Below are 82,616 nucleotides of genomic sequence, written 5' to 3' on the forward strand. Positions count from 1 at the left end.
AGGCGATATTCCGGTTGTTAATACAGATCGGGGTGGTCAGGTCACGTACCACGGCCCTGGGCAGGTGGTGCTCTATCCGCTGCTGGATGTGCGGCGCGGAAAAATAGGGGTTCGTGACTTAGTGAGCGCGATTGAAAATGCGGTAATCGCCGTATTGGCTGAGTACGACGTGAGCGCTTGGGCGAAGCCAGATGCCCCCGGCGTTTATGTGAACACCGAGCACGGAGAGGCCAAAATTGCCTCGCTAGGTCTGCGTATTCGTCGCGGTGCCAGCTACCACGGTGTGGCGCTGAACGTAGATGGGGATCTATCGCCTTTTGCACGCATTAACCCTTGCGGCTATGCGGGTATGCAAGTCACTCGGCTGGCGGATGTTGCCACGCTCTCAACGGATCACGATGTGGGTGAGCAATTGGCGTCTGCGTTAGCAGCCCAGCTAAATCGAGGCTTAACGGCGGTTTAAGCAGAAGTGTACTGCCTGCATGGTGAGTCTCACCATGCAGGCAACAGGCTGGACTAACCGACGTTAAACGCGGGAATACGGTTGGCGTCAGGCTCTTCTTGGCCTGGAATGGCAGCGGGGGCAGCCAACCCAAGGTTGTTTTTCTCAAAGACGCGGTCTGCTCGGTAGCTAGAGCGAACCAGCGGGCCGGATGGCACTTCCATAAAGCCTTTTTCAAGGCCCAGCACGCGATAGCGATCAAACTCTTCTGGGCTTACCCAGCGCTCAACCGCCAAATGGTTTTTGGTGGGGCGCAGGTACTGGCCTAACGTCACGATGTCTACGCCAATCTCGCGCAGGTCATCAAAGGTCTGCAGGATCTCTTCGTCGGTTTCACCCAATCCCAGCATCAGGCTGGTTTTGGTGATGATGTCAGGGCGATACTGCTTGGCGTGGGCCAGCACATCCAGCGTCTTACGGTAACCCGCCCGGGGGTCGCGCACTTTGCCGGTCAAGCGCTCAACGGTTTCTACGTTCTGGGCAAAAACTTGAAGCCCTGAATCGACAACCCGCTCAATGGCGGCTTTATCGCCGTCAAAATCAGGCGTGAGTGCTTCCACCACGACCTCAGGCGTGCGGGCTTTGATGGCGCGAATGCAGTTAGCGTAATGGGTGGCGCCGCCATCATCGAGGTCATCTCGGTCGACCGAGGTCAGTACGATATAGCGCAGGCCCATTAGCTCAACAGATTTGGCGGTGTTTTCTGGCTCTTCGTGATCCAGCCAGCCTTTCGGATTGCCGGTATCGACAGCGCAGAAGCGGCAGGCGCGAGTACACACGGACCCCATCAACATAATCGTGGCGGTGCCGTTGCTCCAGCACTCACCCATATTAGGACAGTGAGATTCAGCGCATACGGTGCTGAGTCGGTGGGTAGCTACGTTTTTCTTAACGGCTTCAAAACGCTCGCCGCCAGGAATTTGCGCACGCAGCCATTTGGGTTTGCGATCAAGTGGAGGGGCATCCGCTTGCGCTTTGCGCTGCTTCATGCCGTCTTTGATCACTGACATGCCATGTTCATTACGGAATTTTTCGCCGCTAGGCACGCGCTTGGAAGGGGTGTTGCTCATAGGAGAGAGCCTCTCTACTGTGCGGCTGGCAAACGAAACAATCAAGCGACACACCCTGCAAAATACTCCTGCCTGATGCTGCCGCGACGCGAAGGTCTACCATGCCCTGAGTAACGCTAACTGATACATAGGTTGTAAATAATGTAACATATTTGGCCTTCAACAAGACACCGTGAACCGCTAGTGGTCGTGTTCTAAAGAGAGGGCTGGCAAACACGATACGCCATGGCTGGGAAGCGGACTTCCTGGCGCTTGAAAATGGCGCTGAAACTCGCCTAGATGTTCACGGATAAAGCGCAAAAAAAGCTCCGCCACTGGCGTTGGAAAGTGGTCGCGACGGTAAACCGTGCACCAAGCGCGGCGAATGGGGAAGTTTGGCAACGCCAGCGTGGCCAGCAAGCCCTGCTCTAACTCACGCTGGACGGCCAAGCGAGGCAAAACAGCAACACCTAGGTGGGCCATGACGCCCTGTTTAATGGCTTCATTGGTGCCCAGTTCAATGCGGTGAGGCAGGCCGACTTCCTGGTCGATGGAAAGCTGCTCAAAGGCGCTACGCACGCCAGAGCCTGGTTCGCGCATGAGTACAAAATGGCGCGCAAAATCAGCCAGCGTTGGGCTGGCCATGCTCAGCAGCGGATGCTCTGGCCACACTACTGCCACCAGCTCATTTTCAAGAATCGGCATCACCACTAAACCATCGTCTTCCGGCACCATGGCCATGATCACCACGTCATCCTGCTGCTCCGATAGCCGCTCAAGCGCTTGGCTGCGGTTACACACTTTTAAACGTAGCTGCACATCAGGATAGCGAGCGCGAAATTTGGCCAGCAGGTACGGCACCACGTACTGGGCTGACGAGACGGCGGCGATGCTCAACTTACCGCTGATTTTGCCGTTAATATCAGAAAGGTTCATTTGCAGCCGCGAGAGCTGACCAAAGATTTCCCGCGTTGAGAGCGCCAGGGTGTCGGCGGCGGGCAGGGCATGTAAGGTTTTGCCTGCATATTTGAATAGTGGTTGCCCCAGTGCCTGCTCAAGCTGGCGAATTTGCGCACTCACCGCTGGCTGTGTCAGGCCTAGCTGCTCCGCGGCTCGTGAATAAGAGCGCTGGCGGTGTACCGCCTGAAATACCTGTAGCTGGCGAAAGGTTAAGCGGTTGAGCAGCGTAGGGGATGACATAACCACCTCAGGGTAAACGTCCTCGGTCATTAGGCGCAGTAACCCGCCTGTTGTACAAGGTTGAGCATTAGAGAGGAAATGCTATCACTGATTTAGGGCTATCGCCTTGAAAGCTTAGCGGTATATAAACAGGTATATAAACAAAGACGGGCGGTGGGTAAGCCAAACGCCTCGTTATAAATGAGGCCTCTGTTGGAAAAGAGGGTGGTAACCATCGACGTTGGGCAAGGAGTGGCCTAAACTATATTGCATTGCAGCATCATTGCTTCGGGCTTGGTGCCACGCACCAACCCAACGGGAGACTCTATGAATTACCTTGCAAACCCTCTGCTGGCGTCTATGCCTGGCGGTGACGCTCTCGCAAGCATGATGGACCCCTTTGGGTTCGGGCGTGCCGCCGTGAATTACTGGCGCGATAGCGTAGAGCGCAACGTTCTTTATTGGGATGTCATGCGTGAGCGTGGTAATCAGTACCTTGAGCATATGGAGCAAACCAAGCCCAACGTGCTGGGTTTTGAAACAGAAGTGCTGGTAGATGGGCGCACCTTGCCGAGCCCTACTAACTACGAACTGTTGCGCGTATTGCCGCCTAAAAATACCCAGATTGATCCTCAAAAACGTCCTTTTGTCGTGGTCGACCCGCGAGCGGGGCATGGCCCCGGTATTGGCGGTTTCAAGCCGGATAGCGAGCTTGGGGTAGCTTTAAAAGCAGGCCATCCTTGCTACTTTATTGGCTTTCTCCCTTTCCCTGAACCGGGTCAAACCGTTGAGGACGTGGTAGAAGCTGAAGTCGCTTTCCTGCGCCATGTGATTGCGCTGCATCCGGAAACCACTGAAAAGCCGATGGTGGTGGGTAATTGCCAAGCAGGTTGGCAAATCATGATGGCCGCTGCCCTTGAGCCTGACGTCTTTGGCCCGATTTTGATCGCAGGCGCGCCGCTTTCTTACTGGGCGGGGGAGCATGGTAAAGCCCCCATGCGCTACACCGGAGGCATGACAGGGGGAAGCTGGGTCACTGCGCTAACCACCGATATCGGTAACGGCCTGTTTGATGGTGCCTGGCTAGTCCAAAACTTTGAACGCCTTAACCCGGCCAATACCTACTGGAAAAAGCAGTATCACCTCTATGCCAATGTGGATACCGAAACCAAGCGCTATCTAGAGTTTGAGCGCTGGTGGGGTGGCCATGTGGTGCTAGGCGGGGAAGAGATTCAGTACATTGTCGATAACCTATTTGTCGGCAACCGCCTTTCCACGGCGCAGCTCGTTACCCGCGATGGCCGGCGTATTGACCTGCGTAACGTCCGCTCGCCCGTTGTAGTGTTCTGCTCCCGTGGTGACGATATTACCCCGCCGCCTCAGGCGCTGGGCTGGATTCGTGATCTGTACGAAGGCGAAGAGGATATCGTTGCCAATGAGCAAACGATTATCTATTGCCAGCACGATACGACCGGCCATTTAGGGATTTTCGTATCTGGCAGCGTGTCGCGTAAAGAGCACTCAGAATTTACGGCCAACATGGACTATATCGATGTTATGCCGCCTGGGCTTTACGAAACCACGATTTCCCATGCCAACGAGCACCCCGATGCCGAGTTGATTGAGCGTGACTACCTGCTTGAGTTTACGCCGCGCAACTTTGAAGAGCTGGATCGCGACGTCATGCATAAGCCTGAAGACGATCGCCGCTTTGCCACGGTAGCCCGCGTTTCTGAAATCAATTTGGGGCTATATCGTCTTTACGTGCAGCCATGGCTGCAGGCCACGATGACGCCAGAAGCGGCCCGCTGGATTCGGCGTATGCACCCCATTCGTCTTGGCTACAAGCTGATGTCTGACCGTAATCCGCTCACCGTGCCGCTGCCGGTCATGGCTGACTATGTACGTCGCCATCGCAAGCCGCTTGAGCAGGACAACATGTTCAAAGCGTTAGAAGGCATGGCGTCAGACCAAATTGTGGCAAGTCTGGATGCATGGCGCGACCTGCGCGATAGCTCGACGGAACGCCTGTTTATGGATGTGTATGGCCAGCCGGTGCTCCAGGCAGCGGTTGGACTGTATGGCGACGCGCACGTGCATCGCCGCCGCCCTGGTGCGGAGCCTGAACACCGCCGCTTTATTGAAAACCGCCAAAATGAGCTGCGTCACAAAATTGCTCAGGGTGGCCATCATGAAGCGGTGATGCGCTCGGTGATTTACGTGTTGGGTGGCGCGCCCGCCACCGATGAACGTAACTTCAAGCGCCTGCGTGCATCGCGTGCAGAGCTTGAGCCCGGCACTTCACTGAGCGAGTTTAAGCGGCTGGTGCGTGAGCAGTTCTTTATACTCAAACTTGACCGCGAACAGGCGCTGAACTCGCTGCCCACGCTGTTGAAGGGTAAAACCAGCGACGAGATCGACGGCTATCTTAGCCACCTTGAGCATGTGTTTGCCGCCAGTGGCGAGCTATCGGCGCATGCCGCTGAACGCTTCAACCAAGTGAAAGCGCTGTTTGATAAGGCTCGCCCAAAGGCGTTATCAGCACCGGCACCCGCAGCGGCATCTAAGCCTGCCGCCGTTGCGGTGACACCGGCTGCTAAGGTGGAAGAGAACGCCCCGGTGAGCACAAGCGCATCGGAAGTCAGCGCTGAAAAAGCCCCGCAAACAGCCAGTGAAGCGCCCAAGAAAAAGCCGGTTAATCGCTCTGCTGGGCAGCGTCGAAGCACGCCTCGTAAGCGCTAAATCGATCAGCTGAGCCAACTACGCCCCCACCTAACGGTGGGGGCGTTTTTATTGCGAAGCCTCTATTTGGGTTGCCGAGTGCCAAGCGGCAGTCTAGTGTCTAGCTACTCCCTTGCAAAAACATGCATCTCTCACCATTAGGTGTTGCTTACCAGCGACTGGCAGCGTTGGCCATGCTTTCCTTGTTAGGGTTGCTACTGGCGCTTCATCTAGGGCTGGGGTAGGGTAGGCGCATTTTTCTCATGGTCGCCAAGTAATCTTTCAGGCGGCAACGTATTCAGAGCATGGGCGATAGCGCCTGGGCAATAAGAAAGTGGAGCACTATGGGCAAGTCACTGGTCATCGTCGAATCGCCCGCGAAAGCGAAGACGATTAATAAGTATCTCGGCAACGATTTCATCGTCAAGTCGAGCGTGGGTCATATCCGTGACCTGCCGACCAGCGGCTCAGGTAAGGCAGCCTCCGACCCAAAGGAGCGCGCTCGCCAAGCCGCGGCAACGCGTAAGATGTCGGCGGAAGAGAAGGCAGAGTACAAAAAGCGTAAGGCCCACGACCAGTTAATTCGGCGGATGGGGATTGACCCTGATAACGCCTGGGAAGCGCGCTATGAAGTCCTTCCGGGCAAAGAAAAAGTCGTTGCTGAACTAAAGAAGCTCGCTGAAAAGGCTGACGCCGTTTACCTCGCAACGGATTTGGACCGCGAAGGGGAAGCCATCGCTTGGCACCTGCGCGAAACCATTGGTGGCGATGACAGCCGCTATAAGCGCGTGGTGTTTAACGAAATTACCAAAAACGCCATTCAAGATGCGTTTAAAGCGCCCGGCGTGTTGAATATTCCTCGCGTTGAAGCGCAGCAGGCGCGCCGCTTTTTAGATCGCGTAGTGGGCTTTATGCTGTCGCCGCTGCTGTGGGCCAAGGTCGCGCGGGGGCTGTCTGCCGGGCGTGTGCAATCGGTGGCGGTGCGTTTGATTGTCGAGCGGGAACGCGAGATTCGAGCTTTCATTCCTGAAGAGTTTTGGGACGTGCATGCAGATCTCGTCTCTCCAGACGGTGAGCTGGTGCGTTTTGCGCTGGCCCGTCAGGACGGCAAGCCGTTTCGTCCCACCTCTGAAAAAGAGACGACGGAGCGCATTGCCCAGCTGCGTAAAGCCAAGCTCTCGATTACTGGGCGGGAAGATAAGCCCACCAGCTCCAAGCCTACGGCGCCGTTCATTACCTCAACGCTGCAGCAGGCAGCCAGTGGTCGGTTAGGGTTCTCGGTCAAGAAAACCATGACCATGGCCCAGCGTCTCTATGAGGCAGGCTATATCACCTATATGCGTACCGACTCGACCAATCTGTCTAAAGACGCGGTGGAGAGTGTCCGTTCGTTTATTGGTGATGAGTACGGCGAACGCTATTTGCCAGAAGCCCCCAATCGCTACAGCAGTAAAGAGAGCGCCCAAGAAGCACACGAAGCTATCCGGCCCTCTAGCGTCGAGCGTAAGGCTACCGACCTTGCTGGTATGGAGCGCGATGCAGAACGCCTCTACGAGCTTATTTGGCGCCAATTTGTTGCCTGTCAGATGACACCTGCTGAATACCTCTCCAGCACGTTGAGTGTAGAGGTGGATGGCTACGATTTGCGCGCTAAAGGGCGCGTGCTGAAGTTTGACGGTTATACCCGAGTGATGAAGCCATCGGGCAAAAACGAAGATCAAAGCTTGCCGGACCTGCCCAAAGGCACGGCCATGGGGCTCGAAAGACTCGACCCTCAGCAGCACTTCACCAAGCCGCCTGCTCGCTACACCGAAGCCAGTTTGGTCAAGGAGCTGGAGAAGCAGGGCATTGGTCGTCCTTCTACTTATGCATCGATCATCTCCACCATTCAAGACCGCGGCTATGTAAAGCTGGAGAGCCGTCGCTTCTATGCGGAAAAATTGGGCGATATCGTCACCGAGCGCTTAAAAGAGTCCTTTGCTGATTTGATGGACTACTCCTTTACTGCACGTATGGAAGATAGCCTTGATGAAGTAGCAGAGGGAGAGCGCAACTGGCAGTCGCTGCTAGACGCTTTCTATGAAGAGTTCCGTATGGAACTGATGAAGGCAGAGAGCGAAGAGGGCATGCGGCCTAACCAGCCAGTGCCTACCGACATCGACTGCCCCAGCTGTGGCCGCAAAATGCAAATTCGAACCGCCTCTACCGGTGTGTTCTTAGGCTGCAGCGGGTACAACTTGCCGCCTAAAGAGCGTTGTAAAACCACCATTGACCTTATTCCCGGTGAAGAGGCTGTGGCGGAAGACGCGGGTGAAGAAGCGGAAACCAACGCACTGCGTGCCAAGCGTCGCTGCTCGAAATGCGGCACCGCAATGGATAATTATCTGATTGATGAAACCCGTAAGCTGCACATCTGTGGTAACAGCCCCGATTGTGATGGTTACGAGATTGAGAGCGGCAAGTTTAAGATTAAAGGCTACGATGGCCCGGTCATTGAGTGCGATAAGTGCGGCTCAGAGATGCAGCTCAAATCCGGGCGCTTTGGTAAATACTTTGGCTGCACCAACAGCGAGTGTAAAAACACCCGTAAGCTGCTGCGCAGTGGCGAAGTGGCGCCACCTAAGATGGACCCCATCCCGATGCCCGAACTTGCCTGCCAAAAGGTGGAAGATCACTACGTACTGCGAGATGGTGCCAGTGGCTTGTTCCTCGCGGCCAGCAAATTCCCCAAAAATCGGGAAACCAGGCCGCCGTTGGTCAAAGAGTTGAAAGCGCATGCCGATGAGCTGCCCGAGAAATATCACTTTATTCTCAAGGCGCCCAGTGAAGACCCAGATGGCCGCCCAGCGCAGATTCGTTACTCGCGGAAAAATAAAGAGCAGTACGTGATGACCGATGAAGAAGGCAAAGCGACCGGCTGGAAAGCAACCTTTGAAGGCGGTAAATGGCACGTGGAGGATAAACGCAAGTGAGCCCTCGTTCGCGTACCAATCAACTGCTGTATCAGGCCGAGCTCCTAGTAGGCCTGCCGGTAGGCGAGGATGAGCACAGCCCCGCTAGGCAGATGGCGATTGAGGAGAGCGCGCTTTCTCTGTTCGAATTAGCTCTGGGTTCGCTGCTCAAAGAGGTGACCGAGCACGCCCGGTTGACGAACCATGACTGGCGAGCGCTGCTTGCCAGTGACGGCCCGGATGTGGCCGAGCTTCAGCGCCTGCGGGATGCGATGCACCAGCCCGAAAGCTGGCTTCATTGGCTTGTAGGGCAGCTAGACAAGCTGCACAGTGATGAGGGGGCGGCGCGTCGTAGCGTGCAAAATCCCGCCATGATTGCAGTAGGTAGCCAGTTATCGTTAGCCGAGCAGCTACTAGACAACTTGCAGGCGGCTAAGCGTGATATCGCTTCGCTGCGCGAGACAAGCCAAGAGTGGTAGGCGGCTGTCGGCAAGATGAAGCGTTAACAGGTATCGGCTGTGTTTAACGCAAATTGGTAAGCACAGGCGCTGACAATGACCGTTTGAATAGGGTATAAAGCCGTCATTCACGTATTGTCGGTCAGCTGCGCTGTGCCGTTTTTTGAGAGCAATAATGATGCCTGTGAACCGCCGCCGATTTTTAGCGATGGCGCTGGGTTGGCCTGCTGCGGCCAGCGCCGCGACCACCAGCATGGCTGAGAATTATGCACCGCCAGATCTTGTTGCTACGCTGCTTTCACGGGCGCATGTGCCGCGTCACAGCAGCGAGTTGTGGGTGCTGATCGATGATAAAGAGGCCACGTTAAGCGTATTTCGTGGCAATGAGTTGTTGGAAAGGTTTGCGCCGATTTCATTAGGGCGAGGTGGTGCCAAGACCCAGCGAGTACGCGGTGATAACGTCACGCCACTGGGTGAATTTAGGATTAATCGATTTAATTACGAAAGCCAGTGGCATATCTTCATTGGTATCGATTATCCTACGCCACCTCACGCGCGCATGGCGCTCGAAGCAGGCATCTATTCCCAAGCGGATTACGAAGCTTACTTTGATCACTATCGTCGTTACGGTTCGCCACCGCAAAATACTGCATTGGGTGGAGCCATAGGTCTTCACGGGCTCGGCGGCGGTGATCCAGATATTCACGGTAGCTACCACTGGACCCAAGGGTGCGTGGCAGTGACCAATGAAGAAATTGAACGCGTGGCCGCATTAGTAGATGTTGGCACTCGCGTAGTGATCCGCTAGGCTTGTGTAGTTGAAGGAAGTTCTAGGTTTTGAGCATGTGGCTATAGACAAGCGCTGTGGTCTATTATAAAACAGCGTTTGACTTGCGTGCCTTGGTACGTAACCCTGGTACAAGTCGCTGTAACGAACCTGCATCGCAGGTAGACAAACTTAAGCTAACGCTTTAGCCTTATTTTTTGTCGTACCCTTAACGTAGTACCCAAGGAAGACTCAAGGAGAACATTATGACTTTTAAAACTGCTCTGAAGATGACCGCTGCTGCCGCTTCTCTGGCAATCCTGGCTGGTTGTGCTTCTACCAGCGCTCTGGAAGAAGTTCGCATGACTGCTGAATCTGCACAGGCTGATGCCGCAGAAGCACGCAGCATGGCTTCACAAGCTCTGAACACTGCAAACCAAGCTCAGCGCGACGCGCAAGCTGCCCTGCAGATGTCTGAGCAGAACCGTGAAGAAATGAACCGCATGTTCCAGCGTTCCATGCAGAAGTAATTCTGCTTGGGCCAACGAGTTCTCTAAGTTCTCGATGGTCGCTGTAGATGTGAAAAACCCCGCTTTGGCGGGGTTTTTTATTGCCTGACATTTGTATCGGTTAGGCGTCGCCTTCAACGCGTACCGTAGTGGAAAGCTCAACGCCTTCCAGAATGCCCTCTAGCTGCTGGGTAGGCTGCGGCTCTGGTTCGGGCTCAGGTGCTGGAGCCTGCGGGCCGTACAGGGCTACAAAACGACCGTCTGGTGCTTCAACGGCACGCTTGACCTGTTCGTAGTCCACTTCTGCTTGATCTTCTGCAAGCTCAGCAACCCGCTCAATCGCATTCAGCAGCGGCTCGAAGTCACCGACGTTCTCTTCTAGCTGCGGATAAGACTGCACGAACAGCGTGCCATCGGCAGCCCAGCCTGCTTTAAAGGGCGCGTCCATTAGGTTGACCTGAGTACCGCTAGGCAGGCGATCGTACAACGATTCAATATCTTCCGGGTACATACGAATACAGCCGCGGCTGACACGCATGCCTACGCCGTCAGGGCGATTGGTGCCGTGAATCAGGTAGCTAGGCATTGCCAGCAAGATCGCGTGGCGTCCCAGCGGGTTATCTGGCCCTGGCGGAACAATCGCTGGTGCTGGCTCGCCACGTGCCGCTGCTTCACGACGCATGGACGCTGGCGGTGCCCAGGCAGGGTCCTTCACTTTTACCGTGGTGCGAGTAATGCCCACCGGGGTGGCAAACTCTTCACGACCAACGCTGACCGGGTAGGTTTCAACGATGCCCGGGTTGTCGGCGGGGTAGTAGTAGAGGCGCAGCTCGGAAAGGTTGACGACAACGCCTTCACGGGGGGCGGGCGGCAGAATATAGCGTGCGGGAATCACAACTTCTGTGCCTTCGCCGGGTACCCATAGGCTGACATCGGGGTTGGCCATGCGGATCTCTTCGTAGCCAATATTATGGCGACGAGCGATGTCGATGAGCGTTTCTTCAGGGTTGTCGACGGTGATGGTGTAGTACTCACCAATAATGTCGCCGTGTTCTGGTAGGCGGAAGTGGCCACGTGGCAGTTCACGCGTGTCGGCAACCTGTTCTGCACTTGCGGTGGCGTCATCCGTTAAGGTAACGGCGGTTTCGGCCTGCTCGGTGTCGGCCGATGGCTGTGCATAGACTGGGCCCACAAGGCTTGCTGCCAGCAGAACTGCTAGGCTGGTAGGTCCCCAAAGGGTAATGTTCTTACGAATGTTCATGGTCGATCCTAATCAATGTATGCACTGCTGGTAAGCATGGTTACTGGCAGCCATACGTTACCGGTGTTGTCTGACCCGGCGAGTGCTGCCCAGTATGTGCTGCCTAGTAGCAAGTTTGCCCCAAGGTTCACGCCGCCGCTACTTTTTGATTAAGGGTCGTTAACAGTGTTTCAATCTTTTCAAAACGCTGTTCGACCGTTTCCATTGGAAATTCAAATCGTAAGGTGTCGGAACCGTCTAAACGGTAGTGCTGTGGAGATTTTTGAATCAGGGTGACCAGTGTCAGCGGGTCCACCAGAGTAGTGCTATCAAAGATCACGCGACCGCGTTGCTCGCCTGCTTCCATTCGTGCCACGCCGAGCTGTTCTGCTCTATGACGTAGCTTGGTTTGGCGTATCAGGTTTTTCAGCGGCTGCGGTAGCAGGCCAAAGCGGTCAATCAGCTCGACCTGCAGCTCTTTCAATTCAGCATCAGACTGTGTGTTGGCGATGCGTTTATACATCACTAAGCGCTGCTGCACATCGTGAATATAGTCATCGGGGATCAGTGCGGGCAGATTTAGGCTGATTTCAACGCCGGTGTTGAAGGGGGCGTCGATGTTTGGGGTTTTGCCTGCCCGTATCGCTTTCACCGCGCGGTCCAGCATTTCCATATAAAGGGTGTAGCCAATGGTTTCCATCTGGCCGCTCTGCTCGTCGCCAAGCAGCTCCCCGGCGCCACGAATTTCCATATCGTGACTTGCTAGGGTAAAACCTGCGCCAAGGTCGTCTGATGCGCTGATAGCCTCAAGCCGCTTGACGGCGTCGCGCGTCATCGCTTTGGGCGTTGGCGTTAACAGGTAAGCATAGGCTTGGTGGTGGCTTCGCCCTACGCGGCCGCGCAGCTGGTGCAGTTGGGCCAGGCCAAACTTATCCGCGCGTTCAATGAGAATGGTGTTGGCGCTGGGGACGTCAATCCCCGTTTCAATAATCGTTGAGCAAACCAGCACGTTAAATCGGCGGTGATAGAAATCCGACATCACGCGCTCAAGGCTGCGCTCTGGGAGCTGGCCATGGGCAACTGCTACGCGGGCTTCTGGTACTAGCTCGCGAATTTGCTCGGCGGCGTTTTCAATGGTTTTAACTTCGTTGTGCAGGAAGTACACCTGGCCACCGCGTAAAATCTCCCGGAGCAGCGCTTCTTTAATCACGCTGTTGTCGCGCTGCTGTACGAAGGTTTTGACCGATAGGCGTCGTGCGGGCGGCGTAGCGATGATGGAAAGGTCACGGATACCGCTCATGGCCATATTCAGCGTACGCGGAATAGGCGTGGCGGTGAGCGTGAGAATGTCGATTTCCGCCCGCAGGGTTTTCAGCTTCTCCTTTTGAGCCACACCGAAGCGGTGCTCCTCATCGATAATCAGTAGCCCCATTTTGGGCAGCTCGACGCTTTTTGAGAGCAGCTTATGGGTGCCGATAACAATATCGGTTTGGCCGCTCTTGATGCCCTCCAGGGTCTGGGTCATCTCTTTGCCGCCGGTAAAGCGCGAGATCAAACTGATATTCACGGCGGTGTCGGCAAAGCGGTCACGGAAGTTTTCAAAGTGCTGGCGCGCTAGCAGCGTGGTGGGTACCAGCACCACAACCTGCCTGCCGGATTGTACCGCCAAGAAGGCAGCGCGCATGGCGACTTCGGTTTTACCAAAGCCGACATCGCCGCACACCACGCGATCCATTGGCTGGGGCGATACCATGTCGCCAATGACGGCCTCAATGGCGGCCTGCTGGTCGGGAGTTTCCTCAAACGGGAAGCTTGATGCAAAGCGGACATACTCCTCCCCAGGCGTTTCGTACACCACTCCCTCTTGTGCTTCTCGACGGGCGTAGATGTCCAATAGCTCAGCGGCGGTGTCACGAATCTTCTCTGCGGCTTTGCGGCGGGCTTTTTCCCACTGGTCTGAACCTAGCTTATGCAGCGGAGCTAGCTCATCGTCGGCACCGCTATAGCGTGAAATAAGATGCAGGCTGTCTACCGGTACATAAAGCTTGGCCCCGTCAGCGTAAGAGAGAGCCAAAAACTCATTGGCCTGGCCGCCAGCCTCTAGCGTTTCCAGCCCCAGGTAGCGGCCGACGCCGTGGGCTTGGTGAACCACTGGCGCGCCTTCTCTTAGCTCGGAAAGATGACGTACTGCCAGCTCGTTATCGTCGGTGGCTTTTTCGCGCCGACGACTTTGACGGACTACATCGCCGAATAGCTCGGTTTCGCTGATCACCGCCACGTCCGGCTCGGTGAGCCATAAGCCGCTGCCCACTAGGCTTTCGGTGATGGCGATGCGCTCTTTGCCGGCTAAAAACGCTTGGAAGCTATCGCAGTGGGGGAGCGTGAGTTTAAGCGGCGACAGTACTTCTTCTAACGCTTCTCTGCGCCCGCGCGATTCAGCCACGAACAGCACGCGAGTCTTGGTGTGGCTGTCTAGAAAGCTCTTTAGCTCGTTCAGCGGCTGTTTGGCGCGCGCATTAATGGCCAGAGAGGGGAGTGCTTGTGCCAGAGGGGCAAGCGCATGGCGCTGGCTGTCGTCATCGGTGAACTCAAGGCGAGGCCGTGCCTTAATAGCCGAAAATACCTCGTTGACCGGGAAGAACGCCCGGTGAGGTGGTAGTAGCGGCCGCGTCGGGTCAACACCTAAATTCTCATAGCGCGATTCAATCGACTGCCAGTGCTGCTCAGCCGCATGGAAAACGTCTGGGAGCAAGGCGATGCGAGTGTCTTCGGTGAGATGCTCAAACAGCGAGGCGGTTTCCTCGAAAAAGAGCGGCAAATACTGTTCTAGCCCCGGTGAGGGAATCGCTTTCAGCGCATCGTTATACAGCGGGCACTGGCGTGGGTCGACATCAAACAGGGTTTCAAACTGCTCACGAAAGCAGGCAATAGCACTGCGGCTGAGCGAATACTCATGGGCAGGCAGCAGCTCAATGGTGTCGACTTTGTCGGTAGAGCGCTGGCTGCCAGGGTCGAAGTGGCGCAGGGTGTCGATTTCATCATCAAACAAATCAATGCGGATTGGCTCATCCATGCCCATGGCAAAGAGGTCAATAATCGCGCCGCGCATCGCATACTCACCCGGCTCGTAAACGGTCTCCACCGCACGATACCCCGCCCGCGAGAGGGACTCGCGGAACGTTTCCCGGTCAAGCGTTGCGCCTGCATTAAGCGTCATCACGCGGCCTGCAATGTATGACACCGGTGGCAAGCGCTGCATCAGCGTGTTGATAGGCACTAAGACTATGCCGCGCACGCCGTCTTGGAGCTGGCGCAGGGTTCTTAGGCGCGCTGAAATAATATCCTGGTGAGGCGAGAAGCTATCGTAAGGCAGCGTTTCCCAGTCGGGGAAGGGAAGCACAGGCACGCTGCTATAAAAAGCCAGGTCCTGCTCTAAGCGCTGGGCGCTGGCAGTGTTGGGGGTGATCACCAGTAGCGGCGCGCTTGACGCTGCTTGTGCGAGCGCCAGGGCCGTCGCACTGCCCGGCGGCGCTTGCAAATAGAGCGTGTCGCGAATCCCTTGCGGCTGAGGCGGTTCGAGCAGAGAGAAAGAAGGCATCATAAAAGGTATCGTTTTGCGCTGAAACGGAACCTGGATGATACACGATCAGCCCTTTCACGCAGAGCCTTTCGGCCTAAGCGGGCTTTGCGTGAGCGTTGGGCTGCATTATTACAGTTTGTAGTCAATCCCCATTTTCTGTAATACCCCTACATGTTGTGCGACTATCCATGCATTGCGGCCCTCTAATAAGCCCCGGATAATGCCTCTGATTTCCCCGTTCATTACCCAATGAGGCCGCACGTGAGTCAGCAAGCTCTCGAAAACGTTTTCCAGGAATGGCAGCACAATGAAACTCTGGCTGAGCAAATGATCCCGTTGGTGGGTCAGCTTTATCGCCAGAATAACGTTGTTGCCACTATGTTCGGACGTTCTCTGATCAAGCGGTCGGTCATTCGTATCCTTAAAGATCACCGTTTCGTGCGCAAAATTGAAGGTACGGAGCTATCGGTCGAGGATACATACCCCATCGTTAAAGCGATGAGTGAGATGAACCTGGGGCCTGCGCATGTCGACGTGGGTAAGCTCGCCGTTAACTTTAAGCGCCAGGGCGGCGGTGATCTGAATGCCTTTTTGCGCCAAGAGTTAAGCGATATTGTTGACGGTTTTCAGCCGGGGGGTAGCAAAGGCGAACCTCAAGACGTCGTACTGTACGGCTTTGGCCGTATTGGGCGCTTGCTGGCACGTGTAATGATCGAGAAGGCGGGGGGCGGTAATCTGTTGCGCCTGCGCGCCATTGTAGTGCGTGGCCGTGGTGATGTAGCGAAAGACCTTGAGAAGCGCGCCAGCTTGCTGCGTCGCGACTCCGTGCATGGCCCGTTTGACGGCACCATTAGCGTCGATGCTGATGCGAGCACGCTGACCATTAATGGCAACGTTGTGCAGGTGATTTACGCTGATTCCCCCAGCGAGATTGATTACACCGTTTACGATATTCATAACGCGGTGGTCGTCGACAACACCGGTATTTGGCGCGATGAAGCCGGCCTTGGCCAGCATCTTGAGTGTAAAGGGGTGGCAAAAGCGCTGCTCACAGCGCCAGGTAAAGGCGATATTAAAAATATCGTCTTCGGCATTAACCACGAAACCATTGGTGATAATGACCGCATCGTATCAGCGGCCTCGTGTACCACTAATGCCATTGTGCCGGTGCTGAAAGTGCTCAACGATGAGTACGGCGTTGTGACAGGTCATGTGGAAACGGTTCATGCCTATACCAACGACCAAAACCTGATTGATAACTTCCACAAAGGTGATCGTCGTGGTCGTAGCGCTGCGCTGAACATGGTGTTGACCGAAACAGGTGCCGCAAAAGCCGTTGCTAAAGCGCTGCCTGAGCTGGAAGGTAAGCTGACCGGTAACGCCATTCGCGTACCGACACCTAACGTTTCCATGGCGATTTTGAACCTGACGCTAGAGAAGGGCACGGATGCAGCCGCGCTCAATGACTACCTGCGTCGTATGTCCATTGATTCGGCCTATCAAAAGCAGATCGATTTTGTCGATTCGGCGGAAGTCGTCTCTTCTGATTTCGTCGGCAACCGCCATGCGGGCATCGTGGATGCCAAAGCGACGATTGCTAACGGCAACCATGCCGTGGTTTATATGTGGTACGACAACGAATTTGGCTACAGCTGCCAAGTTATTCGTATTCTGCAACATATGTCTAATGTGGAATTCTTGAAGCTGCCCCACCAGTCGCACTAATCCCTTATATGCCTGCAAGAGGCTAATGTAGGGCCTTAACAGCATGACTGGGCATCAACGCCACCTTCGGGTGGCGTTTTTTGTACCAGAAACAAATAGCCTAGCTGGTGATATAGCACTTTTGGAGGCCGTCAGGGATGTGGTCATTGGCCGCGCTTGTCTTTATAATACGATAGATTTTTCGGGGTGGTTCAAGCTTGCTTGGGCCTGACTGGTAACAATCTGAGCAGAAAATAATAATTCGCTGAGCAGAAAATAAGCATTCGAACCCCTTACCTTCGTATATCCGATCCATCAACTGGGCGAGACTATGATCGAAGTCAAAAAAGGCCTGGATCTCCCCATCACGGGAGCGCCCGAGCAGCGTATTGAAGATGCGCAGCCTGTGCGTCACGTGGCAATCCTGGGCACTGACTACGTTGGCATGAAGCCAACGATGGAAGTTCAGGAAGGGGACAAGGTCAAACTAGGCCAGCTGCTCTTCACCGACAAGAAAATTGATGGCGTGCGTTTTACCGCGCCCGCCGGTGGTGAAGTAGTCGCTATTAACCGTGGCGAAAAACGTCGTTTGCTGTCTGTGGTTATTAAAGTCGATGAAAATGAAGAAGCGATGACATTTGCTTCTCATGATCGTGGTGCTTTAGGACAGCTTGATCGTCAACTCGTTGTTGATCAGCTTGTTGAGTCAGGACTCTGGACTGCTTTGCGCACCCGTCCTTTCTCACGCACGCCAGCTATCGATAGCGTTCCTGCCGATATCTTTGTCACCGCTGTGGATACGCATCCATTAAGCGCTGACCCTGGTTTTATCATCAACGAAAATGCCCAAGCATTTGAAGACGGCCTCAAGGTGCTAACCCGCCTGACCGAGGGCAACGTTTTTCTGTGCACGGGTGCTAACGCCTCGATTCCGGGCAGTGATTTTAGCGGCGTAAAAACCGAAAGCTTTGCTGGGCCGCATCCGGCTGGCTTGGTAGGCACACACATTCACTACCTCTCGCCCGTGGCGCTGCACAAGAAAGTGTGGCACATCGGTTATCAGGACGTGATTGCCTTCGGCAAGCTGTTCGTAGAAGGTAAGCTGGACGTAAACCGTATCATTGCGGTAGGTGGCCCGCGTGCTGAAAAACCGCGCATTCTGCGTACCCGTGTGGGTGCCAGTACTCAGGAACTCTTGGCAGGTGAAGTCATCAAACCTGATGACACCCGCGTGATTTCCGGCTCGGTATTTTCTGGTGCTGCTGCTGAAGGCAAACTGACATATTTGGGACGTTTCCATAACCAAATCAGTTTGCTGGAAGAGGGTAACAAGCGCACCTTTATGGGATGGTTGTCCCCCGGAGCGAACCGCCACTCCGTCATGGGCATTTATCTTTCCAAATTTAAAGGCCTGAGCAACTACGCACCGACAACGTCAACCAATGGTTCTGAGCGAGCCATGGTGCCGGTGGGTAATTACGAACGCATCATGCCGTTGGATGTAATGCCAACACAGCTGCTGCGTTCGCTGATTGTGGGCGACATTGAGGTTGCCATGCAGCTTGGGTGTCTTGAGCTGGACGAAGAGGATCTGGCGCTGTGTACCTATGTTTGCCCTGGCAAATATGAGTACGGCCCCATCCTGCGTGACAATCTCACCATGATCGAGAAAGAGGCCTGATGATGGGTATTCGACAAACACTCGATAATCTCGAGCCGCACTTCCATAAAGGTGGCAAGTACGAGAAGTTCTACCCGCTTTACGAAGCGGTAGATACCATTTTCTACTCTCCCCCCAGCGTTGCTAAAACCACCTCTCACGTTCGTGATGGCATTGATCTAAAGCGCATCATGATCACCGTGTGGATGTGTACTTTCCCGGCCATGTTCTTCGGTATGTGGAACGCAGGCTGGCAGGCGAACACCGCCATTGATGCAGGCTACGCCTCCATGAATGGCTGGCGTGAAGCCATCATGATGACCCTCGCGGGTGGCCATGATCCCAGCAGCCTCTGGGCAAACTTTGTGCTCGGCGCCACCTACTTCCTGCCTATCTACCTCGTGACCTTCGTTGTGGGTGGTTTCTGGGAAGTGATGTTCGCCATCAAGCGCGGCCACGAAGTCAACGAAGGCTTCTTCGTCACTTCAGTACTGTTCGCGTTGATTCTGCCAGCGACCATTCCGCTGTGGCAGGTAGCGCTCGGTATCACCTTTGGTGTGGTGATCGGTAAAGAGATCTTCGGCGGTACGGGTAAAAACTTCCTGAACCCCGCTCTGACTGGCCGTGCGTTCCTGTACTTTGCCTATCCGGCGCAAATCTCCGGTGATGCGGTATGGGTTGCTGCGGATGGCTACACCGGTGCGACCGCACTGTCACTGGCGTTCCAAGACGGCATGTCTGCGCTGACAAACACCTTCAGCTGGTGGGATGCCTTCCTTGGCTTCGTACCGGGTTCTGTTGGTGAAGTGTCAACCCTGGCCATCTTAATTGGTGCTGCGGTGTTGCTGTGGACCAAGATTGCCAACTGGAGAATCATGCTGGGCGTGTTCCTGGGCATGGTGATCACCAGCACGTTGTTCAACCTGATCGGCTCTGAAACCAACGCCATGTTCGCGATGCCCTGGTACTGGCACCTCGTCATCGGTGGGTTTGCCTTTGGTATGGTATTTATGGCGACTGACCCCGTGTCTTCTGCCATGACCAACCAAGGCCGCCTGGTGTTTGGTGCGCTGATTGGTGTGATGACGGTACTGATTCGTGTGGTGAACCCGGCATTCCCGGAAGGCATCATGCTGGCGATTCTGTTCGCCAACCTGTTTGCACCGCTGATCGATCATTACTTCGTCCAGGCCAATGTTAAGCGCCGTCTCAAGCGTACTGGCGTACCGGCCGAGGAGACAGCCTAATGGCACAAGGTAACAACTCCATCAAGAAAGTTCTGATTGTCGCTTTCTCGCTGTGTATCGTGTGTTCGGTCATCGTTTCGACGGCGGCCGTGGCACTGCGCCCAGCGCAGCAGCTCAATCAGGAGCTTGACCGTAAAACCAACATCCTCAACGTGGCGCGTTTATACGAGCCGGGTATGGATGTGGAAGACGCGTTCAGCACCCAGATTACTGCCCGTGTTGTTGAGCTGGAAACCGGAGAGTACTCCGACCAGTTCGACCCCGACACCTATGATGGTTTTGAGGCAGCGCGTGACCCGGCAACTGGCCGCACGCTGTCTGGCGACCGTGATATCGCGGGTCTGTCTCAGGTAGAAAACTTTGCGACCGTTTACCTCGTGGGCGACGCTGAAAATCCTGACCAGATTGTATTGCCGATTCGTGGTCAAGGCCTGTGGGGCCGCATGATGGGCTTCCTTTCGGTTGAAGGCGACGGCAACACCATCGTCAGTATCACCTACTACGATCACGCGGAAACGCCGGGTCTAGGTGCCGAAGTAAACAACCCGCGCTGGCAAGCACAGTGGGAAGGTAAAGAGATTTACAGTGAAGAGGGCGACCTCTCTCCTGAAATCCACCTGACCAAAGGCGGCGCGAGTAACGAGCACGAAGTCGATGCGCTCTCCGGTGCCACGCTGACCAGTAACGGCGTGACCAATATGCTGCAGTTCTGGCTGAGTGAAGAGGGCTTTGCTTCTTACCTCGCTAAATTCCGCAGCGGTACCGAGCCATCAGACGCCGAAGACACCGAGACTGACTTCGACGACGTTGAGGGGGCCTGATCATGGCGGATGTAAATGCAAAAGGCGTTTTAACGGCGCCGATTTTTAAGAACAACCCCATTGCGCTACAAATTTTGGGGATCTGTTCTGCGTTGGCGGTCACCACCAGCATGAGCGTGTCGCTGGTTATGGCCCTGGCGGTAATTTTTGTAACGTCTTTCTCGAACCTGTTCGTATCGTTAATCCGGAACCATATTCCATCCTCGATCCGTATCATTGTTCAGATGACCATTATTGCCTCGTTGGTAATCGTGGTTGACCAGATCCTGAAAGCCTACGCTTATGAAATGTCTAAGCAGCTGTCGGTTTTCGTGGGTCTGATCATCACTAACTGTATCGTGATGGGTCGTGCGGAAGGTTTCGCAATGTCCAACACGCCGGGCATGTCGTTCCTGGACGGTATCGGTAACGGCCTGGGTTACGGCTTCGTGCTGATGGTCGTTGGTTTCGTTCGTGAACTGCTGGGTGCTGGCAGCGTGTTTGGTTTCACAGTGCTTCCGACCATCCAGAACGGTGGTTGGTACGTACCCAACGGCCTGCTGCTGCTGCCGCCGTCTGCTTTCTTCATCATCGGCTTGTTGATTTGGGTGCTGCGCTCTGTCAACCCCGAGCAGGTGGAAGAGAACGAGTTCAAGATGAAGCACAACACCAAGCCGAAGGAGGCCGTGTAACATGGAACATTATCTAAGCCTTTTCGTTGCTTCGGTATTTGTTGAGAACATGGCACTCGCCTTCTTCTTGGGCATGTGTACGTTCCTTGCGGTATCTAAGAAGGTGTCCTCTGCAATTGGTCTGGGTATCGCGGTTATCGTCGTACTGACGATTACTGTTCCGGTCAATAACCTGGTATTCACTTACCTGCTGCAGGAAGGGGCGCTGACCTGGACCGGCATTAGCGGTGCAGAGAATATCGACCTGTCGTTCCTGGGTCTGCTCTCTTACATCGGTGTTATCGCGGCACTGGTACAGATCATGGAAATGTTCCTTGATAAGTACGTACCGTCGCTTTACAACGCGCTGGGCGTGTTCCTACCGCTGATCACCGTAAACTGCGCCATTCTTGGTGGCGTACTGTTCATGGTTGAGCGTAGTTACAACTTCGGTGAAGCCGTGGTTTATGGCTTTGGCGCAGGTACCGGTTGGGCGCTAGCAATTGCTGCTCTGGCAGGTATTCGTGAAAAGCTGAAGTACAGCGATGTGCCTGGTGGCCTGCAGGGTCTTGGCATTACGTTTATCACCGTTGGCTTAATGTCCTTGGGCTTTATGTCCTTCTCAGGCATTCAGCTTTAATCGGAGCCGGTTTTCTCGGCAGCCCTAGGCTGCCGAGGTACATAAAACCTTCAGCAATAGGAAACCGACATGGTTGATACATCTGTCATCTTGCTCGGTGTTGTCATGTTCACGGTCATCGTTATTAGCTTAACGGCGATCATTCTGGCAGCGCGCAGCAAGCTAGTGAGTAGCGGGGACGTGACAATTGAAGTCAACGGCGACCCCGAGCACACCCTGAAGACCCAGGCCGGCGGCAAGCTTCTGAACACCCTGGCGGCCAACGGTATTTTCCTCTCTTCAGCTTGCGGTGGCGGCGGTTCTTGCGCCCAGTGTAAGTGCCGAGTGGAAGAGGGCGGCGGTTCTATCCTGCCGACCGAAGAGTCGCACTTCACCATGCGTGAGAAGAAAGAAGGCTGGCGCCTCTCTTGTCAGGTTCCTGTGAAACAGGACATGAAAGTAGAAGTGCCGGAAGAAGTCTTCGGCGTGAAGAAGTGGGAAACCGAAGTCACGGCCAACCCGAACGTCGCGACCTTTATCAAAGAGCTGAACCTGAAACTGCCTGAAGGTGAAGAAGTTGCCTTCCGTGCCGGTGGTTATGTTCAGCTGGTTGCACCGCCCTACGACATCAAGTTCTCTGATTTCGATATCGAAGAAGAGTACCGTGGCGACTGGGAAAAGTTTGGTCTGTTCGATATTTCCCACAAGAACAACGAGGAAGTCATCCGCGCCTACTCCATGGCGAACTATCCGGAAGAGAAAGGCCTCCTCAAGTTCAACATTCGTATCGCAACGCCGCCTCCTGGCACCAGCCATCCGCCGGGTCTGATGTCTACCTACGTATTCAGCCTGAAGCCGGGTGACAAAGTGACCGTGATGGGTCCGTTTGGTGAGTTCTTCGCGCGCGATACCGATGCCGAAATGGTCTTCATCGGTGGTGGTGCAGGTATGGCCCCGATGCGTAGCCATATCTTCGACCAGCTCAAGCGTCTGCAGTCGACGCGTAAAATTTCGTTCTGGTACGGTGCACGCTCCTGGCGTGAAACGTTCTACAACGAAGAGTACGACCAGCTGGCGGAAGAGTTCCCGAACTTTGAGTGGCACTTGGCACTCTCCGATCCGCAGCCGGAAGACAACTGGGAAGGGCCGACAGGCTTCATCCACAACGTGCTGTACGAAAACTATCTGAAGGACCACCCTGCGCCTGAAGATTGTGAGTTCTACATGTGTGGACCGCCCATGATGAACGCCTCTGTTATTAAGCTGCTGCTTGATATGGGCGTTGAGCCAGAAAACATCCTGCTGGATGACTTCGGCGGCTAATGCTGCGTTCACGCACGCGTTAGTAACGGGGCTAGCCTTTGGGCTAGCCCCGTTTGTTTTGTGGACACTATTGTTTTGTGCTCACAATGCCGAAAAACTACGCCATGCCTGATCATTTTGTAGCGGCTGGGGTACAATAGGCGTCAAATGTTCAGGCACTTATCGGCATGACCGTTGTCGAGAAGTGTGGCACTTGATGCAATGCTGGGAGGACAACATGGCAATTTGGCTACTGGTATTTGGCTTTATGGCACTGATTATGGGTGCGATGGCCGTTGGCGTGCTGATGGGGCGTAAACCCATTGCAGGTTCTTGCGGTGGGCTTAATCAAATCGGAATGAAAGATGGCTGCGATATCTGCGGCGGTAAAGATGAAGTGTGCGAAGAAGAGAACCGCAAACGCGGCAGCGTACGCCGTCGCAGTGATGAAAGCCGTGGCGCCGACCTAGGTTACGACGCAACGCGCCGCTAACCGCTGATGCTACGCGTGACATAACCTCAAACGCTCGCTTAATCGCGGGCGTTTACGTATGTGCTAATGAGTGCATGATGACAGGGAACAAGGAGATCCAAACCGTATGGCGGTTCACAATTACGATGTCGTGGTGATCGGTACCGGCCCCGCCGGGGAAAGCGCGGCCATTAATGCTGCAAAGCACGGTATGCGGGTGGCGATTATTGAGAAGCAGGCCCAGGTAGGGGGTAACTGCACCCACTGGGGCACCATTCCGTCAAAAGCGCTGCGCCATCAGGTCAAGCAGATCATGGCGTTCAATACCAACCGCATGTTCCGCGACATCGGTGAACCCCGCTGGTTCTCCTTCCCGAAAGTCATGGAGCGCTCGCGCGGTACCATCGACAAACAGGTTGAAATGCGCACCACTTTTTATGCGCGTAACCGCATTGACCTGTTCCACGGCGTCGCCCGCTTCAAAGACGAGCACACCGTTGTAGTGCGTGACCGCCAAGAGGGTATGGAAGAGTTGGTGGCCAAAAAAATCGTCATTGCCACCGGTTCGCGCCCCTATCGCCCTGCGGATATCAACTTCCGCCATCCGCGTATCTACTGCTCCGATACTATCCTAAGCCTTTCCCACACACCGCGTACGCTGGTAATTTTCGGCGCGGGCGTTATCGGCTGTGAGTACGCTTCTATCTTTTCGGGATTAGGCGTGAAGGTAGATCTGATCAACAACCGGGATAGCCTGCTGTCGTTCCTGGACGATGAGATCAGTGACGCGCTCTCTTACCACCTGCGTAAGCACGGCGTGCTGATTCGTCATAACGAAGAGTATGCCAGTGTAGAGGGCGACGAAGCAGGCGTAGTGGTACGCCTGAAATCCGGTAAGAAAATTCGCGCCGATGCCTTCTTATGGGCCAACGGCCGTACCGGCAACACCGATAGCTTAGGGCTTGAGAATATCGGTATGGAAGCCAATGGGCGTGGTCAGCTCAGTGTGGATGAGCACTACCGTACGTCGATTCCGCATATTTACGCGGCGGGCGACGTGATTGGTTGGCCAAGCTTGGCCAGTGCCGCTTATGACCAAGGCCTGAACTCCTGCAACGAGCTGCTGGAAAAAGAGTACCGCTTCGTTAGCGATGTTCCGACCGGTATCTATACCATTCCAGAAATCAGCTCCTTTGGTCCCAATGAGCGTGAGCTGACTGAGGCCAAAGTACCCTACGAAGTGGGCAAAGCGTTCTTTAAAGACACCGCTCGCGCCCAGATCACTGGCGATACGGTGGGCATGCTAAAAATCTTGTTCCACCAAGACACGCTAGAGATTCTGGGCATTCACTGCTTTGGCGACCAAGCTTCCGAGATTCTGCATATCGGACAGGCGATTATGCAGCAGAAGGGCGAAGCGAATACTCTGAAGTACTTCGTGAACACCACCTTCAACTACCCGACCATGGCGGAAGCCTACCGAGTGGCGGCGCAAAATGGCTTAAACCGCGTCTTTTAAGCGGCCACAAAAAGGGGGCGCTGTGCCCCCTTCGTGTTTTTACCATCACCTTCCGTTAGCCATGCCCTCTATAGCGATTCCAACAGCTGCTGAGCGCGGGGCTGCCATTCGCCTTCTAGTGAAGCGGCTTGGCGTAGTGATTCCCTAGCGGCGGTGCTGTTCTCTTGCTGAAGCTGCAGGATGGCTAAGTTTAGCCACGCGGCCCCCATGGCGGGGTCTAGCTGGGTAGCGGCTTCAAACGCATCTAATGCTGCCTGTGGTTGTTCTGCTGCGTAAAGCGCATTGCCTAACGCGAACTGCCCCAACGGGTTGGCGGGGAAGCGTTCGCCAAACGCCTGCCAACTGCTGAGCGCTTTTACAGGCCCATGCTGCTCTTCAAAGGCGCTAATCGCTTCTAGCGCATTGCGGGCAGTAACAGCCTCCGGGAGGCTGCCCGGCTCGCTAACCACAAACCCCCAGCGCTCAGAGCGCGCCCAGGTAGCATCAAAACGGCTAAACGACAGGGTGTGCCGCTCAATTTCACCGCTGCGCAGTGTCAGCGTCTCGTTGGGCAAATCAAAGCCAATCGCCACCGCGTAGTGCCACATGGGAAAAGCGGGCAGGGCAAGGTTCTGCATCACTACCACCGGGTCGCCTGCTTCTAAATGCGTCAGTAGTGCATCCATGGTGCCGCGGATGGGTATGGCCAGCCGTTCGTAGCGGCGCACCGTGGCCAGCATTTCCGGTTGCACGCTGCCGTCACGCCCTGGCAAGAATACCTGAGGAATCAGCTCGTCTACGCTAGCCTCTACGCCTTCGTGATTGAGCACCATGGCCAGGGTGGCGGGGCCGCACTGGTATTCCGTCTGGGCGAAAAACGGCACCTCGGTAAGCTCGGTTTGCGGGGTAAGGCTGGCCTTGGTGCTCTCAAGCAGTACCGGGCTTCGTGCGCAGCCGGTTAACAGCACTATCAGAAGGCTTAACAGTAAAACGCCCGCAGTGCGGGCGTTAACATAACGGTTCATCATCGCGGATGAATTAGCGTGTGAACGGGTAAACATCGGTCAGGCCGAGAATGTCCGTTACCAGCAGAATCACAAATACTGCAAACAGCGCACCGATCACACCGGCACCGGCAGGCAGTTGCTCAAGCTGTTGCGCCATTTGCTGGGCTTCGGCATCGCTTAGGGCCGCGACACGCGCTTCAACGTCGTCAGGATTAACACCCTGCTTTAGCAGTTGATCTTGCACATCGGCACGGGCGAGGATTTCATTGATACGCTCGCGGTCCGCACCGGCACGGTCGCCTGCTAAAACAGACTGCGTTGATACCAGATCCATGCCTTGCGGGGCGGTAGGAGCCGCCACAACGGGCAGGCTGGCAAGCACTAACGCAGCAATCAAAAGGGTCGAGAGGTAAGCACGCACTGTTTTCATCGTCTTCATCCTTAGACTTATCGGGGGAGCAGGCCGTTAGTAGCCTGTTGAATAGTATAGAAACAAACAGCAGCGGTTTTAAGGCAAAAATGCAAAGTGCTAATTATTTGCACTAATGCGATAGGTCCAGGGCGTTTCCGCCAGGATGCCTTTCGCGCCTGCCATGGTCATGGCTAGGTCGTGCAGCCCCGGCCAAAGCGGCACGGCGGAAGCGCCTTTCACCGCTAAATCCAAACGCTGAGCCATTAAAAGCAGTTTGTGTAAACGCTTCATGGAAAGGCGGCTAATGGCTTTTTGATACGCAGGGCGGCGCTTATCAAAAATCATCGGCTTTTGGGTTTTGCAGGCGTGCTCGAAGCTTTGGCCTTGGTCCAAATGCTGATGCAGCGACAGCAGGGTACGCAGTTCACGGGTAAGCGCCCACAGTACAATCGGCGCTTCGACGCCTTCGCTTTTTAGGCCGTTCACAATGCGCGAGGCGCGGCTGGGTTCACCTTTTAAGCACGCATCCGCCAAGTTGAAGACATCAAAACGTGTGCTGTCCTCCACGCCTTGGGCAATATGTTCGACGTTGAGCCGGGTATTGGCCGGGTAGATCAACGCCAACTTTTGCAGCTCTTGATCAGCCGCTAGCAGGTTGCCTTCGGTGCGTTCACCCAGCAGCCGGGCCGCTTCCAGGTCAATTTGCAGGCCGTGGTGAGACGCTCTATCCCGCAGCCAATAGCCAAGCCGTGAGGCATCGACCGGCCATACGGGAACAAAGATTCCCTGCTTATCTAATGCTTTGAACCAGGCGCTTTTCTGCTGCTTGGCATCCACCTTGCCCATGCTGACCAGCAGCAGGTCATCGCTGCCATCCATCATTTCCGCGTATTGAGCGAGCGCCTTACTGCCTTCTTGACCTAACTTTTGGGTGCCTAAGCGCAGCTCTAACAGTTTGCTGGTCGCAAACAGCGAGAGGTTGCTAGCGGTTTCCAAGAGCCGCCCCCAGGCAAAGTTGGGCTCTACATCCAGCACTTCGCGCTCTTCTATGCCCGCTTGGCGGGCGGCGGCGCGCACCGCGTCGCAGGCATCGCGGTGCTGTAGCGGCTCATCGCCTGCCACAATCACCGCTTTAGGCAGTTTTTTGGCCAGGGCGGCGGGTAATTGGTCGGCAAATACCTTCACCGCAACGCCTCAAGATTAGCCAGGCGTTCCACAATACGCTGAGCCAGCTGGCGGGTAAGCGTTTGCTCTGCCTCTTGAAACAGCGTTTCCCGGTTCAGCAGGTCATCATCGCTCACGCGAATCCGCGTGCTGGTGGCCAGGGTGGTGTTATTAAGCGCGTAGGCGTTGGTATCCCGCTGCTGTACCGAGAGCGTGGTGCTAAGCGTTAGCTCATGCTCGCGGCTGGCGCGGCCATCGGTGCCAATGCGCCGCTCCTGTAGCGAAGGCGTGCCCAGAGTGACGCGCCAGGGCGCGCCGCTCTCTACCTCGGTGCCTAACTGCAGCAGCCGAGTACGCAGTTGCTGGGCGAGGGCGCTGTTATCGTTACCTTCCAACGCGAGTGCAGGCAGGCGCGGCATGGATTCCGTACCGCGCAGGCGGAACCCGCAGCCGCTGAGCAGCACCGCCGCCGAGGCGGCGATGCTAAGCGCGAGGAAACGACGGCGCGTTATGGGTTGGGCTGGCTTCATCCACTCACCACAATGTTAACCAGCTTGCCGGGCACCACGATCACTTTACGAACCGTTTTGCCTTCCAAATGGCGCTGGACGTTTTCGCTTTCCATCGCCAACTGCTCGATGGCGGCTTTGTCGGCGCTGGCCGGTGCTTCCAGGCGGGCGCGCAGTTTACCGTTCACCTGTACCACCAGCTCGATGCTGTCGCGGGCCAGGGCGGCTTCGTCTACTTTCGGCCACTGGGCTTCAATAGCGGGCTGCTCATGGCCCAACTGCTGCCACAGGGTGTGACACAGGTGCGGGGTAATCGGGGCCAGCAGCAGCACGCAAGCTTCCAGCGCTTCACGGCTAACCGCGAGGCCCAGTTCGGACGTATCGTCGAACTTGGCGACCGCGTTAGAAAGCTCCATCACTGCGGCAATGGCGGTGTTGAAGGTGGTGCGGCGGCCAATGTCGTCGCTGGCTTTCTTAATGGTTTCGTGGGTTTTGCGGCGCAGTGCTTTTTGGTCGTCGTTGAGTGCATCGACGTTCAATGTGCCTGGAGTGCCCGCTTCCAGATGCTCGCTCACCTGACGCCACACGCGCTTCATAAAGCGGTGCGCGCCTTCAACGCCAGAATCTGACCACTCCAGCGACTGCTCAGGGGGCGCGGCAAACATCATAAACAGGCGCACGGTGTCGGCACCGAACTTGTCGATCATCGACTGTGGATCAACGCCGTTGTTCTTCGACTTGGACATCTTCTCGATGCCGCCCATCTCAACGGGCTGGCCGTCGCTCATCAACATGGCGCTCAGCGGGCGGCCTTTCTCATCACGCTTCACTTCCACATCGGCGGGGTTAAACCACTCTTTACCGCCGTTATCTTTAATGCGGTAGAAGGTTTCGGCGATCACCATGCCTTGGGTGAGCAGCTGCTGGAACGGCTCGTCGGAATCGACCATGCCGAAATCGCGCAGCAGCTTGTGGAAGAAGCGGGCGTAGAGCAGGTGCAGAATCGCGTGCTCGATACCGCCAATGTAGAGATCCACCGGCAGCCAGTAGTTGGCGCGCTCATCCAGCATCGATTCGTGGTTATCCGCACAGCAGAAGCGGGCGAAGTACCAGGAAGACTCCATAAAGGTATCGAAAGTGTCGGTTTCACGCACCCAGCCATCGCCCAGCTCGGAGAACTCGGGCATCTTCTTCAGCGGCGAGCCGGAGGCATCCACGGTGACTTCCATGGGCAGCGCGACGGGCAGCTCTTCATCGGAGAGCGGCACGGTTTGACCTTCCGGGCCGTACTTCACCGGAATCGGCGCGCCCCAGTAACGCTGGCGGGCAATACCCCAATCGCGCAGGCGGTAGTTGGTTTTTACTTCGCCACGGCCCAGCTCGGCCAGTTTGGCGGCAATGGCATCGAACGCGGCTTGGAATTCCAGGCCATCGAACTCGCCGGAATGAATCAGCGTACCGTGCTCGGTGTAAGCGCCTTCCGAGATATCTGGAGTATTGCCGTGCGCGTCGGCCACTACCGGCTTCAGCTCAACGCCGTACTTGGTGGCAAACTCCCAGTCGCGCTGGTCGTGGGCGGGTACGGCCATGACCGCGCCGGTGCCGAACTCCATCAGTACGAAGTTAGCCACGAATACCGGCACTTCTTCACCGCTTAACGGGTGAATGGCTTTATGGCCCGTGGCCATGCCCAGCTTCTCTTTGGTGGCCATTTCCGCTTCAGAGGTGCCGCCTTTGGCGCACTCTTCACAGAACGCCGCTAGCTCGCTGCTCTGCTCGGCGGCCTGTTTCGCCAGCGGGTGGCCAGCGGCCACGGCCACGTAGGTCACGCCCATCAGCGTATCCGGGCGGGTGGTGTACACCGCCAGCGGCTCGCAGGCGCTGCCATCGGCGGCTTTAATATCAAAGCTCAGCTCGACGCCACGGGATTTACCAATCCAGTTGCGCTGCATGGTTTTGACCTGCTCGGGCCACTCGACGTTATCTAAATCTGCCAGCAGCTCATCGGCGTAGTAGGTGATCTTCAAGAACCACAGCGGGATCTCTTTACGCTCTACCGGCGCGCCGGAACGCCAGCCGCAGCCGTCGATGACCTGCTCGTTGGCGAGGACGGTTTGGTCGACCGGGTCCCAGTTCACCGTGGACATCTTCTTATACACCAAGCCTTTTTCTACCAGCTTGGTGAAGAACCACTGCTCCCAGCGGTAGTAGCTGGTATCGCAGGTGGCGAATTCGCGGCTCCAGTCGTAGGCAAAGCCCAATGCCTTCAACTGGTTGCGCATGTAATCAATGTTTTGATAGGTCCACTTAGCGGGCGGCACCTGGTTTTGAATCGCGGCATTCTCCGCCGGCATCCCGAACGCATCCCAACCCATGGGCTGCATGACATTTTTACCCTGCATGCGCTGGAAACGTGAGACAACGTCGCCGATAGTGTAATTACGCACGTGGCCCATGTGCAGCTTGCCGCTGGGGTAGGGGAACATGGATAGGCAGTAGAACTTTTCGCGGTTGGCGTCTTCTACGGCTTTAAAGCACTGGTGCTTGTCCCAGTACTGCTGAGCATCACGTTCGATATCACGGGGGCTGTAATGTGCGTCCATCGGTGTTTTCAATGCCTTGGGGTCATTCGCCCAAAAAGGGCGCAAAGTGAATAGTAGATGACGACTGTCAGATAAGTAACGTCGATTGTATCCTATGCAGGTGTATCCTTGAACGGCTAGCCGATGATAGGCAGCACCTGTGGCAACAAAAGGAGAGGACCCATGGAAAAACATAACGATCACCGCCTTCGCGAAGGCTACGAGCGCCTGTTGGAACGCATGCAAGGCGGCGCCAACGAGCTCACCTGGGATAACCTGCAAAAGGATTTGGACGACGCTGTTGCCTTTGAAGCAGAGCTTGAAGAGTACACCAAAGACGAGCTTGCCCTGCTGCGCGCCTGGGTAGAGCGCGACCTAAAAGACATGCGCTACTACATGGCGGATACCGGCAAGCAGGTCGCCAGCTGGCTAGGCATTGATATTGATCAGCTCTCCCGCCGAGTGGCGGAATCGCTGCTTTCGATTGCCGACCGCAGCGTGGTAGACCGCGAACGCTTCGAAGATGACCTAGAAGCCGCCCGCGCCGACTACTGCGAAGGCGAAATCGCCGCCCCCGGTTTAATGGCCTGCACCCACTGCGATACCCAGGTCATGTTCAACGACGTAGCCCGGCTAGAACCCTGCCACCAGTGCGGCCACCGCTACTTCTACCGCTTCCCCAATAAAATCATCGAAACCTGATTTTTAACCTAGCCAAGCGCTTAAGCCTGCAATCGCCCCCAGCGAGAGCAGGCTCATCATCGCCGCGTAGGGCAGGTTATCTTTCATCATGCGATAACCGCTCACCCCATAACGCCCCTGCAAGGAAAGGTTAATACCGGAAAGCGGCCCCACGCTGGTGCCCACCGCCCAGGCGCTTAGCGCCACAAAGGCAAACAGCGTTTGCTCGCCACCGGTTAAATCCAAAACAGACGCCAGCACGGAAACGCCAATAATCGGGTGTAGCCCCACCAGCGCGCTGAGCGTAATGGCAGCAAAGCTAGCCATGGCCTGCCACGTGCCAAAGCGGGCGAACAGCGTCCACTCATCGCCCGCAGCGGCAGCCACCAGCGTCGAAAGCCCTAATGTTAATAACCCCGCCGCTAAAAACAGCGAAATTTCCCCACGCATGGCGGGCAGCCGGGTCACGGTGTGCTGTCGAATGCGCCGCAGGGTAAAGCGCGGGCCTTCCCGCAGGTTGCTTAACAGCGCCACCCCCGGCAGCAAAAAAGTAATAATGCTGACAATGGTGAGCGACGGCGTGATCCAGAAGTGAAACAGCATCACCAACGCCGCCATGCCCGCAGGCATGAGCAGGCTGCGGGGCGAAAGCGAAAAGCCATCCACCTCGGTTAAATCAAACCGCCGCCGCAGCTCTAGCGTGGTTAATAGCCCTGAGAGAATGGCAATCGGAAAACCCACCACGGCAATCTGGGCGTACTGCACCGAAGGCACCAGGGCAATCACTACCGCCATGGAAGCAAAGAAAGGCGACCAGAGGGCGGCGCTGCTCAGCCCACGGTTCAACGCCAATAGCTGCGGTGTGGTTAACGGCGCACGGCGGGCCAAGCGGTCGCCCACCATAAACACCGTGGAAAGATTCAAAATCGTGCCGAGGAAATGCACCCCCAGCCAAGTACGCAGCACGCCATCTGCACCCGTTACCCGTTTACCCGGCGGGCGCTTATTGCCCTGGGTGCCAATCAGCGAAATAAAGCTCACGCCCACCAGCATGGTGGCCACAAACACGTTGCCTTGCAGCATGGCAGGCCAGTTTACCTTCGCGCTATACACCGTTTGCGCCACCACCAGCATCACCACACCCAGGGCAATCAACACCCCCGCCTGAATGCGCGAACGCTTGGGAATATCCCGCCACAGCAGCGCCACCGCCGTCCACAGCAAATAGCTCACCGCCTGCGCGGTCGGCACCGCCCCGGTAAAGCCCAAAATCTGCGCCAAAAGCCCCAGCAGCACCAACACCCCCGCCAAGCGCTGCCGCGTCGTTGTCTCTTGCATCTCAATCCCTTACTGGTTGAGTTAGCAGGCTAATCGGGTTTGCAAGAGAAGGCTAGTAGCAAGAAGTGACGGGGTAAGTGAGATGAAAGGTGTGATTGATGGCAGATGTGGGAGGTGACAGAGGTGAAAGATGGAAGTTTTGGGAGATGACAGATGGAAGAGATGGGATAGACGTGAGAGATGGGATAGACGTGAGAGATGGAAGGAGTGGGAGGGCGCTTCAGCGCGCGATGATAAAGCCACCAAGCCAACGATAACGCCACCGATCCCGTAGCGCGGCGTAACGAACGAAGTGAGGCACCCGCGAAGCACTGCAACGCGGTGCTGATTCCGCCACGCAGGCCAATCAGACACAGCAGAAAAATTAACCTAATGCGTGACCTAAGCTAAATTTGTTAATAGAGTATGATTGAACAGGTACAGCGAGCGGGCACGGTAATAGGGTATATGTAGCCTGATCTAAGAAAGTAGATATTAAAATCAATAGGTTAGGGCTGTATGACATCAATGACCTTGAAAGCACAGTTATCGGGGTTATAAAGCAGGCCATATAACCACTGTTATACGGCTGAAATCGAGCCTCATTGATGAAAATAAATTATGCTAAACCAAAGAAATAAAACAAGACAAAAGGGGCTTTTTCAATAAATGGCAACGGATGGAAAGCAGCTCAGTAATCCTTTTTCAACAGGCAGTGGAGGCGCCAGATTTGAGGCCAATATCCAGGCCACATTTGTTACCTTGATGTTAAGTGGTGGATACGCTCCTTGCCTGCCCTCATGGCCAATCGTAGAAATAAAACTACAGGGCTCAGTAGCAGGATATGGCACAGATGATCTAATAGTTTTTGTTAAAAACCCAGTAAACAATGATCGCCGACGGTTACTTGGGCAGGTAAAAAACTCGATAGCAATTACCACCAAGAGCAAATTGTTTGCCGAGGTTATTCAAGCAGCTTGGAATGACTTTAATAATCCGGATGTCTTTGCTAAAGGAAAAGACATTATTGCTCTAATTACAGGCCCAATCAATGCCACTGATATCGATGGTGTTAATGGGTTGTTAGAACAAGCCCGCCATACGCGCGACGCTAATGAATTTCTAACTCAAGTAGGTAGGGCTAATTTTTGCTCAGATAACGTTAGGAATAAACTGATAGCCTTTAAAGCACAGCTCAAATTTGCCAATAACGGCAGTGATGTTGAAGAGCAAGATTTATACGAGTTTCTTAAACATTTTCACCTTCTCGGTTATGATCTTGCAAAAAGGGGAAGTGTCATTTCATCACTGCTGAATTCGCACATTGCTCAGTTCAATAAAGCTATTCCTGATAAAATTTGGTGCCAGATAGTCAATGAGGTACAAAACTTTAATCAATATGCGGGGACTATCACACTTGATACTCTGCCCGATGATTTGGTCGAGCATTTCAGAGAGCGAGAGATCACATATATACCTAAAGAGCTTTCCAAAGGAGAAGTAGAAGGTGGCAGTGAGGTACATTCAGTTGCAACTGATTGGAATCAGCACTCATCGGCTCAAAAGCTGGCGATTGCAAGTCTAATCGGTAGTTGGAAGGAAAGTAATGAGGCAGACATCGTAGTTGTTACGCAGATAGTTGGCGAGGACTACAACAAATGGATAGTTTATCTGCGAGAGACTTTGCAAGTTCATGATTGTCCGTTGTCTTATAAAAATGGAATATGGAGGTTCAAAGATCGTTTGAGATCTTGGCAGGAGTTAGGTGCCAGGCTTTTTGAAAATCACTTGGATACTTTCAAAGCCGTCGCCCTAGATGTACTCAGAATTGAAGATCCTTCTTTTGAGCTGCCTAGTGATGAGCGATACGCGGCTGCTATCCACGGGAAGGTGTTACCGCATTCTGGCAATTTGCGTGAGGGCTTGGCGGAAGCATTAGCTCTTATTGGTAGTCGGGCAACCTCTTTAGTTAATTGCACTCAGGGCAAGGCTGATGCTATTGCAGCATTATCAGTGCGTGAATTGTTCGATGAAAGTGATTGGGTTCGCTGGGGTAGCCTGAACAGCTTAATACCAACCCTGTCAGAAGCGAGTCCAGATGAGTTTCTATCAGCTGTAGAAAGCGCTATGGCTTCCACGCCTTCACCCTTTGATAGGCTATTTGAGCAAGAAGATACGGGGATTTCCGGCAGAAACTATATTACTGGTCTTCTATGGGCGCTTGAGGGGATCGCCTGGGAGGAGACTTACTTGATCCGCACTGTGGTTGTTTTAGCAGAGATAGCCTCACATGACCCGGGCGGTAACTGGGTAAATAGGCCCGGTAATTCGCTGACAGATATTTTTCTTCCCTGGTTACCACATACATTAGCTTCCATTGAAAAGCGACAGGCAGCACTTAAGACAATTTGTGCTGAGCAGCCCGAAGTCGGATGGAAGTTGCTGGAAAGCTTACTTCCAAATCAACGTACAACGACTTCTGGAACGCATAAACCGAGCTGGAGAGAAACATTACCTGATGAATGGGAGAAAGGTGTTACGAATAGCGAATATTGGAAGCAGTCCCGTTTTTGTGCTGAATTGATTGTTGAGCAAGCGGGCTTCGATATTGTAAAACTTGCGTCTTTGGCGGGTAACTATGATCACTTGCCATCGCCAGCCTCTGTAATGTTGAGAGATAAACTGGCATCTGATCATTGTTTAAAGCTCTCTGAGGAAGAGCGTTTGCCACTCTGGGGGGCATTGTGCAAATTAGTCGCCCGTCATCGCCGTTTTCCGGATGCTAAGTGGTCCTTGGGGGACGAATTTCTGCTTCCAATCGAGGAAATAGCAAGTCAATTGGCGCCCCAAAGCCCTAGCCTACTGAATAAACGCCTGTTTTCAGATGCTGATGCTTATCTTTATGAAGGCGATGGAGATTGGCGGGAAGAACAAGAAAAATTATTCCAAATACGGAAAGCGGCCATAGGGGATATCTTGGGCGAAGGAGGCCTCCCTCTGGTTTTAGAGTTTGCTAAGACAGTTACCAATGCCCATCTTGTGGGTGACGTGCTGGCGGACATGGATCAACCTGAGTTTGATGCAGAACTCTTACCCGGTTTGCTGGATATGGCAGATCATAAGCTTTGGTCGTTCGTTGCTGCTTATGCATGGCGTCGGAGGTTCATGGGTAACTGGCAGTGGTTTGATGATATTAACAAGGCTGGCTGGGAGCCAAAGCAGATAGCCTTACTGTTGTGTGCTTTGCCATTTGAGAGAAATGCCTGGGATAGAGCTGCACAGTTGCTTGGTGAAAACGAAAATGAGTACTGGAATAACACCAGTGCTAATATCTATCAGACAGAGGACGATACTGAGTATGCTTTCGGTAAGTTACTTGAATTCGGCAGGCCAAATGCTGCGATTGAGGGGTTAACGAGAGACTTATATAGAAAGAAAGATATCAACACAGAATTGGCCTGTGACGCTTTGTTGGCGCTAGTGCAGACTAAAGAGCCTACTGGAAGAATTGACAGCTACCACATCACCGAAATCATTAAAGCTCTTCAAGAGAATGACGGCACCGATCAAGATAAGCTATTTCATGTTGAGTGGGCATATGTGTCTTTGCTTGACAGGCACAGTGATGGTTCCCCAGTCACATTGGAAAATAGGCTAGCTTCCGACCCCAGCTTTTTCAGTGAACTTATTCAATTAATCTATCGTTCCGAGGGCGCAGAGCCAGAAGAGCCCTCCGAACAGCATCGCAATATTGCCACTAATGCATACCGCTTACTTTCTACATGGAAAGTTGTACCAGGCACTCGGGCGGATGGAGCATTCGAACCAGATGCGTTTGCGGAATGGCTGACTACTATGGAAGAGATAGTCAAAGCCTCGGGGCATTATGATGTTGCGATGATTCAGCTTGGGGATGTGCTCGTTAATTCTCCAGAGGGACCAGATGGCTTATGGATTCATCCAGTGATCGCAGAAGCTCTGAATAACAGAGGGCGCTCTAGCCTACGTGATGGATATCGCACAGGCATTTATAACTCTCGAGGTGTCCACACAGTTGACCCGGAAGCCAAGCCTGAGAGAGCACTGGCCGAAAAATATCGACAGCGAGCCGATCAGGTTGAGAATGCAGGATACCAACGATTAGCTACGACCTTACGGGGTTTGGCCGATAGTTATGACCGAGACGCTGAACGAATCATTTCACGCGGTGGTGTTCTATATTAAGGAGCCGTATAACAAGCTACTGCACTCGGAAATTTTATTCGCTCCGCTACTAAAATTCCGTTGAGTGGGGCGTTATGCACGCAAGAGCCGCAAGCAACAAAGGTAAAACTAATGGCCAGTTATCTTGGTTCTTGCCTATGTGGCAATACAAAATTTGAAGTGAAAGGTGACCTCGACAGCTTTTACCTATGTCATTGTCAGCATTGCCAAAAAGACACCGGGTCTGCTTATGCAGCCAATTTATTTTCAAAGTCAGCCAAATTAACTTGGTTGGCAGACTCAAAATCTGTGACTACCTTCACGCTTCCCGGCACTCGCCACAAGAAAAGCTTCTGTAAGCTCTGTGGTTCAGCACTGCCAAGCATTCAAGAGGCAGGTCTTCTCGTCATTCCCGCTGGGTGTTTGGATACGAAAGTCTCTATGCCACCCACAGCGCATATCTTCACATCGCGAAGGGCATGTTGGGAGGAGGCGATGAGCGACGTTCCTGAGTTTGAGGGGCTTCCAGAGCCAACCAAGCGTACGTGATCAAACGATTAACAAGGGCTAACGGAGCCTATGAACAACCCCCATATCGTCATATTCGATGGTGTTTGCAACTTCTGCAACGGCGCAGTGAAGTTCATCATCCAGCGAGACCCCGAGGGAGTCTTTGCATTCACCCCGATGCAGAGCGAGTTGGCGCAGGAGCTAACGCAGCGCTTTAACGTGCCCGATGTGGGAATGGATACCTTGGTACTTATCAAAGATGGTGAGTGTTACGTCCTTTCAGATGCGGCCCTTGAGATAGCCAAAGAGCTAAAAGGGCCGTGGCGGTTCTGTTATGCATTCAAGGTTGTGCCAGGGCCGATCAGAGACGCGGTTTACAAGTTATTCGCTCGGAATCGTTATACGCTTTTTGGTAAGAAAGATGTTTGCATGGTGCCGTCAGCAGAGGTGAAGTCGCGGTTCTTGGGTACCAACACATAATCCAACGCGTCACGCGGATACATTTTCCGGCACGCCATCATGAAAGCCTTGTGATGTGCATGACGGTGGGCGATCAATGTCAAAACAACACGACCAAGGCGGCCCCCTCGAATCTAGGCTAATTAGCCTGTTCGTTTCGCTATTCTTTTCCGTGCCCACGGCTGTCCTTCTGTGGGTGTGGGCCAACAGCCAGCTGATGTATGTGGGTGGCTTTCTGAGCACTCGCTACTTCATCGGTTGTATCGTCACCTTTTCGGTGTTGGCGTTGGTTTTCCCTCACCTGTTTCCCTCTATGCTGGGTAGTGTCTGGCGGGTGATGCGAGCCTTATGGCGTTGGTGGGGGTGGTAAGCGCTTGCATGCTATTTATTGAGGTGGCACGGCCTCGCGGGTGCCTCGCTAATCGCTCGTTACCACGCGCTACAACTTCATTCTATGCCTGCCAGTGCCGTTATGATCCTATGTTTATGCCATTAACATCATAAGGAAATGTTCACCCATGCCCACCGCCATCGTTCTTGGTGCCACTGGCGCTATCGGCCAGCAGCTCGTCACCCAGCTTACCCAGCGGGGTGAGGTGGAGAGCGTCATCGTGGTTACCCGCCGTGAGCTGGATCTTTCCCGAGAATTTCTCAACGCTATCGTTTCCAAAATCCAGCCTGCGCTGCTCGATTTTGACCAGTTAGAAGCCCAGGCCGCCGAGTGTATGCCCGCAGGTGCCGTGGCCTTCGTGGCGTTGGGTACCACGAAGAAGCAGGCGGGGAGTAAAGAGGCGTTTCGTCGTGTGGATTATGGGTTGGTGCTGGCATTTGCGCAGGCGTGTAAAACGGCGGGGGTGAGCAGGTTAGGCGTGGTGACGGCGCACGGGGCGAATGCGCGTTCTTCGGTGTTTTATAACCGCGTGAAAGGCGAGGTGGAGCGGGATATTAAGGCGCTGGGGTTGCCCTGCGTGTTTTTTGCTCGGCCTTCGCTGTTATTGGGGCGGCCGGAGGATGGGCGGTTGGCGGAGAAGTGGGCGAGCGTGTGTTTGGCCCCGGCGGCGCGTTGGTTGCCGCGTTCGGTGCGGCCGATTGAGGTGCGTTGCGTGGCGGCGGCGATGATTGATGCGGCGTTGGGTGGTGTGGGTGAGGGGGCTTCGTTTGTGTTGTCGAATGCTCAGATGCATCGGGTGCCTCGCTAGTCGCTCGTTACCACTCGCTACCTGTTGGTTTTCTCCGTTAGGCCTAGCTTTATGTGCTTGAAGCGTCGCGCGCTGAAGCGCCCTCCCACGGCGCTATTACATAGCTCTGCACTGGGTTCTCACTATCTTCTTTTAAGGCCTTAATATGTTGAATGGGATGCACCCCTTCAAGCGGTGGTGCCTGAAGGGGTGGGGGTTAGTTGGTGGCTTGGCGCGGTGTTCCGATATGTTCGCGTTCGCGCAGGGTGTGGTCGGTGGTGAAGGCGCGTTCTAGCTGGGTTTGGTTGTCGCTCTCAAGGGCTAACGTGGGTTGTTGGAAGTGGTGACGCTGGCGTTTTAAAAAGCGGCTGTGGCGGTGTTGGTTGAACAGCGCCCAGCAGTGAAACGTCAGGAACGTGACGACGAAGCCGATCAGTACAATTTTCAGCATCATCGATTCCGCAAGATGGGTTAGCACGGCATCGCCCAGTACGAAAAACAGGTAGAGCTTCGCAAGCACCAGGCCCCATAGGCCGAGTGAGGTTAGGGTGATGAGTGCATCCCGCGAGCGGTACCCCCAGCTTTTTTGGTAGGGGTTTTCGATCACGACGGACATTAGTTTATTGCTCATTGAATTGTTCCCCTCGGTCAGGACTTGTCCAGGTAGCGAGCCTTCCTTGTTGGCGCATCATGGCTTTGGGGAAGGCGATCACAACGGTCACCATGTTGAGTACCCAATAGGCAAACGGGTACCAAATACTCCAATACACGCAGCGATAGATAGATTTGTCGTAGCGGCTGTCGATATAGAAGCTGACGGTAAATTGAATAAAGCTGATGGCGATGAGTAGGCTGCCGAAGTAGGAGAGCAGGCGCGTGCTGATAGGCCACGCCACCGGCAGCAGAAAATAAGAGACCAGCCACGCCGCGATGAGCGTGATAACCGAATAGCACCACACCACGCTGACGATGTACTCCAGCATCAGCACCCAGAAGCGGCGATTTTTCCAGCGAATGGTTTGCGAAAAGTAGCGCAAGAACACTTCGCCGCCGCCTTGTGCCCAGCGCAGGCGCTGTTTGTAGAGCCCGCGTAGGGTTTCTGGCATCAGCACCCAGCACATAGCTCGGGGCTCGTAGCGCACTTGGCCGCCTTTGAGCTGTAAGCGCCAACTTACGTCGATATCTTCGGTGATCATGTCGGTGTTCCAGCCGCCAATCTCCTCTAAGGCTTTCCTCCGAAACGCGCAGATCACCCCGGAAATGGTGAACACCATGCCGTAGATACGCTGGGCGCGTTTGATCAGGCCGATAATCGCGGAAAACTCCCCGGTCTGAATTTTGCCGATGGCGGTAGAGCGGGTGCGCACCCGTGGGTTGCCGGTCACGCCGCTCACCATGGGGCTGCTCAGAAAGTGGTTCACCATGTAACCAATGGCGTCGTAATCGAGAATGGCGTCGCCATCAATGCCGACAATGATCTCACCGGTGGCATGGCTAAGGCCGTTGTTCATAGCGCTGGCCTTACCCTGGTTGGCTTGGTTGAGCACCGTTAAGCCGGGGTACTGTTGGGCCAGGGCGGCCAGCTTTTCGGCGGTGCGGTCTTTGCTGCCATCGTTCACCGCTATCACATCCATGTGCGGGTAGTTCTGCTTAAAGAGGTGGTGGAGGGTTTCATCCACGTTGGCCTCTTCGTTATAGCAGGGCAGCAGTACCGTCACGGTGGGGGCGTCATCTCCCCATGTGAAGGTGGCGGGCCAGGCTTGCTTGCGCTCCCAGTGCACGTAGAAGTAGATGCCGCCGCATATCCAAATGGTCGCCATCAGGCTTGGGTAGCCCAGGGTAAACATGGCCAGGTAGTCGAGTAGGTTCATGGGGTAGCCCTAAAGCGACGCCCCACCGAAAACACCGGCCGCATCACGTTGATATCAGGATGGTTGGAGTGGAAGTCATCCGGGTAGTAGCCAATATGCTGAATGCCTTCTTCGCGCAGAATACGCACCCACTGAGCCATCTCTTCGCTGGGGATCGGCGTTTGGGTGTGCCAGTTCTGTGCCTGTAGCTCGAATACCAGCTGGTCGGCGCTCACTTGGGCGAGCGAGCGGCGGGCGAGGCTTCTTAGCCACTCATTCGGGTGGTCGGCCTCCTCCATATAGGGCATTGCCATCACCGCCACGAAGTCGTAGCCCGTGGCAAAGTTTTGGATGTCTTGCGCAAACCAGCGCTGGCTCTCTGGCTCCATTATCGTGACGGCATAAATGTTGCGGGAAGTCGTGAAGGCTTTGTTGTCTGCTTGGCGGTAGTAGTTGGCGGCCTCGGCCAGCTCCTGGGTGAAGTGGGTAAGCTGCTCTGTTTTAAAGCGGGTCCAGGTGGTCATGAGCTGTTCATCGCTGCGGATGGCGTTGATGTCGCTGGGCAGCGCGGCGCGCTCGTAGGCGGCTATAGCTTCGGGGTTGGCATCTTCAAAATCCGTGAAGAAGGCGTCGTCGTGAAACAGCAGGCCATCAAATTTGGTCAGGCGGCCTAGGTCTTGGTAAATCTCGACGATGGTGCGCCGGTTTGCTTCCACGTAGGGGGAAAGCCTGCGGTAGTTATCTGGGGATTCCTGGCCGGTTCTCACATCGGTCACGTACTGGTAGCCGCTGCCTAAATCAAACGCCAGCACTGGCATCCAGGCGTACACCTTCACCCCAGCGCGTTTTTTTAGCTGCCAAGCCACTCGGTTGAAGAGGTCGGCCCGTACCGGCAGGTGGCGGTTAGGGAAGTAGAGCGCATCGGCCACGCCGTTACCGTCCGGGTCGGCATAGGCTTGAAGATAAACGGTGGTCACGCCATAGCGCGAGATACGTTCGATCAGGCGGTCGAGGTTCTGTTCTTGCTGAATGGGGTCCGGATCGTACACGTAATCCAGGTCAACGTGCACAATGCGCTGGGCCGCTGGCTCCCATAGCCGGTTGGCAAGAATCTCTTCGATGGTTTCCAGCGTGGTCTCTTGGTCGATCAGGTAGCGGTTGATACTGCGCATAGCGTCGCTGAGCTGGTTCGGCGCACTCAGCAGACTGAAGGTGTAAGGCATGCCGAATTCAGCGGCGATATTCAGCGTGGCTTCGCTGTAGGCGCCGTAGGGCCACACCATCATGCGCGGGCTTTGGCCGACTTCTTCCTGAAAACGTTGCTGAGTGAGCGCCATATCCTGGCGAATGCGCTCCAGGTAGGCGGCTTCGCTCTCATAGCCAGTGCGGGCGTTCCAAATGCTGGTCACCGCTGCGGCCTGTTCGTTGCCCATGGGGTTGCCAATGACCCCGTAGTGGAGGTTGTAAGAGTGGGAGGCAATTTCTACCAGCGGTGAGGCATCTAGCTCTTTTACCTGTTCCCAGCTGAGAAAGCGTTCGCGGGGCAGGGTGATGCTGCCATAGGGCACGCGCCCGCCGGCGGGGGCGTCCAGCCAGCTACCGACTACCGCTTGTACGGCGGGGAAGTCGTAGAGCTTGAGCAGCGGAAAAACAATATCGTAGAAGCTGCGGTAGCCGTCATCAAAGGTCAGCAGCACGGCTTTGTCGGGCAGCGGGGGGCCGCCTGCTTTGGCATCGATAATTTGCTGTAGGCTGACGGGCCGGTAGCCGCCGGAAGCGATCAGGTTGAAGTGTTCGACCAAGCGGCTGCGGGTAATGGTTTGGGAGTAGATGTCCAGCTCGGGGGTGACGCTGGAATCCACCACATCGTGGTAACTAATCACCACGTAATCGCCGGGGGAGCGTGCCGCTTGGGCAGGCTCAACGTGGGTAAGCATCAGCATCACCGCGCTCATGACTAAGACGCGCCAGGGTGTCATAAAAATCTCCATACAAAGCCTGCTGAAAACACGTTGTCGTACTCTGGAACGCCGTCATACACGGCGCGCTCGCGTCGAATGCCGTACTCAAAATTCACGGTGGGAGCCAGTTCCCAGCTGTGTTGGTAACCGATCGACCAAGTGTTCTCGCTATCCTCGTTCTCTTGCCAATAGCGCCCTGACCCGAAGGAGAAGGATTGAATAAACGACCGCCGATAGTTGAGTGGGGTCTCGTAGTTGAGCGTTAATTCACCGCCCAGGCTGGCATCGCGGCGGGGGTTGAAGTAGCTGGCGTCTACCTCATCGTTGCGGGATGCGGAGGCGCGTACTTCGCCGTTGATCTGCCAGCGGTCCAGGTGGTAAAGGGTTTGGTTCCAGTAGCCGTATACCGATTGGCGCAGGTTGCTGTCGTCAAAATCAGTGGCCATGACGCCGATGGCCCCCGCGCTGCGCTCGTCATGGCGGTAGGCCACTTCGGCGCGGTAGCGGTCAGCATTCACGCCATCCAGCAAAGCACGCAGCGGGGTGTCGCTGGTGTTGATCTCGACGCCTAGGGTAGTGGTGATGTGATCGGTAGGGGCGTATTGCAGCTCGGCCTGAGCGAGAAAGTCCTCATTGAGCTGCGCGCCCTGGCCCACCGCCAGCGTGACGGTGGCGGGGTGCAGGTTCCATTCGTAGCCTGCGATGTTATAGGCGGCGTAGAGGCCCTCCTCTTCAAACTCACCAAATTGGCCAATGCGCTGGGCAAAGGCCCGGGAGCCGCTGCTATTGCGTGGCCCTTCCAGCAGCACTTCGTACTGCCACTCTCGTGATGCTTGGGTGCCGCTACCCTGGCCTTTGCTGCGCGCAAACGAGCTGCTTAATTGCGGTGCTCGCTCCTCGCGCCACTCCCGCGCCATATCATCCCGTGAGGCGCTGGGCTTGGCCTCCGCCAGTGCTTGGGCGATCTCATGGGTAGTGCCGCGCCACTGGCCGCGCTGTAATCGGGCCAACAGTACACCGTGTTCTGCCACTTCCTGGCGTTCCGGAGGCAGCAGGGGAATTGCTTGTTGGTAAGACGCCTCGGCTTTTCTGGGCCAGCCTCTGTCCCGTTCAATATCGCCTTTAATCAGCCATAAATAGGGGTCGGCGGGGGCTTGGGCCTGATAGGCGGCTAGCTGTTCGCTAGCCTCGCTGGCGCGCCCGCGCCATGCATCCAGCAGCACTTCCAGCAGCAGTACTTTTTGATAGTTGGGGTTTTCGATACGCAGCGTGCGGGTAAAATCCAGGCGCTGTTCGGGCTCGCTGCTGCGCCACTCGGTGAGCAATGCATCCGCTTCACGAAAGCGCTGGGCGTCGGCGTAGCTGTAAAAGAGGCCTTCGTTCAGCGGGTCGTCGGGGTTAGTGGCCTGCGCGGGAGATTGTTGAATCAGGCTTTCGTAGAGTGCGGCGGCCTCAAATGGTCGGCCCATGCCGTTTAGGGCGTGGGCTCGGGCGCGCAGTACATAGCTGGGCAACTGCCCATGTTGTGCTTCTAGGCGAACGGCGAGGGCTTCGGCTTCCGAGAAGCGCCGCAATTCGGCCAGGGCGACGACCTTGTCGTACTCGGCAATGGTTACCAGCTCTTGGGGGGCATCAGGGTTGCTGATGACGCTGTCGAGTTGGGCCAGGCCCCGGGTGATTCTTGCCGGTTGGTCGGTGTGGTTACCCAGACGTATATCGGTAACCCCTTCGTAATAGGTCAGCCAGAGTCGGTCGCTGGCGCTGAAAACATCCGGGTTGCTTTGCATTAAGCGGCTGGCCGCCGTGCTGGCACCTAAGCCCACGGCAAGGCGGTAGAGCGCCTGTAGCTCAGCGGTGTTGGTGGGGTTTTGCTCCAGTAACTGCTGCCGGGTGGCCAACTCCTGCACAGCGTTACCTGTTTTCGCGGCCAAATAGCCTTGGGCTTCTAGCCCGGCGGTCGTCACCCCCGCAACTTGCTCATGCTGCTGGAGAGCAATCTCAGCGAGGGTATAGCTGCCTTTATCGGTATGTACTAAGGCTTGGCCTAGCCAGCCTTGGGCGTTACTGGGGTCGCGGTAAGTGAGCGCTTGAAACAGTGCCAGCGCTTTATCTAACTCGCCATTACTGCGGGCAGCGCCAGCCAAGTTGGCCAGTTCGCTAGGACTGTAGTTCTCGGTTTGGCAAGCAGGGCACACTGATAGCGCTTCCTGATAGCGGCCTGCGCGCACCAGTAGGGCAACCAAATCTTCACGCACAAGGGCGTTGTTGGTTTGGCGGTACAGCGTGGTTAATCCGCTGATGGAAGTGGCTAAGGCTCCCTGGCGCGCCTGAATTACCAGCGCTTCTCGCTGCGCATCAATTGTGGCTTGCCCCTGTGCGGTGCCTGCGGTTAAACAGGCAATCACGCAAAGCGGCAAAAGGGAGCGGTATTGCATAATGGAATTCCTTCCATGGAAGAAAAGACAACACTTTGTAATAAAATGTATCTTTCAGTGTATAGAAAGCTGTTTAGTTAAATAGCGGTCTAAAACGTGAATCCATAGAGGAATATCCCCATCATAAGAGATGAGGGCGACTATCTTAATGCAATGAGGGGGTTGCTTAGGGCGATGATTTGCAAGCGAAACCAGAGGCTCCGGCTGTTTTAGGTTGTGTGATGCAACATTTGATTTAAATCAAATGAAAAGGGGGTGCTAACGTGCGTTTCATCAGTGCAGCTAATAAAACAGCTGAGCGTTAAGCATTAGCGGCTGGATTGCGTATCACGCGTTGTCTCTAGCTCTTCGATCATTTTTCGTGCGGCGTTGGAGAGCGTGCGGTTGTGATGCACTAAATAACCCAGCGGGCGGTGAATAGGTGCCGTGTTGACCTGCAGTTCTATTAAGTCACTGTCGAGCATTTTTTCAGGTAGCAGGCTCCAGCCTAGCCCTACGCCGCACATCATTTTGAGCGTTTCTAAGTAATTGGTAGACATGCTCACTGGTAGGGTGAGCCCTGCTTCTTCAAAGCGCTGACCAATGAGCGTGCGGGTAAAGGTTTTGGCCCCCGGCAAGACGCAGTTCACATTACACAGTTCTGCCAAGCTTAGGGGTTGATCATCAGCGCGGCTACGTTGAGCCAGCGGGTGGTCCTTGGCGCACACAAAGCACAGCCGGTCTCGCCATAGCTCCACGACCTGCAGCTGTTCAACGGGGTGGGGGGCGAGCGTGACGATGGCCATTTCCAGCGTGCCATCCATCACGCCCTGGTAAGCCAGTTCGGAATCCAAAAAATGTAGATCGAGCGCCACTTCTGGATGACGCTGAGTGTACTGCTTTAACAGCGGCGGCAGGCGGTGAAGGCCAATATGGTGGCTGGTGGCGAGCGTCAGTTTACCGCCCACTTGGCCAGATAGGTTGGCCAGCGCTCGGCGGCTATCTTCTACCGTAAACAGAATGCGCTGCGCTTTGGGCAGCAGCACGTTGCCTGCCTCGGTTAGCGCGATGCGCCGGCCAATGCGGTCAAACAGCCGCGTGCCCAGTAAATCTTCCAGCGTAGCGATACGTTTACTCACCGCAGGCTGAGTAAGGTGTAACTGTTCGGCAGCGCGAGAGAAGCTTTGGGTTTCTGCCACGGCGAGAAAGGCTTGCAGGCTTTGGGTATCCACGTGCCACTCCGGGAGTATCTATTCCTGTTTGGAATCTAAAGTATGAATAACATGAATTGCTTTTATGCGCGAGTCGCGTAACACTCCTGGACATCGCAATTTAAGCAGCACGCAGAGGCTGCTACACCGAACTAGCAGGGCACCGCCCAGGAGAGCCATATGTCAGGTCAAACGCTTTACGACAAACTCTGGAATCAGCACTTGGTGAAACAGCGTGATGATGGCACGGCGCTTATTTACATCGACCGCCAGCTGCTCCACGAAGTGACCTCGCCCCAGGCGTTTGAAGGCCTGCGTTTGGCGAAGCGTAAGCCCTGGCGTTTGGATGCCAACCTGGCAACGCCGGACCACAACGTCCCCACCACGGTAAAAGAGCGCGCCGAAGGCAACAGCGGGATTAAAGACCCGGTGTCGCTGATTCAGGTTCAAACCCTGGATGATAACTGCGTCGAGTACGGCATCGAAGAGTTCAAAATCAACGACCCACGCCAGGGTATCGTGCACGTGGTAGGCCCCGAGCAGGGCGCTACATTGCCCGGCATGACTGTGGTATGCGGCGACTCCCACACCGCCACCCACGGCGCATTTGGTGCCTTGGCTCACGGTATTGGCACTTCAGAAGTGGAACATGTGTTGGCCACTCAGTGCCTGCTGGCGCAGAAAATGAAGAACATGCAGGTGCGCGTCGAGGGTGAGCTTGGCCTGGGCGTTACCGCGAAAGACGTAGTGCTGGCAATCATCGGCAAGATTGGCACTGCAGGCGGCACAGGCTACGCCATCGAGTTCGCGGGCAGCGCCATCGAGTCGCTCTCCATGGAAGGCCGCATGACCGTGTGCAACATGGCGATTGAAGCGGGCGCTCGCGTGGGCCTGATCGCGGTGGACGATACCACCATTAACTATTTAGGCGAGCGTCCGTTCGCACCGACCGCCCAGCAGTGGGAAGCCGCTGTCGCGGATTGGCGTCAGCTGGTGTCGGATGCAGATGCCCACTTCGATAAAGTGGTCACTCTGAAAGCCGAAGAGATTGAGCCGCAGGTAAGCTGGGGCACCAGCCCGGAAATGGTCACCGGTATTTCAGGCCAAGTGCCCGACCCGCAAGCGGCTCTGGATGAAACCGTTCAGCGCAGCCACGCCCGCGCGTTGGAGTACATGGGCTTGCAGGCGAATCAGAAAATTACCGACATCAAGTTGGATAAAGTCTTTATCGGCTCCTGCACCAATTCGCGTATTGAAGACCTGCGTGAAGCGGCAAAAGTGGCCAAGGGCAACAAAGTGGCCGATTCCATCAAGCTGGCCATGGTGGTGCCGGGTTCTGGCTTGGTGAAGCGCCAAGCGGAAGCGGAAGGCCTGGACAAAATCTTCATCGAAGCGGGCTTTGAGTGGCGCGAGCCGGGCTGCTCCATGTGTTTGGCCATGAACGCCGACAAGCTGGGCGCAGGCGAGCACTGTGCGTCCACCTCTAACCGTAACTTCGAAGGGCGCCAGGGCTATGGCGGTCGTACTCACTTGGTGAGCCCTGCCATGGCAGCGGCGGCGGCGATTGCCGGTCACTTTGTCGATGTACGCACTTTACCCGCTAACGACGCCACACACGCGCAGGAGGCCTAAGCCATGAAAAAGTTTGAACGTTTTGAAGGCGTGGTCGCGCCGTTAGATCGCGCTAATGTCGATACCGACCTGATCATTCCGAAGCAGTTTTTGAAATCTATCAAACGTACCGGTTTCGGCGTGAACCTGTTTGATGAGCTGCGCTACTTAGACGAAGGCCAGCCGGGCCAGGACTGCTCCCAGCGCCCGTTGAACAACGAGTTTGTATTGAACCAACCGCGCTACCAGGGAGCTGAAGTGCTGCTGGCGCGCCGTAACTTCGGCTGCGGCAGCTCCCGCGAGCACGCCCCGTGGGCGCTGGAAGATTTCGGTTTTAAAGTCGTGATTGCGCCTAGCTTTGCCGATATTTTCTACAACAACGCGTTTAAAAACGGCATTCTGCTGGTCACGCTGGCGGAAGAAGAAGTGGATCGCCTGTTTGCTGAAGTGGAAGCTAACGAAGGCTATCAGCTCGATGTGGATCTTGAGCACCAGCGGGTGATTACGCCCAGTGGCGAGATTCTTGAGTTCGACGTGGATGAGTTCCGCAAGCACTGCCTGCTCAACGGCCTGGACGATATCGGCATCACTCTGCAAGACGAAGACGCCATTCGCAGCTTTGAAGAGAAGCACCGTCAGCAGCGCCCTTGGCTGTTCCGCCAGCCAGCGTAAGTATTCAAGTATAAGTGCTAAGGATTGAGCATGACTCATAAAGTGTTACTGCTGCCCGGTGATGGTATCGGCCCCGAAATCGCGGCCCAGGCAGCGCGTTTGTTGAAAGCCTGCCAAGAAGCGGGCTTGGATATTGAAGTCGAAGAGGGCTTGGTGGGCGGCTCCGCCTATGATGTTCACGGCGAGCCGCTGCCCGCTGAAACTCTGGAAAAAGCCAAAGCCGCCAGCGCCATTCTGCTCGGCGCAGTGGGTGGCCCCAAGTGGGATAAACTCGAAGACCTTTCCAAGCGCCCGGAAAAAGGCCTGCTGGGGCTGCGTAAGAACCTTGGCCTGTTCGGCAACCTTCGTCCGGCCATGCTCTACCCGCAGCTGGCCAGCGCTTCCAGCCTGAAGCCTGAACTGGTGGCCGGGCTGGATATCATGATCGTGCGTGAGCTAACCGGCGGCATCTACTTCGGTCAGCCGCGCGGTATCGAAGTGCGTAACGGCGAACGCGTTGGGTTTAACACCTATATCTACTCCGAAAGCGAGATTGAGCGCATTGGTCGCGTCGCGTTCGAGATGGCTCAAAAGCGGGGCAAAAAGCTCTGCTCAGTAGATAAAGCCAACGTGCTGGAAGTCACCATTTTGTGGCGTGAAGTGATGGAGCGCTTAGCGCCGGAGTATCCGGACGTCGAGCTTTCTCACATGTACGTGGATAACGCTGCCATGCAGCTGGTGCGTGCGCCGAAGCAGTTTGATGTAGTGGTGACCGGCAATATGTTTGGCGATATTCTTTCCGACGCTGCCGCCATGCTGACCGGCTCTATCGGTATGCTGCCGTCTGCCTCGCTCAATGAGAGTGGGCAGGGCATGTACGAGCCTTGCCACGGCAGCGCGCCGGATATCGCGGGCCAAAATATTGCTAACCCGCTGGCCATGATGCTTTCTGTGGCGATGATGCTGCGCTACTCGCTGAATGAAACAGCGATGGCTGAGCGTATCGAAGCCGCCGTAGGCAGCGTGCTGGACGACGGCCTGCGCACCGCCGATATCGCTTCTGAAGGCACGCGGCGTGTCTCCACGGTGGAGATGGGCGATGCGGTACTTGCCGCCTTTGCGCGTACTCAGTGATAAAGAAAGCTTGCTAACTATTTGATTCGCTTCAATGCTTGTTTGAGCAGCACACGTCGGCTGCCCTCAGGGGTGGCCGACGTCGTGTCTGATATTTGTGTATAATATAGGTCTCATTCTTAGTTGGAGGACTTCACATGTTGAAAGTCGGTTTCGTGGGATGGCGTGGCATGGTTGGCTCGGTGCTGATGCAGCGCATGCAGGAAGATGGTGATTTTAACGGCATTGAGCCGATCTTTTTCACCACTTCCCAAGTCGGCCAGCCTGGCCCCGATATCGGCGTGGACGTGCCTCCGCTGAAAGATGCGTACGATATCGAGGCGTTGAAAGCGCTAGATGTGGTGATGACCTGCCAAGGCGGTGACTACACCAAGCCTGTTTATAAAGATCTACGCGCTGCGGGTTGGAAAGGCTACTGGATTGATGCTGCCAGCACCCTGCGTATGGAAGACGACGCTACCATCGTGCTAGACCCGGTGAACCGCAACGTCATCGACGCTCAGCTTGCCAAAGGTGCGAAGACATTTGTGGGCGGTAACTGCACCGTTAGCCTGATGCTGATGGGCCTAGGTGGCCTATTCGAAGCCGATATGGTTGAGTGGATGACCTCCATGACGTATCAGGCGGCGTCTGGCTCCGGTGCCAAGCACATGCGTGAACTGCTCAACCAAATGGGCCAACTGCGTGACAGCGTTTCCAGCGAACTGGCCGACCCGGCTAGCGCGATTCTGGACATCGACCGCAAAGTGACGGCGGCCATGCGCAGCGGTGATTTCCCCACTGACAACTTCGCTGCGCCGTTGGCAGGCAGCCTGTTGCCGTGGATCGACACCAAGCTCGATAGCGGCCAGAGCCGAGAAGAGTGGAAGGGTAGCGTCGAGACCAACAAGATTCTGGGCCTTGAGAACAACCCGATTCCTATTGATGGCCTTTGTGTGCGCATCGGTGCTATGCGCTCTCACAGCCAGGCGTTCACCATCAAGCTGAAGCAAGATGTGCCGCTTGATGAGATTGAAGAGCGTATTGCCAAGCATAACGAGTGGGTCAAGCTGATTCCCAACGATAAAGACGCCACCATTGCGGGTCTAACGCCTGCGGCTGCCACTGGCACGCTGCAAGTGCCGGTAGGCCGCCTGCGCAAGCTGAAAATGGGCGGTGAATACCTTTCAGCGTTCAGCGTGGGTGACCAGCTGCTGTGGGGTGCCGCTGAGCCGCTCAAGCGTATGCTGAAAATTTTGCGCGAGCAGTAAGCGGGCAAGAACGTCGCGCGTTCATCAGCGCTAAGTGTTAAATAAGCTAAGCGCTAAATAAAAAGGGGAAGCTGTTCGCAGCTTCCTCTTTTTTTGTCGATGACTTATGTTTCTAAGCAGTGTCTTCATGCAAACGTGTGCGTTGAACATACCTTCATGTTAAATACGTTATGATAAGAACGAACTAACATACTTCGTTGCAACATACCGTAGGTGTTGCCACGTGGCAGGGAATCGCAGGCAGTAGGGGCCTACATGAAAAAAAAGCTGGCATGGTTGTTGTGGCTGCCGCTGAGCGCCGTTAGCCCGTTGGCCTTGGCCGTTGGGTTGGGGCAGGCCACCGTGAATTCACCGCTGCAAGCGCCGTTAGATGCCTCCGTCACATTGGTGGATGCTGCCGATGTGGCGCTAGACGATGTCCGGGTGGAAATTGCTGATCAAGCCGCTTTTAACGCGCTTGGCCTAGAGTGGACACCGTTGGCGGCGAGCGTACGTGCTGAACTACAGCGTTTGCCTTCCGGAGCGCGGCTGGTCTTGCGCTCTGATCAAGCGGTGAATGAGCCCTGGCTGGACCTGTTGGTGACCATTACCACGCCAGAAGGGCGACGCACGGAAGCCCTAACGCTGCTCTTTGATCCGCCTAATTACGCATCCAGCGCTGCTCCCGCCGAGGTGCCAGCATCGGTAGCGTCGTCCGCCCCATCGCCAACCCCTCAAGCAGCAGCGGCCCCCGTTGGGGCCAGCGCCGCGCGAGATATTGCCTATGTCGCTAGCGGCGATACGCTGTGGGGCGTGGCGGCGAGAATTAAGCCTGCGGATCTGACTGTGCAGCAGATGATGGTGGCGCTGGTAGAGGCAAATCCATCGGCGTTTCCCACCGGTAATGTGGATGATATGCGGGCAGGGCAGACCTTAAGCGTGCCTAACCGTGAGCAGTTGATGGCGAGCACGCCCGCGCAGGCGGCGCAATCGATTCAAGCCATGCGCCAGCCTTCACGCTCGGCACCTGAGCCCGAGGCTGGGACTGAGACCGAACCCAATGCAGTGGCCCCTTCAACAGCGGAGTCATCCGCATCACCCGCCACGCTTGAGGCCACCGTAGACGAGGGTGAGCTGGCGGGGCTAACGCTCAACGACCTAGCCGAGCAGCTGCGAGAAAGCCAAGCCATGCTGCAAACTGTACTGGATGAGCGAGAGGCAATGCGGGCTGAAATGGCCGCGCTTCGCCAAGAAGTGGCTTCGCTTACCGCAGCGCTCAATGCCTCTCAGCGTGAAACACAACGAGCGTTGGCCGCCGCTGAAACGCGTGCTGCCGATGCCAGTACGGTGTCGAGTACGGTTTCCAATACACCCGCAGCGGTAAGTGCTCCTCTCAGCAATGCTTCTAGCCAATCCACCAGCCCAGGCGTTATTGAACGCTTAGAGCAATACCAATGGCCGCTGGCCAGCGCTGCGTTGGCGCTGCTGTTGGGTGCGTTGGTGTGGTCACGCAGGCGCCGTGAGCGCCAGTGGGAAGATGCGCCGGCCCCGGCTGGCTTTGCTGCCGACGTAACGCCGCCCAAGCGTTCCGAGCCCAGCGTCGCGGCGACGCCTAAAGCTGAAGAAGTGCCTCAAGCGGCTCCGGCGGAAGATTCTCTCTACACGCCGCCGCACACCGAGACTGAGACCGAGCAAGCGTCTAGCCACGCTGATGCGCCTTCCTCTTTCGATAAAGTGCCCGACACAGAAGATAGCGCTCCCCATAAGAGTGAAACGGCCTTTAGTTTGATGGAAGAAGAACTGCCCTCCCGTGATCACCAGGCCAGTGATGGCCCGTTCAGCGATAACAAGGTTAGCGATAATAAGGCCAGCGGTGAGCAGGAAACGCTGCGCTATGAAGCGGTCACTCCTGATGCTGATACGTTCAACGATGACGCGTTCGGCGATGCCGCGGATAGCGATGAGGCGTCACCTGTCACCGAGGAGGATGAAGCTGCACTGGAAGCGGCTTTCCTAGACACGCCTGAGCCGATTCAAGAAGTGGCATACGTACCGGCCGATCAAGACGACGAATCCGTTGAAGAACCAGCGAAGTCTGTGCAGGAAGAAGATCGGGCACACTACATTGATTACCATCCTCCCTCGTTAACCAGCGACCCACATACCGATGACGCGGGCTCAGAAAGTCAGCCTGAAGGGCCGCATCGGCAAGAGAGTGGCAGTGCGCGCTCGCGTCGGGTGCCGGAAGAGGAGTGGGAAATTGAAGAGGTGGCATTCGAGCCGCGACGTCGGGATAATAGCGAACCTTCAAAATTCTCTAAATGACGTGGCTCGATGACCCTGTTCTACCACTTTGATGAGACACAACCGCTGGCAGGCCGCTTGGCGATGGGCATTGAGTACGATGGCTCTCGCTTTTGCGGCTTTCAGCGTTTAAAGCATGCCGCCTCTGTACAGCAGGCCATTGAGGATGCGCTAGCCAAAGTGGCAGGCGCGCCGGTGCGTATTCATGCCAGCGGGCGCACGGATTCCGGCGTGCACGCCACCCGCCAAGTGATTCACTTCGACCCTCCGGTACAGCGCACCGAAAAGGCCTGGATCTTTGGCGCCAATACCAACTTGCCCAGAGATGTGGCCGTGCGCTGGGTGAAGCCGGTCTCCGATGATTTTCACTCCCGCCTGGGGGCGCTGGGGCGCCGCTATCGCTATATTTTCTTGAACCAAATTAGCCGCCCGGTATTAGAGCGCGCTAACGTCACCTGGTGTCGTGACCCGTTAGATGCGGATGCCATGCACCGAGCCGCCCAGGCCTTGGTCGGCGAGCACGACTTCAGCAGCTTTCGCGCCGCGGGTTGCCAGTCGAAAACGCCTTGGCGGCAAATGCACTTTGTAGAAGTAAAGCGCTACGGCCCGCTGGTGGTCATCGATATTCAGGGCAACGCCTTTTTGCACCATATGATCCGCAATATTGCCGGTGCCTTGGCAAGCGTTGGCCGTGGCGTGCAGGACGAAGGGCATATTGAACGCCTGCTGGCGCTGAAAAATCGCCGTAAAGGCGATGTGACGGCGCCTGCCTGCGGCCTGCATTTTGTCGACTCCATCTACGATGAGCGTTTTGAGCTACCCAAGGAGCCTCTTGGCCCTAACCTGCTCGCGTTCACCGGAGAGTGGACCGGCGAACGCGTGCTGCCCGATAGCCCGCGCGTTGCGGCCAGGCGGCGTCTGACGTTCTCTAAACAGGCTAACTCCAAGCAGGATAACACCGCGAAGCAGGAGGCCTCCTCATGAGCCAACTGATGGCACGCACGCGTATTAAATTTTGCGGGCTTACCCGCCCAGACGATATCGCCCACGCGGTGGCGTTGGGCGTCGATGCGCTCGGTTTTGTCATGTGGCCAAAAAGTAGCCGCAGCATTACGCCTGAGGCTCTGCAAGTGCTTGCCGCGCAGGTGCCTGCGTTCGTGACCCGGGTGGGGCTGTTTGTGAATCAGCCCGCTGAGTTGATTGAGCAGTGCTTGCCGCATCTGGATCTTATTCAGTTTCATGGCGACGAATCGGCGGCGTTTTGCCAACAGTTTGGGCGGCCCTGGATCAAGGCGCTACGCATGCGTGACGACCTCGACCTGCATCAGGCGGCAAGTGAGTACGCAGCGGCTCAGGCGTTACTGTTAGATGCTTATCGCCCTGGGGTGCCAGGGGGAACTGGCGAGACCTTTGATTGGTCTAGAATCCCCGCATCGCTTGAAAAACCTGTTATCCTGGCGGGTGGGTTAACGGCCGATAATATTGCCGCTGCGGTTGCCCAAGTCGCGCCGTATGCTGTTGATGTTTCAGGCGGTATTGAGGCATCTCCCGGCGTTAAAGATGCGACATTGATGGCCGCTTTTGTTCGTCATGTGGCGCAGGCCAATACGCGTTAAACGCCTCCTGCGTGCACTCAAATTCCGGCGCATTGTTCACGTTCACTGTGAGCGCGCCAAACGTTTGTTCATTCATTGTTTGCCTTTTCTGGCGATCTTGTGAGGTATGCCTGTGACTGTCTCAGTAACTGAAACCAAGTTCAGCGACCTGACCCGAATGCCGGATGCCCGTGGTCATTATGGCCCCTACGGCGGCCGGTTTGTGTCAGAAACCCTAAGCTTTGCCCTAGAAGAGTTAGAGCAGATTTACCTGAGTTTGCGTGATGATCCGGATTTTCAGGCTGAATTTGATCGTGACTTGGCCTACTACGTGGGCCGTCCGTCTCCGCTGTACCATGCCAAGCGCTGGTCAGACTCTTTGGGCGGTGCGCAAATTTGGTTGAAGCGTGAAGACCTTAACCACACTGGCGCTCACAAGGTGAATAACACCATCGGTCAGGCACTGCTGGCGAAAAAGACCGGCAAGCCGCGGGTCATCGCGGAAACCGGTGCTGGCCAGCATGGCGTTGCCACGGCAACCGTTGCTGCCCGTTTGGGCCTTGAGTGCGATGTCTATATGGGGGCTGCCGATGTGCAGCGCCAGAAGCTCAACGTTTACCGCATGCGGCTGCTGGGTGCCCGTGTCATTCCGGTGGAATCCGGCACGCGGACATTAAAAGACGCCATGAACGAGGCCCTGCGTGACTGGGTCACCAACGTCGATAACACCTTCTACATCATCGGTACCGTCGCTGGCCCACACCCGTACCCGCAGCTGGTACGCGATTTTAATGCCGTGGTGGGCCGCGAAGCACGTCGCCAATCGCTGGAGCAAATCGGCCGCTTGCCGGATGCGCTGGTTGCCTGTGTGGGTGGCGGCTCTAACGCACTGGGGCTTTTCTACCCGTTTGTAGAAGATGACGCAGTGGCCATGTACGGCGTGGAAGCCGGTGGTGATGGCGTCGAGACAGGCCGCCATGCAGCGCCGCTTTCGTCAAATGCGCCGCGCGGTGTGTTGCACGGTAATCGTACCTATTTAATGTCGGACGAAGCAGGGCAGGTGTCGGACACGCACTCCATTTCGGCGGGCCTGGATTACCCCGGCGTTGGCCCAGAGCACGCGCTCTGGAAAGACGTTGGCCGTGTGAACTACGTCGCCGCGAACGATAAAGAAGTGCTGGAAGCGTTCCGTGAGCTGACCCACATGGAAGGCATTATGCCCGCCCTGGAGTCTGCCCATGCCTTGGCCCATGCTAAGGTGCTGGCACCCACCATGCGCCCGGATCAGCATATTGTGGTGAACCTCTCGGGTCGTGGTGATAAAGATATCATGACCGTTGCGAAAATCGACGGCATCGAGTTTTAAGGGCTAGCATGAATCGTATTGACCAGCGTTTTTCAGAATTAAAGCAGCAGGGCCGTAAAGCCCTGATTCCTTACATCACGGCGGGTGACCCAGCGCCGCAGTATACCGTTGGCTTTATGCATGCCCTGGTGGAAGCGGGCGCTGATGTGATTGAGCTTGGCGTGCCGTTTTCAGATCCTATGGCCGATGGCCCGGTGATTCAGAAAGCCTGTGAGCGGGCGCTGAAACAGGGCACCCGCTTGGTGGACCTGCTGGAGATGGTGGCAGAGTTTCGTCAAGCTGATACCACCACGCCCATCGTATTGATGGGGTATTTAAACCCCATTGAGCGCATTGGTTACGAGGTGTTTGCTGACCAAGCGGCCAAGGTCGGAGTTGATGGCGTGCTGGTAGTGGATATGCCGCCCGAAGAGGCCGATGAGTTTGGCCCGTTGCTGAAGGCCCGTGGTTTGGCAGCGATTTTCCTCGTTGCGCCTACCACTTCCCATGCCCGTGCCGCTACAATATGCGCCCACGGTGAGGGCTACCTTTACTATGTTTCGTTAAAAGGTGTCACCGGTGCGGCCACGTTGAACGCTGAAGACGTGGCCGAGCACCTAGCGCCACTGCGTGGTATGACCGATTTACCGCTTTGTGTGGGTTTTGGTATTCGCGATGGTGTGACCGCTGCCGAAGTGGCAAAAGTGGCCGACGGCGTGATTGTGGGCAGTGCGTTGGTGAACCGCATTGCCGATAGCGTTGATGCGCCCGAGACCATTGCCGGGCAGTTAAAAAGCGTGCTGGCAGAAATGCGCACCGCGATGGACGCCTAAGCGCGTTCCCTCATCGTCTACACTGAATTGATTGACGACACTCATCAGGCTTGGCGCTGCCAAGCCTTGACGTACACGGAAGCCTTTTTGATATGAGCTGGTTAGACAAGATCGTGCCCTCTATGGGGCGTATCCAGCGTAAAGACCGTCGTGCCAGCGTGCCCGATGGTCTCTGGCGTAAATGTCCCAAGTGTGAAGCCGTTCTCTACCTCCCCGAGCTAGAGAAGCACCACAGCGTATGCCCCAAGTGTGAGCACCACTTACGCTTAACGGCCCGCAAGCGCTTGGACTGGTTCCTGGATAAACAGGGGCGCGAAGAGATCGCGGTGGAGATTGAGCCGATTGATCGTCTCAAATTCCGCGACTCCAAGAAATACAAAGACCGCCTAACGGCTGCCCAAAAAGATACTGGTGAAAAAGATGCGCTGGTGGCTATGCGTGGTGAGCTGGATGGGCTGCCGGTTGTTGCCGTGGCGTTTGAGTTCACCTTTATGGGTGGCTCCATGGGGGCGGTCGTTGGTGAGAAATTTGTACGTGCTGCCACGATTGCCCTGAAAGAAGGGATTCCATTGGTCTGCTTTGCAGCCTCTGGCGGCGCGCGTATGCAGGAAGCGTTGTTCTCGCTGATGCAGATGGCGAAAACATCGGCCGCGCTTGAGAAATTGAAGCAGGCGGGCGTTCCGTACATTTCGGTGCTAACCGACCCCGTCTTTGGCGGTGTGTCAGCCTCTCTGGCGATGCTGGGTGATTTAAACATTGCTGAGCCCAATGCGCTGATTGGTTTTGCTGGCCCGCGGGTAATTGAGCAAACCGTTCGTGAAACCCTGCCGGAAGGTTTCCAGCGCAGCGAGTTCCTGCTGGAGCATGGCACGGTGGATATGATTGTGCATCGTCACGACATGCGTGCCCGCGTGGGCGGTGTGCTGCGTAAGCTAACGCATCAAGCGGTTGTGCCTGCCGAGGCAGAGCTAGTCGAAGATGCGAATGTGGCAGAACCCGTGGTCAATGAAGAGCAGCTAGCCGACACGGCAAAGCCGTCCGCTTCGGCTGAGCCTCGTCAGGCGTCGAGCGATGACGCTTCACGCAATGCCTAACACCTTAGCGGCATGGCTTCATTACCTTGAAACCCTGCATCCCGTAGGGATCGATATGGGGTTGGAGCGTGTTTCCCTGGTGGCTAAACGTATGGGGCTGCTGGAGCGGCCCATTGCGGAGAAGGTCATCACGGTGGCAGGTACTAATGGCAAGGGTTCTACCCTTGCCATGATGGATTCGATTGCCCGTGCCCACGGTTGGCGGGCGGGAACTTATACATCTCCTCATCTGTTGCGTTATAACGAGCGGGTAACGGTAGATGGCCGGGAAGCCGGCGACCAGCGTTTGGTGGAAGGCTTCCAGCAGGTGGAAGACGCCCGTTTACAAGCGCCTGCGGTGAGCCTAACGTATTTCGAAGCCGGTACGCTGTGTGCTTTGTGGTGCTTGGCCAATGCTTCTTTGGATGTTGCTATCTTAGAAGTAGGCCTGGGGGGGCGCTTGGATGCCGTTAATATTATCGATGCAGATGTGGCCATTGTGACCACGATTGCACTGGATCACGCCAATTTCCTAGGCACTGATCTTGAGCAGATCGGGCGTGAAAAAGCGGGTATTTTCCGCCCGTTAAAACCCGCTGTGCTCGGCAGTCAGTCGTTGCCATCCAGCGTGTTGGAGTCTGCAATTTCAATGGCGGCGCACAGCTACGCGCTGGGTTCTGCGTTCAGTCATAGCGCGGGCGATCAAGTAGGCTCTCCTTGGTGTTGGCATGGCCTCACGACCGATGGCGATACGCTTTCCCTTGATGGCTTACCCGATCCTGGCCTGCCCATTGATAATGCCGCCACGGCGCTCCAGGCGTTAGCCTTAACCGGCCTTGCGCTGCAGTTAAATACCGTGCGTAAAGCGCTGCGTACGGTGACGCTTTCTGGGCGCATGCAGTGGGTAGGGCAGTGGTGCTTGGACGTAGGGCATAACCCCCACGCAGCGCAATACGTGGCGCGCCGTTTGCCCACACCGCCCAAGGGTGGTCGCCAATGGGCATTAATTGGCATGCTGAATGACAAGGATGCAGATGGCGTTATCCAAGCGTTGATGCCAAGTATCACCGATTGGGTATGCGTGACTCTTGAAGGCGAGCGTGGACGTTCTGCAGCAGAGTTAGCCGAACGTATTACGTCACAGGGTGGACACGTGTATTATTGCGCCGACTCCCCTGCCGCAGGGGCTGCCAAGCTTGCCAAGCAGCTAGCACCGGAGGACCGCGTGCTGGCAACCGGCTCGTTCTTCACGGTGGCTGAGTTATTGGCCATGCCGCTGCCGCAAGCAACGCTGCGGGCACGCTAAGCTTGATGGAGAGGGATATGAAATACGGTAAAACGGAACGCATCAGTGGCATCGTGATCCTGCTGGCGCTATTGGCCATCTTCGTCCCTTGGCTGATGAGCGACCCCGCGCCTCGTGAAGAGCGCCCACAGCCTACCTTCGTGATTGAGCAGCCTGTCAACGTGGTTCGCCAGGAGGTGCCTGTTCCTGTCATGCCGGAAAGCTTGAATACACCGGCACCGTCAGCGCCTGTAGAGATTGATGAAACCCTGGATGAGCCCATCGATGCGATGCCGCGTGCGCCGCAAACGGATCAAGTGGCGGACTCTGATAGCGCTTCTTCATCATCAAGCGCCGCTGCTGAGTCGGCTCCGGCTGAACCCAGTCGGGAACCGCCCTCTGCGCCGCAAGAAGACCCTATTGCTGCCTTGGTGGCTGCCAATGAAAGCCGTAATAACGCGTCAGCAGCCCCCGCAGCCCAGCAGCAGGGCGAGTGGGCGGTTCAGGTCGGTAGCTTTGGTGATACCGACAATGCACAACGTATTAGCGACCAGTTAAGCGGTGAGGGTTTTAGCGTATTTCAACGTGCCCGTGATAATAACCTGACCACTGTCTTGGTTGGCCCATACGAGACCTCTGAGGATGGCGAGGCGGCAATGGCGCTGATCAAACAGCGTGTTAACGTGCAAGGGTTACTTGTGCGGGTAAGGGATTAATAATGGCGCTAACGTGGATTGATGCGCTGTTTTTAGCGGTTCTGTCGCTTTCAATGCTGGCTGGCTTTGTGCGTGGTTTTGTACGGGAGTCGCTAGGTTTGGCGGCTTGGGTCGTGGCGCTTATGGTGGCACGCGTTCTGGCTGAGCCTGTTGCAGAGCTTATGAGCGGCTTTATTGAAAGCTTCGACGCCCGTTTAGTGCTGGCGTTCGCACTGGTTATTTTTGCCGTCATTTTGTTATGCGGCATCGTTATTCGGGTCGTGCATGCCGCAGTTGAGTGGGTAGGGATGGGGCTGTTGAACCGTTTTGCCGGTGCGGCCTTTGGGGTTGCCCGTGGTGCGGTGATTCTGCTGGTGGCGACTGTTTTAATTACCCTTACACCGCTGGCAGAACTTCAAGCTTGGCAACAGGCCTCTTTACGTCCCACGTTTATAGAACTGCGTGATTGGGCCGTGAGCCAGCTCGACCAATGGGAGCGGGAGCTGCCTACACCGCCTGAGTCGCTGCGCGATATTTCGCTGCCTGAACTGCGTCGTCCGCAGCCGATGCTTCCCCAAAGCAGTGCCCCTGAGGTGGAATGACCGGGCCTGCTAGTAAAAAATTCTCCGCTGGTGCTGCCTCCAGCGCTAGCGCTTGTCAGTTTGATGAACGTACGGGCTTGCGTCAGTAAGTCATGGTATTAAAGCGAGGTAACTGGAATGTGCGGTATAGTGGGCCTTCTGGCCAAGCAGGCGGTAAATCAGGGAATCTACGATGCCCTGACCGTACTTCAGCATCGGGGCCAGGACGCTGCCGGAATGATGACTTGGAGCGAGGGACGCTTCCTACTGCGCAAGAGTAACGGCTTAGTCCGTGACGTCTTCCATACTCGCCACATGGCTCGCCTGAAAGGTAACCTGGGTATTGGCCATGTGCGTTACCCAACCGCAGGCTCTTCTAGCGAGGCAGAGTCTCAGCCTTTCTATGTTAACTCCCCTTACGGCATTGCGCTGGCTCACAACGGCAACCTGACCAACTCTGAGCAGTTGAAGCAGGAGCTGTTCTCCACCGACCTTCGCCATATCAACACCAGCTCAGACTCTGAAGTGCTGCTTAACGTGTTTGCCCACGAGCTGGGTAAACAGGGCCTTCATCTGGAAGCGGAAGACATTTTCGACGCGGTTCGTAGAGTGCACCGGCGCTGCAAAGGCGGCTACGCGGCGGTCGCGATCATTAACGGGTTTGGTATGGTGGCTTTCCGTGACCCGCACGGTATTCGTCCGGTGGTGTTTGGTACCCGCCAGGATGGCGATGGCCAAGATGTCATGATTGCCTCTGAATCCGTGGCGCTGGATGTTGGCGGCTTTGAGTTGGAGCGTGATTTATCACCGGGCGAAGCGATTTTCGTCGATATGCAGGGCCAGATTCATACCCAGGTGTGCGCTGATCGCCCGCAGCTGCGTTCGTGCATTTTTGAGCATGTCTACCTTGCCCGCCCTGACTCCATCTTGGACGGTGCCTACGTGTACGGCACGCGTATGCAGATGGGGCGCAAGCTGGGTGACCGGATTCTGAACGAGTGGCCGGACCACGATATCGATGTGGTTATTCCCATCCCCGATACCTCGCGCACCTCGGCACTGGAAATGGCCCAGCATCTCGGCGTGACCTACCGCGAAGGCTTCATGAAGAACCGCTATATTGGCCGTACCTTCATTATGCCGGGGCAGACCCAGCGTAAAAAGTCGGTACGCCAAAAGCTGAACGCCATTGACGTTGAGTTTAAGGGTAAGAATGTACTGCTGGTGGATGACTCCATCGTGCGGGGTACGACCTGCAAACAGATCATTCAGATGGCTCGCGATGCTGGTGCACGCAAGGTCTATTTTGCCTCTGCTGCGCCGCCCGTTCGCTACCCCAATGTTTACGGTATTGATATGCCGGCTGCCACTGAGCTGATCGCCCATGGCCGTACGGAAGATGAAGTTGGCCAGTTGATTGGCGCTGACCGTATTTTCTACCAGGACTTGGAAGATCTTAAAGACGCCTGCCGTGAAGTGAACCCAGAGATGGAAGCCTTTGACTGCTCCGTCTTTGATGGCAACTATGTGACGGGTGATATCGATGAGGCTTATCTGGCTGTCTTAGAAGCCAGCCGTAACGATGCCGCTAAAGATCAAAGTGCCGGTGATCATGCGCTGGTCGATATGCATAATCAAGATGACGATTTAGACGACTAACCCGATATGCGCCTGCGGCCGGCTGGCCTGCAGGCGTGATGGGGGCGTTTTAAGCGTTAGGATTTTGGTAGCAGTATTTTGCAATAGCGTTTGGCATAAGGGGCTCTAACATGCACGAAGATAGCCATCAGGATGAGTGGTCGCTTGAGACGCTCGCTATTCGCGCGGGCCATCACCGCACGTTTGAGCAAGAGCACTCGGAACCCATTTTTCCCACATCAAGCTTTGTGTACGAGAGTGCCGCCGAGGCGGCACGGAAGTTTGGTGGCAAAGAGCCAGGCAACGTCTATTCGCGCTTTACCAACCCAACGGTTCATACCTTTGAGCGCCGCCTAGCGGCACTGGAAGGTGGTGAGCGCTGTGTAGCGACCAGCTCCGGTATGGCGGCGATTTTGTCGACGGCACTAGCGTTGCTGTCATCGGGGGATGAGATCGTTGCCTCGCGTTCGCTGTTTGGTTCTACGGTGAGCCTGTTTGATAAGTACCTCGGCAAGTTTGGTATTACCACCCGCTATGTAGAGCTTTCTAACATGGCGGCTTGGGAGGAGGCGATGAGCCCCAATACCAAGCTGATGTTTGCCGAAACACCGTCAAACCCGCTGTCTGAAGTAGCGGATATTGCTGCGTTGGCGGCACTCGCCAAGCGTAGCGGCGCACTATTAGCCATTGATAACTGCTTTTTAACGCCGGCACTGCAAAAGCCTATCGTCCTGGGTGCGGATTTGGTGATTCACTCCGCCACGAAGTACCTGGATGGCCAGGGACGCGCGGTTGGCGGCGCGGTGGTGGGCAAGCATGATGTGCTGGAAGAAGTCTTTGGCGTGGTGCGTACCTGCGGCCCCTGTATGAGCCCGTTTAACGCGTGGATTTTCACAAAGGGGTTAGAAACCCTCTCGCTGCGCATGAAGGCGCACTGCGACAATGCTGTCACGCTTGCTCATTGGCTTGACCAGCATCCTGCGGTCACGCGCGTTTACTACAGCGGGTTAGAAGCTCACCCGCAGCACGCGCTGGCTAAACAGCAGCAGCAAGGCTTTGGCGCTGTGCTTGGCTTTGAGGTGAAAGGTGGGCAAGAGGGCGCTTGGCAGGTGATTGATGCAACGCGCATGCTCTCCATTACCGGTAATTTAGGTGATGTGAAAACCACTATTACTCACCCAGCCACCACCACACATGGGCGACTTTCGGATGCACAGAAAGAAGCAGCAGGCATTTCGCCTGGCTTGATTCGTGTGGCCGTTGGGCTTGAAAGTCAGGAAGATATTCAGCGTGATTTGGCACGTGGCTTAGATGCGCTAGCTGCTCAGTAAGTCACTATGGTTGAAGCCTACAAAGGTTCAGGCCAGCAAAAAACCCACCGATAGGTGGGTTTTTTGGCATCTGTGACACTCAGCGCTGCCTGTGTTAGGCAGCACTGCTCTGTTTTAGGATGCGTTGCGTTGTGGCAGGTCGAACTGCGCAATTTGGCCGTCGTTGCTGTTTGCGTGATGCGCTTCAGAGCTTGGCTCAATCACGTTGTTTTTGGCAGCGTCGCCGTTTACCAGCGTCAAATCTGCCGGCGTCATGTCCAAGCTTTCAGCGCTGGGGCTGGCAGAAGAGCTTGCGTGAACAACCTCATTTAGCTCAGCAGAGCCTTGTTCAGCCAGAGCAGCCGTAGAGGTCAGGGTCAGGGCGATAGCAGAAATCAGGGTTAACTTTTTCATGATGCGTACTCTCTCTTAACGATTACAAATGAAGGTGTCTTAGATCGTGGTGACATGTCGTGTCAGAACGTGCGCTAATAATAAGCGCGCTAAACAAATATTAAAATTGATTAAAATTGCTATATTTTTTCGATTTTATCGAATGGTGGTGGCTGTGCGTCGCGGAGAGTGTTTGAGTCGGCACATCAGTCGTTAGCTGAATATTCAATGGTTTTTACGAACGAAGTATTCTGCTTTTTTCAGCAGAGTTTTACCTAGCGAGGCGGTATGCTTTTAACCTGGTTAAAGCAGCTCGCCGCTGGTAGCGCGGATTTTATACGGGGAATCAAGGATGTTGCGGAACACACGCAGCGGTTGGGGTGTCATTAGTATTTCTTTCCATTGGCTAAGTGCGCTGGCGATCATCGGCCTGTTTATACTGGGCTGGTGGATGACGGGTTTGGGCTACTATGACCCTTGGTATAATCAGGCACCTTGGATTCACCGCTCGATTGGCATTTTATTGCTGCTTGTAACCTTTACCCGGCTTATATGGCGTTTGGTACAGCCTACCCCGAACGTCGAAGGGAGCCGGCTAGAGCGCGTGGCGGCGCATGCGGGCCATATAGGACTGTATGTACTGTTACTGCTGGTATTGACGAGCGGTTATTTAATTTCGACAGCTAACGGCCGCGGCATTAGCGTATTTGACTGGTTCGAGATTCCTGCCCTGCTGCACGGGTTGCCTAATCAAGCGAGTCTCGCGGGCGACGTGCACTGGTATAGCGCAATTGCATTAATGGTATTGGCAGGCGGACATGCGCTGGTAGCGCTGGTGCATCACTTTAAGCACCGTCACGCTACGCTCAAGCGCATGTTGAATCCCCGCCATAGCCACACGTCACACTGATTTTTTGAACGCTGTCGGGTGTACTACTTGGACAGTGCCCATAAAGGAAAGAGAGGAGATGGACGTAATGATGAAAAAAAGCGTAATGGCAGTGGCCGTAGCGGCAGCCGCGATGGTTCCTTTAAGCCAAGCACAGGCAGCAGATTATCAAATTGATATCGAAGGCCAGCACGCCTTTGTTCAATTTAAAATTAACCACCTGGGCTTCTCCTACATCTTGGGCAGCTTTGAAGAGTTTGACGGCCAGTTCTCTTACGATGCTGACGATCTGGACGCTTCTTCTGTCGAAATGGAAGTTCAAATTGATAGTCTGACCAGTAATCATGCTGAGCGTGACCGCCACATCTTGAGCGGTGACTTCCTGAATGCCAGCGAATTCCCCACGGCGACGTTTACTTCTACCGGATTTGAATCTACCGGCGACAATGAAGGCGTTGTGACCGGTGAGCTAACGCTGCATGGTCAGACTCAAGAGATCGAAATGCCGGTAACGCTGATGGGTGAAGGTGAAGACCCCTGGGGCAATTACCGCGCAGGTTTTGAAGGCAGCACGATGCTTACCCTCGGTGATTTCGGTATTAACATGAGCGATTTCCCGGAAGTTATGCACGAAGTTGAGCTGTACGTGACGTTTGAAGGTATTCGCCAGTAAGCGATACGGTTTAAAAACGCCGCCACCCTAACGGGTGGTGGCGTTTTTTGCGTTTAGTATTCCTACATTTATGACGCTAAGGAGTCAGTTTTTGGCAGCTGTCATGCAACAACGCGAGTTGGCGATAACCCTATGGCGGCAAACGTGGCCGATGGCCATTGGTGTGCTGGCGCTATTGGGTTTTCAGCTTGTGGACAGTGCGTTTATCGCACGTTTAGGGACTGCGCCGCTGGCGGCTCAGTCGTTTACCTTTCCTCTGTCGTTTTTGATCATTGGAATACAGGTGGGGATGGGCATTGCCATCGCCGCGTTGATTTCCAGAGCATTAGGAGCAGGCGAGCAGGCGAGGGCCAAGCGGCTCTCAAGCTTGGTGCTGATTGCTGGGGGGGCGGTGATTGCCGTACTGGCAGTGGCGTTATGGCTGCTTCAGGTGCCGCTCTTTCAGCTGCTGGGGGCGGACGAAACGGCGCTGACGTACATTCGTGCCTACTGGGGGCCTCAGCTATTCTCTGCTTGGTTGGGGGCGCTGCTTTACTTTATGTATAGCGTCTTTCGTGCTCACGGTGATACACGCATGCCCGGCAAGATGATGGTGCTCAGTAGCCTGATCAATCTAGCGCTCGATCCGCTGTTTATTTTTGGTGTAGGTGGCTGGGAAGGTTGGGGGCTGCCGGGTGCAGCGTGGGCGACTGCCGTAGCGTTTTCCGTTGGTCTGATGCTAACAGGGGCTAAATTGCGTCGCTGTCAGTGGGCGACAATGGATGATATTGGGCAAGAAGCCGTGCGCTCATGGCGGCCTTTTACAGGCATTGCCGCTCCCGCGATGGTCAGCCAATTGATGCCACCGCTGGCGGCCATGCTTGCTATTGCCGCAGTGGCGGGCTTAGGCGATACGCAGGTAGCCGCGTGGGGGTTAGCGAGCCGCCTTGAGACGCTATCGCTGATGGTGATTCTTGCCATGACCATGTCACTCCCTCCTTGGCTGGGGCGCTGTTATGGCGCGGGGGATTGGGGGCAAATTCAGCAGCTTATGCGCCTAGCATTAAAAGTGGCCGTGATTTGGCAGCTAAGCCTTGGCGTACTGCTGGCGTTAGCGTCGCCGTGGGTGGCCATGGCCTTGGCGGGCAATCCAGAGGTGCAGAGTGAACTTGCTCTGCTGATTCGCTTTATGCTGCCAAGCTACGCAGCACTTGGTGTCTGTATGCTGGTCGTATCGGCGGGTAATGCGCTGGGATGGCCGCTTAGGGCAATGCTGCTTTCCAGTGCGCGGCTGTTTATCTGCTACTTGCCCTGTTTATGGCTGGGATCGCAGCTCTTTGGCTGGACCGGCCTAGCCGCGGGGGCGGCGATTGGCAACCTGCTGGCCGGCCTAACGGCGTGGGTGGTGCTTAAGCGTATTCTCTCCCGCCCGCATCGGCAGGCGGGAGCATCAGGCTAGATTAGCGTTTATGGGGTGCTTCTTGGAACGAGAAGTAGATAAACAGCAGGGCCATAGCTAAGTAGCCCATCACAAATTCCGGCGCGGCGTTAAAAGCGAGTTTGGGTGCATGCATTAAGCCGACAAACGAGAAGCCTGCGGCTATTACAGCAAACGCGGCTGCCCGTCGGAATTGGTGATCAATCACAGACACCGTCATGGCACCCAAGAAAATGGCCATAAACATAGCGCCTTGCCCCATCACCACAATGGCGCTGGAGATATCGCTGACAACCTCGCCTGCGCCTCGGTTAAAGCGTGTCATGACATAGTTGGCAAAGTAGGGCAGCATCGCCAGCGCAATGGCCGGGTAGTAGCGGGTATCGTTGGCTTGAAACGCGGTGGCAATCATCGACATGCCTACAAATACTAGAATGGGAGCGACGACGGAAACCGGAATAATGGCGGCCAGTGCGGCAATCAGGCCAAACATGGTGGCCAGTGCATAGACGGCACCGTTGAGCAGGCTGTAACCGCGACCCGCGCCCATCCATTTCGCGCCCACCGTGGCAATATAAACCGTCGTTGGAAACACGCCACCAAATAGCGCGCCAATCATGGTGCCTGCACCATCCACCGCCTGGCATTCACGCACGTCGTACTTATCGCCCGCGGCTTCCATGGCTTCAACGTTATTCATGGTTTCGATGGCGTTATAAAGCGTGATGGGAAGTACCACCGTGAGCACCGCCAGCATGCCGGTAAACAGCAGGCCAAGGCCCTCAAACCAGGCAAGGTTGGGCAGCAATGGGTAGAAACCCAGGTGGGTGAAGGCATCGCTAAAGCGCTCGCTGCCTGCATCGCCAATTAAGTAGGCCATGGCGGTGCCAACCACGATGGCAAACAGCGACGTGGGTAGTTTGAAAGGCATGCTGACCCGGGCCACCAAGCCGACAATAATAATACCCAGCACCAGCAGGCCGACTACCGGCATTTCTAGGGTTTTGAACAGCATTTCACCGGCAATAAACGTCAGCGCTACGCCAGCTACCGCCCCCAGCATGGCGGCGCGAGGCAGGTGGTACTGCACCCAGCGGCCAATGACGCTGATAACGGCTTCAATGGCACCGCTGATAAAGCAGGCTGCCACGGCGACTTTCCAGGCTAGCTCCGCATCACCCGTTAGCTGTTTGGCAGGTAACAGGACGCCAAATAGAAACACAAACATCACGGGGGTAGAGATGCCGTAAGAGAGGGCGGTAACGTCGCTGCGGTTCTCTTTACGCGCTAACCTAGCGGCGCTCCAGGCGTAGTAGAAGTTACCTGCCATCACGGCCACTGCCGCGCCGGGAAGCACCTGGCCGTAAACAATCGAGGTGGGGAACCCCATGCCTAACATCGTAATCGCGATGATGACGAAGTTAGCGATATTGTTTTGAAAGAGCGCAAAGAATGCGTCGGTGTCTTCTTTTTTGTACCACGGGTAGTGAGTGCCGGCAGCCGCCATGTTATGCCTCTTGGTTATGGTGTGTTGTATACAAGGCTACGCTGAGTGTGCCGAAAGTTTGACTAATCGGTCAAGCGTTGCTTTGCAACGGACGCCGCACGGGCGCCCCAGGCTCTGGCGGCGAACGCGCAATTGTACACAACCTTGGCCAAGGGGTTGATAAGGTTATGGGTTTTTCATCAGAAAGTTGTGACTAACAAAAACGCCCAGGCATTTGCCTGGGCGTAGTGATCGCGGGATGCTGATTAGTCGTTCACAGCAGCAATCGCTTTAGCTAGGTAGGGGAGGTTCTCATGAGAGAAGCCTGCTACGTTTGCGCGGCCAGAGCGCACCATGTAGATGCCAAACTCATCGCGTAGACGATCAACCTGTTCAGGTGTTAGGCCGGTATAGGAGAACATGCCGCGCTGTTCGGCAACGCAGGCGTACTTCTCATCGAGACCGTAAGGCTTCAGCGCATCAACGAAGTCACGGCGCAGCGTGTTGATACGGTCGCGCATTTCGGTCAGCTCTTCGCGCCACATAGCGGAAAGCTCGGCATCGTGAAGAATCTCGCTGACAATCGCGCCGCCGTGAGCAGGCGGGTTGGAGTAGTTCTCACGCGCTACAATCGCCACTTGTGAACGAACGTTCTCCATCTGCTCGGCGTCTTTGGCGACCAGAATCAAGCAGCCGGTACGCTCGCAGTAAATGCCAAAGTTCTTGGAGCAGGAACTGGTGATGATCACTTCATCTAGATTTTCAGCCAGCAGACGAACGCCGTAGGCGTCTTCGTCTAAGCCTTCACCAAAGCCCTGATAAGCGAAATCAATCAACGGAAGCAGTTGGCGCTCTTTCAATACCGCCATCACTTCTTGCCACTGCTGCTGAGAAAGATCAAAGCCCGTCGGGTTGTGACAGCAGGCGTGCAGCACTACCACATCGCCTTCTGGAATCTTTTTCAGCGCGGCCAGCATGCCATCAAAATCAAGGCGGTTGTCGGCATCGACGTATGGGTACTTGTGCAGCTCAATACCGGCGGAGGTGAAGATGCCGTGGTGGTTGGGCCACGTAGGATCGCTAACCCAAATACCTTTACCCGGCAGTTGGCTGGCCACAAAATCTGCCGCCAAACGCAGGGCGCCAGTGCCGCCAGGAGATTGGGTAGCGCTGGCACGCTTAGCGTTCAGCACTGGGGAGTTAGCGCCCAGTACCATAGGAAGAACGGCTTCACCATAGGCCGGGGCACCGTGAGAACCAATGTAGGTTTTGGTGGTTTCATTCTTGAGCAGGCGAGCTTCTGCTTCCTTGACGGCGCGCATCACCGGCGTGTTGCCAGCGGCGTCGCGGTATACGCCAACACCAAGGTCCACTTTCTGCGGGTTGGTATCTTTTTTGAAAGCTTCGATCAGCCCAAGAATGGCGTCTCCAGGGACTCGCTCAATTTGCTCAAACATTTATTCGGCTACCTCGTCGGTTCTGGCGGCAAGAATGAAGTCATTAAGATGCAGGCCGTTTATTTCATGGGACCACCAAGTGACGGTGGTTTTGCCCCATTCGGTCATCAGTACAGGGTGATGCCCCGCCTGCTCTGCGACATCGCCAACCCGCTGGCTAAACGCTAGCGCATCGGCAAAATTACGAAACGTGAATTGTCTCGACAGCTTCATGATGCCATCGTGCTCGATAATCTGCCACTCTGGAAGCGCCTTAAGATGAGCTTGGCATGCCTCATAAGAGAGCGGTATGGCGTTGCCACTGCAGGGTTCGCACTGTGAATGAGCGAGCGTTGTCATGGTGTCAACTCCTTTGTAGGTTCACCTACTTAAGGTAGAAGGCAGACACAGTCTCGACCAACATCCTTTGCGCTATATAGCGCTCGGTCAGCTCGTTCAACGAGGCTCACCATGGGCTCCCCACAGCGATACTCTGCTACGCCTATGCTGAGCGTCACACTCCCAGCCCCCATGCCAAAATCGTGTTCTGCAATGGTTTGGCGTAAGCGGTCAGCAAGCTTATGGCATTGCTGCAGCGAGGTTAGCGGCAGCACTACCATAAACTCCTCACCCCCTAATCTTGCCACCATGTCTTCACAGCGCAGCAGCGACTGCGTCACCGTGGCGAGCTGTTTCAGAACACTATCTCCCTGTAGGTGGCCCCAACGGTCATTGAGCTGTTTGAAGTGATCGATATCGATCATCATGATCGAAAGCGGCGTACCGTGGCGGGTGCTCAGAGACGTTAGGTGGGTTAACTGCACCATCAGTTTGCGTCGGTTGGGCAAGCTGGTCAGCGGGTCGGTATCACATAGTTTGCGTAACCGCTGCTCTTCGATGACCTGGTCGGTAATGTCCAGCATCAGGCCGTTCCAGCGTACCCCAGACTCAATGGGCTCTGGGTTGGCGCTCACGGCGATCCAATGCGGTTTTTCTTGGGGAAAAGGGAGCCGAAAACGCGTATTGAGTGGCAGCATCCAGCGAGCTGAACGCTCGATCGCCGACATCACTTTCGGGTGGTCATCGCCCGTTAGTTGCTCTAATAGCGGGCTGGCATCGGTGGCTAACTGCTGTTTATCAACATAAGCGAGTGCTATACCGCCGCCCTCAAGGTACGGGAAGTGCATCTGGCCGCTATGAGAGCGGAAAAACTGAAAAAGTACCCCAGGAATATGGGGGACTAAGTTGTCGGCACTCTTACCGGTATTCTGAGGAATGGCTACAGGAGGTACGGGTACGTCATTCACGGGCATGCGTGAATCTCCAATTTTTTATGCCTGTTGTAAGTTAGCCGTGAAGATTAGCGGTAAAAGCGTAAACAATATGTAAGCCATTACTGACAATTTCTCGTTTTTTAATATTTTTTGGGAATTAAAAATTCATCATCTATTCCTTTTTTACTATATTGCCGCGAAAATGGTTAAAAGTAGAGCATCGCCTGCTTTTGATGCTTTTTTGGCATATTGATAAAACATTTGTTAATCCACTGGGTGGTCGTTTTGGATACGCAGCAATCACAGATAGGTGACGCCAAGGCAGCGGATGCGTCTCTGAATTGCCTGGGGCGTGTTAGCTTGATCGGCGCTGGTCCAGGCGATCCTGATTTATTGACGTTAAAAGCGTACAAACGGCTATTGAGCGCAGAAGTGGTGCTGTATGACCGTTTAGTCAGCGATGAAATACTGGCGCTACTGCCTGCGACCACAGCCCGCTATTACGTCGGCAAGGCGCGCTCCTCCCACAGCGTCCCTCAAGACGAGATCAACCAATCATTGGTCGCCTGGGCGTGGCAGGGCAAAAAAGTGGTTCGTCTCAAAGGAGGCGACCCGTTTATTTTTGGGCGTGGAGGCGAAGAGCTGGAGACGCTGGTTGCCGAACGCGTGCCCGTGGAAGTGGTTCCGGGTATTACCGCGGCGTCTGGCTGCGCTGCTTATGCAGGGATTCCGCTCACCCATCGCGATCACGCGCAGTCGGTGCGGTTTGTAACGGGGCATCTACAGCACGGCGAGCTAAGTTTGGATTGGCCTACGCTGGCCCAGTCAGGACAGACGCTGGTGTTTTATATGGGGCTAAGCAATCTGAGTTTAATTTGCGAAGGACTCATGGCGCATGGGTTGAGCAAGTCGACCCCGTTAGCGCTTATTGAGCAGGGAACGACGCAGCGTCAACGCACTCATGTCGGCTCGCTCAGTGAGCTGCCCGAAGGCTTTTATAACGGCGGTATCAAGCCGCCTACTTTGCTGATTATTGGCAGCGTTGTGTCGCTACATCAAACGCTGTCTTGGTTCGAGGCGGATCATGGTACGGCGGTTGGATTTTCAGATGGCAAGCATGCGCGTTTAACGCAAGGGTAAATGTTTTGAGTGCCATGCTGGGTGGCGTTATGACCCGCGCTGTGTATGCTAGTAACGATAAGATTCATAAAACGACGATTTGATCACCATCGTGCTACTTGTCACTAATGCTGCTGATAACAGCAGCCAAGCGCAAAGAGGGACGCAGCATGTCAGACGTTAACCAGCCAAATCCGAACACGCCATCCCATAAGCCGGATATGAAAACACTCTTCCAAGATAACCGGGTGAAGGGTATTGCCGGTATCGCCGCGATTGCTGTGATTTGGGCCGTCATGGCGCAATCCAATTCAGGTACCCATCAAGAACGCGTCGAAACGCTAGAAGGGCAGCTTGCCAGCACTGAGCAAGAAAATGCTCAACTCAGCCAGCGTTTATCAGAAGTAGAGCAGGCAGAAGCGGATTTGACGGCCATGCGTGATGAAATGGCCTCTTTAGAGCAGCAGCAAGCGGAGGCCACAGCAAGCCTGGAGTCTGCCCAGGGTGATGTCAGCAGCGTACAGTCGCGTCTTGAGGAGCTTGAAAGCCAGCGCGAGACGCTGCAGCAAGAAGTGACGGCACTGGAAGAGCAGCTTGCCAGCGCGGAAAGTGAATTGCAGGCCCTGCGTGAAGAGCGTGACCAAGTGGTGAGCGAGCGTGATGAGGCAGAGTCGTCGCTACAGCAGGTTGAGGAAGCGCGTCAAAGTGCCGAAGACGCTCGCCAACAGGCAGAAGCTGCGCGTCAGCAGGCAGAAGAACAGCGTCAGCAGGCCGTTGAGGAGCAAGGTGCTGCTGAAACCGAACTTGGTGAGCTGGAAACTCAAGTTAGCGATGCCAACGACCGTTTAGCGACTCTCGATGAAGAAATTGCAACCCAGGAGAGCGAACTGCAAGGCCTGCAAGAAGAGCGTGATAGCGTCATGAGCGAGCGTGACGAGCTGCAGTCAGAGGTGGATTCGCTATCCCAATTACGTGAAGAAGAGCAGCAAAGCCTGAATCAGGTCCGCACTGAAATGGACGACCTGATGGTCGCGCTAGATATTGGGCGTGAAGAGGTGGCCAACGTCGAGAGCGATATTGAGTCTCGCCAAGAGCAGCTGGCGCGTTTAGAAACGCAGCTGAGCGAGTGGCGCGATGAGCTTTCAACGCTGGATGAGCGCCTTAACGTTGAAGACCCTACGACGGGTGAAGTGCCTGATCTAACCGGTGAGCAGCAAAACCAGCAAAGCGAGCAAGAGGGTGCTGGTGAGGATGCCCAGTCAGACAGTGAAGATTCAGCGGCTGAAGAGAGCCAGCAAAGCAGTAACTAAGCGCTGCACTGAGCCTTCACCGAGCGGTTGACTCCTTGAGCGGATGTGGGATTTCCCATATCCGCTTTTGTTTGTTGGTTTAGAAATAGACCGGTGAGGAGTATCATTCACGCCATGTTCACGATAAGCAAACAACGGGAGTGCCATTGATGGATGGTGTAAAACATATTGTGGCTGTGGCGTCTGGCAAAGGTGGCGTGGGTAAATCCACGGTGACTGTCAACTTAGCGCTGGCGTTGGCTGCACAAGGCTATCGCGTTGGCGTGCTGGATGCCGATATTTACGGCCCTAGCCAAGCACAAATGCTGGGTGTCAAAGAGGGCGTTCGCCCCCAGGCCGCTGCGGATAATAAGTTTTTGCCGCTGGAAGCTCACGGCATCCAGGCGATGTCGATGGCGTTTATGGTGAATACCCGCGAGGCGATGGTGTGGCGTGGCCCGATGGTAGTCGGTGCTTTCCAACAGATGCTAACGCAAACGCAATGGGATAACCTGGATTTTCTGCTGATTGATATGCCGCCCGGTACTGGTGATATTCAGCTCACGCTGGCACAAAAGGTGCCGGTGGCCGGAGCTGTAATTGTCACCACCCCTCAAGACATTGCGCTGTTGGATGCCCGTAAAGGTATCGAGATGTTCCGTAAAGTGAACGTGCCGGTGCTGGGCGTGGTGGAAAACATGAGCCTGTACCACTGTGAAAATTGCGGGCATGAGGCCGCTATTTTTGGCACCGGTGGTGGCGATCGCATCGCCGATGAGTACGAAACAACGGTATTAGGCCGCTTGCCGCTGACGCTGTCGATTCGCGAGCTGGCTGATTCTGGACGTCCTAGCGTTATCTCCGAGCCGGACAGCTCGGTGAGCCGCACCTTCGCCGAGATTGCCAGCAAAGTAGCGCAATCTGTCAGTGCCAGCCAAAGTGGCGGCCCTACGATTTCTTTTAGCGAGTGATGAAGTAACCGATGAGCATTAAATCAGACAAGTGGATTCGCCGGATGGCGCAAAGCGATGCCATGATTGAGCCGTTTGAGGCAGAGCAGGTGCGCTATGTGAACGATCAGCGTGTTATCTCCTATGGCACCTCAAGCTATGGTTACGACGTGCGCTGTGCCGATGAGTTTAAGGTGTTTACTAACATTCACTCGGCGATTGTGGATCCTAAGGCCTTCGACGCAAAAAGCTTTGTCGACGTGAAGGGCGATGTCTGCGTTATTCCACCAAACTCATTTGCGCTGGCGCGGACTGTGGAGTACTTCCGTATTCCGCGTAATGTGCTGACCATTTGTCTGGGTAAATCGACCTACGCGCGTTGCGGCATTATCGTCAACGTGACGCCGCTTGAGCCTGAGTGGGAAGGGCACGTAACGCTTGAGTTCTCTAACACCACCAACCTGCCCGCGAAGATCTATGCCCACGAGGGTGTGGCTCAGATGCTTTTCCTAGAGTCTGATGAAGTATGTGAAACTTCTTATAAAGATCGGGGCGGTAAGTACATGGGTCAACGTGGCGTGACGCTACCGCGCACCTAATACACCCTTGCTACTAAAAAAGTCTTATAAAAAAGCCTTGCCGCATCACTGCGGCAAGGCTTTTTTTATTGGCAGCGCTCTGGAATCAGGCGTCGTCGATCTCTTCATCCAGCTCTTCGGCAGCATCCGCATGGGAGAGGCGCATGCCGTAAGGCGGAAGCGGATGGCTGTCCATGGTGGCGCCGTCTGCGGTGAACTGCAATCGGCCTTCCAAGAACCACTGCACCGCAATTGGGAAGATCAGGTGCTCGCGCGCGTGGACTTTCTCTTTTAGCGTCTCCACCGTGTCATCTGAGCTAACCTGAAGCTCTGCTTGCAGTACCACTGGGCCGCCATCTAACTCTTCGGTGACAAAGTGGACGCTGCAGCCGTGGTGCGATGCGCCATCAGCCAATGCCCGTGCGTGAGTGTTCAAGCCCTGATAGGCCGGCAGCAGTGAGGGGTGAATGTTAAGCACCCGCCCCAGGAAGCGCTGTACAAAACGCGGCGTGAGAATGCGCATAAAGCCCGCTAGAACGATAACGTCTGGCTCGTGACGCTCGATCACCTTGATCAGCGCACCATCGTAAGCATCGCGGCTATCGTATTCACGATGGGGAAGTACAACCGCTTCGATGCCAGCTTCATGGGCACGTTTCAAACCATAGGCATCAGGCTCGTTAGAGATCACCGCAACGATCTCACCGCCTAGACGGTCATGCTGCTGAGCATCAATGAGTGCCTGTAGATTACTGCCGCTGCCAGAAATCAGTACCACCACGCGGCGTGCGCCCACAGGATCAGGCGTCATGCCGTTTAGGGTGTCGCTGCTGTAGTCGGTGCTGCTCATGCGTTGTGGCTCGCTTGGGCGTGGTCAAGTACAACCGCCTCGTCCTGGCGCTGAATAATCTGACCGATTTGATAAACAGTCTCGCCTTGGGCTTCAAGGTGCGCCTTGGCGTTCGCTGCCTGCTCTGCGGGCACCACGATGACCATGCCAATACCGCAGTTCAGCACGCGGTGCATTTCGGTTTCGTTGACGTTGCCTTTGGCTTGCAGCCAGTTAAACACTTCAGGGCGCTGCCAGCTGGTAAGGTCAATGTGTGCTGCCAGAGTGTCTGGCAGAACGCGTGGAATATTTTCTAGCAAACCGCCGCCGGTAATGTGCGACAGGGCGTGTACGGGAATGTCGGTGCCGCGCATCATCGAAAGCAGTGATTTTACATAGATGCGCGTAGGGGCCATCAAGGCATCGCTTAGCGGCTTGCCGTCAACGGTTTCTTCCAGGGACGCGTTGCTGACTTCGAGAATTTTACGAATCAGCGAATAGCCGTTGGAGTGGGGGCCAGAGGAGGCCAGCCCAAGCAGCACATCGCCTTCAGCGACCTTGCTGCCATCCAAAATCTCAGACTTCTCGACAACGCCAACGCAGAAGCCAGCTAGGTCATAGTCGCTGCCTTCGTACATGCCGGGCATTTCTGCGGTTTCACCGCCTACCAGTGCGCAGCCCGCTAACTCACAGCCTGCGCCAATGCCGGTGACTACGTCGGCGGCGATATCCACATCCAGCTTGCCAGTGGCATAGTAGTCCAGGAACAGCAGCGGCTCAGCGCCAGCCACAATAAGGTCGTTAACACACATAGCTACCAGGTCAATGCCGATAGTGTCATGCTTGCCAAGGTCCATCGCCAAGCGCAGTTTGGTGCCAACGCCATCGGTGCCTGAAACAAGCACCGGCTGCTTGTAGCCTGCGGGCAGCTCACAGAGCGCACCGAAACCGCCAAGGCCACCCATCACTTCAGGGCGTGATGTGCGTTTGGCAACGTGCTTGATACGGTCAACAAGGGCGTTGCCGGCATCAATATCGACGCCTGCATCTTTATAGCTGAGAGAGGGAGTAGCCTGGGAGGGAGAGGTCTCGGTCATGACAGGTCCTGTGAAGCCTATGCAATGCTGCAATGCGATTGTGCTGGCAATTAAGCCAGTGCCGGAGCAATAACGGGGGATGATTGTATCACTCAGCGACGTAAGTCGCATCGATGTGACGCGTTATCAGGTGCGCTGCGGGCAACTTTTGTTACTATTCAAGCATTACCGCTGACCGTATATCCAGGAAGGAGTGTTGAATGAGAAATTCATGGTGGGGAATAGCGCTACTTATTGCGCTGGTTGGCACGGTTTACTTACTTGATGCTGTGCTGATGCCCTTTATTGCCGGTTTAATCCTGGCGTATTTAGCCGACCCCTTGACCAACTATTTCCAGCGTTTGGGTATGAAACGCACTTGGGCGGTCAGCAGCGTGTTTTTAGTCCTGATGTTTGTCTTAGCGTTGAGCTTACTTATTCTTATCCCATTAGTGGTTCAGCAGATCAAACAGTTGGGAGAGGCGCTGCCGGGCGCGCTTAATTGGGTAGAGAGTGTTCTGGCGCCTCAGGTGCAAGAGTGGACAGGTTATGATTTGGCTGCCGAGCTCAGTAATGTGCGTGAAACTCTGGTTGAGAACTGGCGCGATGCGGGCAGCTATGTGGCTCAGGCGCTAGGCCAAATTGGCCGCTCGGGAATGGCCTTTGTCTCCTGGGTCACCTACGTAGCTCTGATTCCAGTGGTGACATTTTATCTCCTGCTGGATTGGAGTCGCATGCTCAGCAATCTAGCGAATCTGGTGCCGCGACAGTGGGCAGATGATACGTACCGCTTAGCGCATCGCTGTGATGAGGTATTGGCGTCGTTCCTGCGTGGCCAACTACTGGTCATGCTATGCCTAGGTATTATTTATGCGGTGGGGTTAACGTTATTGGGGCTTAACTTTGGCCTGCTGATTGGCGTGCTCTCAGGGCTAGTGAGCATCGTGCCCTTTTTGGGGTTTATTGTCGGGTTGGTGATTGCGCTGGTGGTGGCGCTCTTCCAGTTTGACACTTGGTGGGCGTTGCTGGGGGTAGTGGCTGTCTTTGGGTTGGGACAGGTTGCTGAGAGCGTGGTGCTGCAGCCAAAGTTATTAGGCGATAAGATTGGCCTACATCCTGTGGCGGTTATTTTTGCAGTGCTGGCGGGTGGGCACCTGTTTGGTTTGACCGGTGTCTTGTTGGCGCTTCCAGCCGCGGCGGTGATTATGGTGCTGCTGCGTGAGGTGAAGGATCGTTATAAAAACAGTGCGCTTTATGATGCGCAGTTGGAATCATCAGAACAGCAAACACAGCATGATGAGCTGGGTCGCGACGACAAAAGGGAGTCATCATGAGCCGAGTACCGGCACAGCTACCACTTGGGGTAGGGTTGCGCGACGATGCTACGTTTAATAACTATTACGCATCCAGTGCTAATGCTTCATTGGTAGACCATTTAAGCCACCAGCTGGCGCCTGCCTCAGAGCCGTTTATTTATCTCTGGGGCGCGCCGGGCAGCGGGCGCAGCCATCTTTTGCAAGCGGCCTGCCACGCGGCTTCGGATCAAGATAAGCGTGCGCTTTATCTGCCGTTGGCTGATCTAGGCCATTTTCCCCCGCTGATGCTAGAGGATATTGAACGGCTGGATCTCGTAGCGATTGATGATTTGGAGTATGTCATCGGGCGTAAGCGCTGGGAGGAGGCGCTGTTTCATGCGTTTAATCGCTTGAGGGATGCGGGTAAAGCGCTGCTGATTGCGGCAAACAAGCCGCCGCGCCATTTAGACGTCGTGCTGCCAGACCTGGCTTCTCGTCTTGCTTGGGGGGTGACGTTTCATTTACACCCGATGGACGATAATGATCGCCTAGCGGCCCTGAAGCTGCGCGCCAATGTGCGTGGAATGCAGCTGCCGGATGATGTGGGCCGCTATATTATGCACCGTGGCCCTAGGGAACTGGGTGAGCTATGCCGAGCGCTGGAGACGTTGGATCAAGCATCGCTCTCGGCCAAGCGCAAACTCACCATTCCCTTCGTAAAGTCCGCCCTTAATTGGTAAAACGCCCCTGCCAGAAAACTGGCAAGGGCATTATCAAACCGCATTGACGCACACTGACCGCTTTAACGGTCACCGTCACATGTTAGGCAGTTTTGCTCATTTTGTTAGCAGCAGCTTGTGCTTGCTTAACATTTTCTTCGGTCAGCTTCTGACTCTTTTGCATAAAGTCTTGCTGCAGCGATACCACTTTATCTGCATCGCCTTTCACGCGCTCAGCCAGTTCTTTGGCCACTTTCTGCTGGCCTTCCATGTAGCTACGCAGGCCATCGGCGTCTTTAACGCTCATCAGCTGGCGCATTTGTGCAATGCCGGTATCAACGTAGGCTTTGTTGGCGTCTAGCTGAGCATTCAGCAGTTTTTCAGAGTAATCAATGCTCAGGCTCATGTAGGCGCGTGCCGGAGCCATAAACATATTGTCAAACTGTTGAGTCATTTCGTTGGTGTTAAAAGTACGCATAGTGAACACTCCTGTGCCATTGCTAAGGTCTGTGGGCTGCTAAGCTTAAGCCCAAGACGGTTCATTAATCAGCGACGGCGAGTGAAGGAATGCACCGTTACTGATCTGGGTTATCTTGCATTGCAGCATAGCAAGCCGTTTTGTGCAGTGCAACAATTCGAGCAAAATAAACCTCGCACCGCCCGCTTAGATCTTCAGTAGGTTTACCTAATGTATCCAGGTGTCTAGGCTAAAGTGTAGAGAGAATTGTTATCAATGAGGTGGTGTTAGCGTTAATACTGCCGATCCAACAGGAGTGCTCCATGGAAACACGCATTGAACGGGATAGTATGGGCGAGCTAGCAGTGCCGGCAACGGCGCTTTACGGTGCCCAAACCCAGCGTGCCATTAACAATTTCCCCGTCTCAGGCACACCCATGCCGGTAGCGTTTGTACATGCGGTGGCACGCATTAAGCTCGCCGCTGCACGTAGTAATCAGCAGTTAGGCTTGCTTGATGCAGAGCGTGCGCAGGCTATTGAGAAAGCTGCCCAGGCGGTGATTGATGGCCAGCACGACGAGCACTTTCCCATTGATGTTTTCCAGACCGGCTCGGGCACGTCGACCAATATGAACGTGAATGAGGTGCTAGCGACGCTAGCCAGCCGTGAAGGCGTCGAGGTGACGCCCAACGATCACGTGAATATGGGGCAATCGAGTAACGACGTCATTCCCACTGCGATCCATCTCTCCGCCGCTATCGCCGTGAATGAGTCACTGAGGCCTGCATTAGTCACGCTACAAGCGACCATTGATCACCGTGCTGATGAACTAAGCCATGTCGTTAAAACCGGGCGTACCCATTTGATGGACGCTATGCCCTTGCGCATGGATCAAGAGTTAGGGGCCTGGTCTAGTCAGGTGGGGCAAGCCATTGAACGCTTTGACAGTGCGATGGTGCGGTTATGCCGCCTTGCCCAGGGTGGTACTGCAGTGGGGACCGGTATTAACGCGCCTGAGGGCTTTGCTGACTTGATTGCAAAGGATCTGAGCCAACAAACAGGCCTCTCTTTTGTGCCTAACGATAGCTTCTTTGCCAGCCTAGCGTCGCAGGACGCTGCAGTGGAGTTATCCGGCCAGTTGAAAGGTTTTGCCTGCGTGGTGATGAAGATCGCCAACGACCTGCGTTGGATGAACTCGGGGCCACTGGCCGGGCTGGGCGAAATCGAGCTTGAAGCGCTTCAGCCGGGCAGTTCTATTATGCCGGGAAAGGTAAATCCGGTGATTCCTGAGTCGGCGGCTCAGGCGGCCGCGCAGGTGATGGGGTTAGATACGGCCATCACCGTGGCTGGGCAGAGCGGCAATTTCCAGCTAAACGTTATGCTGCCGCTGGTGGCATCTAATCTGCTCACGTCAATTACTCTAATGAGTAATACCGCCAAGCTGTTGGCTGAGCGCGCCATTGCGACTTTTAAAGTGCGTGAAGACAACCTGCAAGGGCCGCTGGCGCGTAATCCGATTTTGGTGACCGCACTGAACAGCGAGATTGGCTACAACGCGGCCGCCGCGATTGCTAAAAAGGCATATCAAGCAGGACGGCCGATTATCGATGTCGCGGAAGAGGAGACCGACCTGGACCGAGCCACTCTAGAACGCCTGCTGGATCCCACCGTATTAACACAAGGCGGTGTGCCCAAGTAATCTCTGCCATTTCACACTAGCGTTTGGGCAAAACGGTTAAGTCTGCTGTTTTTCCGTTTTGCCCTGCTGAATGGTTTCGTTAGCTTCCTGCCGCTCTTCTCGGCTCGCTTCCGGCGTTTCATGCTCATTCTGACGCTTGGGGCGGTAGCTAAGCGTGGCGAGAATCGGGAAGTGGTCAGAGCCAAAGGCGTCTAATCGCTGCATGCTATCTAGCGTAAAGTGTTCGCTGACAAAGACGTGGTCTAGCGGCCAACGCAGTACCGGGTAGTTAGCGTGAAACGTGCTAAACAGGCCGCGGCCGCGACGAGGGTCGAGCATGCCGCTGATGCGACAGAAACCACGTGTAGTGCGCGACCACGCTACATCGTTCAAGTCGCCAGCGACCAGCGTGGCAGACGGGTGGCGATGAATCTCTTGGCCGACTAGCAGCAGCTCTGCATCCCGCCACAGCGATTTCTCACTTTCGCTAGGCGCTGGCGGACGTGGGTGCAATGCATAAAAGCGGATTCGGTCACCGCTCTCAAGGGTGACATAGGTATGTATAGAAGGAATGTCATCTTGAATGAGCCACTTTACTTGCGTGTCGCTTAGGGGGAGTCGGGAGTACATGTGCATCCCGTAGAGATTATCGAGCGGTATTTTGACACTATTGGGCCACTGATCCTCCAGCGCTTGGTCGAGCTGCTCTTGCCACCATTGATCGGATTCCAGCGTGATAACAATATCGGGCTGGTACTGCTTGATCATGCTGAGCAGTTTGTCTGCCTTGCGATTGGGGGTCAGTACATTGGCAATCAGTAAGGTGATTTTTTGATCGCTTGGCGCATCGTTCGACGACTTTACCTGCACGGGCCAGAGGCGAGTCCAGGGAAGGATATAACGTAGCTGGAGCAGAAGGGTGAATAGCGAGAGGGTGACCGCTGAAGTACGCCATTGACCTGATTCAAGTAGTACGGCGCTGATGAGTGCACAGAGGCCAGCGAGCGCGGCTATCTGTAAACGTGGGAATTCAAAGCTGCGTATCCACCACCAGCGCAGTTTGATACGAGCGATGAGCGTAGACAGCAGCAGCAAAACGGCGATGCATCCTAGCAAAGGCCCTAGCAAAACATACCTCCTTATTTAACCAGCGATCATTATTAACCTATGTGCAGCTTAGCTGTTCGATTTGATAAGTGTCGATATTATTCATTTCTCAGCGGATAAAGGGGGTATCGCCCAGGGGTTGAGTTATAAAAACTACTTGCAATTCAGCTATGAAGCCGTAGAATACGCATCCGTTGCACAGCAGGACCATAGCTCAGTTGGTTAGAGCGCCACGTTGACATCGTGGAGGTCGGCGGTTCAAATCCGCCTGGTCCTACCA

70 protein-coding genes and 1 tRNA gene (1 of these 71 only partly in view) are annotated in these 82,616 nt (G+C 55.3%); 47 read left to right on the forward strand and 24 right to left on the reverse strand.

From position 1 onward, the window contains the following. Positions 1-463 carry the 3' portion of a lipoyl(octanoyl) transferase LipB gene (gene lipB, locus R0J87_RS06170; RefSeq protein WP_404345512.1) on the forward strand. 185 nt of this gene lie to the left of the window's left edge, so the window shows 463 of its 648 coding nt (coding positions 186-648); its start codon lies off the left edge, out of view; it ends in the stop codon at positions 461-463. Positions 464-516: 53 nt separating this feature from the next. On the opposite strand, the gene lipA is transcribed toward lipB, so the two are convergent. Then, positions 517-1,572, reverse strand: a complete 1,056-nt coding sequence (gene lipA, locus R0J87_RS06175; protein WP_498885041.1) for a lipoyl synthase — start codon at positions 1,570-1,572, stop codon at positions 517-519. Positions 1,573-1,752: 180 nt separating this feature from the next. Further along, a complete protein-coding gene (locus R0J87_RS06180) occupies positions 1,753-2,751 on the reverse strand; it encodes a LysR family transcriptional regulator (protein WP_404345514.1) in 999 nt (332 codons plus the stop codon). Positions 2,752-3,057: 306 nt separating this feature from the next. Between R0J87_RS06180 and R0J87_RS06185 the strand changes: the two genes are divergently transcribed. The 5 genes from R0J87_RS06185 (at position 3,058) to R0J87_RS06205 (ending at position 10,156) form a co-directional block, all read left to right on the forward strand. Then, positions 3,058-5,472 (forward strand): DUF3141 domain-containing protein, encoded by a 2,415-nt coding sequence (locus R0J87_RS06185; protein ID WP_498885043.1) that lies wholly within the window; start codon positions 3,058-3,060, stop codon positions 5,470-5,472. A 323-nt stretch (positions 5,473-5,795) separates the two neighbouring features. Beyond that, positions 5,796-8,423, forward strand: coding sequence for a type I DNA topoisomerase (gene topA, locus R0J87_RS06190; protein ID WP_498885045.1), 2,628 nt, complete (start codon positions 5,796-5,798; stop codon positions 8,421-8,423). Then, entirely contained in the window at positions 8,420-8,881 is a 462-nt protein-coding gene (locus R0J87_RS06195) for a DUF6586 family protein (RefSeq protein WP_404345517.1), read from the forward strand. Before topA ends, R0J87_RS06195 begins: the two co-directional genes overlap by 4 nt. A 154-nt stretch (positions 8,882-9,035) precedes the next feature. Next, positions 9,036-9,668, forward strand: coding sequence for a L,D-transpeptidase family protein (locus R0J87_RS06200; RefSeq protein WP_498885047.1), 633 nt, complete (start codon positions 9,036-9,038; stop codon positions 9,666-9,668). Between the two features lie 224 nt (positions 9,669-9,892). Then, positions 9,893-10,156: an Lpp/OprI family alanine-zipper lipoprotein gene (locus tag R0J87_RS06205; RefSeq protein WP_188640280.1), complete on the forward strand. Its 264-nt coding sequence runs from the start codon at positions 9,893-9,895 to the stop codon at positions 10,154-10,156. Between the two features lie 100 nt (positions 10,157-10,256). Here the strand turns inward: R0J87_RS06205 and R0J87_RS06210 are convergent, their stop codons facing one another. Both R0J87_RS06210 and mfd read right to left on the reverse strand, forming a co-directional pair. Next, positions 10,257-11,396, reverse strand: coding sequence for a L,D-transpeptidase family protein (locus R0J87_RS06210; protein ID WP_498885049.1), 1,140 nt, complete (start codon positions 11,394-11,396; stop codon positions 10,257-10,259). 127 nt (positions 11,397-11,523) lie between these two features. Beyond that, entirely contained in the window at positions 11,524-14,973 is a 3,450-nt protein-coding gene (gene mfd, locus R0J87_RS06215; RefSeq protein ID WP_498885101.1) for a transcription-repair coupling factor, read from the reverse strand. Positions 14,974-15,216: 243 nt separating this feature from the next. Here mfd and R0J87_RS06220 point away from each other — a divergent pair, with 243 nt between their 5' ends. The 9 genes from R0J87_RS06220 to sthA all read left to right on the forward strand — a co-directional run bounded on the left by R0J87_RS06220 (position 15,217) and on the right by sthA (position 24,949). Next, the gene (locus tag R0J87_RS06220) at positions 15,217-16,680 is read left to right on the forward strand and encodes a glyceraldehyde-3-phosphate dehydrogenase (RefSeq protein WP_404345520.1); all 1,464 of its coding nucleotides are present in this window, start codon (positions 15,217-15,219) and stop codon (positions 16,678-16,680) included. Between the two features lie 310 nt (positions 16,681-16,990). After that, positions 16,991-18,340, forward strand: a complete 1,350-nt coding sequence (locus R0J87_RS06225) for a Na(+)-translocating NADH-quinone reductase subunit A (RefSeq protein ID WP_498885051.1) — start codon at positions 16,991-16,993, stop codon at positions 18,338-18,340. Continuing rightward, positions 18,340-19,566, forward strand: a complete 1,227-nt coding sequence (locus R0J87_RS06230; RefSeq protein ID WP_498885052.1) for an NADH:ubiquinone reductase (Na(+)-transporting) subunit B — start codon at positions 18,340-18,342, stop codon at positions 19,564-19,566. The genes R0J87_RS06225 and R0J87_RS06230 overlap by 1 nt, the downstream gene beginning before the upstream one ends. Next, positions 19,566-20,387 (forward strand): Na(+)-translocating NADH-quinone reductase subunit C, encoded by an 822-nt coding sequence (locus R0J87_RS06235; protein WP_404466081.1) that lies wholly within the window; start codon positions 19,566-19,568, stop codon positions 20,385-20,387. The genes R0J87_RS06230 and R0J87_RS06235 overlap by 1 nt, the downstream gene beginning before the upstream one ends. A 2-nt stretch (positions 20,388-20,389) precedes the next feature. Further along, the gene (locus tag R0J87_RS06240; protein ID WP_404345524.1) at positions 20,390-21,058 is read left to right on the forward strand and encodes an NADH:ubiquinone reductase (Na(+)-transporting) subunit D; all 669 of its coding nucleotides are present in this window, start codon (positions 20,390-20,392) and stop codon (positions 21,056-21,058) included. Position 21,059: 1 nt separating this feature from the next. Next, the gene (nqrE, locus tag R0J87_RS06245; protein WP_044628064.1) at positions 21,060-21,677 is read left to right on the forward strand and encodes an NADH:ubiquinone reductase (Na(+)-transporting) subunit E; all 618 of its coding nucleotides are present in this window, start codon (positions 21,060-21,062) and stop codon (positions 21,675-21,677) included. A 69-nt stretch (positions 21,678-21,746) separates the two neighbouring features. Continuing rightward, the gene (gene nqrF, locus R0J87_RS06250; RefSeq protein ID WP_404345525.1) at positions 21,747-22,979 is read left to right on the forward strand and encodes an NADH:ubiquinone reductase (Na(+)-transporting) subunit F; all 1,233 of its coding nucleotides are present in this window, start codon (positions 21,747-21,749) and stop codon (positions 22,977-22,979) included. Between the two features lie 217 nt (positions 22,980-23,196). Further along, positions 23,197-23,451 (forward strand): (Na+)-NQR maturation NqrM, encoded by a 255-nt coding sequence (gene nqrM, locus R0J87_RS06255; RefSeq protein WP_044628062.1) that lies wholly within the window; start codon positions 23,197-23,199, stop codon positions 23,449-23,451. 106 nt (positions 23,452-23,557) lie between these two features. After that, entirely contained in the window at positions 23,558-24,949 is a 1,392-nt protein-coding gene (sthA, locus tag R0J87_RS06260; protein WP_404466082.1) for a Si-specific NAD(P)(+) transhydrogenase, read from the forward strand. Positions 24,950-25,017: 68 nt separating this feature from the next. On the opposite strand, the gene R0J87_RS06265 is transcribed toward sthA, so the two are convergent. From R0J87_RS06265 to leuS, 5 genes are all read right to left on the reverse strand, one after another. Next, on the reverse strand, positions 25,018-25,956 hold the full coding sequence (locus R0J87_RS06265) for a PA2778 family cysteine peptidase (RefSeq protein ID WP_498885055.1): 939 nt from the start codon (positions 25,954-25,956) through the stop codon (positions 25,018-25,020). Between the two features lie 10 nt (positions 25,957-25,966). Then, positions 25,967-26,365 (reverse strand): PA2779 family protein, encoded by a 399-nt coding sequence (locus tag R0J87_RS06270; protein ID WP_404345528.1) that lies wholly within the window; start codon positions 26,363-26,365, stop codon positions 25,967-25,969. A 99-nt stretch (positions 26,366-26,464) separates the two neighbouring features. Next, positions 26,465-27,532, reverse strand: coding sequence for a DNA polymerase III subunit delta (gene holA, locus R0J87_RS06275; RefSeq protein ID WP_498885057.1), 1,068 nt, complete (start codon positions 27,530-27,532; stop codon positions 26,465-26,467). Next, entirely contained in the window at positions 27,529-28,041 is a 513-nt protein-coding gene (locus R0J87_RS06280; RefSeq protein WP_404345530.1) for an LPS-assembly lipoprotein LptE, read from the reverse strand. The genes holA and R0J87_RS06280 overlap by 4 nt, the downstream gene beginning before the upstream one ends. Further along, positions 28,038-30,623: a leucine--tRNA ligase gene (leuS, locus tag R0J87_RS06285; protein ID WP_498885058.1), complete on the reverse strand. Its 2,586-nt coding sequence runs from the start codon at positions 30,621-30,623 to the stop codon at positions 28,038-28,040. The genes R0J87_RS06280 and leuS overlap by 4 nt, the downstream gene beginning before the upstream one ends. Positions 30,624-30,785: 162 nt before the next feature. Here leuS and R0J87_RS06290 point away from each other — a divergent pair, with 162 nt between their 5' ends. Further along, positions 30,786-31,304: a zinc ribbon-containing protein gene (locus R0J87_RS06290; RefSeq protein WP_404345532.1), complete on the forward strand. Its 519-nt coding sequence runs from the start codon at positions 30,786-30,788 to the stop codon at positions 31,302-31,304. A gap of 3 nt (positions 31,305-31,307) precedes the next feature. On the opposite strand, the gene R0J87_RS06295 is transcribed toward R0J87_RS06290, so the two are convergent. Further along, a complete protein-coding gene (locus R0J87_RS06295) occupies positions 31,308-32,621 on the reverse strand; it encodes a hypothetical protein (RefSeq protein WP_498885059.1) in 1,314 nt (437 codons plus the stop codon). 648 nt (positions 32,622-33,269) lie between these two features. Between R0J87_RS06295 and R0J87_RS06300 the strand changes: the two genes are divergently transcribed. The 5 genes from R0J87_RS06300 (at position 33,270) to R0J87_RS06320 (ending at position 38,971) form a co-directional block, all read left to right on the forward strand. Further along, the gene (locus R0J87_RS06300; RefSeq protein WP_498885060.1) at positions 33,270-36,824 is read left to right on the forward strand and encodes a hypothetical protein; all 3,555 of its coding nucleotides are present in this window, start codon (positions 33,270-33,272) and stop codon (positions 36,822-36,824) included. 111 nt (positions 36,825-36,935) lie between these two features. Beyond that, complete coding sequence (locus R0J87_RS06305) at positions 36,936-37,352, forward strand: GFA family protein (RefSeq protein WP_498885061.1); 417 nt, start codon at positions 36,936-36,938, stop codon at positions 37,350-37,352. A 30-nt stretch (positions 37,353-37,382) separates the two neighbouring features. Continuing rightward, on the forward strand, positions 37,383-37,793 hold the full coding sequence (locus R0J87_RS06310; RefSeq protein WP_498885062.1) for a thiol-disulfide oxidoreductase DCC family protein: 411 nt from the start codon (positions 37,383-37,385) through the stop codon (positions 37,791-37,793). Between the two features lie 76 nt (positions 37,794-37,869). Next, positions 37,870-38,142, forward strand: a complete 273-nt coding sequence (locus tag R0J87_RS06315) for a hypothetical protein (protein ID WP_498885064.1) — start codon at positions 37,870-37,872, stop codon at positions 38,140-38,142. Positions 38,143-38,290: 148 nt separating this feature from the next. Then, the gene (locus R0J87_RS06320) at positions 38,291-38,971 is read left to right on the forward strand and encodes an NAD(P)H-binding protein (protein WP_498885065.1); all 681 of its coding nucleotides are present in this window, start codon (positions 38,291-38,293) and stop codon (positions 38,969-38,971) included. Positions 38,972-39,167: 196 nt separating this feature from the next. Here R0J87_RS06320 and R0J87_RS06325 read toward each other — a convergent pair whose 3' ends face one another. The 5 genes from R0J87_RS06325 to R0J87_RS06345 all read right to left on the reverse strand — a co-directional run bounded on the left by R0J87_RS06325 (position 39,168) and on the right by R0J87_RS06345 (position 46,407). Continuing rightward, a complete protein-coding gene (locus tag R0J87_RS06325; RefSeq protein ID WP_404466103.1) occupies positions 39,168-39,581 on the reverse strand; it encodes a hypothetical protein in 414 nt (137 codons plus the stop codon). Beyond that, positions 39,571-40,821: a poly-beta-1,6-N-acetyl-D-glucosamine synthase gene (pgaC, locus tag R0J87_RS06330; protein WP_498885067.1), complete on the reverse strand. Its 1,251-nt coding sequence runs from the start codon at positions 40,819-40,821 to the stop codon at positions 39,571-39,573. Before pgaC ends, R0J87_RS06325 begins: the two co-directional genes overlap by 11 nt. Continuing rightward, entirely contained in the window at positions 40,818-42,779 is a 1,962-nt protein-coding gene (gene pgaB, locus R0J87_RS06335) for a poly-beta-1,6-N-acetyl-D-glucosamine N-deacetylase PgaB (protein WP_498885068.1), read from the reverse strand. Before pgaB ends, pgaC begins: the two co-directional genes overlap by 4 nt. Continuing rightward, positions 42,776-45,196: a poly-beta-1,6 N-acetyl-D-glucosamine export porin PgaA gene (pgaA, locus tag R0J87_RS06340; protein WP_498885069.1), complete on the reverse strand. Its 2,421-nt coding sequence runs from the start codon at positions 45,194-45,196 to the stop codon at positions 42,776-42,778. The genes pgaB and pgaA overlap by 4 nt, the downstream gene beginning before the upstream one ends. Positions 45,197-45,504: 308 nt before the next feature. Further along, positions 45,505-46,407 carry a LysR family transcriptional regulator gene (locus R0J87_RS06345; RefSeq protein ID WP_498885071.1) on the reverse strand — a complete coding sequence of 301 codons (903 nt, stop codon included), beginning with the start codon at positions 46,405-46,407 and terminating at the stop codon, positions 45,505-45,507. A 159-nt stretch (positions 46,408-46,566) separates the two neighbouring features. Here R0J87_RS06345 and leuC point away from each other — a divergent pair, with 159 nt between their 5' ends. From leuC to R0J87_RS06420, 15 genes are all read left to right on the forward strand, one after another. Continuing rightward, complete coding sequence (gene leuC, locus R0J87_RS06350; RefSeq protein WP_404466108.1) at positions 46,567-48,018, forward strand: 3-isopropylmalate dehydratase large subunit; 1,452 nt, start codon at positions 46,567-46,569, stop codon at positions 48,016-48,018. A 3-nt stretch (positions 48,019-48,021) separates the two neighbouring features. Continuing rightward, positions 48,022-48,669, forward strand: coding sequence for a 3-isopropylmalate dehydratase small subunit (gene leuD, locus R0J87_RS06355; RefSeq protein WP_404345544.1), 648 nt, complete (start codon positions 48,022-48,024; stop codon positions 48,667-48,669). Positions 48,670-48,699: 30 nt separating this feature from the next. Further along, positions 48,700-49,782, forward strand: a complete 1,083-nt coding sequence (leuB, locus tag R0J87_RS06360; protein ID WP_498885073.1) for a 3-isopropylmalate dehydrogenase — start codon at positions 48,700-48,702, stop codon at positions 49,780-49,782. A 137-nt stretch (positions 49,783-49,919) separates the two neighbouring features. Continuing rightward, a complete protein-coding gene (gene asd / locus R0J87_RS06365) occupies positions 49,920-51,032 on the forward strand; it encodes an aspartate-semialdehyde dehydrogenase (protein ID WP_404345546.1) in 1,113 nt (370 codons plus the stop codon). Between the two features lie 255 nt (positions 51,033-51,287). Continuing rightward, complete coding sequence (locus R0J87_RS06370) at positions 51,288-53,336, forward strand: type IV pilus assembly protein FimV (protein WP_498885074.1); 2,049 nt, start codon at positions 51,288-51,290, stop codon at positions 53,334-53,336. Between the two features lie 9 nt (positions 53,337-53,345). Continuing rightward, positions 53,346-54,299: a tRNA pseudouridine(38-40) synthase TruA gene (truA, locus tag R0J87_RS06375; protein ID WP_404345548.1), complete on the forward strand. Its 954-nt coding sequence runs from the start codon at positions 53,346-53,348 to the stop codon at positions 54,297-54,299. Then, positions 54,296-54,931, forward strand: a complete 636-nt coding sequence (locus R0J87_RS06380; protein ID WP_498885075.1) for a phosphoribosylanthranilate isomerase — start codon at positions 54,296-54,298, stop codon at positions 54,929-54,931. Before truA ends, R0J87_RS06380 begins: the two co-directional genes overlap by 4 nt. Before the next feature lie 106 nt (positions 54,932-55,037). After that, the gene (gene trpB / locus R0J87_RS06385; protein WP_404345550.1) at positions 55,038-56,276 is read left to right on the forward strand and encodes a tryptophan synthase subunit beta; all 1,239 of its coding nucleotides are present in this window, start codon (positions 55,038-55,040) and stop codon (positions 56,274-56,276) included. Between the two features lie 8 nt (positions 56,277-56,284). Continuing rightward, positions 56,285-57,088 (forward strand): tryptophan synthase subunit alpha, encoded by an 804-nt coding sequence (trpA, locus tag R0J87_RS06390; RefSeq protein ID WP_404345551.1) that lies wholly within the window; start codon positions 56,285-56,287, stop codon positions 57,086-57,088. A 92-nt stretch (positions 57,089-57,180) separates the two neighbouring features. Further along, complete coding sequence (accD, locus tag R0J87_RS06395) at positions 57,181-58,182, forward strand: acetyl-CoA carboxylase, carboxyltransferase subunit beta (RefSeq protein WP_498885076.1); 1,002 nt, start codon at positions 57,181-57,183, stop codon at positions 58,180-58,182. Beyond that, a complete protein-coding gene (gene folC, locus R0J87_RS06400; protein WP_498885078.1) occupies positions 58,160-59,467 on the forward strand; it encodes a bifunctional tetrahydrofolate synthase/dihydrofolate synthase in 1,308 nt (435 codons plus the stop codon). The genes accD and folC overlap by 23 nt, the downstream gene beginning before the upstream one ends. 17 nt (positions 59,468-59,484) lie before the next feature. After that, complete coding sequence (locus R0J87_RS06405; protein ID WP_498885080.1) at positions 59,485-60,162, forward strand: SPOR domain-containing protein; 678 nt, start codon at positions 59,485-59,487, stop codon at positions 60,160-60,162. A 2-nt stretch (positions 60,163-60,164) separates the two neighbouring features. Next, complete coding sequence (locus R0J87_RS06410; RefSeq protein WP_404466117.1) at positions 60,165-60,743, forward strand: CvpA family protein; 579 nt, start codon at positions 60,165-60,167, stop codon at positions 60,741-60,743. A 117-nt stretch (positions 60,744-60,860) separates the two neighbouring features. Further along, entirely contained in the window at positions 60,861-62,381 is a 1,521-nt protein-coding gene (purF, locus tag R0J87_RS06415; protein ID WP_311065511.1) for an amidophosphoribosyltransferase, read from the forward strand. Between the two features lie 110 nt (positions 62,382-62,491). Next, a complete protein-coding gene (locus tag R0J87_RS06420; RefSeq protein ID WP_498885081.1) occupies positions 62,492-63,691 on the forward strand; it encodes an O-succinylhomoserine sulfhydrylase in 1,200 nt (399 codons plus the stop codon). Between the two features lie 114 nt (positions 63,692-63,805). Here R0J87_RS06420 and R0J87_RS06425 read toward each other — a convergent pair whose 3' ends face one another. After that, complete coding sequence (locus R0J87_RS06425) at positions 63,806-64,084, reverse strand: hypothetical protein (RefSeq protein ID WP_498885082.1); 279 nt, start codon at positions 64,082-64,084, stop codon at positions 63,806-63,808. Positions 64,085-64,415: 331 nt separating this feature from the next. Here R0J87_RS06425 and R0J87_RS06430 point away from each other — a divergent pair, with 331 nt between their 5' ends. The 3 genes from R0J87_RS06430 to R0J87_RS06440 all read left to right on the forward strand — a co-directional run bounded on the left by R0J87_RS06430 (position 64,416) and on the right by R0J87_RS06440 (position 67,063). After that, positions 64,416-64,973: a cytochrome b gene (locus R0J87_RS06430; RefSeq protein WP_498885083.1), complete on the forward strand. Its 558-nt coding sequence runs from the start codon at positions 64,416-64,418 to the stop codon at positions 64,971-64,973. A 67-nt stretch (positions 64,974-65,040) separates the two neighbouring features. Next, positions 65,041-65,625 carry a YceI family protein gene (locus tag R0J87_RS06435; RefSeq protein ID WP_404345559.1) on the forward strand — a complete coding sequence of 195 codons (585 nt, stop codon included), beginning with the start codon at positions 65,041-65,043 and terminating at the stop codon, positions 65,623-65,625. Between the two features lie 103 nt (positions 65,626-65,728). Then, positions 65,729-67,063 (forward strand): MATE family efflux transporter, encoded by a 1,335-nt coding sequence (locus tag R0J87_RS06440; protein WP_498885103.1) that lies wholly within the window; start codon positions 65,729-65,731, stop codon positions 67,061-67,063. Position 67,064: 1 nt separating this feature from the next. Here R0J87_RS06440 and R0J87_RS06445 read toward each other — a convergent pair whose 3' ends face one another. The 4 genes from R0J87_RS06445 to R0J87_RS06460 all read right to left on the reverse strand — a co-directional run bounded on the left by R0J87_RS06445 (position 67,065) and on the right by R0J87_RS06460 (position 71,277). Next, positions 67,065-68,549 (reverse strand): NCS2 family permease, encoded by a 1,485-nt coding sequence (locus R0J87_RS06445; protein WP_498885084.1) that lies wholly within the window; start codon positions 68,547-68,549, stop codon positions 67,065-67,067. Positions 68,550-68,794: 245 nt separating this feature from the next. Further along, positions 68,795-69,985 carry an amino acid aminotransferase gene (locus R0J87_RS06450; RefSeq protein WP_404345561.1) on the reverse strand — a complete coding sequence of 397 codons (1,191 nt, stop codon included), beginning with the start codon at positions 69,983-69,985 and terminating at the stop codon, positions 68,795-68,797. Continuing rightward, the gene (locus R0J87_RS06455; RefSeq protein WP_404345562.1) at positions 69,986-70,324 is read right to left on the reverse strand and encodes a 4a-hydroxytetrahydrobiopterin dehydratase; all 339 of its coding nucleotides are present in this window, start codon (positions 70,322-70,324) and stop codon (positions 69,986-69,988) included. It abuts the gene before it with no gap. A gap of 29 nt (positions 70,325-70,353) precedes the next feature. After that, positions 70,354-71,277, reverse strand: a complete 924-nt coding sequence (locus R0J87_RS06460) for a GGDEF domain-containing protein (protein ID WP_404345563.1) — start codon at positions 71,275-71,277, stop codon at positions 70,354-70,356. 297 nt (positions 71,278-71,574) lie between these two features. Between R0J87_RS06460 and cobA the strand changes: the two genes are divergently transcribed. The 4 genes from cobA to dcd all read left to right on the forward strand — a co-directional run bounded on the left by cobA (position 71,575) and on the right by dcd (position 75,195). Continuing rightward, on the forward strand, positions 71,575-72,378 hold the full coding sequence (gene cobA, locus R0J87_RS06465; RefSeq protein ID WP_404466408.1) for a uroporphyrinogen-III C-methyltransferase: 804 nt from the start codon (positions 71,575-71,577) through the stop codon (positions 72,376-72,378). A gap of 149 nt (positions 72,379-72,527) precedes the next feature. Further along, positions 72,528-73,667 (forward strand): coiled-coil domain-containing protein, encoded by a 1,140-nt coding sequence (locus R0J87_RS06470; RefSeq protein ID WP_498885086.1) that lies wholly within the window; start codon positions 72,528-72,530, stop codon positions 73,665-73,667. A 149-nt stretch (positions 73,668-73,816) separates the two neighbouring features. Further along, a complete protein-coding gene (gene apbC / locus R0J87_RS06475; RefSeq protein WP_498885088.1) occupies positions 73,817-74,617 on the forward strand; it encodes an iron-sulfur cluster carrier protein ApbC in 801 nt (266 codons plus the stop codon). Positions 74,618-74,628: 11 nt separating this feature from the next. Continuing rightward, positions 74,629-75,195 (forward strand): dCTP deaminase, encoded by a 567-nt coding sequence (dcd, locus tag R0J87_RS06480; RefSeq protein WP_404345566.1) that lies wholly within the window; start codon positions 74,629-74,631, stop codon positions 75,193-75,195. 85 nt (positions 75,196-75,280) lie between these two features. Here dcd and purN read toward each other — a convergent pair whose 3' ends face one another. Both purN and purM read right to left on the reverse strand, forming a co-directional pair. Continuing rightward, a complete protein-coding gene (gene purN, locus R0J87_RS06485; RefSeq protein ID WP_498885089.1) occupies positions 75,281-76,024 on the reverse strand; it encodes a phosphoribosylglycinamide formyltransferase in 744 nt (247 codons plus the stop codon). Next, positions 76,021-77,100, reverse strand: coding sequence for a phosphoribosylformylglycinamidine cyclo-ligase (gene purM / locus R0J87_RS06490; RefSeq protein WP_404466125.1), 1,080 nt, complete (start codon positions 77,098-77,100; stop codon positions 76,021-76,023). Before purM ends, purN begins: the two co-directional genes overlap by 4 nt. Positions 77,101-77,300: 200 nt before the next feature. Between purM and R0J87_RS06495 the strand changes: the two genes are divergently transcribed. Next, on the forward strand, positions 77,301-78,413 hold the full coding sequence (locus R0J87_RS06495; protein WP_498885091.1) for an AI-2E family transporter: 1,113 nt from the start codon (positions 77,301-77,303) through the stop codon (positions 78,411-78,413). After that, entirely contained in the window at positions 78,410-79,114 is a 705-nt protein-coding gene (gene hda, locus R0J87_RS06500) for a DnaA regulatory inactivator Hda (protein ID WP_498885093.1), read from the forward strand. The genes R0J87_RS06495 and hda overlap by 4 nt, the downstream gene beginning before the upstream one ends. 82 nt (positions 79,115-79,196) lie before the next feature. Here the strand turns inward: hda and R0J87_RS06505 are convergent, their stop codons facing one another. After that, positions 79,197-79,571: a phasin family protein gene (locus R0J87_RS06505; protein ID WP_498885095.1), complete on the reverse strand. Its 375-nt coding sequence runs from the start codon at positions 79,569-79,571 to the stop codon at positions 79,197-79,199. 302 nt (positions 79,572-79,873) lie between these two features. Here R0J87_RS06505 and R0J87_RS06510 point away from each other — a divergent pair, with 302 nt between their 5' ends. Then, a complete protein-coding gene (locus R0J87_RS06510) occupies positions 79,874-81,250 on the forward strand; it encodes a class II fumarate hydratase (protein ID WP_498885097.1) in 1,377 nt (458 codons plus the stop codon). A 36-nt stretch (positions 81,251-81,286) separates the two neighbouring features. On the opposite strand, the gene R0J87_RS06515 is transcribed toward R0J87_RS06510, so the two are convergent. After that, positions 81,287-82,357: an endonuclease/exonuclease/phosphatase family protein gene (locus R0J87_RS06515; RefSeq protein WP_498885099.1), complete on the reverse strand. Its 1,071-nt coding sequence runs from the start codon at positions 82,355-82,357 to the stop codon at positions 81,287-81,289. A gap of 182 nt (positions 82,358-82,539) precedes the next feature. On the opposite strand from R0J87_RS06515, the gene R0J87_RS06520 reads away from it, so the two are divergent. After that, positions 82,540-82,616: transfer RNA gene (locus R0J87_RS06520), tRNA-Val, on the forward strand.

The organism is Halomonas sp. SIMBA_159 (assembly GCF_046536035.1).
GTDB classification, from domain to species: Bacteria; Pseudomonadota; Gammaproteobacteria; order Pseudomonadales; family Halomonadaceae; genus Vreelandella; species Vreelandella venusta_A.

Bases quoted from the DNA above. Each gene is read 5' to 3' on its own strand.
- lipA (WP_498885041.1), bottom strand. From the start codon at position 1,572: ATGAGCAACACCCCTTCCAAGCGCGTGCCTAGCGGCGAAAAATTCCGT.
- R0J87_RS06180 (WP_404345514.1), bottom strand. From the start codon at position 2,751: ATGTCATCCCCTACGCTGCTCAACCGCTTAACCTTTCGCCAGCTACAG.
- R0J87_RS06185 (WP_498885043.1), top strand. From the start codon at position 3,058: ATGAATTACCTTGCAAACCCTCTGCTGGCGTCTATGCCTGGCGGTGAC.
- topA (WP_498885045.1), top strand. From the start codon at position 5,796: ATGGGCAAGTCACTGGTCATCGTCGAATCGCCCGCGAAAGCGAAGACG.
- R0J87_RS06200 (WP_498885047.1), top strand. From the start codon at position 9,036: ATGATGCCTGTGAACCGCCGCCGATTTTTAGCGATGGCGCTGGGTTGG.
- R0J87_RS06205 (WP_188640280.1), top strand. From the start codon at position 9,893: ATGACTTTTAAAACTGCTCTGAAGATGACCGCTGCTGCCGCTTCTCTG.
- R0J87_RS06210 (WP_498885049.1), bottom strand. From the start codon at position 11,396: ATGAACATTCGTAAGAACATTACCCTTTGGGGACCTACCAGCCTAGCA.
- mfd (WP_498885101.1), bottom strand. From the start codon at position 14,973: ATGCCTTCTTTCTCTCTGCTCGAACCGCCTCAGCCGCAAGGGATTCGC.
- R0J87_RS06225 (WP_498885051.1), top strand. From the start codon at position 16,991: ATGATCGAAGTCAAAAAAGGCCTGGATCTCCCCATCACGGGAGCGCCC.
- R0J87_RS06230 (WP_498885052.1), top strand. From the start codon at position 18,340: ATGATGGGTATTCGACAAACACTCGATAATCTCGAGCCGCACTTCCAT.
- R0J87_RS06235 (WP_404466081.1), top strand. From the start codon at position 19,566: ATGGCACAAGGTAACAACTCCATCAAGAAAGTTCTGATTGTCGCTTTC.
- R0J87_RS06240 (WP_404345524.1), top strand. From the start codon at position 20,390: ATGGCGGATGTAAATGCAAAAGGCGTTTTAACGGCGCCGATTTTTAAG.
- nqrE (WP_044628064.1), top strand. From the start codon at position 21,060: ATGGAACATTATCTAAGCCTTTTCGTTGCTTCGGTATTTGTTGAGAAC.
- nqrF (WP_404345525.1), top strand. From the start codon at position 21,747: ATGGTTGATACATCTGTCATCTTGCTCGGTGTTGTCATGTTCACGGTC.
- nqrM (WP_044628062.1), top strand. From the start codon at position 23,197: ATGGCAATTTGGCTACTGGTATTTGGCTTTATGGCACTGATTATGGGT.
- sthA (WP_404466082.1), top strand. From the start codon at position 23,558: ATGGCGGTTCACAATTACGATGTCGTGGTGATCGGTACCGGCCCCGCC.
- R0J87_RS06265 (WP_498885055.1), bottom strand. From the start codon at position 25,956: ATGATGAACCGTTATGTTAACGCCCGCACTGCGGGCGTTTTACTGTTA.
- R0J87_RS06270 (WP_404345528.1), bottom strand. From the start codon at position 26,365: ATGAAAACAGTGCGTGCTTACCTCTCGACCCTTTTGATTGCTGCGTTA.
- R0J87_RS06280 (WP_404345530.1), bottom strand. From the start codon at position 28,041: ATGAAGCCAGCCCAACCCATAACGCGCCGTCGTTTCCTCGCGCTTAGC.
- leuS (WP_498885058.1), bottom strand. From the start codon at position 30,623: ATGGACGCACATTACAGCCCCCGTGATATCGAACGTGATGCTCAGCAG.
- R0J87_RS06290 (WP_404345532.1), top strand. From the start codon at position 30,786: ATGGAAAAACATAACGATCACCGCCTTCGCGAAGGCTACGAGCGCCTG.
- R0J87_RS06295 (WP_498885059.1), bottom strand. From the start codon at position 32,621: ATGCAAGAGACAACGACGCGGCAGCGCTTGGCGGGGGTGTTGGTGCTG.
- R0J87_RS06300 (WP_498885060.1), top strand. From the start codon at position 33,270: ATGGCAACGGATGGAAAGCAGCTCAGTAATCCTTTTTCAACAGGCAGT.
- R0J87_RS06305 (WP_498885061.1), top strand. From the start codon at position 36,936: ATGGCCAGTTATCTTGGTTCTTGCCTATGTGGCAATACAAAATTTGAA.
- R0J87_RS06310 (WP_498885062.1), top strand. From the start codon at position 37,383: ATGAACAACCCCCATATCGTCATATTCGATGGTGTTTGCAACTTCTGC.
- R0J87_RS06315 (WP_498885064.1), top strand. From the start codon at position 37,870: ATGTCAAAACAACACGACCAAGGCGGCCCCCTCGAATCTAGGCTAATT.
- R0J87_RS06320 (WP_498885065.1), top strand. From the start codon at position 38,291: ATGCCCACCGCCATCGTTCTTGGTGCCACTGGCGCTATCGGCCAGCAG.
- R0J87_RS06325 (WP_404466103.1), bottom strand. From the start codon at position 39,581: ATGAGCAATAAACTAATGTCCGTCGTGATCGAAAACCCCTACCAAAAA.
- pgaC (WP_498885067.1), bottom strand. From the start codon at position 40,821: ATGAACCTACTCGACTACCTGGCCATGTTTACCCTGGGCTACCCAAGC.
- pgaB (WP_498885068.1), bottom strand. From the start codon at position 42,779: ATGACACCCTGGCGCGTCTTAGTCATGAGCGCGGTGATGCTGATGCTT.
- pgaA (WP_498885069.1), bottom strand. From the start codon at position 45,196: ATGCAATACCGCTCCCTTTTGCCGCTTTGCGTGATTGCCTGTTTAACC.
- leuC (WP_404466108.1), top strand. From the start codon at position 46,567: ATGTCAGGTCAAACGCTTTACGACAAACTCTGGAATCAGCACTTGGTG.
- leuD (WP_404345544.1), top strand. From the start codon at position 48,022: ATGAAAAAGTTTGAACGTTTTGAAGGCGTGGTCGCGCCGTTAGATCGC.
- leuB (WP_498885073.1), top strand. From the start codon at position 48,700: ATGACTCATAAAGTGTTACTGCTGCCCGGTGATGGTATCGGCCCCGAA.
- asd (WP_404345546.1), top strand. From the start codon at position 49,920: ATGTTGAAAGTCGGTTTCGTGGGATGGCGTGGCATGGTTGGCTCGGTG.
- R0J87_RS06370 (WP_498885074.1), top strand. From the start codon at position 51,288: ATGAAAAAAAAGCTGGCATGGTTGTTGTGGCTGCCGCTGAGCGCCGTT.
- truA (WP_404345548.1), top strand. From the start codon at position 53,346: ATGACCCTGTTCTACCACTTTGATGAGACACAACCGCTGGCAGGCCGC.
- R0J87_RS06380 (WP_498885075.1), top strand. From the start codon at position 54,296: ATGAGCCAACTGATGGCACGCACGCGTATTAAATTTTGCGGGCTTACC.
- trpB (WP_404345550.1), top strand. From the start codon at position 55,038: ATGCCTGTGACTGTCTCAGTAACTGAAACCAAGTTCAGCGACCTGACC.
- trpA (WP_404345551.1), top strand. From the start codon at position 56,285: ATGAATCGTATTGACCAGCGTTTTTCAGAATTAAAGCAGCAGGGCCGT.
- accD (WP_498885076.1), top strand. From the start codon at position 57,181: ATGAGCTGGTTAGACAAGATCGTGCCCTCTATGGGGCGTATCCAGCGT.
- folC (WP_498885078.1), top strand. From the start codon at position 58,160: ATGACGCTTCACGCAATGCCTAACACCTTAGCGGCATGGCTTCATTAC.
- R0J87_RS06405 (WP_498885080.1), top strand. From the start codon at position 59,485: ATGAAATACGGTAAAACGGAACGCATCAGTGGCATCGTGATCCTGCTG.
- R0J87_RS06410 (WP_404466117.1), top strand. From the start codon at position 60,165: ATGGCGCTAACGTGGATTGATGCGCTGTTTTTAGCGGTTCTGTCGCTT.
- purF (WP_311065511.1), top strand. From the start codon at position 60,861: ATGTGCGGTATAGTGGGCCTTCTGGCCAAGCAGGCGGTAAATCAGGGA.
- R0J87_RS06420 (WP_498885081.1), top strand. From the start codon at position 62,492: ATGCACGAAGATAGCCATCAGGATGAGTGGTCGCTTGAGACGCTCGCT.
- R0J87_RS06425 (WP_498885082.1), bottom strand. From the start codon at position 64,084: ATGAAAAAGTTAACCCTGATTTCTGCTATCGCCCTGACCCTGACCTCT.
- R0J87_RS06430 (WP_498885083.1), top strand. From the start codon at position 64,416: ATGTTGCGGAACACACGCAGCGGTTGGGGTGTCATTAGTATTTCTTTC.
- R0J87_RS06435 (WP_404345559.1), top strand. From the start codon at position 65,041: ATGATGAAAAAAAGCGTAATGGCAGTGGCCGTAGCGGCAGCCGCGATG.
- R0J87_RS06440 (WP_498885103.1), top strand. From the start codon at position 65,729: ATGCAACAACGCGAGTTGGCGATAACCCTATGGCGGCAAACGTGGCCG.
- R0J87_RS06445 (WP_498885084.1), bottom strand. From the start codon at position 68,549: ATGGCGGCTGCCGGCACTCACTACCCGTGGTACAAAAAAGAAGACACC.
- R0J87_RS06450 (WP_404345561.1), bottom strand. From the start codon at position 69,985: ATGTTTGAGCAAATTGAGCGAGTCCCTGGAGACGCCATTCTTGGGCTG.
- R0J87_RS06455 (WP_404345562.1), bottom strand. From the start codon at position 70,324: ATGACAACGCTCGCTCATTCACAGTGCGAACCCTGCAGTGGCAACGCC.
- R0J87_RS06460 (WP_404345563.1), bottom strand. From the start codon at position 71,277: ATGCCCGTGAATGACGTACCCGTACCTCCTGTAGCCATTCCTCAGAAT.
- R0J87_RS06470 (WP_498885086.1), top strand. From the start codon at position 72,528: ATGTCAGACGTTAACCAGCCAAATCCGAACACGCCATCCCATAAGCCG.
- apbC (WP_498885088.1), top strand. From the start codon at position 73,817: ATGGATGGTGTAAAACATATTGTGGCTGTGGCGTCTGGCAAAGGTGGC.
- dcd (WP_404345566.1), top strand. From the start codon at position 74,629: ATGAGCATTAAATCAGACAAGTGGATTCGCCGGATGGCGCAAAGCGAT.
- purN (WP_498885089.1), bottom strand. From the start codon at position 76,024: ATGAGCAGCACCGACTACAGCAGCGACACCCTAAACGGCATGACGCCT.
- purM (WP_404466125.1), bottom strand. From the start codon at position 77,100: ATGACCGAGACCTCTCCCTCCCAGGCTACTCCCTCTCTCAGCTATAAA.
- R0J87_RS06495 (WP_498885091.1), top strand. From the start codon at position 77,301: ATGAGAAATTCATGGTGGGGAATAGCGCTACTTATTGCGCTGGTTGGC.
- hda (WP_498885093.1), top strand. From the start codon at position 78,410: ATGAGCCGAGTACCGGCACAGCTACCACTTGGGGTAGGGTTGCGCGAC.
- R0J87_RS06505 (WP_498885095.1), bottom strand. From the start codon at position 79,571: ATGCGTACTTTTAACACCAACGAAATGACTCAACAGTTTGACAATATG.
- R0J87_RS06510 (WP_498885097.1), top strand. From the start codon at position 79,874: ATGGAAACACGCATTGAACGGGATAGTATGGGCGAGCTAGCAGTGCCG.